The sequence below is a fragment of the Dyella lipolytica genome, assembly GCF_030160075.1.
In the GTDB taxonomy this organism is placed as follows: Bacteria; Pseudomonadota; Gammaproteobacteria; order Xanthomonadales; family Rhodanobacteraceae; genus Dyella_B; species Dyella_B lipolytica.
Genome location: NZ_BSNQ01000003.1, coordinates 1962383 through 2077725, shown reverse-complemented (window position 1 = coordinate 2077725; position 115343 = coordinate 1962383). Strand labels below are relative to the sequence as shown.

At 61.3% G+C, this 115343-nt stretch carries 74 protein-coding genes and 1 other RNA gene (1 of these 75 cut by a window edge); 42 read left to right on the top strand and 33 right to left on the bottom strand.

Translation table 11 applies throughout. The features are described 5' to 3' along the window. The 6 genes from QQL64_RS10725 to QQL64_RS10700 all read left to right on the top strand — a co-directional run. Positions 1 to 753, top strand: partial view of a thymidylate synthase gene (locus tag QQL64_RS10725; protein WP_284399136.1) — the 3' portion only. It extends 42 nt beyond the left edge of the window; 753 of the gene's 795 nt are visible here — the last part of the coding sequence; its start codon lies beyond the left edge, outside the window; its stop codon occupies positions 751 to 753. Between the two features lie 141 nt (positions 754 to 894). Next, the gene (locus QQL64_RS10720; RefSeq protein ID WP_284399135.1) at positions 895 to 1383 is read left to right on the top strand and encodes a dihydrofolate reductase; all 489 of its coding nucleotides are present in this window, start codon (positions 895 to 897) and stop codon (positions 1381 to 1383) included. A gap of 9 nt (positions 1384 to 1392) precedes the next feature. Further along, entirely contained in the window at positions 1393 to 2358 is a 966-nt protein-coding gene (locus QQL64_RS10715; RefSeq protein ID WP_284399132.1) for a Nudix family hydrolase, read from the top strand. 42 nt (positions 2359 to 2400) lie between these two features. Beyond that, a complete protein-coding gene (locus QQL64_RS10710) occupies positions 2401 to 2679 on the top strand; it encodes a putative signal transducing protein (protein WP_284399129.1) in 279 nt (92 codons plus the stop codon). Positions 2680 to 2686: 7 nt separating this feature from the next. Next, the gene (locus QQL64_RS10705) at positions 2687 to 3610 is read left to right on the top strand and encodes a DMT family transporter (RefSeq protein WP_284399126.1); all 924 of its coding nucleotides are present in this window, start codon (positions 2687 to 2689) and stop codon (positions 3608 to 3610) included. Between the two features lie 25 nt (positions 3611 to 3635). Then, positions 3636 to 4154 (top strand): adenine phosphoribosyltransferase, encoded by a 519-nt coding sequence (locus QQL64_RS10700; RefSeq protein ID WP_284399124.1) that lies wholly within the window; start codon positions 3636 to 3638, stop codon positions 4152 to 4154. A 190-nt stretch (positions 4155 to 4344) separates the two neighbouring features. Here QQL64_RS10700 and katG read toward each other — a convergent pair whose 3' ends face one another. The 4 genes from katG to oxyR all read right to left on the bottom strand — a co-directional run bounded on the left by katG (position 4345) and on the right by oxyR (position 8296). Continuing rightward, positions 4345 to 6591 (bottom strand): catalase/peroxidase HPI, encoded by a 2247-nt coding sequence (gene katG, locus QQL64_RS10695; RefSeq protein WP_284399121.1) that lies wholly within the window; start codon positions 6589 to 6591, stop codon positions 4345 to 4347. A gap of 165 nt (positions 6592 to 6756) precedes the next feature. After that, positions 6757 to 7017 (bottom strand): hypothetical protein, encoded by a 261-nt coding sequence (locus QQL64_RS10690; protein WP_284399118.1) that lies wholly within the window; start codon positions 7015 to 7017, stop codon positions 6757 to 6759. Between the two features lie 31 nt (positions 7018 to 7048). Then, a complete protein-coding gene (locus tag QQL64_RS10685; protein ID WP_284399116.1) occupies positions 7049 to 7201 on the bottom strand; it encodes a hypothetical protein in 153 nt (50 codons plus the stop codon). Positions 7202 to 7351: 150 nt separating this feature from the next. Then, positions 7352 to 8296 carry a DNA-binding transcriptional regulator OxyR gene (oxyR, locus tag QQL64_RS10680; RefSeq protein ID WP_284399113.1) on the bottom strand — a complete coding sequence of 315 codons (945 nt, stop codon included), beginning with the start codon at positions 8294 to 8296 and terminating at the stop codon, positions 7352 to 7354. 144 nt (positions 8297 to 8440) lie between these two features. Here oxyR and QQL64_RS10675 point away from each other — a divergent pair, with 144 nt between their 5' ends. Both QQL64_RS10675 and ahpD read left to right on the top strand, forming a co-directional pair. Continuing rightward, the gene (locus QQL64_RS10675; RefSeq protein ID WP_284399112.1) at positions 8441 to 8980 is read left to right on the top strand and encodes a peroxiredoxin; all 540 of its coding nucleotides are present in this window, start codon (positions 8441 to 8443) and stop codon (positions 8978 to 8980) included. A 123-nt stretch (positions 8981 to 9103) separates the two neighbouring features. Beyond that, a complete protein-coding gene (ahpD, locus tag QQL64_RS10670) occupies positions 9104 to 9643 on the top strand; it encodes an alkylhydroperoxidase, AhpD family (protein WP_284399110.1) in 540 nt (179 codons plus the stop codon). 74 nt (positions 9644 to 9717) lie between these two features. On the opposite strand, the gene QQL64_RS10665 is transcribed toward ahpD, so the two are convergent. From QQL64_RS10665 to QQL64_RS10655, 3 genes are all read right to left on the bottom strand, one after another. Further along, a complete protein-coding gene (locus tag QQL64_RS10665) occupies positions 9718 to 11649 on the bottom strand; it encodes a S8 family serine peptidase (protein WP_284399107.1) in 1932 nt (643 codons plus the stop codon). A gap of 150 nt (positions 11650 to 11799) precedes the next feature. Further along, positions 11800 to 18954 (bottom strand): ESPR-type extended signal peptide-containing protein, encoded by a 7155-nt coding sequence (locus QQL64_RS10660; RefSeq protein ID WP_284399104.1) that lies wholly within the window; start codon positions 18952 to 18954, stop codon positions 11800 to 11802. Between the two features lie 387 nt (positions 18955 to 19341). After that, the gene (locus QQL64_RS10655; protein WP_284399101.1) at positions 19342 to 20061 is read right to left on the bottom strand and encodes a response regulator transcription factor; all 720 of its coding nucleotides are present in this window, start codon (positions 20059 to 20061) and stop codon (positions 19342 to 19344) included. 192 nt (positions 20062 to 20253) lie between these two features. Between QQL64_RS10655 and QQL64_RS10650 the strand changes: the two genes are divergently transcribed. The 4 genes from QQL64_RS10650 to QQL64_RS10635 all read left to right on the top strand — a co-directional run bounded on the left by QQL64_RS10650 (position 20254) and on the right by QQL64_RS10635 (position 30512). Continuing rightward, a complete protein-coding gene (locus tag QQL64_RS10650) occupies positions 20254 to 22938 on the top strand; it encodes a M1 family metallopeptidase (RefSeq protein WP_284399099.1) in 2685 nt (894 codons plus the stop codon). Positions 22939 to 23113: 175 nt separating this feature from the next. Continuing rightward, a complete protein-coding gene (locus QQL64_RS10645) occupies positions 23114 to 27238 on the top strand; it encodes a hypothetical protein (RefSeq protein WP_284399096.1) in 4125 nt (1374 codons plus the stop codon). Continuing rightward, positions 27231 to 28061, top strand: a complete 831-nt coding sequence (prmC, locus tag QQL64_RS10640; protein WP_284399094.1) for a peptide chain release factor N(5)-glutamine methyltransferase — start codon at positions 27231 to 27233, stop codon at positions 28059 to 28061. Before QQL64_RS10645 ends, prmC begins: the two co-directional genes overlap by 8 nt. 114 nt (positions 28062 to 28175) lie before the next feature. After that, positions 28176 to 30512 (top strand): TonB-dependent receptor, encoded by a 2337-nt coding sequence (locus QQL64_RS10635; protein ID WP_284399093.1) that lies wholly within the window; start codon positions 28176 to 28178, stop codon positions 30510 to 30512. Positions 30513 to 30559: 47 nt separating this feature from the next. Here QQL64_RS10635 and QQL64_RS10630 read toward each other — a convergent pair whose 3' ends face one another. The 3 genes from QQL64_RS10630 to QQL64_RS10620 all read right to left on the bottom strand — a co-directional run bounded on the left by QQL64_RS10630 (position 30560) and on the right by QQL64_RS10620 (position 35727). Beyond that, on the bottom strand, positions 30560 to 33160 hold the full coding sequence (locus QQL64_RS10630) for an MMPL family transporter (RefSeq protein WP_284399091.1): 2601 nt from the start codon (positions 33158 to 33160) through the stop codon (positions 30560 to 30562). Between the two features lie 91 nt (positions 33161 to 33251). Next, positions 33252 to 35042, bottom strand: a complete 1791-nt coding sequence (gene dxs / locus QQL64_RS10625) for a 1-deoxy-D-xylulose-5-phosphate synthase (protein WP_284399088.1) — start codon at positions 35040 to 35042, stop codon at positions 33252 to 33254. A gap of 85 nt (positions 35043 to 35127) precedes the next feature. Beyond that, on the bottom strand, positions 35128 to 35727 hold the full coding sequence (locus QQL64_RS10620) for an HNH endonuclease (protein WP_284399086.1): 600 nt from the start codon (positions 35725 to 35727) through the stop codon (positions 35128 to 35130). 254 nt (positions 35728 to 35981) lie between these two features. Here QQL64_RS10620 and QQL64_RS10615 point away from each other — a divergent pair, with 254 nt between their 5' ends. Together QQL64_RS10615 and QQL64_RS10610 are read left to right on the top strand one after the other, a co-directional pair. After that, entirely contained in the window at positions 35982 to 36743 is a 762-nt protein-coding gene (locus QQL64_RS10615) for a SapC family protein (RefSeq protein WP_284399081.1), read from the top strand. Positions 36744 to 37133: 390 nt separating this feature from the next. Continuing rightward, on the top strand, positions 37134 to 38984 hold the full coding sequence (locus QQL64_RS10610) for an XVIPCD domain-containing protein (protein WP_284399079.1): 1851 nt from the start codon (positions 37134 to 37136) through the stop codon (positions 38982 to 38984). A 93-nt stretch (positions 38985 to 39077) separates the two neighbouring features. On the opposite strand, the gene QQL64_RS10605 is transcribed toward QQL64_RS10610, so the two are convergent. From QQL64_RS10605 to QQL64_RS10590, 4 genes are all read right to left on the bottom strand, one after another. Then, on the bottom strand, positions 39078 to 39542 hold the full coding sequence (locus QQL64_RS10605) for a c-type cytochrome (protein WP_284399076.1): 465 nt from the start codon (positions 39540 to 39542) through the stop codon (positions 39078 to 39080). Further along, positions 39539 to 41143 carry a flavin monoamine oxidase family protein gene (locus tag QQL64_RS10600; RefSeq protein WP_284399073.1) on the bottom strand — a complete coding sequence of 535 codons (1605 nt, stop codon included), beginning with the start codon at positions 41141 to 41143 and terminating at the stop codon, positions 39539 to 39541. Before QQL64_RS10600 ends, QQL64_RS10605 begins: the two co-directional genes overlap by 4 nt. Before the next feature lie 129 nt (positions 41144 to 41272). Then, entirely contained in the window at positions 41273 to 41746 is a 474-nt protein-coding gene (locus QQL64_RS10595) for a GNAT family N-acetyltransferase (RefSeq protein WP_284399070.1), read from the bottom strand. A gap of 128 nt (positions 41747 to 41874) precedes the next feature. Further along, the gene (locus tag QQL64_RS10590; RefSeq protein ID WP_284399068.1) at positions 41875 to 43848 is read right to left on the bottom strand and encodes a CocE/NonD family hydrolase; all 1974 of its coding nucleotides are present in this window, start codon (positions 43846 to 43848) and stop codon (positions 41875 to 41877) included. A 132-nt stretch (positions 43849 to 43980) separates the two neighbouring features. On the opposite strand from QQL64_RS10590, the gene QQL64_RS10585 reads away from it, so the two are divergent. After that, positions 43981 to 44057: non-coding RNA, sX9 sRNA (locus QQL64_RS10585), on the top strand. Positions 44058 to 44118: 61 nt separating this feature from the next. Here the strand turns inward: QQL64_RS10585 and QQL64_RS10580 are convergent. Then, a complete protein-coding gene (locus QQL64_RS10580; RefSeq protein WP_284399066.1) occupies positions 44119 to 45894 on the bottom strand; it encodes an acyl-CoA dehydrogenase C-terminal domain-containing protein in 1776 nt (591 codons plus the stop codon). Positions 45895 to 45931: 37 nt separating this feature from the next. Further along, the gene (locus tag QQL64_RS10575) at positions 45932 to 46429 is read right to left on the bottom strand and encodes a hypothetical protein (RefSeq protein ID WP_284399064.1); all 498 of its coding nucleotides are present in this window, start codon (positions 46427 to 46429) and stop codon (positions 45932 to 45934) included. Positions 46430 to 46593: 164 nt separating this feature from the next. On the opposite strand from QQL64_RS10575, the gene QQL64_RS10570 reads away from it, so the two are divergent. The 8 genes from QQL64_RS10570 (at position 46594) to QQL64_RS10535 (ending at position 54397) form a co-directional block, all read left to right on the top strand. Further along, positions 46594 to 47061 carry an SET domain-containing protein gene (locus QQL64_RS10570; RefSeq protein ID WP_284399062.1) on the top strand — a complete coding sequence of 156 codons (468 nt, stop codon included), beginning with the start codon at positions 46594 to 46596 and terminating at the stop codon, positions 47059 to 47061. 188 nt (positions 47062 to 47249) lie between these two features. After that, complete coding sequence (locus QQL64_RS10565) at positions 47250 to 47789, top strand: RDD family protein (RefSeq protein WP_284399060.1); 540 nt, start codon at positions 47250 to 47252, stop codon at positions 47787 to 47789. Beyond that, positions 47789 to 48469 carry an RDD family protein gene (locus QQL64_RS10560; protein WP_284399058.1) on the top strand — a complete coding sequence of 227 codons (681 nt, stop codon included), beginning with the start codon at positions 47789 to 47791 and terminating at the stop codon, positions 48467 to 48469. The genes QQL64_RS10565 and QQL64_RS10560 overlap by 1 nt, the downstream gene beginning before the upstream one ends. Continuing rightward, positions 48466 to 49443, top strand: a complete 978-nt coding sequence (locus QQL64_RS10555) for a stage II sporulation protein M (RefSeq protein ID WP_284399055.1) — start codon at positions 48466 to 48468, stop codon at positions 49441 to 49443. The genes QQL64_RS10560 and QQL64_RS10555 overlap by 4 nt, the downstream gene beginning before the upstream one ends. Continuing rightward, a complete protein-coding gene (locus QQL64_RS10550) occupies positions 49433 to 50965 on the top strand; it encodes a DUF4129 domain-containing protein (protein WP_284399053.1) in 1533 nt (510 codons plus the stop codon). Before QQL64_RS10555 ends, QQL64_RS10550 begins: the two co-directional genes overlap by 11 nt. Continuing rightward, on the top strand, positions 50962 to 52092 hold the full coding sequence (locus QQL64_RS10545; RefSeq protein WP_284399050.1) for a DUF4350 domain-containing protein: 1131 nt from the start codon (positions 50962 to 50964) through the stop codon (positions 52090 to 52092). The genes QQL64_RS10550 and QQL64_RS10545 overlap by 4 nt, the downstream gene beginning before the upstream one ends. Next, entirely contained in the window at positions 52089 to 53090 is a 1002-nt protein-coding gene (locus tag QQL64_RS10540; protein ID WP_284399049.1) for an AAA family ATPase, read from the top strand. Before QQL64_RS10545 ends, QQL64_RS10540 begins: the two co-directional genes overlap by 4 nt. Next, positions 53090 to 54397 carry a DUF58 domain-containing protein gene (locus QQL64_RS10535; RefSeq protein WP_284399751.1) on the top strand — a complete coding sequence of 436 codons (1308 nt, stop codon included), beginning with the start codon at positions 53090 to 53092 and terminating at the stop codon, positions 54395 to 54397. The genes QQL64_RS10540 and QQL64_RS10535 overlap by 1 nt, the downstream gene beginning before the upstream one ends. Before the next feature lie 4 nt (positions 54398 to 54401). Here QQL64_RS10535 and QQL64_RS10530 read toward each other — a convergent pair whose 3' ends face one another. Both QQL64_RS10530 and fusA read right to left on the bottom strand, forming a co-directional pair. Then, on the bottom strand, positions 54402 to 54929 hold the full coding sequence (locus QQL64_RS10530; protein WP_284399047.1) for a GreA/GreB family elongation factor: 528 nt from the start codon (positions 54927 to 54929) through the stop codon (positions 54402 to 54404). Between the two features lie 149 nt (positions 54930 to 55078). Continuing rightward, a complete protein-coding gene (fusA, locus tag QQL64_RS10525; RefSeq protein WP_284399046.1) occupies positions 55079 to 57118 on the bottom strand; it encodes an elongation factor G in 2040 nt (679 codons plus the stop codon). Positions 57119 to 57525: 407 nt separating this feature from the next. Between fusA and QQL64_RS10520 the strand changes: the two genes are divergently transcribed. Together QQL64_RS10520 and QQL64_RS10515 are read left to right on the top strand one after the other, a co-directional pair. Beyond that, positions 57526 to 58404: a hypothetical protein gene (locus tag QQL64_RS10520; protein WP_284399044.1), complete on the top strand. Its 879-nt coding sequence runs from the start codon at positions 57526 to 57528 to the stop codon at positions 58402 to 58404. Between the two features lie 66 nt (positions 58405 to 58470). After that, positions 58471 to 60429 (top strand): hypothetical protein, encoded by a 1959-nt coding sequence (locus QQL64_RS10515; protein ID WP_284399041.1) that lies wholly within the window; start codon positions 58471 to 58473, stop codon positions 60427 to 60429. Between the two features lie 100 nt (positions 60430 to 60529). Here QQL64_RS10515 and QQL64_RS10510 read toward each other — a convergent pair whose 3' ends face one another. The 5 genes from QQL64_RS10510 to QQL64_RS10490 form a co-directional block, all read right to left on the bottom strand. After that, on the bottom strand, positions 60530 to 62782 hold the full coding sequence (locus QQL64_RS10510; protein WP_284399039.1) for a xanthine dehydrogenase family protein molybdopterin-binding subunit: 2253 nt from the start codon (positions 62780 to 62782) through the stop codon (positions 60530 to 60532). Continuing rightward, positions 62779 to 63315 carry a (2Fe-2S)-binding protein gene (locus QQL64_RS10505; RefSeq protein WP_284399037.1) on the bottom strand — a complete coding sequence of 179 codons (537 nt, stop codon included), beginning with the start codon at positions 63313 to 63315 and terminating at the stop codon, positions 62779 to 62781. The genes QQL64_RS10510 and QQL64_RS10505 overlap by 4 nt, the downstream gene beginning before the upstream one ends. Positions 63316 to 63367: 52 nt before the next feature. Beyond that, on the bottom strand, positions 63368 to 64687 hold the full coding sequence (locus QQL64_RS10500; protein WP_284399034.1) for an APC family permease: 1320 nt from the start codon (positions 64685 to 64687) through the stop codon (positions 63368 to 63370). A 112-nt stretch (positions 64688 to 64799) separates the two neighbouring features. Beyond that, on the bottom strand, positions 64800 to 65678 hold the full coding sequence (locus QQL64_RS10495) for a PhzF family phenazine biosynthesis protein (RefSeq protein WP_284399031.1): 879 nt from the start codon (positions 65676 to 65678) through the stop codon (positions 64800 to 64802). Positions 65679 to 65788: 110 nt separating this feature from the next. Further along, positions 65789 to 67717 carry a S53 family peptidase gene (locus tag QQL64_RS10490; protein WP_284399028.1) on the bottom strand — a complete coding sequence of 643 codons (1929 nt, stop codon included), beginning with the start codon at positions 67715 to 67717 and terminating at the stop codon, positions 65789 to 65791. Positions 67718 to 68160: 443 nt separating this feature from the next. Here QQL64_RS10490 and QQL64_RS10485 point away from each other — a divergent pair, with 443 nt between their 5' ends. The 5 genes from QQL64_RS10485 (at position 68161) to murD (ending at position 75894) form a co-directional block, all read left to right on the top strand. After that, entirely contained in the window at positions 68161 to 69675 is a 1515-nt protein-coding gene (locus QQL64_RS10485; protein ID WP_284399026.1) for a fumarate hydratase, read from the top strand. Positions 69676 to 69996: 321 nt separating this feature from the next. Next, entirely contained in the window at positions 69997 to 72612 is a 2616-nt protein-coding gene (locus QQL64_RS10480) for a bifunctional aspartate kinase/diaminopimelate decarboxylase (protein WP_284399022.1), read from the top strand. A gap of 168 nt (positions 72613 to 72780) precedes the next feature. Beyond that, complete coding sequence (locus QQL64_RS10475; RefSeq protein ID WP_284399020.1) at positions 72781 to 73161, top strand: endonuclease domain-containing protein; 381 nt, start codon at positions 72781 to 72783, stop codon at positions 73159 to 73161. A 23-nt stretch (positions 73162 to 73184) separates the two neighbouring features. Next, positions 73185 to 74534: a UDP-N-acetyl-alpha-D-muramoyl-L-alanyl-L-glutamate epimerase gene (gene murL, locus QQL64_RS10470; protein WP_284399018.1), complete on the top strand. Its 1350-nt coding sequence runs from the start codon at positions 73185 to 73187 to the stop codon at positions 74532 to 74534. 1 nt (position 74535) lies between these two features. Next, positions 74536 to 75894, top strand: a complete 1359-nt coding sequence (gene murD / locus QQL64_RS10465) for a UDP-N-acetylmuramoyl-L-alanine--D-glutamate ligase (protein WP_284399014.1) — start codon at positions 74536 to 74538, stop codon at positions 75892 to 75894. Between the two features lie 156 nt (positions 75895 to 76050). Here murD and QQL64_RS10460 read toward each other — a convergent pair whose 3' ends face one another. Beyond that, positions 76051 to 78135, bottom strand: coding sequence for a M13 family metallopeptidase (locus QQL64_RS10460; protein ID WP_284399011.1), 2085 nt, complete (start codon positions 78133 to 78135; stop codon positions 76051 to 76053). Between the two features lie 222 nt (positions 78136 to 78357). On the opposite strand from QQL64_RS10460, the gene QQL64_RS10455 reads away from it, so the two are divergent. The 3 genes from QQL64_RS10455 (at position 78358) to QQL64_RS10445 (ending at position 81282) form a co-directional block, all read left to right on the top strand. Next, on the top strand, positions 78358 to 79824 hold the full coding sequence (locus QQL64_RS10455; protein ID WP_284399008.1) for a DHA2 family efflux MFS transporter permease subunit: 1467 nt from the start codon (positions 78358 to 78360) through the stop codon (positions 79822 to 79824). A gap of 39 nt (positions 79825 to 79863) precedes the next feature. Then, a complete protein-coding gene (locus QQL64_RS10450; protein ID WP_284399005.1) occupies positions 79864 to 80637 on the top strand; it encodes a DUF899 domain-containing protein in 774 nt (257 codons plus the stop codon). A 180-nt stretch (positions 80638 to 80817) separates the two neighbouring features. Next, positions 80818 to 81282, top strand: a complete 465-nt coding sequence (locus tag QQL64_RS10445; protein WP_284399003.1) for a hypothetical protein — start codon at positions 80818 to 80820, stop codon at positions 81280 to 81282. Positions 81283 to 81315: 33 nt separating this feature from the next. Here the strand turns inward: QQL64_RS10445 and QQL64_RS10440 are convergent, their stop codons facing one another. From QQL64_RS10440 to QQL64_RS10425, 4 genes are all read right to left on the bottom strand, one after another. Then, positions 81316 to 82956, bottom strand: coding sequence for an MASE1 domain-containing protein (locus tag QQL64_RS10440; RefSeq protein ID WP_284399000.1), 1641 nt, complete (start codon positions 82954 to 82956; stop codon positions 81316 to 81318). Between the two features lie 247 nt (positions 82957 to 83203). Next, the gene (locus tag QQL64_RS10435; protein WP_284398998.1) at positions 83204 to 84091 is read right to left on the bottom strand and encodes a hypothetical protein; all 888 of its coding nucleotides are present in this window, start codon (positions 84089 to 84091) and stop codon (positions 83204 to 83206) included. A gap of 117 nt (positions 84092 to 84208) precedes the next feature. Next, positions 84209 to 87985: a translocation/assembly module TamB domain-containing protein gene (locus QQL64_RS10430; RefSeq protein WP_345782637.1), complete on the bottom strand. Its 3777-nt coding sequence runs from the start codon at positions 87983 to 87985 to the stop codon at positions 84209 to 84211. A gap of 7 nt (positions 87986 to 87992) precedes the next feature. Then, positions 87993 to 89756 carry an autotransporter assembly complex protein TamA gene (locus QQL64_RS10425; RefSeq protein ID WP_284398997.1) on the bottom strand — a complete coding sequence of 588 codons (1764 nt, stop codon included), beginning with the start codon at positions 89754 to 89756 and terminating at the stop codon, positions 87993 to 87995. A 437-nt stretch (positions 89757 to 90193) separates the two neighbouring features. On the opposite strand from QQL64_RS10425, the gene QQL64_RS10420 reads away from it, so the two are divergent. After that, positions 90194 to 94024 carry an autotransporter outer membrane beta-barrel domain-containing protein gene (locus tag QQL64_RS10420; RefSeq protein WP_284398994.1) on the top strand — a complete coding sequence of 1277 codons (3831 nt, stop codon included), beginning with the start codon at positions 90194 to 90196 and terminating at the stop codon, positions 94022 to 94024. A 250-nt stretch (positions 94025 to 94274) separates the two neighbouring features. Here the strand turns inward: QQL64_RS10420 and QQL64_RS10415 are convergent, their stop codons facing one another. Together QQL64_RS10415 and QQL64_RS10410 are read right to left on the bottom strand one after the other, a co-directional pair. Then, entirely contained in the window at positions 94275 to 96842 is a 2568-nt protein-coding gene (locus tag QQL64_RS10415) for a glycosyltransferase (protein WP_284399745.1), read from the bottom strand. Between the two features lie 385 nt (positions 96843 to 97227). Beyond that, positions 97228 to 97695 carry a Dps family protein gene (locus tag QQL64_RS10410; RefSeq protein ID WP_284398993.1) on the bottom strand — a complete coding sequence of 156 codons (468 nt, stop codon included), beginning with the start codon at positions 97693 to 97695 and terminating at the stop codon, positions 97228 to 97230. Positions 97696 to 97816: 121 nt separating this feature from the next. Here QQL64_RS10410 and hrpA point away from each other — a divergent pair, with 121 nt between their 5' ends. The 6 genes from hrpA to QQL64_RS10380 all read left to right on the top strand — a co-directional run bounded on the left by hrpA (position 97817) and on the right by QQL64_RS10380 (position 109705). Next, positions 97817 to 101875 (top strand): ATP-dependent RNA helicase HrpA, encoded by a 4059-nt coding sequence (hrpA, locus tag QQL64_RS10405; RefSeq protein ID WP_284398991.1) that lies wholly within the window; start codon positions 97817 to 97819, stop codon positions 101873 to 101875. An 86-nt stretch (positions 101876 to 101961) separates the two neighbouring features. Next, the gene (locus tag QQL64_RS10400; protein WP_284398989.1) at positions 101962 to 104085 is read left to right on the top strand and encodes a RelA/SpoT family protein; all 2124 of its coding nucleotides are present in this window, start codon (positions 101962 to 101964) and stop codon (positions 104083 to 104085) included. 81 nt (positions 104086 to 104166) lie between these two features. Next, a complete protein-coding gene (locus QQL64_RS10395) occupies positions 104167 to 105855 on the top strand; it encodes a tetratricopeptide repeat protein (RefSeq protein WP_284398985.1) in 1689 nt (562 codons plus the stop codon). Next, positions 105852 to 106691: an SDR family oxidoreductase gene (locus tag QQL64_RS10390; protein WP_284398983.1), complete on the top strand. Its 840-nt coding sequence runs from the start codon at positions 105852 to 105854 to the stop codon at positions 106689 to 106691. The genes QQL64_RS10395 and QQL64_RS10390 overlap by 4 nt, the downstream gene beginning before the upstream one ends. A gap of 135 nt (positions 106692 to 106826) precedes the next feature. Beyond that, on the top strand, positions 106827 to 109169 hold the full coding sequence (gene mrcB, locus QQL64_RS10385; protein ID WP_284398982.1) for a penicillin-binding protein 1B: 2343 nt from the start codon (positions 106827 to 106829) through the stop codon (positions 109167 to 109169). A gap of 2 nt (positions 109170 to 109171) precedes the next feature. After that, positions 109172 to 109705, top strand: a complete 534-nt coding sequence (locus tag QQL64_RS10380) for a tetratricopeptide repeat protein (RefSeq protein WP_345782636.1) — start codon at positions 109172 to 109174, stop codon at positions 109703 to 109705. Between the two features lie 44 nt (positions 109706 to 109749). Here QQL64_RS10380 and QQL64_RS10375 read toward each other — a convergent pair whose 3' ends face one another. Next, positions 109750 to 110139, bottom strand: a complete 390-nt coding sequence (locus tag QQL64_RS10375; protein ID WP_284398978.1) for an MAPEG family protein — start codon at positions 110137 to 110139, stop codon at positions 109750 to 109752. Positions 110140 to 110251: 112 nt separating this feature from the next. Here QQL64_RS10375 and yoaA point away from each other — a divergent pair, with 112 nt between their 5' ends. Together yoaA and QQL64_RS10365 are read left to right on the top strand one after the other, a co-directional pair. Further along, the gene (gene yoaA, locus QQL64_RS10370) at positions 110252 to 112189 is read left to right on the top strand and encodes a DNA repair helicase YoaA (RefSeq protein WP_284398975.1); all 1938 of its coding nucleotides are present in this window, start codon (positions 110252 to 110254) and stop codon (positions 112187 to 112189) included. Positions 112190 to 112299: 110 nt separating this feature from the next. Next, on the top strand, positions 112300 to 113730 hold the full coding sequence (locus tag QQL64_RS10365) for a sugar porter family MFS transporter (protein ID WP_284398972.1): 1431 nt from the start codon (positions 112300 to 112302) through the stop codon (positions 113728 to 113730). 65 nt (positions 113731 to 113795) lie between these two features. Here QQL64_RS10365 and hemE read toward each other — a convergent pair whose 3' ends face one another. After that, positions 113796 to 114866 (bottom strand): uroporphyrinogen decarboxylase, encoded by a 1071-nt coding sequence (gene hemE, locus QQL64_RS10360; protein WP_284398970.1) that lies wholly within the window; start codon positions 114864 to 114866, stop codon positions 113796 to 113798. Beyond that, complete coding sequence (locus QQL64_RS10355; RefSeq protein ID WP_284399743.1) at positions 114867 to 115130, bottom strand: WGR domain-containing protein; 264 nt, start codon at positions 115128 to 115130, stop codon at positions 114867 to 114869. Positions 115131 to 115343 lie beyond the last annotated feature (213 nt).

The window sequence follows — 115343 nt, the reverse complement described above, 5'->3', positions numbered from 1 at the left end:
GGCACGGAAAAAACCGATCGCACCGGCACCGGCACGCGTAGCGTGTTCGGCTGGCAAATGCGCTTTAATCTTGCCGAAGGTTTTCCGCTTGTCACCACCAAGAAGCTGCACCTGAAATCCATCGTGCATGAGCTGATCTGGTTCCTGCAGGGCGATACCAATATCGCTTACCTGAAGGAGCACGGTGTCAGCATCTGGGACGAATGGGCGGATGAGCATGGCGATCTCGGGCCGGTCTACGGCAAGCAGTGGCGCGCGTGGCCAGCGGCCGACGGCCGCATCGTGGATCAGATCCGCTGGGTGGTCGAGGAGATCAAACGCAATCCCAATTCGCGTCGTTTGATCGTCAGCGCGTGGAATGTGGGCGAGCTGCCGAAGATGGCCCTGATGCCATGCCACGCGTTGTTCCAGTTCTACGTGGCAGATGGAAAGTTGAGTTGCCAGTTGTACCAGCGCTCTGGCGATATCTTTCTCGGCGTGCCGTTCAACATTGCCAGCTACGCATTGCTGACGCACATGATTGCGCAAGTCTGCGGCCTCGGCGTGGGCGATTTCGTGCATACGCTGGGCGATGCGCATCTGTACAGCAATCATGTGGAGCAGGCGCGTCTGCAGCTGACGCGCGAGCCGCGGCTGCTGCCGCGCTTGCGACTCAACCCCGATATCGCGTCGATCTTCGACTTCCGCTACGACGATGTAGTGATCGAGGAGTATCACCCTCACCCTGCGATCAAGGCGCCGGTGGCCGTCTAGCGGCTATAAACAAGGGTGCCGCAGGTCCCTGCTCCCACCATGCCACCCCGTTCCCGAAACGCTATAATGAACGGTCAGGGTGACCGGAGATGTGCCGGCTACGCCTGCCGTTCGCCCTAACTGTCATTTCCCGGAGCACCCATGGCCATTTCGTTGATCGCTGCCCTCGACGAGAACTTTGCAATCGGTCGCAAGGGCCAGCTGCCCTGGCATCTGCCGGACGATCTGCGGTGGTTCAAGCAGCTGACGGTCGGCAAGTATGTGCTGATGGGTTACAACACCGCCGTATCGATCGGCCGGACGCTGCCGGATCGCGAGAATCTGGTGCTGTCGCGTCGCCATGAGGCACCGTTCCCTGGCCAGATCACCGTGCGTTCGATCGAAGAGGCACAGGCGCGCTCCAATGGCACTGGCCTGATGGTGATCGGCGGCGGCAAGGTTTTCCAGGAGGCGCTGCCGGTAGCGCGTCGCTTGTACCTCACCTGGGTAAGCGCGGCCGTAGACGGCGCCGACACCTTCTTCCCCGGCATCCACTTCAGCGACTGGACCGAGGTCAAGCGCACGCACCACAAGAAGGATAGCGATCATAGCTACGACTTCGACATGGTCGAGTACATCCGCAACAGCTGATTTCATTCGATGAGCGACCGCGCCGGCGCAGTGTTGCACGTGATGGCCGGCGTGCTGCGCGATACGCAGGGCAGGGTGCTGTTGGCGCAACGTCCGGCGGGTAAGCATCTGGCGGGGTTTTGGGAATTTCCAGGCGGCAAGCTTGAGCCGGGCGAACACCCGCAGCGTGCGTTGGCGCGCGAGTTGCACGAAGAGCTCGGCATCCATCTCGATGCCGCCGATGGCGTAGCGCTGATACGCGTACCGTGGCGTTACGGTGAGCGAGGTCTGTTGCTCGATGCGTGGCAGTTCACACGCTGGCAGGGCACGCCGGCATCGCTAGAAGGGCAGGCGCTGCAATGGCTGTCGCCATCCGCGGTGGATCCGGCGATATTGGCTCCCGCCGATCGACCGATTCTGCAAGCGTTGCGCTTGCCTTCTACCTACCTCATTACACCTGCGGACGTGATGCCGGAGCAGGCGGCGCAATGGCATCTGCGTTTGGATGCAGCGCTGCAACGTGGCGCGCGCCTAATCCAGTTGCGCCTCCCGCGTTGGTCGGTCGAGCAAGTGCGAGCGCTGGCCGCTAGCTTGCAGGAGCGCGCAGTGCAGTGCGAGGCATGCGTTCTACTCAACGGTGATATTGATGGCGCGCTTGCGCTCGGCACCGGCGTAGGCGTACATCTGAAATCTGCGCAACTGGACGCACTGGTCGATCGCCCCTTGCCTTGGACGCAGGTCGTAGGCGCCAGTTGTCATGACGCTTCCCAGCTCGGACAGGCTGCGCGCATCGGCGCCGATTTCGCGACCCTGTCACCGGTTAGTCCTACCACCAGCCACCCCGAAGCGGCATCGTTGGGCTGGTCGCGGTTCCAGGACCTGGCTGAAGCGGCCGCGTTGCCGGTCTATGCACTGGGCGGCATGACGCCTGCACAAGTCGACCAAGCACGCGATCACAGCGGGCAAGGTGTAGCGGGCATCGGTGCGTTCTGGTGATGCGTGCTTGCCCGGCAGGGCGAGCAGCAGTAGCGTGGCCCCATGCGCATCGTTTATCGAGCCCAGAACCTGATCGACGCACACCTGGTGAAGGATGCGCTTGAGAGCGTCGACATACCGGCCTTCATTGCCGGCGAATACCTCACCGGTGGCGTTGGACAACTGCCGGCGCTGGACTACGTCGCGGTGCTGGTGCCGGCATCCAGCGTAGATGCGGCCGAGCCGATCGTGCGTGAGATCGATGGCGCGTTGACGGAAGCCCGGCTGGCGATCGAAGAACAGGACGACGATACGGGCACCTTGCTGCCGGCGCCGGGTTGAGGTGACGATGTCCGCCGTGTCCATCGCGACGCCTGTGGGCGTCAGCAGCGAAGTGCCCATGCGCACCGCCGTCACGCAGATGACTATCGGTGCGATGCTGCTCTCTAGCACCAGTCTCTTTGTGGTCTATGCAGGGACGGCGCCTACCGTTTCGGGTTTCTATCGCATGCTGTTCGGTGGCGTCATGTTGCTGGCGTGGGCGGCGATGCGCGGCGCGTGGCGTGCGGTCGCGTGGCGCGACCTGTGGATGGCTTTGTTGCCGGCGATCTGTTTCGCCACGGATCTGATCCAGTGGCACCGCAGCATTCTGTGGATCGGGCCCGGCATGGCGACCCTGCTGGGCAATTTCCAGGTGTTCCTGATGGCCCTGGTCGGTTTGGTGTTCTATCGCGAGCGACCCGGCCGCTGGTTCGTTCCTGGCATGCTGTTGGCGATCATCGGTTTGTGGTTGCTGGTGGGTGCGCATTGGTCGGTGTTCGACGCGCAGCATCGCCTGGGTGTCTGGCTGGCGCTCGGCAGCGCTTTGGCTTACACGGTGTATCTGCTTAGTTTTCGCCATGCACTGAAAACGCACGCTCAGCTTTCGCCAGCGCTATTTCTCGGGCTGATGAGCCTGCTCTGCGCGCTGCTGCTGTGGCTGTGGGGTCTGGGCGAAGGGGACAGTTTCGCGTTGCACGGCTTGCGCAGTTGGAGTGCTTTACTCGCGTTGGGCTTTTTGGGGCAGATGTTGGCGTGGCTGTTGATGGTGCGAGCCATGCCACGATTGCCCGCGTCGCTGGTGGGCTTGTTGCTGTTGTTGCAACCAGCGCTGGCATTCGTGCTGGACGTGATATTGCTTGGCCGGCCCACCAGCCCGGGCGATTGGCTTGGCTTGGTGCTTGCGTTGGCAGGTATCCTGTTCGGCGCGTTGCGTCCTCGCGCGCGTACATGACGAACCGTAATACTGGAGTGCATGCATGACATCGTTTGAAAGCCTGATCCGTGCTGTGCCGGATTTCCCGAAGCCGGGAGTGACCTTTCGTGACATCACTCCGCTGCTGGCGGACGGCGCCGCCTTCGCACGCTGCATCGATGCGATGGCCGAACCATGGCTAGGCAGCGATGTGCAGGCCGTATGTGGCGTCGAGTCGCGTGGTTTTATTTTTGCTGCGGCCATCGCACAGAAGCTGGGTGCGGGCTTCGTTCCTTTGCGCAAGCCCGGCAAGCTGCCGCCGCCGGTGATGCATGCGGACTACCAGCTGGAATACGGCACCGACCGACTCGAAGCACGTGTGGATACCCTGCGCCAGGGCGAACGCGTGTTGCTTGTCGATGATGTGCTCGCCACAGGCGGGACCTTGGGCGCGGCGCGCAATCTGCTAGGGCAACTCGGCGCCGATCTTGTCGGTGCCTCGGTGGTCATCGAGTTGCTAGCGTTGCAGGGGCGGGCATTGTGGCCGGAAAGCGTGCCCTTGCATGCCGTGCTCCACTATTGATTCGGCATACCTTGTCAACGCGAATTCTGGAGTCTGCCCAGCGTGTTCACGACGGCGGTAGTAAGACGAGCGCTTCACCGCACTGAGTGAAAGAAGTTTAAGAGTTTGCGCAAGCTCGACCTAGTTCGGGATAACCCGATACCAGGTCGAGGCTGCTCGGCATCATGCCGTTAATGGCTATCCTCGTAGATCACGCAAGGTCGTAGCGATCAAGGTTCATCACCTTGTTCCAGGCCGCTACAAAGTCGTGGACAAACTTCTCCTGCGCATCCGAACTTCCATAGACCTCAGCCAGGGCGCGGAGCTGGGAGTTCGAGCCGAAGATGAGATCGATGCGGCTGCCGGTCCACTTGAGTTTGCCCGTCGCGCGATCGTGCCCTTCAAACGCATCGCGCGCATCCGAAACGGGCTTCCACTCCGTGCTCATGTCGAGCAGGTTGATGAAGAAGTCGTTGGACAACGATTCCGGCCGCTTGGTAAAGACACCGTGCTGGGACTGCTTGAAGTTGGTGTTGAGGACGCGTAAACCGCCCACGAGCACCGTCATCTCAGGCGCGGTCAACGTCAGCAATTGCGCCTTATCGATCAGCAGCGCCTCGGCAGGGGCTCTGTATTTGCCCTTGAGGTAGTTGCGGAAACCGTCCGCGACCGGTTCGAGCACGGCGAAAGATTCCACATCGGTGTGTTCCTGCGAGGCGTCGGTGCGTCCCGGCGCGAAGGGAACCGTTACCGTGTGACCGGCATTCTTCGCCGCTTTCTCAACGCCTGCGCAACCGGCCAACACGATCAGGTCGGCAAGCGAGACCTTCTTGCCGCCGGATTGCGCGCTGTTGAATTCGCTCTGGATGCCTTCGAGCGTCTTCAGCACTTTCGCCAACTGCTCGGGCTGGTTGACTTCCCAATCCTTCTGCGGGGCGAGACGGATGCGCGCACCATTCGCGCCGCCGCGCTTATCCGAGCCGCGGAAAGTCGACGCCGACGCCCAGGCGGTCGAGACCAGCTGCGAGACGGACAGACCCGAAGCCAGGACCTTGGCCTTGAGGCTGGCAATGTCCTGCGCATCAATCAGCTTGTGATTCACCGCGGGGACGGGGTCTTGCCAGATGAGCTCTTCGGCCGGCACTTCTGGGCCGAGGTAGCGTGCGCGAGGGCCCATGTCGCGGTGGGTCAGCTTGAACCACGCGCGGGCGAATGCGTCGGCGAGTTGATCGGGGTGCTCTAAGAAGCGCCGTGAAATCTTTTCATAGGCGGGGTCGAGCCGCAGCGAGAGGTCGGTGGTCAGCATGGTGGGCGCATGACGCTTCGACGGGTCATAGGCATCCGGAATCGCGCCGGCACCTGCGCCATTCTTGGGTTTCCACTGATGCGCACCAGCCGGGCTCTTGGTCAGTTCCCATTCGTGGCCAAACAAGTTCTCGAAGAAGTTGTTGCTCCACTTCGTTGGCGTGCTGGTCCAGGTGACCTCCAGGCCGCTGGAGATCGCATCAGCGCCTTTGCCGCTGCGGAAGCTGCTCTTCCAGCCCAGGCCTTGGTTCTCAAGGTTGGCGCCCTCGGGTTCGGTGCCGACGTTGTCGGCGGGACCGGCGCCGTGCGTCTTGCCGAAGGTGTGGCCACCGGCAATGAGCGCGACGGTCTCCTCATCATTCATGGCCATGCGCGCAAAGGTTTCACGGATATCGTGTGCCGCGGCGACGGGGTCCGGATTGCCGTCGGGACCTTCCGGATTCACATAGATCAGGCCCATCTGCACGGCACCTAGCGGATTTTCCAGGTGGCGTCCTTTGTCGGTGCGGCTGGTCTCGCTGCGGTGCAGTTCTTCGTCAGCTACGATCGCGCCTTCGCCTTTGCCGTAGCGGACGTCGCCGCCCAGCCAGGTCTTCTCGCTACCCCAGTAGAGGTCCTGGTCCGGTTCCCAGGTGTCCTCGCGGCCCCCACCGAATCCGAACGTCTTGAAGCCCATGGTCTCGAGCGCGACGTTGCCGGTGAGGATCAACAGATCGGCCCAGGAAATCTTGTTGCCGTACTTCTGCTTGATCGGCCAAAGCAGGCGGCGCGCTTTGTCGAGGCTGACGTTATCCGGCCAACTGTTGAGCGGCGCGAAGCGCTGCTGGCCGCGTCCGCCGCCACCGCGGCCGTCAGCGATGCGGTAGGTGCCGGCACTGTGCCAGGCCATACGGATGAACAGCGGGCCGTAGTGGCCGAAGTCCGCGGGCCACCAATCCTGCGAATCGGTCATCAGCGCCGCGAGGTCTTTCTTCAGCGCCGCCAAGTCGAGGCTCTTGAACGCTTTGGCGTAATTGAAGCCCTCGTCCATTGGATCGGACTTGTGGGAGTGCTGAGCGAGCAGATCCAGTCGCAGCTGTTTCGGCCACCAGTCACGGTTCGTCGTACCGCCACCAGCGGCGTGGTTGAACGGGCACTTTGCTTCGGTTGACATGTGTTCTCTCCTTGGGGGCGTGAGGACCAACGACTCGGTTCAATCTGGAATCCGAACGCTGATAAATGGAGCGAGTACCGGTAAGTCAAATTTCCCTAATCTATAAGTGATGGGTGATTTTGGGCGTAAAGCCGTCCAAATGAATTTTTCGTCCTGATGCTTGGTTCAACACAGGCGAAGCTCTCCCGCCCAGGCGAACCATCGTCGGGCTATCCACAAATCCGATAATGCATAGGCAGCGATAGCGCCTAGGCGGTGCTCTTGGGCTGTATTAGACGGATGTGTAGCATCCGTTTCTATCGCAAAAGGAAGGCGGTCATCCTCAGCTTTCGGATGCACCGGTTCGATCTGAGCCAGCAGCGCATCACGCTGTGTCCGTCTGCGCTTGCTGCCGTATGCGGCATCGAAGAAGCTCATCTGGCTCATGCGGCTGCCCTTCAACGCAGTGGAGTCTTTTTCAACACGATGAGCCGAACTTGTTCAGCGTTTTCTTAGCGTGCGCGCGTTCGGCTTTGTGAGTGACGTACAGATAGCGGTGGCTGACCACCGACCCCTCGGCGAATACATCACCGAAGTTTTGCTCCGTCGTGGAGCTTTTCCGCTTGTTCATGACATCACCTCGGGCGTGGGGCTTGGGAGGGCCATGCAGACGCGGCCAACTTGGGCCGGTCCCCCGAGACTAACGCTGGGTGAGTGAGTTATGAAATTGATTGTTCTTATGAAGATGATTGGTTGTGGCTATGACAAGCACCGTTGCGTATCAAGCGGCGCGGCGACGCTTTGCAGAGCTGGTTGCTGCGGTATGCGGATCGAGCAGATCGCGCGGCAAGCTCTTGAACACTTCGGCCAATTGCTGGAGGAAACCGCACATGGCCGAACTCTTGCGCCATAGCATCGCGATGCGACGGCTGGGTGGGTGGCCGCTGAATTCGAGCAATTGCAGGTTGGGCGCCTGGGCAACCGGAGGTTTCACGGCGAGCGTCGGCAGCAGTGTTATGCCGACATTGGACGCGACCATCTGGCGCAGCGTTTCCAGGCTGGTGGCGCGGAAGCCGCTTTTCTCGCCGGCGCCGGCCATGTGGCACACCTCCAGCGCTTGATCACGCAGGCAGTGGCCATCTTCCAGCAGCAGCAGGCTTTGATCTGAGAGGTCGCTGAGCTTCAATAACGGCCGCTTGGCCAGCGGATGCGATTGCGGCACGGCCAGCACGAACGGTTCTTCGAACAGGAGTTCCGCGTGCAGGCTGTCGTCGTGGATGGGCAGGGCGAGGATGCCGGCGTCGAGCTTTCCCTCGCGCAAGCGATGCAGCACCGTTTCCGTTTTTTCCTCGACCAGCAGCAATTCCAAACGCGGGAAACGATCCCGGATCATCGGCACCACATGCGGGAGCAGATAGGGGCCAAGCGTGGGAAAGATGCCCAGCCGTACCGTGCCCGATTCTGGATCCACCGTGCGGCGCGCAACGCCTTTGATCTGCTCGACCTCGTTCAGCACATCGCGCGCCCTGTTGGCGATATCGCGGCCGACGTCGGTCAGCAGCACTTTGCGCGGCGTGCGTTCCACGAGCGCCACGCCCAGTTCGTCCTCCAGCTTCTTGATCTGGGTGGAGAGCGTAGGTTGGCTGACGAAACAGGCCTCGGCGGCGCGACCAAAGTGCCGATGTTCGGCCAGGGCAACGAGATAGTGCAGGTCGCGCAGGTTCATGAGTGACTCCAATTATAGGCGACGCCTATGAACCCTATGGTAATAATCGATTTGAACAATACAAGTGCTGACCGTATTCTTACTGGGTGAGCGCTGCAGAGTGCAGCGCATCCTTCCCTGACACACCTTCAACAGGAGCAATAAATGCTGACCATCGGCGACAAGTTCCCCCAGTTCAACGTTCCGGCCACCGTCTCGATCGAGAGCCTCGACAAGGCGTTTCAGAACATCGACAACAACACCTATAAGGGCAAGTGGCTGTGCGTGTTCTTCTATCCGAAGGACTTCACTTTCGTCTGCCCGACCGAGATCAAGGGCTTCAGCGACGTGAACCAGCAGTTCGCCGACCGTGATTGCCAGGTGCTGGCCGCCAGCACGGATTCCGAGTTCGTCCATCTTGCATGGCGCAAAGACCACAAGGATCTGCGCGACCTGAAATTCCCGATGCTGGCCGACATCAAGAAGGACCTGAGCAATGCGCTAGGCATCCTGACCGAAGATGGCGTCGCGCAGCGTGCGACCTTCCTGGTCGATCCGGAAGGCGTGATTCGCTTCGTCTACGTCACCGACGGCTCCGTCGGCCGCAACCCGGCTGAAGTGCTGCGCGTGCTCGACGCACTGCAGACCGATGAACTGTGCCCCTGCAACTGGAGCCAGGGCGAAGACACCCTCAAGGTCGCCTAATCCAGTTATCGCCCGCACTCCGCGCCGCTCACCCCTCCCCCCATCGAGCGCACGGAGTACTCATCGGCGGCGAAGTCCGTTTCGCCGCCGTTTTTTTGCCCCAAGAATTCGATGAGGTACTCCATGAGCCTTGCTGATCTGAAAGCCCAATTGCCCGACTACGCGAAAGACCTGCGCCTGAATCTCGATTCCGTGCTGAGCGAAGGCGGTGCACCCGGTTTGACGCAGAAGCAGATCGCCGTGATCGCTCTGGCATCGGCGATTGCCTCGCGCTACAAGCCGCTCACTGCCGCGATCGCCGAAGAATCGGCCAAGCATGCAAGCCCGGAAGAACTCAACGGCGCTCGCGTGGCCGCTGCGATCATGGGCATGAACAACATCTACTACCGCTTCGTGCACCTGGTGGGCGATGCCGAATACGGTACGCTGCGCGCCGGTCTGCGCATGAATGCGATGGCCAATCCCGGTGGCGACAAGATCGATTTCGAACTCGCTTCGCTCGCCGTGTCGGCGGTGAACGGTTGCGGCATGTGCCTGGAATCGCATGAGAAGACGTTGCGCAAGCATGGCCTCTCGGCGCAGCCGATTCAGAGTGCTGCGCGCATTGCCGCCGTGATTCACGCGGCTGCGGTTGCGCTGGAACAGGCCGACGTCGCAGGTTGAAGCGCGTGGCAGCACGGTAAACAAAAACCCCGGCACGTGTGCCGGGGTTTTTTTATACAACATGCAAACGCCGATTACGGGTTGTAGTCGGCAAGTACCGAGATGTTGCTGAAGCTGCCTTGCGGTGCGGTTACAAGGATGTAGTACGTGGTCGCTTGCGGTTGCGGGATGACCACGGCTTCGCTGGTGCCCGGTTTGATCGAGCTGAAATCCGCATTGCCGCCGTTTGCGGACGGAGCGCTGCCAGCTTTCACATACAAGCCTACGTTGCCCGAACCACCCAAAGTGCGGATGTTCAAGGTCGTGGCACCTGCGGGCACGACGATCGAGTACAGGTTGCCAGTGCTCGTGGAGTTCTGACCCGACAACAGCACGCCCTTGGCCAGCGGCGTTGCGCTGGGGTTATTGCCGCCACCGCCGTTGTCGTTGCCCACGGCCAGATTAACCGCGGCATAGGCATCGACGATGCCCGCGCCAATCGGTTGATCTTCCGACACGGGGAACGCGCGAGCCGACGTCACGAGCACGTTGGTGATCTGAGTCGGCGTAAGAGCTTGCAGGCCAGCAGCCTTCACTGCACCAGCGATCAAGGCCACGGTACCTGCAACATGTGGTGAGGCCTGCGAAGTGCCTGCCATGCCGCCATAGGCCTGGACTGGATCGGCAGGATAAATGGGCCCTTTGGTGCCCAAATTTATGGCCTGCCAGACGAAGCCGTCGTCCACCTCCGTACCCGACGATGCATCATTGGCGTAAATGCCACCACCTGGCGCCGAGATAGTGATGCCCTTGCCATAGTTGGAGTAGAACGCGCGCTTACCGGTAATGCCGTTCGAAGCTACGGCAATCACTCCGGGGCAGCTGGCCGGCGTGAAGCCCGATACATCCGCCGAACTGTTGCCGGCGGCGACCACGACGGTGGTCCCGCGGCTGACCGCGTCTTGGATGGCTTGGTATTCGGGGTCGGCGGACGTGCACTGACCATCACCACCCAAGCTCATATTGATGACTTGAGCGACGTTGGTGTTATCCGGCATGCCGGGTACTTGACCGCCCGATGCCCATTCGATCGCATCGGAAATGTCGGAGTCATAGCCACCGCAATGACCAAGCACGCGAAGCGGCAGCACTTTGGCGTTATAAGCGATACCCGCCATGCCCACGCCATTGTTGGTAAGTTCGGCGGCTTCGCCGGAGACGACGGTGCCGTGCCAGCTACTCGGTTCGGCGGCTTGGCCTGCACCGCATTCGTTCTTGGTCGTCCAGTCACCTGTATCCCAGCCGCCAGGAACGCGACCATCCGTCGGACGTCCGGAGACTGTGTGGTCGTAAATGAAGTCGTAACCCGCGTTACCTAGTGACGTATCTAGATCTGGATGCTGGGTGATGCCTGTATCGATCACCGCAATCGTGACGCCTGTGCCATCTGCGATATTCCAGGCGTAATTGACGTCGGCACCGCCCGTCGCATTGGAGAAATTCCACTGGTACTGCGCGTAGTACGGATCGTTGGGTGTGAAGGGTGTTGCCGTATCGGTGGGCTTCGCCATCGTGGCGGGCGCTTTGAAGTCTTGCACAAGGTACATCTTGCGGTCCGGCTGGACGTTTGCGACGGCAGCATCTGAAGCGATTTGCAGCATCAGCGCATTGGCTTCGCCTTGGCTGAGCTTGCGCGATGTGCGGACAAGATCGGAACCGACGGCGAGCTTGCGCTGATATGACGCCGAAACGGCTGGCGTCGAAGTGCCAGTCGATGAAACCGTGGCGGTGCTCAGGCCCGCACGATGGATGGCGGCAGTCACGCTCTGCAGCGCGGCCGTGCTGTTGTTGCGCTGGGTCGTACCGTTTTTGTAGGTGACGATGAAGCGGTCATAAGTCTGATCCGCTCGGCTGGCACCGACGTACCTAGCCGATAACGTGGAAGTATCCGCAGCGCGAATGGCTGGAACAGCCAAGAACATGGCAGCGGCGAGTGCACTGATACCAAAAGTGTGAAGTGACTTCATACAGTGATCCTTGAAGTGAGGCCCGGGACTATCCGCGTCCCGGATGGAATGACGAACGATTTGCGATCGCCCGGTTTTCGCCACGTCGCGAGCGGCATGGCGATGTGAGATGCGCCCTCTTCCTAGGTAGCGAGAAGAGGGCGCCATTCGTTACCAGCCGAAGCTGACGCCGACCGTGCCGCTGGATTCGCCACCGCCGGAGATCGAGCCGCCGATCAGCACGGCGCCGTTACCCGAAATGCGATGAGCAAGGCCAACCGCCAGCGCTCCCTGACCGGCATAGGTACCGGCTGCCGCACTCACGCGGTTGTCGGTGCCTGGCGCTGCTGCAATGGCGCCGGCCATACCGGCCATCGCCGTGCCCATCGCACCCACACGATTCAAGCGCAGGTTGACCGAATGGAACTGGCTGTTCACCGAGTCACGGAACGCATTGAAGTTGTCGTTGGTGACCAGGCCTGCCGTCTTTTGATCGGTGTATGCGTTGGCCGAACTTAGCGTTTGCGCGTCACCCGCATCGGCGTAAGCATTCGCGGCGTCGATGGCACTTTGCGTAGCTGCCGCCACTTGGCTGACGTTGGCTGCATCGGTGGCGTTGACACCCGCGGCGACGTTGATGATCTGACGTTCCGCACCCACGCTACCCACCGATACCGTGTTGGCTTGATCAGCGACCGAGCCGGCACCGATCGCGACAGCATTCGATGCGGTGACCTGGCTACCCTGACCGATAGCGGTACCGGACGATGCGGTGACATTGCTGTCCGCACCCACGGCCGTGGCGTTCGAAGCCGCGCTGGCAACTTGTGCGTTAGTGCCCGCGACGGTGTTCGTATCCGTGGTGCTTGCAGCCAGTGCGTTACTGGTGCCTGGGGCGCTGTTGCTTGCTGCTGGCACAGGTGTGCTGTTGCTCGTGCCTAGACTGCTCACCTGGGTTTCGAGACTTCCAACGCGGCCATTCAACGAGTTGATACTGTTGAGCGCACCTGTCATCGCCCCGTCCAGGGCACTAAACGCGCCGCTCATGCTGTTGAACATGTTGCCCTGGATACTGAACTGCGGCAGGCCCATCATGCCGTTGGCATCCATGGCGACATTGCCCCCGATGACTGCGGCCAGCGACTTGTACTGGCTCACGTTCACTGCATCAGTGTTGTTCAGGCCGGCTGCGACGTTGGAGAGTGTCGTTCCGCTATTACCACCTAACGTGATCGAGGCCTGGTTGCTACCTGCATCGTAAGCAATGGCTGAAACGGTGTTACCGCTGGCATCCATCAGACCTACCTGCTTGAGCTGAGCGACGTTGACGGCATCCGTATCCTGGGTACCTGCCTTGACGTTCGTGATCTGACGTTCGCTACCTACACGTCCCACAGAGACCGTGTTGGCACGATCGGCAAAGCTGCCGTTGCCCAGCGCCACACTGTTGTAGCCAGTGCTCAAGCTATTGGCGCCCAGTGCCATGCTGGCATTGCCAATGGCGGTTGCGCCAAATCCGAGCGCAGTGCTTTGCACGCCGATCGCGGTGCTCGTTGCGCCTATAGCCACAGTGCCATCGGTAGTTGCCTTGGCATTGGCGCCGCTCGCAACCGACTGCGTGCCGCTGGCGCTAGCGTCGTCGCTACCATCGTTCATGCCATTGGCTTTGAAGTAGCGATTGCCTTGGGCGCCGGCGTTGGCCACCGCATCCAACTGTGACTTGTTCACCGCATCGGTGGCTTGGGTACCGGCAGCCACGTTAGTGATCTGGCGTTCGTCGCCGGCACTGCCCACAGAGACACTCATGTCGCGATCGGCGACTGATAAGTTGCCCAACGCGACGGAGCGGTTGCCTTCACTTAGTGCGCCCGTGCCAATCGCCACACTACGATCAGCTTGGGCTTGCGCACCGGCTCCTAGCGCAGTGGAAGCGAATCCTCCCGCATAGGTGTTGGCGACATAAATGTCGTTACCTACAACATCGCCATAGATGCCGCCAATGGCCGTGCTGGACTGCCCCGACACACTGGCGAGCGTACCGATGGCGACGGAGTTGCTGGCATTTGCACCGGTGCTTGCGGCGACGCCCATCGCGATGGAAGCTGGGCCGTGAGCTTCCGACGCCAAACCGATGGCAATGCCGCCACTTGCCGCGCTATCTACATAAGATTCGGCGCCCAAAGCCAGCGAACCATCAGCCTGCGCATTGGCGGTGTAACCGAATGCACTCGCTTCCAAACCGCTGGCATTGGCTTGCTGGCCTGCGGCGATGCTGTTGTCGCCGATAGCCGAGCTGCCATAGCCGACAGCGGTGCTGAAATTACCAATGGCGTTGGCACCGCTGCCGAAGGATGAGCTGCCCGTGCCCATGGCGAAGCTGCCCGAGCCGGCGGCTGTGGAGTACTGACCACTGGCGATCGCATCGTCATTACCGTTACCAGTAGCGGCGAAGTAATGGCTGGCGGCACCGACGCTGTTGGACAGCGCATCCAACTGCGACTTGTTCACTGCATCGGTGTCTTGAGTGCCGGCTGCCACGTTGGTGATCTGGCGCGTGACAGCGTTGTGCTTGACGCCATAACCATCCGTCCAAGCCGAGTCGGCACCGACCGAAACGGTGTTCGCCCGATCGGCATACGAGCCCGAACCCAACGCCACTGCATTCGTAGCACCGTAAGCCACTTCGCTGCTTTCGCCGATGGCTGTGCCGTTGCTGTCGAAACTGAAGGTATTGGCACCGATCACTGTGCTCTTGGGTGCCGAGCTCGCAATGTAGCTGCCTGCGCCGACCGTCGTGGCGCGATAAGCGTTAGCTCCCGCATTGGAGCCCACTGCAGTGATTTCATCCACCGTATTGCCACTGCCTGCACCTGCGCCCAGTGCGGTTGAGTTGTTGCCCAGTACCCACGCCCCGGAGCCGGCTGCCAACGTGTTATAGCCAATGGCCGAGGCAGCGCCACCCAGAGCGGTGGAGAACATGCCGGTAGCCGTGCTGGCCCAACCCAGGGCGACCGTGCCGAGATTGGCCGTCTGCGCCCGTTCGCCGATGGCGATGCTGCGAACACCGTTGGCTTGGCTGTTCAGGCCCATGGCTATCGAGGCCCAACTGGTGGAAGCACTGTTGGAGCCGATGGCGATGGCGTTGTAGTACGAGGCGGATGCCCCGCCACCTAGCGCCAGCGACTGGTCACCGCTGGCTTGCGCATTCGCACCCATGGCAATAGCGCTGTCGCCGAATGCCGCGCTGCCGTAGCCGGAGGCAACGCTGTATTGACCGATGGCATTGGCCCCACTGCCGAAGGCCGAAGCACCGTCACCCATCGCAAAGCTGCCCGAGCCGGCGGCTGTGGCGTACTGACCACTGGCGATCGCATCGTCATTACCGTTACCAGTGGCAGCGAAGTAGTGGCTGGCGGAGCCGACGCTGTCGGAGAGCGCATCCAACTGCGACTTATTCACCGCATCGGTGGCTTGGGTACCGACGGCCACGTTGGTAATTTGACGCTCACGACCGACGCTACCCACCGAAAGGGTGTTGTCACGGTCGGCTACCGAACGTGCTCCCAGTGCGATCGAGTTGGCGCCCGTCACGACGGTCGAATTACCGATCGCAACGCTCTCCGCCGTCAGGCCGTAGTAGCCGGCATACGGACCAAGCGCTACCGAATTGGCGCCATAGGTCGTTGCTGCGAAGCCGAGCGCGACGCTGGTATTGCCGCCGGCCTGGGCTGCCGAGCCCATGGCCATCGAATAGGTGCCTGTGCTCATCGTTGAGCGAGTGATGATGCTGTGACTAACGTTATCGATAAACCCGCCTGCCGAGCCTATTGCCATGCTCGACGACCCGTTAGCTGTGGCAGTGGCACCCATAGCAATGCTGCCGCTGGCGCTGCTGCCTACGGTGGCAAGCGAACCGATGGCGATGCCGCTGTAAGAATTGGTGCCCACGGAGGCGCCGTAGCCGTACGCTTGGCCAAAATTCGCAGTGCCGTCCACCGCGCCGCCGGCAATCGCCACGGAGTTGTAGCCCAGCGCCTGCGAACTGCTACCCAGCGCGGTGCTCATCGTGCCATTCGCCGTTGCGCTGTTGCCCAGGGCGACGGAACTGCTTCCCGTTGCAACGCTGTTGGAGCCGACTGCAGCGCTTTGTGTGCCGCTGGCAACCGCATAGGCACCATCGGCGATACTGTTGTCGCCGATGGCCGAGCTGCCATAGCCGGTGGCGGTGCTGAAATTGCCGATGGCGTTAGCACCACTGCCAAAGGCCGAGGCACCGGTGCCCATGGCGAAGCTGCCCGAACCGGCGGCGATGCCGTACTGGCCGCTGGCAATCGCATCATCGTTGCCTTGGCCGTTGGCGGCGAAATAGTGAGTGGCATCGCTCACGCCGTTAGCCACGGCATCCAACTGCGACTTGTTGACCGCATCGGTGCCTTGAGTGCCGGCGGCTACGTTGGTGATCTGGCGTTCGTGTCCTACGCGGCCGACCGATACCGAGTTGGCACGGTTGGCGATGGAGTTGGCGCCCAGCGCCACGCTGCCTGTGGTGAGCGCTTGCGCGTTGTAGCCGAGTGCCATCGCATTGCGCGTCTGCGCATAGCTGTCAGCGCCGAGCGCGGTGGAATTGACGCCGCTGGCGAACGAACCGCTGCCAACCGCCGTGGAACTTTGGCCGTAAGCGAACGAGCTTCCGCCAACGGCCGTAGCATTGCTGCCGATGGCGTAGCTTGCCACGCCCAACGCTGCCGCATTGTCCCCGGTTGCCAAAGCTAAAGCGCCTTGGGCGAGGGAATAGTTGCCGATAGCTTGAGTGCCAACACCGGTGGCAGTGCTGAAATTGCCACTGGCCAGGCTGTATGACCCAGCCGCTGTCGCCTTCACACCCGTGGCGATGGCATCGTCGCTGCCGTCGTTGTTGCCGTTGGCTTTGAAGTAATGCTGTGCGTCGCTGACGTTGCTGGCCAAGGTATCCAACTGCGACTTGTTGACCGCATCGGTGGCCTGCTTACCGGCCGCCACGTTAGTGATCTGGCGTTCGGCGCCTGCGCTGCCGACGGAGACGGTGTTGTCGCGATCGGCGACGGAGTTCGAGCCCAGCGCAACGCTGTTATTCGCTATCGCGGCGCTGCCGTAACCCAAGGCACTGCTGTAGCTACCGATAGCGTTGGCGCCGCTGCCGAAAGCCGATGCGCCATCGTCCATGGCGAAGCTGCCCGAACCGGCGGCGGTGGCGTATTGACCACTGGCGATCGCATCGTCGTTGCCTTGGCCGTGAGCGGCGAAGTAATGGATGGCATCGCCCGCGCTGTCGGAGAGTGCATCCAACTGCGATTTGTTGATCGCATCGGTGGCCTGCGTGCCGGCTGCCACGTTGGTGACCTGACGTTCCGCGCCAGCACTGCCTACTGAAACCGAGTTGTCGCGGTCGGCAATCGATCCCGCACCGAGTGCCACGGAGTTGTCGTTGTAAGTGCTTGCCTGTTTGCCCAATGCCATGGAGGCATTACCGTCCGCATAGGCATAATCGCCTATGGCAATCGTGTCATCGGCATTGGCGATGGCGACGGTGCCCAGTGCTATGGAGTTCCGTCCAAATGCCTGGGCGCCTTCGGTGAAGTTACAGAATTGACCCTGAGGGCAAAGATAGAAACCACCCATGGCAATCGAACCGTCGCCAACAGCCTGCGCTTGGGCGCCGATGGCTACCGACAGTTCGCCAGACGCGCCAGCCATACCGCCGATGGCCACGGTTCCCCGATTGCCCGCATAGCTCTGTGCGCCAATGGCCGTCGATACATCGCCGAGTGCCCATGCCTGGGCGCCCAGTGCTGTGGCGTAGTCGCCGCTTGCGGATGCAGTATTTCCATAGGCACTTGCCTGCGCACCACCTGCGAAACTATTGGCACCCGCGGAGATTGCCGACCAGCCCGTAGCCTGTGCATTCACGCCGCTCGCCGTGCTGTAGTCACCTAGCGCCAGGCTGCCAAAACCGTTCGCAGTGCTGAACTGACCAACGGCGTTAGTCCCACTGCCGAAGGCCGATGCACCTGTGCCCATCGCAAAGCTGCCCGAGCCGGCGGCCGTAGCGTACTGACCACTGGCGATCGCATCGTCGTTGCCTTGGCCGTTGGCGGCGAAATAGTGAGTGGCATCGCTCACGCCGTTAGCGACGTCATCCAGTTGCGACTTGTTGACCGCATCGGTGCCTTGAGTGCCGGCGGCTACGTTGGTGATCTGGCGTTCGTGTCCCACGCGGCCCACCGATACCGAGTTGGCACGGTTGGCGATGGAGTTGGCGCCCAGCGCCACGCTGCCTGGGGTGAGCGCTTGCGCGCTGTAGCCGAGTGCCATCGCATTGCGCGCCAGCGCAAAGCTATCAGCGCCGAGCGCGGTGGAATTGACGCCATTAGCGAACGAGGAGCCGCCCACTGCCGTGGAACTTTGGCCGTAAGCGTAGGCGCCTCCGCCGACGGCCGTACTACCGTCGCCGATGGCGAGGCTTGCCAAGCCCAACGCGACCGACATGTCCCCGCCGGCGAATGCGAAGGCACCTTGGGCGAGAGAGGCGACGCCGATGGCTTGAGCCTCAGCACCCGTGGCGGTGCTGTAATTGCCAGTGGCCGCGCTGTATGACCCAGCTGCCGTCGCCTTCACACCCGTGGCGATGGCATCGTCGCTACCGTCGTTGTTGCCGTTGGCTTTGAAGTAATGCTGTGCATCGCTGACGCTGTCGGCAAGCGTCTTCAACTGGGATATGTTGACCGCGTCGTGCGCATCAATACCATCGGCGACGTTCGTAACGCGGCGCTCTTGTCCTGCGCTGCCAACGGATACGACGTTGTCGACATCGGCGACCGATCCGGCGCCAAGCGCAATGCTGTTGTTGCCCGATGCAACGCTGTTTTGCCCCAATGCAATGCTGGCCGTGCCAGAGGCGAACGCGTCGTGGCCGATCGCGACGCTGTCGTCGCCGCGTGCGGTCGACATGTAACCCAGTGCCGTCGAATAGTCGCCCATCGCCAGCGAGCGATTGCCCAGCGCGTTGCTGTAATTGCCCAAAGCCGATGCCAGCGAACCGCAGGCAAAGGCGTTGCTCAATGCAAAAGGCTGATTGGTCGGCGCAAACGACCCAGTGCAAACATCGGCGTGAGCGGATTTTGGCGTCAACGCCATGGCCAGCATGATGGCCACTGAAATACCGGCAAGCCGAATTCCGGAGCGCTCTTGTTTGCGGCTGTCGACCACCACATCGCAACTGGCCAGCTCGGATGCCACCACGACGGCGCCGAGCGATGCGTTCCAAACCTTGCTGTAGATCCTGTTCATGCTTGTTGACTCCTCCATGCGAATAGGGAACGCAGGAAGCGCATGCCAAGGCATGCACGTCGAGGTGACGGAAGCTGGAATGGAGTTCCCCTCGATCCTGCTATTCGTGTATGGCCGCTGCCGAGGGTCCGTCTGTGTCAGGCCTGGGCGTGTGGCGCACCGCGAGCATCACGATTCGTGGAAGGGCGTGTCACGCACGGAAAATCACGAAAGTTCACTTCTTTCACGCATCCTCACGCTTTCTCACATGCTTGTTCACGTTGCATTTCGGAGGATGCATGCGGTGTCGGAACCTTACGAATGCGTATGGAGTGGTGACCGACGACAAAAACAACGCCTATCCATCTGGCGACGAAGTACGGTGAATGACCGTACGAGGACGCGTTGTTATCCGACAGCGATTGTCGTCTTGTGCCAAGCATCACCGGGCACCATGTAGCCTTTGCAGCGAACGGTGAGCAGAGGCAGCACTTCGTTGGTCTGTGCAAGCACTTTTCGGCGAAGCCGATGGATCACCATCTCGAGGCGATGCGGATCGCAATCGTAGCGATTGTGGTTCAACGCCTGGATCAGCGATTGGCGCGGCACAGGCTCGTCGTATGAAGCGGTGAGTGTGTTGAGTACACATTGCTCAATGGCGGTGAGCGCGACCACTTCGCCGCGTGGGGATACCAATCGCCAGCCATCGGCTTCCAATCGCCAGCAGGATATGAGCGGTTGATCTGCCACGATGCCGCGTGTTGTCGGCGACAAACGACGCGCTAGGCTGTGAAGCGCGGCGGCGAGAACATCTAGATCGACGGGTTTTATCAGATAGCCATCGGCACCGTTGTGCAGCGCTTGAATCTGGAGTTGTCGATCCGTCGAACCCGTCAGCATGATGATGCCGATGTCGGACATCGTGCGCAGATGCTGCGCCACGGTAAGGCCGTCTTCTCCCGGAAGGCCGATGTCCAAAACCACCATATCGAAGTGCTGCGACAGCATGTGCCGGTAAAGCTCCGCGGCAGATGCGGCGCCCTGCGCACTGAAGCCGTAGTCATGCAGCGCCGGCAGCAGAATGTCCTCACGTAGCGCTTCGTCGTCTTCCACAACTGCCACGCGCATGGAGTGCACGGATGCGTACGCGGACAAAAGCCGGTGACCCCTCGTCGAAACTATGCTCATTAGCTCGTTCTCCCTCGTATTGAGCTTAGGGAGGGATGGCGTCCTACATCAGAGGACTATGCCTTTTGGCACTGTGGCAGAGCACCTACACCGCCTAGCGTGAATGCTTTTCAAAGCCGTAGGGGTCTCGCCATGCACCGTCTTGTTCGCCCACTTGCCTTGACTGCACTTGCCATCAGTTGTGGCGCTGCATTTGCATCCACGCCCGCTGATCAAGTACCGCAGGGAAAGCTGCCGCGCTGGGCTGTGCCGCAGTCCTACCAGCTTGCTTTTAAGGTTGACCCGAAGCAGCAAGATTATTCGGGTACCACCACCATCAAGGTCGACTTGAAGCAAGCGGCTGATCATCTTTGGCTGGATGGGCACGATCTAAACGTAAGCAAGGTGACGATCGCTGAGGCCAGCGGTCACACGCACGATGGCAAGTACGAAGCGGTCGCGTTGAAGGAGGGTGTGTCGCGCATCGACTTCGGCAGCACGCTGAAGCCGCAATTGTTGACGCTGACGATCGAATACACCGCGCCGCTCAACCAGCAGCTGCAGGGCTTGTACAAGGTGAGCCACGCAGGTGTGCCGTACGCGATGACGCAGATGGAACCGATCAGTGCGCGCTACGCGTTCCCCGGTTTCGACGAGCCGGGCTTCAAGACGCCGTATGACATCAGCCTGACCATTCCGTCGGATGCAACGGCCGTTGCCAACACCAAGCAGATCAACGAAACCGCAGCGGAAGCCGGCTGGAAAACGCTGACGTTCGCGCAAACGCAGCCGCTGCCGACCTATCTGGTCGCATTCGCTGTCGGCCCTTGGGATATCGTCAATGGGCCGGACATCACCCCGACGGATTACCGCAGTGAAACGCTGTCCCTGCGCGGCATCGCGGCGCACGGCGAAGGCCATCGCATGCAGCATGTGCTGAGCGAAACGCCGAGCATCATCCACACGCTGGAAAACTATTACGGCTTCGGCTATCCGTTCGGCAAGCTCGACCTTCTTGCGGCGCCGGATTTTTCAGCCGGTGCGATGGAAAACCCGGGCTTGGTCACCTTCCGCGATTGGCTTTTGCTGCTCGATCCGGATTCCCCGGCGAAGTATGTGCGCGGCTCCTTCAACGTCACCGCGCATGAACTGGCACATCAATGGACGGGCGATACCGTAACGCTGGCTTGGTGGGATGACATCTGGCTCAACGAAGCCTTCGCCACTTGGATGCAGCAGAAGGTCACCATGAAGGTGCATCCGGAATATCGCGCCGATCTCGACCGGATCAGTGGTGCGGAAGGCGCGATGCATAACGATAGCCTCACCTCCGCGCGCCAGATTCGCCAGCCGATCACCGGCAACGGCGATATCGAAACGGCGTTCGATGGCATCACTTACCAGAAGGGCGCGGCCGTCCTGGGCATGTTCGAGGGTTATGTTGGCGAAGATATTTTTCAGAAAGGCATGCGCGCTTATATCCAGGCGCATAAGTTCGGCAACGTTACGGCCAGCGACCTGGTCGGCGCGATTGCTACGGCGGCGAATCAGGGCGCGCCGTTCAAGCACGCGTTCAACAGCTTCCTCGATCAGTCCGGTGTGCCTTACGTGCAAACTCGATTGGAGCAGAAGAACGGCAAGACCATCCTGCACTTGAGCCAGGATCGTTACCTGCCGGTCGGCAGTACCGGCAATGCCAACCGGGTGTGGGGCATTCCCGTCTGCGTGCGCTACGCCACCAGTGACGGCACCAAGGTTAGCTGCGAACTGCTCGATCAAGCCCATGGCACGATGGTGCTGGCCGATGCTAGCGAACCGACGTGGGTGATGCCCAACGCGAATGCGCACGGCTACTACCGCTTTAATCTGAGTAAGCAGGAATGGGCCGGCCTCACCCAGCATGTCGCTTCGCTGAGCGATACCGAGCAGCTGGCCTATGCGGATAGCATCGACGCAGGTTTTCGTCATGGCGACTTGAATGCGAGCGATGCCATGGCCGCGCTCAAGCCGTTGACCCGTGCGACAACCCGCGAAGTGGTCGTTGCACCGCTGGATACGATCGAATGGATCTACCGCAACGAAGCGGTGACCGACGCGCAACGCGTAAAAATCGTGGCTTGGGTGAGCGACGCCTACCTTCCGCGTATGGAGCAGCTGGGGTATCAACGCAAGGCTGGTGAAGCCGATGGCGATTCATTGTTGCGTAGCGCGCTCGCCGAAGCGCTCGCACTCGATTTCAAACTGCCGGAAGTGCGCACGGCACTCCTCAAGCAGGGCGACGCGGCGCTCGCCAAGAAGGCTGACGGTCATTTGAACCTGGCCGCTGCCGATCCGGATCTGCTCGGCGCCGCGCTGGCCGTTGCTGTGCAGGAGCATGGCGAACCGGCACTCGACGCGCTGATTGCCGAACTGCCGCAAACCACCGATCCGGCCTTGCGTAACGCCATGCTCGCGGGCCTTAGTGCAGCAGACACTCCTGCGCTAGCTGACAAGGCGCGTGACTTCGCGTTGAGCAAGCAAGTCAAGGTAGGTGAGATGGCCGCCATCCTTCGCGGTAGCCACGACACGCCGGCAGCTCGCGATGCACTGTGGCATTGGTTCACTGGTCATTACGATCAGGTCGTAGCCCGCACCGGAAGTTTCGCCGGCGGCAGACTGCCGGCGCTGGCTGGCGGAGGCGGTTGTTCCTCGGCCGAGGCCGATCGTCTGCAGACGTATTTCGAACCGCGCTTGAAAGACGTCACTGGCGCAGACCGTGGTCTCGCGCAGACACGTGAGCAGACTGTGCTGTGTGCAGCATTGAAGGCCAAGCAGGATCCCGCTGCGATCCTGCGCTGACCGTCGGCCACGAGTGCCAAGGATGCCGGGTGGTGCGAGCCGCCCGGCGTTTTTATTAGCGCTGCCATGTGCCGATGCGGAATCGGCTGACGCGGCAATAAGTAGTGCAAGTCATATCGCAGCAGGCCTGGAACCTCATCTAAACTGGGTAAAACCTCACCAGGTGGAGAGCCGTATGCGCCAGTGGAAGTGGATGCTCGGTCTGTTATTCGTGGTCTCACCTCTGCTGGCGCAAGATATTCCTCCCGCACTCCGCGATTGGCAGGGCTGGGTTCTGCACAACGCGCCCCAGCACGCCTGTCCCTTTCTGGCCAACAGCAATCCGGATTCGGGCAGCTATCAATGCCTCTGGCCCGGCCGTCTGGCTTTGGACGCGGGCAAGGGCGGCGGACACTTCAGTCTCGATGTGCATGTCGATGCGGCTGGCTGGGTCGATTTGCCAGGCGACGAGCGCAGCTGGCCGCAGCAAGTCTCGGTAAACGACAAAGCATGGCCGGTACTGAATCATGACGAACATCCAGCGCTGAGGTTGGAGCCCGGTGACTACACCGTGCAAGGCACCTTGCCATGGGAAACGCGGCCGGCGCGCGTGCGCGTTCCGTTAGCCGTTGGTCTGGTTTCGCTCAGCCTGGACGGCAATGCTGTCGGTCGCATCGAGCGCAATGGCGATCAGCTCACTCTCGGTGAGGCAGCAGCAGCGCAGCGTCAGGCGGATGCGCTTTCGGTACGTGTCTATCGACATCTGACCGACGGCATGCCGGCGATGCTGGACACGCAGCTGCAATTGAACGCGACAGGCAGCGCGCGCGAACAACTGCTAGGGCCGGCATTGCCCAAAGGTTTCGTTGCTACGTCGCTGGATAGCGAGCTACCTGCGCAATTGGAAAGTGATGGACGTTTGCGCCTGCAACTACGTCCGGGTCAATGGACCGTGCGCCTGTCCGCGCGTGGCACCGACACCTTGCACGACGTGAGCCTAACGCTGCCGGCCGATCCCTGGCCGAAGCAGGAAGTGTGGAGCTACACCGACAATCCGGAATTGCGCAGCACACACGTCAACGGACATGCCACCGATGCCGCGCAAGCGGGCGTGCCACAAGAGTGGCGAGAGCTGCCGGCCTACGTGCTCGACAACAGCGACGGTCTCGCCGTCGAACAGGGCACGCGAGGTGGCGAGGGCGGAGCGGGCGATCAGATTCATCTTCAGCGCGAGATCTGGCTCGACTTCGATGGACGCGGCCTCAATGTCAGCGACCATCTCACCGGCACGCTGCAGCACACGCAACGCTTGGATGTCGGTGCACCATGGCAATTGCAGCGCGCGATGCAGCGCAATGCGCCGCTGCTCGTTACCGACGCTGGCGATGGACGGACTGGCGTCGAGTTGCGCGACACGAATATGGATTTGCATGCCGGCCTGCGTGTTGCAGATCGCAGTGGAGCATTGCCAAGCGCGGGATGGCTGGCATCGCTAGAGAACATCGATGCCGTCTTGCATCTTCCGTATGGCTACCGCCTGATTGGTGCAAGTGGCGTGGATCGTTCCCCGGATTCGTGGGTGGCGCATTGGAGTCTGCTGGATTTGTTCGTCGTCGCGTTGATTGCTTTGTTGGCAGGGCGCTTGCTGGGCTGGCCTTGGGCCGTACTCGCTGCGCTTTTCCTGATCCTGTCCCTGCACGAAGCGGGTGCGCCACGTTGGACGTTGGGTTTGGCGCTTGCCTTGGCCTTGTTGATGCGCGCCTTGCCGGCAGGGCGGCTGCGCTGGGTTGCGCAGATTGCCAGTACGCTTGCGCTGGCATTGGCCGTGTTGTGGACCTTGCCCTTTGCGAAAACGCAATTGGAAGATGCGTTGCATCCTCAGCTTGAAAGTGAGAGCGGTTACGCTGCCTTGATGCAACGGGAGGCCGCAGCCGACTATGGCGGGAGCAACGCGCGCGCGAAAAAAGCGGAGGTTGCACCTGCAGAGGAGCCATCCGAGTCTGGCGCGGCTCCAGCCCCGCCCCCGCCAGCTGCACCTACTGCGATGCTTGAGTCCGCGCCAGTCTCTGCGTCCAATCGCAGCCTGGCCACTGTCACGGTGACAAGCACTGCGCTGCCGGGTGCCGCAGCCACGAGCGAAGTCGATAGCCACAGCATCATCCAGGCGGGCGCCGGCGAACCCAGTTGGGATGTCGACAACAATTACCGGTTGGGTTGGTCCGGGCCTGTTGCGCCTGGGCAGAGCACACGGCTTGTGATTGCGCCGGCGTGGCTGGTGCGGCTGTTGCGCGTGGTGATGTTGGGGTTGTTGATCGTGCTGCTCGGCCACCTCGCACGCGGCCTGATCAAACCGTTCGATACATCGTGGCGCAACGGGCGACTGGGGCGCGCCGCGGCAGCCTGTCTGCTGTTCGCCTGCTTGCCGCATGCCGGTCACGCTCAAACGATGCCCAGCCCGGATTTGTTGCGGCAATTGCAGAGCCGTCTGCTGGAAGCACCCAAATGTGCGCCGGATTGCGCGGTTGTCGCTACCGCGAACCTGCAGGCGAAAGACGATCAGATCGCACTCGAACTGGAAGTGCATGTCGGCGCTCCCATCGCACTGCCGTTGCCGCAAGTCGATGCAGGCCTGCAACTCGTCGGCGTGAATGTGGATGGCCATGCCGGCGCCACGATCAGCAAACGTAACGATCAGACGCTGGCCAGGTTGGAACCCGGCGTACATCGCATCGACTTGGTCTATCGTGCGCAGCCGACCGATAGCACGACGTTGAACTTCGTATTGCGCCCGCAATGGATGGTATTCGGCGGGCAGGGGTGGTCGCTGGATGGCGTCGACGATGGACGTTTGCTAGGCGACAGCGTAACGCTCAATCGCATCCGCACAGTTGCCGACGGCAAACAGGCGCCGCTTCCACAGCAAACCTTTCCACCCTACGTGCGCTTGACGCGCAACATCGTGATGGGCGTGGACTGGACGGTAATCAACACCGTCGAGCGCATTGCGCCGAGCGACGGCGGTTTCAGTCTCGATTTACCCTTGCTACCCGGCGAGCACCCGTTGGGCGACAGCGCGCGCGTGCACGATGGACGCATAGGCGTCACGTTTAATGCGGGGGAGAGCGAAGTCACCTGGACCAGCCGCCTCGATCATGCGGATACGCTGAAAATCGAAGCGCCGGCACTCGGCGATCGTGCCGAAGTCTGGCAACTGAATGTGTCGCCGATCTGGCATGTCGAAACCAAGGGCGTACCCGTCGGCAACGGTGGCTACGGCGTTTATTTCGAACCGCTGCCGAATGAAACCTTGCAGTTGACCGTAAGCCGTCCCAAAGCGATCGACGGCGACAGCCTTGCTTTCGACACTGTGAATGCAAGTGCCAGCGTTGGCGATCGAGCGACGGAGACCGCGCTCGATTTGCTTGCGCGAAGTACCCGTGGCGGCGAGCATGCCATTGTGTTGCCGATCGGCACCGAACTGCTGGATGCGTCGCGTGATGATGAGCCGCTCAGCCTTGCCGTGAAGGACGGCAAGTTGAGTCTGCCGATCCTGCCCGGCAAGCATCGTTACGCGATACGCCTGCGCGAGCCTCATGGTGTTGGCATGCACATCGCGACATCCGCATTCGCGCTCGGCGCACCCTCGGCGAACATCGAACTTAATCTCAAATTGCCCGAGGATCGCTGGGTGTTGTGGACGTGGGGACCTGGCGTTGGGCCAGCGGTGCTGTACTGGTCGCAATTGGTCGTGCTGCTGTTGGCAGCGTGGTTGCTGAGCCGCTACGCACCGACGCCGCTACGTTTCCATCACTGGTTGCTGCTTGGGCTTGGTTTTTCGGCCTTCGCGTGGAGCGCATATGCGTTTGTCGTGCTTTGGTTGATCTTGCTCGGCCTGCGTGCACAGCACGATACGGCGGTCGCGCGACTTGCCGGTATGAAGTTCAATCTGCTGCAAGCGGTATTGGCGGCGGTTACGGTGTTGGCTTTGGCGGTGTTGGTGTCTGCCGTGCCCAAGGGCTTGCTTGGATTGCCCGACATGCACGTTACCGGTAACGGTTCCACGGCATGGTCATTGAGCTGGTTTGCCGATCAAGCAAAGGATGCCTTGCCGCAAGCCGGGGTATTCAGCGTATCGCTTTGGTTCTACAAGATTGCCATGCTGGCATGGGCTTTGTGGTTAGCGAATGCGCTTATCGGATGGTTGCGCTGGGGCTTCGATGCATGGACCAAAGGCGGCTACTGGAAGAAGCGCGAGCCGAAGCAACCTGCAGCGCCGCCCGTGCCGGTTACTCCGGGTGTGGAATCGCAACGCGATGCGTGACATACGTGATGCATTGGCTACCGCAACGCATCGACTCGGCGATAGGGTCGATGCGGAAATGCTGCTGATCCATGTGCTGGACAAACCGCGCAGCTGGTTGATCGCGCACGCCAGCGATGAGCTTTCGTCGGAGCTGGCAGTTGCCTATGCAGCACTGGTGGCGCGCCGCGCGACGGGCGAGCCGGTGGCTTATATCACCGGCCACCGCGGCTTCTGGTCGCTCGATCTGGAAGTAACACCGGCGACGTTGATACCGCGCCCCGAAACCGAGCTGCTGGTTGAACTGGCATTGGAACGGTTGCCGCGCGAAACGCCATCGAAAGTCGCGGATCTCGGTACGGGCAGCGGTGCCATTGCCTTAGCGATCGCGCGCGAGCGGCCCGCTGCACAAGTGGTTGCTACGGATGTAAGCGTCGAGGCGCTAGCTGTTGCGCAACGCAACGCAGATCGGCATCGCATCCGCAATGTAAGTTTCATGAAAGGGGCCTGGTTTATTCCGTTGGCCGATCAGCGTTTCGACATGATCCTTTCCAATCCGCCCTATATCGAAAGCGCCGATCCGCATCTGACCCAAGGCGATCTGCGCTTCGAACCTTTAAGCGCACTGGCTGCGGGACAGGATGGGCTTGACGATATTCGCCGCATTGTTGGCGACGCGAAGCACCATCTCACTACGCGGGGCTGGCTGCTGATCGAGCATGGATGGAACCAGGGTGAAGCGGTGCGCATGTTGCTGCGCAACGTTGGTTTTGCCGACGTCTTCACCGCGCGCGACATTGAACAACGCGAGCGCGTCAGTGCGGGATGTTGGCCGAGCAGTTAACGACGATTGTGGTTGATCGCTGACATCAGCGTAGACTGCAGCCACAACAGTACGGGCCCGGGTGATATCGGCGCATCCGGGTAAAACTAGAAAGTCAGCCCCGGACACATCGCCATGAAAATTTGCCGTCGTGTTGTCATTCGTCGTCAGCCTGAGCAGCGGCGTTTGCCGCAACTGATTCGCCTGCTGCTGGTTCCTCTCGCCTTACCTGCCATGGTGTCGGTTGTTGCGGCACAGACCACCACGACACCACCGACATCGAATGTCGCGAATACGCCGGCGCCGTCACCCGCTAACAGCAAACCCGCGGTGACCTTGGGTCCCGTCATGGTGACGGCGAATCTTCGCCGCGAGCCGGAGCGTGAAGTGCCGATGCACGTCGATATCGTGTCGGCAACATCGTTGCAGCAACTGGGTGCGAAGAATCTCAACGACTACGTGTCGTATCAGCCCGGTGTATTTTTCGCCAGCGCCGGCGGCGCAGGGGAAGGCGAGCTGGTGATGCGCGGTGTATCGACCGGCAACCAGACCAGTCCCACCGTATCGGTCTACATCGATGATGTGCCGGTGGGCGGAAGCACGGTGTATGCGGCCGCCGCGACGTTCGTATTCGATCCCGCTTTGCTCGATCTCGATCACATCGAATTTTTGTACGGGCCGCAGGGCACGCTGTACGGCGCCGGCTCGATGGGTGGCCTGGTGAAATACGTTACCGTCAAACCCGATACCAGCGGCATTTCCGGCAGCGTCGGCGGTGATATGTCCAATACGCAGCGTGGCGGTATGAGCTATTCCGAACATGCCATGCTCAATATTCCGCTGGTGAAGGACAAAGCGGCGTTGCGCATCGCGGCGGTGGATCAGCACACCACCGGTGTTTATCAGGCGGTAGGCGAAACGCCTGCCGGCGGCGCGGACCGCACGCATACCAAAGGTGCGCGTTTGCAGCTGGAAGTGGATCCGATCGACAAGCTTACGTTGAATGCCACGGCCATGGCGCAAAAGATCACGGCAGACGGTTTGTCGATGGGCGACTTCAATCTGCAGGGGCAACCTATTTCAGGTGGCCCGTACAACCGGCGACTCAATCATCGCGAGCCCTTTACGCAGACGTTGGAGCTGTACTCGTTTCACGTCGGTTACGACTTCGACTGGGCTTCGCTGGACTGGGTCAGCTCATATCAGAATTTCGTCAATCACAGCGTGCAGGATTATCCCGATTCGTTCCTCGCCCTGTTGAATGCGTTGGGTCCGGCGATTGGTGTTGATCAGCAGCTCAGCAGCTTGTATGTGGACTCACAGTACACCGTGCACAAAACATCGCAGGAGATTCGACTTACCTCACGCAAGAACGACAATTTCGATTGGCTGGGTGGCTTCTGGTTCAACCGCGAGAATGTGTGGGAGCAATATGATCTGGAAGGTAACAATGCGCCGCCGCCGGGATTGACCAGCTTGCTTCAACAAAACGTCAATGCGAGCTACAAAGAATACGCTGGCTATGGCGATATAACCTGGCATGCCAACCCGACGCTGGATCTGACCATCGGCGCACGCGCAAGCGGTAACTCGCAGCATCTGTCCAATTTCGAGACGGGCCCCGTCGCAGGCAGCCCGGGTGGATTCAACGAACGTACGCGAAGCGACGACGTCACCAAGATGATCACGCTGAGCTGGCGGCCCGACAGCAAGGATAACTATTACATGCGCGCATCCACCGGCTATCGTCCCGGCGGTTTGCAGGCGCCGATAGAAAGCACGGTGCTGGGTCCCAATGCCAATGCGACGGATACTTTCGGTTCGGACTCGTTGGTAAGCTACGAACTCGGCTACAAGGGAAGCTATATGGACGGCCATTTGAATGTCGGCGCAGACGGCTACGACATCGAGTGGCATCACATGCAGCTCTACACCTTTACCCTCGGTAACACCATTATCCAGAACGCGGGCGATGCGAGAATTGAAGGTGTGGAAATGCAGGCCAGCTATGCGAAAGGTCCATGGCAGTTCGCGGCTTCAGGCGCGTTCACCGACGCCCACACGGAGAACGGCAACGCGGTGCTCGGCATTGCCGGCGATGCGCGGCTGCCGTATTCGGCCAAATGGGCCGGCACGATTAGCGGGAAATACAAGTTTATCTTGGCCGGTACCGATGCTTACGCTGGCGCCAACCTGCGCGCGTCTACGCGTCGCAATGCGGGTTTTAACGGCGATAGCAGCGATCCAAATTTCATTCTGCCTGGGTTCGCCTTCCTGGATCTCAATATGGGCGTGAATCTGCGCAGTGGCGCCAATATCGATTTCTACGTGCGCAACGCACTCAATCGACAGGTGCCGATCGGTACGCTCAACGATGAAGCGGTCAACTTCCTTGCCAGCGTTGGCGGTCCGATGCTGGTGCAGATGTCGACGCCGCGCACGGTGGGGGTCGCCTTCAACGTGCCGTTCTAGTACGAGTGTCGCGGCCCTCTCTCCAACGAGTGAGGGCCGCAGCCGACTTAATGCCCAGCGCCACTCACTTTCGCCGGCGGCTTAATCGCATACAGCAATGCCGGCAGAAAGATGAAGGTCGCCAGCAACACCGCCACCAGGCTGACCAGTAGCATGCGGCCCATGCTGGCCATGCCGAGATCGTGCGATAAGGCCAGCGAGCCGAACGCGGTGCCGGTGGTCAGTGCGGAAAACAAAACCGCACGCGCCGATGCCGAGCTGACGAAACGGCGCATGCCCGCGCGCCAGTTCATCACGAAGTACACGTTGAACGACACACCCACACCAAGCAGCAGGGGCAGTGCAATGATGTTGGCGTAATTGACCGCCATACCGAGCATGCGCGCGAGCAGGGCGGTCAGCAGGGCCGACATACCCAGCGTCAAGAGCACGATGCCGACATCGCGCAAGCGGCGGATCACCAGCAGCAGCACGATGGCGATGGCAATCGTTGCCAGCACGGCGGCCTGCTGGAATGCACGCATGATGGTGTCGGCCGAAGCGATCGTGGTGACGGCAGGGCCGCCCGCGTCGGGTGCGATGCGCTGCACCGCCTCTACGAAATGACGCAGGCCGACGGTGTCCTGTTCGTTGACGGTCGGCGAAACCTGGATGCGCACGTGACCGTTGGGGCTGACCCAGTCGCGTTTGATCGAGTCGGGCAGTGTCGCGAGGGACACCGCCTTAGCATTCAACGCGTCGCGCAGGCTGGCCAATTGCGCAGGCAGGAAGCGGCTCACGGCTTGGTTCATCGCCATCAACTGCGCATCGGGCGCATGGGCCAGGCGTTGCAGTGCTGCGTCTATGCCGCGCAGCGGCGAATCGGCAGGCAGATCTGCGTTGGCCTCCACGATAGCGTCGTGCGTGTCGGCGATAGCCGAGCGCAGCGCCGCCGGGGTCAGTACCGGTGCGGAAGGATCGACATCCAGCGACGGCAGCATCAATACCTGCGCCTGATCGAGCTGGTCGAGCGACGCCTGCTGATCGGCCGGCACGAAGGTCGCGGCCGAAATTACGCTGGATACTTCCGGCAGCTTCGACAGCTTGTCGGTGAGCGCGCGCGCGGTGTCCAGATCGGGCACCATGATGTTGATGTTGAAGGGGTTGGTAATCGGATTGTCGGCCAGACTGCGCAAGGTGCGCATCGGCTCGGAATGCGGATCCTGCGTGTTGAGCGGATTCGCATCGAACGGCATGCGCACCGCGGTCGCTAGACCGATCACGCCCAGCAGCGCGAACACAATGAGGACCGGCTTGTGGTGACAGTGCAAGGCCGAATCGAGCGAAGGGCCGAAAGGTAGCGACAGTTCCTTGCTCTGGGGCTTGGGCTTCGCCAGGCTCAACAGTGCCGGTAGCAGCGACAGTGTGCACACCAGCGCGATGCCCATGCCGACGCCGGCGATGGTGCCCAGCTCGGCTACACCGACGAAGCTGGTCGGCGAAAACGCCAGGAAACCGCATGCCGTTGCGGCGGCGGCCACGGCAATCTGGCTGCCGGAGACGCGCGCGCCTTCGGTCAGCGCTCTATCGATGTCGTTATAAATCATGCGCATTTCGCGCAAACGCACCGCGAACTGGATGCCGAAGTCGACCGCCAAGCCTACGAAAAGCACGGCGAATGCCACCGAGATCACGTTCAAGGTGCCAACGGCCAGCGCAGCGAAACCGATCGTCAACGCAAAGCCGACCAGCAGTGTCAGCAGGATCGGAATAATGCGGCGGAACGAATGCATCGCCAGATAAAGCCACAGCGCAAGCAGCAGCAGGCTCACCGCGGTGCTGGCGACGATGCCCCTGGTCAGCGCGCCGAACTGCACGTCTGCCAGCGCTACCGAACCGGTGTAGTCGATGCGCACGCGGCCGCTCTTCACATCCGGCAGACCGTCGCGGATGCTTTCCAGCGCCTTGGTGGCAGCGAGACCCGGTTGCAGCGAACCTTCCTCCAGCACGGGATGGGTCAGAACCAGGCGCACGTTGTCAGGCTGCTGGGTGATATCCGAGCCGAGCAGGCCTTGCCAGGAGAGTGGCGTGGGATGACCGTCGGCAGCGTTGTCCAGCACCTGGCGCAACTGATCCAGTGCAGGTTTGTAAGGAGTAAGGTCGGCGTGTTGGATCCGCACACCCGCGGCCATCAGCGATACGCCGTTCAATAGCCCACGTGCCGACGGATCGGTAGCCAGCGGCCCTAGCAGCGGCTGCGCATTCATCAGCGAGTTGAGCAGCTTGGTCAGGTCGTTCGGATCGAGCAGCAGCAGACCTTCTTGACGAAAGAAGGGATCGGCATCGGGGCGACTCACATCCTGAAAGTGTTTCTTGTCGGCCTCCATTGCCTTCGCCAGTTGCGCGGCGGTTTCGTCCGACTCCTCGGGCGTGGCGCCACGCACCACGGCCACCAGCACGTTGTTGAACTGCGGAAATTCGCGATCGAAGGCCAGGGCGTGTTGACGCCACGGCAAGGTACGGGCGAAGAGATTGTCCGTATTCGTATCGACACTTAGATGACCGGCGGCCTCCCAGATGCTGATGCCGGCTAGGGCGAAGAACAGCAATACGACGAGCACGGCGTAGCGCCGGCAAAGTTGGACAAGACGGACGATAAGCTCGGTCACGGGCCTAACGGCTCCTAGGAAAGTGGCGGATAAAACAGAGCGGCCAGCACGCTATGGAGTGCTTGCTGGCCGCCCGTCATATCACATTGTCTCAGGCGCTGGCCTGGCTTAGCGAGCCCACCTGCGGAAATCGAGCCCGTATCGCCTTGCGGATGCCCGGCAGATCCAGCCCGGCTTCGCTCAGTACTTCCTCGCGAGTGCCGTGTTCCAGGGGGGCATCGGGCAAGCCCAGGTGGAGGATCGGCAGGGTCACGCCATGGGCGGCCAGACACTCGGCGACCCCTGCACCGGCACCGCCGGCGACGACATTATCTTCGAGGGTAACGAACGCGCTGTGGTCCTTCGCCAGTTCAAGCATCAGCGCTTCGTCGAGTGGTTTGACGAAACGCATGTTCACCAGGGTGGCGTCGAGTTCCGCCGCGATTTCCGTCGCCGGCGCAAGCATCGCGCCGAAGCTGAGAATCGCCAGGCCATGACCGCGACGGCGCAGCTCGGCTTTGCCGATCGGCAAAGCATCCAGTTCCATGCGAACTGTCACGCCAGGACCGCCCCCGCGTGGATAACGAATGGCGGCAGGCCCGTCATGACGGAAGCCGGTGGTGAGCATGGCGCGGCACTCGTTCTCGTCGGCCGGCGCCATGATCACCATGTTGGGTAAGCAGCGCAGGAAGGTCAGATCGAAGCTGCCGGCATGCGTAGCGCCATCGGGACCCACCACGCCGGCGCGGTCGATGGCGAACGTCACATCCAGGTTTTGCAGCACCACATCGTGGATCGCCTGATCGTAGGCGCGCTGCAGGAATGTGGAATAGATAGCCACTACCGGCTTGGCGCCCTCGCACGCCATGCCGGCGGCCAGCGTCACAGCATGTTGCTCGGCAATCGCCACGTCGAAATAGCGCTGCGGATATTCCTTGGAAAAACGCACCAGCCCCGAACCTTCGCGCATCGCGGGCGTGATGCCGAGCAAGCGCTCGTCCGCGGCGGCCATATCGCATAGCCAGTCGCTGAAGACATCGGTGTAGGTCGGCTTGGACGGGCCGGATTTTTTCACCAGACCTGCGTTCGGATCGAACGGACTCACCGCGTGGTATTCGATCTGCGCCTGTTCCGCTGGCGCATAGCCTTTGCCCTTGGTGGTGATCACGTGCAGCAGCTGCGGACCTTGCCGATCCTTCACGGCGCGCAGCGCCTGCAGCAATTGTGGTATGTCGTGACCGTCGATCGGGCCGGTGTAATGGAAGCCCAGCTCCTCGAACATCGTGCTCGGCACGGTCACTTCGTTGGCGTGTTTTTCCCAATGCTTGGCCAGCCCGCCGACGTTCTCGCTGATCGACATGCCGTTATCGTTGAGCACCACCAGCATGTTCGCATCCACGGCGCCTGCATGGTTCAAGGCTTCGAATGCCATGCCGGCGGTCATCCCGCCATCGCCGATCACCGCCACCACTTTGCGCGGATCACCTTTGCGTTGCGCGGCGATCGCCATGCCTAGCGCGGCGGAAATCGACGTAGAGGAGTGGCCGACGCCAAATGTGTCGTACTCGCTTTCCTCACGACGCGGGAACGGCGCCAGGCCACCCTTCTTCTTGATGGTGGTGATGCGCTCGCGGCGGCCGGTGAGAATCTTGTGCGGATAGCACTGATGCCCCACGTCCCAGACCAGCCGGTCGTTCGGCGTATCGAACACATGGTGCAGCGCGACGGTGAGCTCCACCACACCCAGACCTGCCCCGAAATGACCGCCCGAACTGGCCACCGCCTCGATCAGATACCGGCGCAATTCGTCGGCGATGAGGGGGAGCTGTTCATCGGGAACACGGCGAAGATCTGCCGGCGTATGAATCGGCGACAGATGCGGATAACGGGACAGATCGATCATCTGCATATTGTTGGCGCTGCACCGGGGTGTAGCAAGGGCAACACCAGGGCGGGCTTAGGGCGCTGGCGCGCGCCGCGGCACCGGTTCAGGCCAGGGCTTCGCGCCGATGACGGGGCAGATGGCTCACCAGGAACTCCATCTGGTCGGCCAGGATATTGCGGTTGGATAGGATCAGATGTTCCACCCAGCTCGGCCGGTACGGTACAGCCAGCAGCGGCATATTGGCTTCCTGCGGCGTGCGATTGCTCTTCTTGAGGTTGCAGGCAAGGCACGCGCTCACCACGTTTTCCCATTCATCGCGACCGCGCTTGGAGATCGGCAGCACATGGTCGCGAGTCAACTCGCCGCGACTGAAGCGCTCGCCGCAGTACATGCATAGGAAACGGTCGCGGCCGAACAGCGCGCTATTGGTGAGCGCCGGAGCCGGGTCGATGGCGTGATCGCGGCAATGGCCGGTGCTGGCAACGATCGGGTGCAGGTCGATGCGGCTCTGCATGCCCAGGCTGCGGTTATGGCCGCCGTGGACGGTAAGGCAGGGGTCGCCCAGGGTCCAGGCCACGGCTTCGCGGACGTACAGGCAGACGGCGTCTTGCCAGCTGATCCAATCCAGGATCCGGCCGGCGGCATCCAGCGACAGCACACGGGTCGAGTTGAGATCGGCCCGATTTGGCACTTCCATAAGCATGCGTTTCGTCCTTCACCCAGTAGCGAAAGAGCGCCCCATCGATGCAACGGTGCTCGGTTTTCCCGAGCATAGACCAATTTAGTTGCAAATCGCATGCAAATCGTTGCCACGACAGCCAAAAAGCGTGGACCAGGGCCGATTCGCCCCGGGAACCGGGCGCTGATATAGTGACCATTCATCTGTAGACCCGACGCCGGGTTTGGGAGGGGGAGCCTGGGTGGCGACCCCGGCACGGCGGGGCAGAGGTAAGTAACGTGGCTGAAGTTCTTTTCTACGAGCGGCCGGTACCGCTCAACCGCACCGCTCACAAGGATCTGCGCATCAAGGGGCTGCAGAACCTCAAGTTTGCGCACAACGTGCACTCCGTGCCGCTGACCTGCAGCGAATTCCCGGTCACCGCGCGCGATATCCCGATCCTGTTCGCCGGCAACGACATGGCCAGTGCAGGCCCGATGGCACTGCTCGGTCTGCGCCAGAACGAAAACTTGTTCGTGGATATGAAGGGTCAGTGGGCGCCGGGTGTGTACATTCCCGCGTTCGTGCGCCGCTATCCGTTCGTGCTGGCTGAAAAGCCGGTCGGCACGGAAGGTGACGATTTCACCGTGTTCCTCGATGAAGCCTATGAAGGCTTCAACGACAAGGAAGGCGAGCGTCTGTTCAAGGAAGACGGTACTGAAACCGAGATCCTGACCAACGCCGTGAACTTCCTCGGCGAATTCCAGCAGCACGTGGCGCGCACCAAGCAGCTGATGGAAGACCTGCGCAAGCACGACCTGCTCGAGCCGCGCAATATCCGCCTGGAGCGCAACGGCAACGTGCTCAACCTCAACGGCCTGTTCGTGGTCAGCGAGGAAAAGCTGCGCAAGATCGACGCCGAGACTGCACACCGCTTCCTCAACGACGGCACCATGGGCTGGATCTTCGCCCATCTGTTGTCGCTGGCGAATATCGACCGCGTGGGTCAGCGTCTTGCCGAGCGTGAAGAAGCCGAAGCGGCGAACGCTACCAAGAACTGATCGCTTCCAGCGTGACAATGAAAAAGCCGCCCGCCGGGCGGCTTTTTTATGCCGTCGCCACAAGGCGATGGCGTAGGTAAATGTGCGTTGTCTGGAAGATGTGGATATGGCGAGTTTGAAACACGTCCAGATCGACGGGCGCAGTTTCTAGATGCGTCGGGACGCCTCGTTCCCCAAGCTACGATCATTCGTACAGACGCAGGCGATCTGCTTGTGAATACCTAAAGCAGCCTTCAATGCATGCCGTTTCGCATGTGGGTCGACGACTACATATAAGTGCGCACAAGAAGAGTCGACGAAGGGATGTCGACGATATCGCGGTCGGGTGTCCCTCATAACAATTCAGCGCAGATGAAAGCCGTAGTCAGGGAAATTAGGAGTAAGTCGATCATGGACATAAACGATCCGAGCCTGGGAGCCGTTCTGAATCAGTTTGCAAAGCAGTCTGGTGTCACTGCAGATCAAGCTGCGCAACTGCGCAAAGTGTTCGACAGGTATTCAAATTTACTGCTTGGACCCTTCACTGAGTATGCAAAGACTGGCCAGCTCACGCGCTTTGCCATCGCCAAGTCCAGCGACGAGCCCAACTTAACGGGCGCCTACGATCCATTGACCGGCGTGATTACACTCCCTGCGAACAGCTTTAAGGCGGAAAACCAAACGGTAAGCGGCGACCTGACGGCAGCAGTCTTCTTGCAGGGGATGATCGTGCATTTAGCACATCAAACCTACCAGGACGAAAAAGGCACCACGCAAACTGTGTCGCCGGAGATGATTCGCAATCTGCAGTCCGTCTTCAATGACGATCCTGTGGTTGCGAGCGAGGTGAAGCGAGCGGTGTTAGCAGGGAGCTTGCGATACATCGGTATTCTTGATCCCAAGGCGGGACTAGGCGGGCGCTATGATTTTGCGAGCAAGACCATGCTTTTGCTTGCGGATGATCTGGTCGATCCGCTGCCGCCAAAAACTTTTTCAGCGGAGAAAGCACCGAGCCTGGCATTTATTCTCGGTCATGAAATTCAGCACGCCTTGCATCGAAATCAGCAAATTTTTGCAAGCCGGCAGTTTATTAAGGGAGTCGAAAACATCGCCGCCAGCCCGCAGTTGGATCATGACTATTCCGGTCCGGTTCGAACGATGTTCGAGGAGTGCCGTTGGGACGAAGCCAGCGCTGAGATCGCGGGTTGGAATGCGTTGGTCTGTAAGGTCCGCGTAGATAATCCTAGTGCGACGCTCAATGATGTATTCGATGCGGAACCGAACAGGGCATGTGATTTTGTCGAGCTTGACTCTGCAACGAAGCAATATCGCGCCAAGCCAGGCCTGAGTTTCAACGCCGATCTTACGCTTTCCGATACTGAGGAAAACCTCGACGCGATGGGCAAGTATTACTTCGATCAACCGGCGAAGGCCCATGGGCATCGAGGTCCCTCCATGGCACTTGGTTCCCGGGGAGAAAGCGACTACCGGAATCATTATGGAAAGGACATGGTGAAACGCATCATTTCCGAAGAGCGCACGTATGCAGTTTCTGTGGACGGCAAATCGTCCAAGCTGGAGTTGAACATGCGCGGTTTAGGTTTGAATCGCCGTTTAATGGAACGGGATGGGCTTAAAATCGACATCCGGCCGGAGGAGCCCCAGCGTTACTACGACACCGGTAAGCGCCGAGAGGGTCGGCATTATTTCCATAACACCGTGCGCCATGAGAAAGATGACGAGGGAGTGTCCACGACGTTGTCGGCGAAGGATATGAATAACCCGAGCCATCCGAGCAACGCTCCCTATCGTGAAAGCAACCAGCAGTTGCCTTCGGAAAGATCCTCTGAACAAACCACCCCTCATGACCCACGCCACTCCCTTCACCGCGATCATGCGCAGTATCAAAGCATACGTGGCCAAACCAGGGAGCTCTTCGCCCGGCATGGCGTCCCACTTGACGGCGATCGGCTAGAGCGCACCACGGCAGCGATCATGCGGGATGTCAAAGCCCATCGCATGACACGTGTAGCAACTATGGAGTTCAGCGCAGATCGTCTCACCGGTCAGCCCGACCTGCGTGGCAATGTGATTGCCTACAGCGATGAGCCACAGAAGCTCATTCGCTCACGGAGTGTCACTTCCATTGTGCAGGCGCAACAGACGCCGCCGGAACAGTCATATCTGCAGCGGGAGCAGGTCCCCCACAAGGATCAAACCATCGATCAACCACTCCAGCCGTCGCGAGCGCGAGCGCGTTAGTAGGCGATGCTGCCTGATCTAGGCGATGGTGTCGCCGCAAGTGAGCGCTCCATCGGAGATGCGTGAACCACGATGCACTTCGTGGTTCCCTCGTTATGGTTTGGGCTTTACGGGATTGTCTTGCGGATGCATGGCGGTTACTTCGGCGGCAGTGATGCTGTCGCTGTAGTGATTGCCGAAATGCGTGCGGACGTAGTTGATGACTTCGGCAATCTGCGCGTCGCTCAGCTTGGCGTCCTCGAAGAAGCTGCGGTTAGTCGACAGTTTGGTTTCGAAGGAAGGCATGTCATGCCGGCCGAAGAGGATCACTGCAGCCATGTATTGCGGCGATGCCAAGCGGGGATTGCCGGTGAGCGCAGGATACGTGCCAGCACCGGTCGCGCCTTTGGCATCGGGCATATGGCAGCCCTGGCAGATATGGCGAAAGATCGCTTCGCCGTGGGCGTCGCGCAGCGTGGCGCGCGTATAGAGCGCATTATCGGAAGACTGTGCGTGAGCTGTCCCTGCGCAGATGAGCCATAAGGCCATGCCGCAGCTATGTAAGATGCGCCGACTCATGCGGCACCTCCTGCTACGACGCGTTGATGGATCCGAGTAATGACATCCAGCGCCGACGTCACCGCGCCCTCCTGCCAGGCAGGGAGATAGGACGCATGTTCGCCAGCGAGCGCAATGCGGCCGTCGATCTGGCAGAGGTTGTCGTAGTGCTTGGCGCGCGCTTCTTCGGACCACGTCGCGAAACAGCCGAGCGTAAAGGGCGAGCGATGCCACGCCACGGAGATGCCGTTCTCGAATTCCGCTTTGTATTGGGGATGAATCTGGCTGCCGTATTCCACCGCTTTACGCACCCGTTCCTCGGGCGACATGGCGGTGAATTCATAAGCGTTGAGGCCCCAGAGATAACCGCCCAGCAGCACGCCTTTGCGGCTGTTGAAGTCGTTGCTCGGATAGCTGATGTTGTTGATCGGTAGATCGGTCGCGGTGACGCCACCATAGATGTCGTCGTCTTCTTCCCAGAAGCGGCGTTTGAATTGCAGGCCGACTTTGACTGTGGCTGCGTAGGGAACGGCCGCGATCGCATCGGCCATCGCCGCACCCACGTTCATCGGGATCTGGCTGAGGATGGAAAGGGGAATGGTGCAGATACACCAGTCGCCTTGCGCTTTCATAACGCGGCCAGGGTGGCGCGTGTCTTCATAAGTCGCTGTGACGCCGTGTTCGTCTTGGTGGATCGACGTGACCTTGGCGTTGTAGCGAATCGATCCATCCAGTGCGCGACCGAATGCTTCGCCGATGCGACCCATGCCACCGACCGGCTGGAATAGCGTGGTCTGGAATTCGTAGTTGTCGCCTTCGGTGAGGTTCGACCATAAATGCGAATTCAGCACATCGTGAAGCTGCAGCGGCTGGGAATCCACCGGTTTGGCCGACAGCCCGCCACCGGGTGCCTTGTCGTATCCGCGGCGATTGCTGACGTTGTGGCCCGCTGCGTAAGCGTAGTTTTTGTCGAGGGCGCCCCACTGACGCAACGAATCCAGTAATAGCGCCTGATCGTCTTTACTCACCGGCGCGTCGAGTTTGCCTTGCTGGGTGACTTTGGCCAGCAGTTCCGCCACGTGCCCACGGTAATCCGCATTGATGGTGCGATAGCGTTGCGGCTTGCCGCCGAAAGCATTGGCACCGTGCAGATAAGCGTTGTGATTGATCTGCACGAAGGGTTCGAGCGGCACGCCCAGTTTCTTGCAGTAATCCAGTAAGCCGCGATGGTGATAAGGAATGCGCCACGGGCCGGGATTGAAGTACTGCCCGCGATCGAACCGACAATGCTGGGTGAAGCCGCCGAGCTCGGTATACGTATCGCCGCCGCGCAGTGTCCAGTTCCTTCCGCCCGGCCGAGGGTTGTACTCGAGCACATGCACCTTGTAACCGGCCTGGCGCAACTCGTAGGCGGCGACCATGCCGGCCAGTCCAGCACCAAGAATCAGTACGGATGCGCCGCGTGGCGCACCTTGCAGTTTCGGTGTGCCTTTGTACGGCGACTCGGCGGCAAGGCCGAGGCTGCCCATCGCCTGGTACATCGCCGCGCCGCCCGCACTTAGACCGATCATACGCAGCAGATCGCGGCGTTTGATCGAAAATTCGGAACCTTCCCCTTGCATCGCTTGCCCCACTTGTACTCAGTGCGACAGGACATCGCATCCGTCGCTGTAACGACAGTGACATAAGGCATATTCCCAGCGCTGAGCTTCAATCCTCTACCTGCGGAAGTACGCAGGCAGAGAACCGGTTCAGTGCGTCGGCTTGGCGAGTCGAAGCAGATCGACGCTGTAACCGGCGGCTTCGTACAGCGCCCGTGCGCGTTCGTTGCCGGGAAACACCGCCAGCGTGACCAGCTGGCATTGATGTTCACGCGCCCAGTCCTCGGCGTGGGCAATCAACGCCTTGCCCACACCCTGGCCCTCATGGCGCGGTGCGACCGCGAGGTCGGAAATATGGCAATTGGAGCGGCCGGTGAAGTAGTCCTGCGTTTTCTGCAGATGAATAAAGCCGACGCGTTCGCCGTCTTCGTTTTCGGCCACGAATACGTAGCTATTGGCGGGTTGTTCGTCCAGCTGGCGGCTGAGATCCTTGCGGATGCCTTCGATGCATTCGTGTCGCTTACGCCAGGCTGGCAGCGAAAAATCCACGAAACGCGGGACGAGGCCAAGAATGAAGTTGTCGTCATCCTCGGCGAGACGAATCAGAAAATGGTTGTCGCTCATTGCGTCGAACAGTCAGTGAGAACGGGTAGGCTCGGTTCTACACCCAAGCCGGTTCCATGTGGAAGTACCCGAACGCATAACGCATGGCCTCCGCGCCCTCCCGACGGAGAGGGCGCGAAGGGCGCCGCTCAGTCGCCGACGACCGGCAGTGCGATGTAGCTGGCCTGATCCGCGGCGTGATAAATGCGCTGCGTAGCCTTCTGATAGTCGCCCGGCTTGGCCCAGAACATGTTGGGCACGAAGGTCTGCGGATTGCGGTCGTACAGCGGGAACCAGCTGGACTGCACCTGCACCATCACGCGATGGCCGGGCAGGAAGACATGGTTGGCCGACGGCAGATCAAAGCGGTAGGCCAGCGGCTGGTTGGCGGCGAGCGGCTTGGGGTTGTCGTAACCTTCGCGATAGCGGCCACGGAAAATATCCATCGATACGGCGAGCTGGTAGCCGCCCATCTCGGGTTGTTCGGACACCTGGTCGGGATACACGTCGATCAGTTTCACGACCCAGTCGCTGTCGGTGCCGCTGGTCGAGGCGACCAGATGCACGATGGGGGCGCCGGCGATGGTCAGCGGCTGGGTGAGCACGTCGGAGACGTAGGTGACGACATCGGTGCGGCCGGAGGCTTCGCGCTGGTCATCGACCAGCCACTGTGGCCAGGTCAGGCCGTTGTCATAGCCGATCGGCTGGATTGGCCGTGCACGGAAGGGCACGGGGTGCGCGGGATCGGAGACGTATTCGTCATACGCCGTGCCTGATGTCGATGCGCTGAAACTCAGCTTCTGATCCGCCTGAAGATAGAGCGGACGGCTTTTCGTAGCGCAGCCTTCCTCGCACGCAAGCGGCCAGCGATTCAGTCGCTGCCACTGATTGGTGCCGGTCTGGAACGCCGTCACCGGGGCGATGTCGGCTTTGGGGGCACCATCCTTGAGATAGTGCGCGAGATAGGGCCGCAGGATGTGCTCGCGGAAATACTTGGCGGTGTCGCTACCGAAACGGATGGCACCCAGCGAGCTGCCTTCTTCGATTTCCTGGCCGTGATGCCAGGGGCCCATGACCAGCTTCACCATGTCGCCGTTCTTGTCTTTCGGCTTGATCGCACGATAGACGGCAAGCGCGCCGTAGATGTCTTCCTGATCCCACAGGCTATGGACCAGCATCACCGGCACTTTCAGCGGTTGTGCGGCAAGCAGCTTGTCGACCGCCTGGTCGCTCCAGAACGAATCGTACGCGGGATGGGCGATGACCTTGTTCCAGAAACCGATTTGCTGCATGCCGTACTGGTTGCCGAGTGCGCCGGCAGAACCGGCTTGCATGAACAGGTCGTATTCGTCATGGTAGTCGGTCCACCATTTGTAGCTGTTGTCGCGACTGGCGGTCTGCTCGTAGATGTAGGACATGTTCTGCTGGCGGAACGCACCATGATGGAACCAGTCATCGCCCATCCACCCATCCACCATCGGGTTCATCGGCACCGCGACTTTCAGCGCGGGATGCGGATTCACCAGCGACATCAGCGGCTCGAAGCCGTCATAGGAAATGCCGATGGTGCCGACCTTGCCGTTCGATTCGGGAATGTTCTTCACCAGCCAGTCGATGGTGTCGTAAGTGTCGGTGGCGTCATCGACAGGTGTGGGATTGAGCGGTCCGTGCACGGGCCGGTTCATCACGTAATCGCCTTGGGAGCCGTATTTGCCGCGGATGTCCTGAATCACGCGGATATAGCCATCCTCCACAATCACGTCCGTGGCATTGTCGTAGCCTTCCAGCATGGGGCCGAGGTGTCCGCTCATCATGTGATGGGTGAGTGCCTTGGCTTCGTAGGGTGTGCGCGTCAGCACGATGCCGGCGTGTTTGGCATTTTTCGGAATCAGGATCACCGTGTTCAACTTCACGCCGTCGCGCATCGGAATCATCACGTCGCGTTCGACGTAGTCGAAGCTGCTGGTGACCGGCTTGAAACTGACGGGTGTTTCGCTGGGATAGTTGGGGTATTGCTGGGAAGGCGCGTCCGTCGCCATGGAGGCACTGCCCAGTGAGAGCAGCAGGGTAAAAAACGCGGGCTTTACCCCGCGCCATGCGATCACGGCACGACTCGACTTCATGGTGACTCCCCGTTGGATGTGCAAGCTAGCCTAGCCGTAATGAGCGGCTAGAGCATGCGGCGTTGCGCTAAGAGCCGCTAACAAAACTACTGCGCAACCACGGGGTGGGCGCGGTCGGTGCTCGGAATCCTCATGTACGACCCAGTACACTCCGGTTCCTGCGCGCCACCCGCACCCACCCCGCGGCCGCTCGCTACGTTTTGTTAGCGGCTCTAAAACAAAACGCCCGGACTGACCGGGCGTTTTGTTCCGCAACATACAGTGAGTTGCTTACGCAATGGCTGGCAATGTCGCAACGCCCGCTTCGACCGCTGCTTTGTGCATATGCGTGCGCGGCAGAATACGTGCGAAGTAGAACGCGGCCGTGTCCCGCTTGGCCTGCTTGAACGCCGCCTGCTGCGAACTCTTCTCCACCGCAGCCACGGCGCGCGCCCAGAAGTAGGCGAGGGTGATGTAACCGCTGTAGTAGAGGTAGTCGTTGGCGGCTGCGCCGAGTTCTTCCGGATTGCTCTGGATGCGTTGTGCGAGCTTGAGCGTGAGCTCGCCCCATTCCTTGGCCAGCGCACCGAGTGGCCCGATGTAGGGACGCAATGCTTCATCCTGCGCATTCTGCTTACAGAACGCGCCGATCTCGCCCAGGAAATGCTGCAGGCCGACGCCCTTCAGCTGGAGGATCTTGCGGCCGAGCAAGTCCGCGGCCTGGATACCGGTGGTGCCTTCATACAGCGTGATGATGCGGGCGTCGCGCACGAACTGCTCAACACCGTTCTCCACGATAAAGCCGTGGCCGCCATATACCTGCAACGCTTCTTTGGTGCACTCCTGCGCCAACTCCGTGACCACGCCCTTGGCGATCGGAATCAGGAAGGCGAGCAGCTCGCCGGCTTTTTGCCGGGTAGCTTCATCGGCGTCGCGTGCTTCGATGTCGGTCTGCAGTGCGGCGTACAGCAGCAATGCGCGCGAACCTTCCACGAAGGCGCGCTGCGTGAGCAGCATGCGGCGCACGTCTGGCTGCACCAGCAGATTGTCTGCCGGCTTGTCCGGGAACTTCGGGCCGGAAAGCGAGCGCGATTGCAGACGCTCACGCGCATAGTTGGCGCTGTTCTGCAGCGCCCGTTCGGCCAAGGCTAGACCCTGCACGCCGACCGACAGGCGAGCGGCATTCATCATGGTGAACATCGCGGCCAGGCCTTTGTGCGGCTCGCCGATCAGATAACCCTCGGCATCGTCGAAATTCATCACGCAGGTGGCCGAGCCGCGAATACCCATCTTGTGTTCGATCGCACCCGGATAAACGTTGTTGCGCTCACCGGGCGTGCCGTCCGCCTTAAGCTTGAACTTCGGCACGATGAACATGGAGATGCCGCGACTGCCGGCCGGTGCATCGGGCAAACGTGCCAGCACCAGATGAATGATGTTCTCGGCCAGGTCGTGATCGCCAGCGCTGATGAAGATCTTCGTACCCGTGATCTTGTAGCTGCCGTTAGCGCCAGGTTCGGCGCGCGTTTTCAGCAGTCCGAGATCGGAACCGGCCTGCGGCTCGGTGAGGCACATGGTGCCCGTCCACCGGCCGGCCACGATGGGTTTCAGATACGACTGTTTCTGCTCGTCGGTGCCATGCAGTTCCAGCGCATGACAAGCGCCTTCGGAAAGCAGCGGGTACAGGCTCCACGAAAGATTGCCCGACTGAAACATCTCGGTGGTGGCAACGCCCATCACCGAAGGCAGCGCCTGACCGCCGAACTCCTCCGACATGGTGAGACCCGCCCAGCCGCCATCGGAGAACTGGCGGAACGCTTCCTTGAACCCCTTGGGCGTGGTGACGCTGCGGGTGGCCTTGTCGAAGTGGCAACCTTCTTCATCGCCTGGCGCATTGGTGGGTGCCAGCACCTGTTCGCTGAGCTTGCCGGCTTCCTCGAGTACGGCATCGAGCAGGTCGCGGGTGTGGCCATCGCCGCCTTGCAGCTTGGTAAGAATGGCTTCGGCGCCGATCACGTCGAAGAGTGCAAAGCGCTGGTCGTCGAGTGGGGCCTTGTAGAGCGTCATGGCGTAAGTCCTTCGTGTGGCGTGTGCGGTAGCGCGGTCAGCGGTAGGTATTGGCGATGCCGGGAACCGGCGAGAGGAAGTCGTTATGGTCGAATGCGAAGTCGCGCGGATTTTTGTTGTCCGGGTGATCTTCCAGGTTGGGCGTGCAATGCACGGTGCCCCGCAAGTCATAGGCCAGCGAACCGGCGCTGCCCTTCTTGGCCACCGCCTGCAGCGCCTGGTTCATGGCTTCCGTAGGCAGCACGTCGACTTGCAGCACATCGCCAGCAAAGGAGGGGATGTCCAGATTGAACCCCGCATGCACGCGCACGGGTATGCCTTGCGCCACTTGGAGCTGGCCTTCGATCGACTGGTAATTCATGCCGGTGTAGCTGTTGTTTTGGATTCGTACGGTGAGCTGCCACGCGCCATCCGGCTGCACGTGCATCTGCTGGATCGTGATGATGGGCGGAAACACGCTCTGGCGCTGCGGTCCGCAGGCGACCAGCAGGCAAGCCAGTATCACAAGGGCCAATCCGTGGAGCAGTCGTTTCATGGAGTCACCTCAAACGATTGTTTGAATATATATCAGGGAGTGGAGCGGGTGGAATGGGCTCTCGCAAACCCAAACGTTTCAAACTGCCAGCGTTATACGCGGTTCCCAATGTCACGCGGAGCAGGCATCATTGGCGGTTACGCCCACTCCATGTTCGGTTGCCCATGACCCGTCGTATCGCTGCCCGCCGCTCTCCCATCCATGGCAATGGCGTCTTCGCCGTCGCCCCGATCAAGAAGGGCGAGGAAATCATCGAGTACAAGGGCACGATGATGACCCATGCCCAGGCCGACAAGATGTACGGCGACGGTGGCGAGACGGGGCATACCTTTCTGTTCACGCTCAACGACGACTACATCATCGACGCCAATCGCAAGGGCAACACCGCGCGCTGGATCAACCACAGCTGCAATCCCAATTGCGAAGCCTTCGTCGAGGAAAGCGAAAGCGGCGATCCGCGCAAGGATCGGGTGATTATCGAAGCCAAGCGCAACATCAAGCCGGGCGAAGAACTTACCTACGACTACGGCATCGTGCTGGAGGTTCCGCATACCGCACGATTGAAGAAGCTATGGGTGTGCTTGTGCGGCTCGCCCAAGTGCACAGGTACGCTGCTCAAGCCCAAGCGCTGACATCGTGCTGCGTCCGATATGGGCGCGCCCCTCGAACGATTTCGCCGGCAATTCCCGGCCGTTTCCCCGCTGGCAGCCTCCATTTTTGCCTGGTGTCGGCCACTTGCGCGCCACGACTACCTTGCTTCTATACTCCCATCAAGTGCCAGCAAGGGGGCTCGGCACTCTGACAGGGACAAAAAGTAGCCATGGAAACCAATCCGTATGCCGCGCCCGGCGCGGTGGTCGATGATGCGTATGTGTATAACGGCGCTGAACTTGAGGTCCTCAAGGCATCGCGGTGGCAACGCTTAGGGGCAGCCATTATTGACGGTTTGGCCGTCGGTATATGCGTGATGCCGCTGTCCTTCTATGTGCTGCAAGGTTGGGCGTCACGTAATCCGGCACTGACGCAGAGTCATGCTGCGATGCCAAACTTCGTATCTGGTCCGGTTGCCGCCGTTTCTGGGGTCATCGTGCTGGGATTGATCATCATCAATTGCGTGCTGTTGCATCGCAACGGCCAGACCATCGGCAAACGCGCGCTCAGCATCAAGGTCGTGCGCAAGGACGGTAGCCGGGTTCCACTGACGCGCTTCATCTTTCTGCGGTTTTTGCCCGTCGAACTGTTTCGTTTCATACCGTTTGTCGGCGGCATCATCGGCCTGGTGGACACATTGATGATCTTCGGCTCGGAACGGCGTTGCATGCATGATCTGATCGCGGACACCATCGTCATCGAAGACTGATGCTGGATACGATGCGCGAGATCGAAACGCCGGAAGGCGTTTCCCTGCGTTTGCGCGCTGCCGGTGCTTTCGGGCGCGCGCAGGCCTGGTTGCTCGATTTCCTGCTGCGCGCATTGTTTTTTTTGGTAGCGATGAGCATTTGCTCCGCGTTCGGTCGCGGCGGCGCGGGCCTGGCGGCCTTGCTGCTGTTCGCGCTCACGTGGGTCTATTCGGTCGTTTGCGAGGTGTGGTTCGGAGGGCAGACGATCGGCAAGCGTGCGGTGGGTTTGCGCGTGGTGTGCGCAGACGGTACGCCGGTTACCTTGATTCCATCGGTGGTGCGCAACTTGCTGCGTGTCGTGGACGCGCTGCCAGTTCTGTATGGCGTAGGTTTGGTGTGCACCATGATCGATCCGTCTGCACGCCGGATCGGTGACATCGTTGCAGGTACGTTGGTCATTCATGCGGACGATCTGCCTGCGGGCAGCAAGGTTCCGATCGTTCCATCGCAGCGTCTGCCCGTGCCGCTCGATCCGGATGAGCAAGCGGCGCTGATCGAGTTCGCCGAACGTGCCGCACAGCTCACGCTGGAACGGCAGGAAGAGCTGGCTCACATCCTCGAACCCCTGACCCGGCGGGAAGGCACCGCGGCGGTGACGCAGATCGCCGCATACGCCAACGGACTGCTGGGGCGGCCATGAAACAGCAGCAGTTCGTCGCCTTGCATGCGGAAGAATGGGATGCGCTGCGTTTCTGGCTCGCTCAGCTAGACCGGCAACCGCAGGTCGCGATGCGTTCGGAACGGGCCTTGGATTTTCCCGCGTCGTATCGGCGCGTCTGCCACCACCTCGCCTTGGCACAGGCACGCGGATACAGCCGCGAGGTGATTACACAGCTGCAGCAGATCGTGCAGATGGGGCATCGCCAACTCTATCGCCCGCCGGCGCCGCGCTGGCACAAGGTGGCGATCTTTCTGCTCAGCGATTTTCCCCGGCTGGTGCGCGAACAGTGGCGCTGCATGCTGGCCGCGACGATTTTGTTGTACGTGCCGGCCATAGTCACTTACGTGTTGCTGCAATGGCGGCCCGAACTGGCGCATTCGCTGTTCAGTGCCACGCAGCTGAGCACGTTCGAGAAGATGTACGACCCGGCCAACGTCAATCTCGGCCGCAGCAGCGGTACCGACTTGCAGATGTTCGGCCATTACGTGATGAACAACGTGAGCATCGCCTTCCGCACCTTTGCGTCGGGCCTGCTGTTCGGCGTTGGCGCGGTCTACGTGCTTACCGCCAATGGCGTGATCATCGGTGGAGTGGCGGGGCATCTCAACGCCATCGGTTATGGAGCGCCGTTCTGGCGATTCGTAGTCGGTCACTCCGGTTTCGAGTTGACCGCGATGGTGATCGCCGGCGGTGCGGGCCTGCAATTCGGTCTGAGTTTGCTTGCGCCCGGACGCCTACGGCGCGAGACGGCATTGCGCGAGGCCGCGTGGAGGGGAGCGCAGCTTGCGCTAGGTGCGTTTGCGATGCTGTTGGTTGCCGCGTTCATCGAAGCCTATTGGTCCTCGATATCGGCGTTACCGAATATCGTGAAATACGGCAGTGGCGCGGCGATCTGGCTGCTGGTGTTGTTCTGGCTGGTTCGCGGCGGCAGGGAGAGCGACCATGCAGCTTGAGCGCATCGGTGTCGCCTTGCGGCCGCGTACGGCGATGGAGGCCATGGACCTCGGCTCGGCGATGCTGCGTGCTCACGCACGTCCGGTATGGACCGCGTGGTTTGCTTTCACGCTGCCGATTTTCCTCTTGTGCCAGCTGGTGGCGTGGTTCTTCGGCATGCCGTGGCTGGGCTTGTTGCTGCCGTGGTGGCTGCGTCCTCTGTTCGATCGCATTCCCTTGTACGTGCTATCGCGCGCCGTGTTCGAACGAGCCCCCGCCTGGCGCGAAACATTGAAAGGCCAGATGCGTTGGCCCTGGGCACGCACCGTGGCGATGCTGACCTGGCTGCGCGTAGACACGCATCGTTCGCTGCGGATGCCGATGGAGTTGCTGGAAGGCCTGTCGCGGTCGCAGCGCTCTGCGCGCTGGCGGGTGCTGAGTCGACCGCTGGGCGGCAAGGCGGGCGGTCTGACCTGGATGTGCCTCGCGTTTGAGCTGGTGCTCTTCATAAGCATCTGCTTGTTCGCGTTGTGGCTGCTGCCTGGCGAAGTGCTGCCCGACTCGATGCGCGATCTGAATCAGGCGCTCACGCTACCCGCCTTCAAGCATGCCTTGGTGTGGATCGCATCCGGCGTCGCGTATCTGTCGATGAGTGTGATCGAGCCACTGTATGTCGCGACGGGCTTCGCGCTGTACCTCAACCGTCGCACGCAGTTGGAAGCCTGGGATATCGATCTGACTTTCCGGCGTTTGCGCGAGCGATTGCTCGAGGCCGGCGTAGCAGGTGTGCTGTTGGTGGCGTGTCTGGGGTGGTTGCCGCCGAGTGCACGCGCGGCAGATACGCATCCAACACCTGCGGAGCCGGCGACGAAGGTAAGCATCGTGCAGGCGTTCCATCAACCCGTGAACGATCGGGATACAGTGTTCGCGAGCGAAGCGGCCTACGTGTATCGCGATCCTGCATTCGGCAGCGAGCATAAGGTGTCCCGCTGGGTTCCCAGATCGTGGTTCCGGCCGACGTCCCATCCGAATGGAGACGCGTCGTTCTTATCGGCGTTTTTCGGCAACGTTGCGTCCGGCGTCATCAATGTGCTGGCGTGGGGTGTGCTGGCGGTCGCACTCGTCGCGTTGGTGGTCTTCGCGTTGCGAAACCTGCGCGTGTCTGTTCCAAAAGTGGAACGCGTCATGCGCAAACCCACCGTGTTGAACACCAGCACGGTGCATGAAGAAGTCATTCCCGCGGATCTCGCTGGAGCTGCCGGCGAGCTCTGGCACAACGGCCGCCGTCGCGAAGCGCTGGCACTGCTCTATCGAGGCAGCATGTTGCGTGCGGCAGCGGCGTTGCGCATGCCGGCGCCTGTCGATGCCACCGAATCCGACTGGCTGCAGTACGCCAGGTCCATCGAAGATTCGGCACGACGCGAACGTCTGATCGCCATCGTGCGCACCTGGCAGCTGGCGGCGTACGCCAATCGTTATCCGGGTGATGCCGAAGTGGCCGTGCTTCTATCGGGTTGGCCCGCGCAGCAGGTGGCATCGTGATTACGCGCCAGCACGTGTACCTGCTGGTCGGCGCGCTCGCGTTGATCGCCGTATGCGTCGCGGGATTTTTCTACACCTTCGAGCAGAAATGGGTGACCGAAACAACGCCGTCGACCGGAGAGGCGCGTTACAACCGCTTCTACGCGCTCGAACTGACGCTCGAGAATATGGGACAGCCATCGAGCAGCAGCATATCGATGGCAAGGACTCTACCTTTGCTGAAACCGGGCGACACCGTCGTCATCGGCGACGACGTCGGCCGCATCACGTTTGACCAGGCTACGGCACTGGTCGCCTGGGTGCGTTCAGGCGGCCATCTGGTGTTTTCGCCGATGGCCTACACCGGCCACGGTGTTCCATTGCTCGAGCAACTGGGCTTGCTGGACGTGCGCCAAGGTTCTTTCCTATGCGCATCGCTGCAGACGGATGCCAAGGCATCGGCTGATCAGAAACCGCCAGAAACATCGCTTTGTGGACCGGGTTTCCGTCTGCGTCCTTCCATCCTTGCTCAAGCCAGTGTCACCGTTGGCAACGACGACAAAGGACTCGCTTTCGCGCGCGTTCCGATGGGTCTCGGGACGGTCAGCCTGCTCAATGATATCGGCCCGATTTCCGGCGAGCGTTTGAAGAACGCACCCGAGCAGGAATTCGCGTGGCGATTGCTCGCTCCGAACTTTGGGCGTGGCCACTGCTACCTTCTCTACGAACTGATCGGCACGTCGTTCTGGGTAAATCTGTTTCTGCGCGGTTGGCCGGCAGTGCTGGCGTCGCTGTTGCTGCTCGCTGGCTGGATGGCGGCGCGCAGCCAGCGCTTCGGGCCGCTGATGCCAGTGCCGGCGAGTCATCGACGCGCCTTAACGGAGCACATCCAGGCAGTAGGCGAATTCCTGTTCCGGCGTGATGGCGGACGGAGTTTGCATCGACTTGCGTGCGACTCGGTACTGACGCGCTTGCGCCGCCGCGATCCAGCCAGCGCCATGCTGAAGGACGCTGAGCTGTACGACTGGCTCGCGCAGCGCAGTCAGCTGGAGTCCGCACGCGTCGAACAGGCTTTTCGTTCTCCCGCAAACGCTGCGGCGTTCCGCATAAGCATCCACACTTTGGCGCGACTCAGGAGCCACTTATGACCACAGACACTCTCGCGCCCGTGACGCCGCCGGCGCCGATGACGGTCGAAGCCATCCATGCCTATACAGCGAAGTTGCGGCAGCAAGTAGCCCACGCGTTCATCGGCCAGGGCGAGGTCTTCGACCAGGTGATGATGGCATTGCTCGCCGCCGGTCACGTGCTGATCGAAGGCGTTCCGGGATTAGGCAAGACCTTGCTCGTGCGCGCGCTGGCCGCATCGGTGAGCTGCACCTTCGGTCGTATTCAGTTCACGCCCGATCTCATGCCGACCGATGTCACAGGACACGCGATCTACGATGTAAAGGCCGAACGCTTTCAGGTGCGTCGCGGCCCGGTGTTCGCCAATCTACTGCTCGCCGACGAGATCAATCGCGCGCCGGCCAAGACACAGGCGGCATTGCTCGAGGCCATGCAGGAAGGGCAGGCCACGATCGAAGGACGGCGCTTTCCGTTGCCGACACCGTTCATGGTGGTTGCCACGCAGAACCCGATCGAGCAAGAGGGTACCTATCCGTTGCCCGAAGCGCAGCTGGACCGTTTTCTGATCAAGGTATTGATCGGCTACCCCACGCTGGAAGATGAGCGGCGCATGGTGCACAACGTGCTCGAAGGACGCATCGCGGCAGACCTGGATGTGTCGCGTGTGCAACAAGTGATGAGCCAAGTGGAACTGCTGGCCATGCAGCAAGGCGTGGCAGCGATGCGCATGGATGCTGCCGTCACCGATTATGCGGTACGCATTGTTCGCGCGACTCGTGAATGGCCGGCCGTAGTTGGTGGCGCAGGGCCGCGCGGCGGATTGGCACTCGCGCGTTTGGCGCGTGCGCACGCTGCGATGGACGGCCGCGATTTCGTCACGCCGGACGATGTACGTGCAGTTGCGCTACCGGCGCTTCGCCATCGCCTTTTGCTCGCACCGGAGGCGCTGGTGGAGCGGCAGCGGCCCGACGATGTGATTCGCGCACTGCTGCACAAGGTCGCCGCTCCCCGGCAATGATGCGGCCAAGTTCGCTACTGCTGTGGCTGTTGTTCGGCTGGGTACTGGTCGGGGTGCTGGCCAGCCTGGCCATGCTGCCCTTGGCCGCATGGCTGGCGTACGGTGGTGCGCTCGCGTTGGTCGCCTTGTTCGACGCATGGCGGCTGGCGCGTCGGCCTGCACCGGAATTGCAGCGTGACGTTGCGCCCGTCGTGCCGCTTGGTCTTGAGATGTTGGTGCGTATGCGGCTGCGTTCGATCGACAAGCAGGCATACGACATCGAGGTGCATGATCTGCATCCCGGCGGCTGGATAGTTCGTGGTCTACCCTATCGGCTGCAGTTGGCGTCGCACGAGGAATGCGCATTCGACTACGCGCTGATGCCTGGCGAACGCGGTTTGGCGACTTTCGCCGGCTGCCATCTGCGAATTCGTTCCAGCTGGCGTTTGTGGAGGCAGCGTCGAACGCTCGGCACCGTGGACACAGTGCGCGTCTACCCCAACTTTGCGCCGTTGGCGAAGATGGCTGGCTTGAGTGTCGAGCTCGCTACACACGTCGCCGGCGCGCGATTGCAACGGCGGCGCGGCGAAGGTACCGAGTTCCAGGAACTGCGCGACTATCGCGTCGGCGACAGTCTGCGCAAGATCGACTGGAAAGCCACGGCACGTGTCGGACACTTCATATCCCGCGAGTATCGTGAGGAACGCAACCAGCAGATCGTGCTGCTGATCGATTGCGGCCGCCGCATGTTGGCCAAAGATGGTGCGATCTCGCATTTCGATCATGTATTGAATGCATCGCTGTCGCTGGCGTATATCGCGATGCGCCAGGGTGATGCGGTGGGCATGCTCGCCTGCACCGGACGCACGCAGCGTTGGCTGCCGCCGCAGCGCGGCAGCGGCGGCATGGACATGCTGCTCGGCGCCGGATACGACTTGCAGGCGATGCCGACGCCGACGGACTATCTCGCTGCCGCCAACGCCTTGCAGGAACGTCAGCGGCGCCGATCGCTGGTGATCCTCATCACCAATGTGCGGGACGAAGACGACACCGAATTAGCCATGGCCGTCACCGTGCTTGCGCAACGTCATCTCGTGCTTGTCGCGAGTCTGCGTGAAGGAGCGGTGGAGCAGGTTGCAAGCAACGCTGGCGAAAGTCTGGAAACGGCCATTCGCAGCGCTTCGGCCATGCACTATCTGGCCGAGCGGGAACGCGTGCACGACAATCTCAATCGCCACGGCGTGATGACGATGGATGTGGGCTGTTCGGAATTGTCCGGTGCCTTGATCGAGCGCTATCTTCGCCTCAAGCGCGAGAACAGGCTCTAGCGAATCATCGCTGCGGTTCCGATCGCGGCGCGGTGTCGGAGTAGTCGATACGCACGACTTCGATCATCAGGTCGCCGGCCGGTCGCTGCCAGCGCACTTCGTCACCCACGCGCGCGCCGATCAGTGCCGTGGCCAGCGGCGATACGTAGCTCACCAAACCATGTTCGGCATCGGCTTCGTCTTCGCCGACGATCTGCCAGCGCCGTTCGCTTTCATCGCTGTCCACGGTGACGATGGCACCAAACGCGACGCGGTCGCGCGGCTGCTTCGCAAGATCGACCTCGATGGCGCTGGCAACGCGTGCGTTGAGCCAGCGCAATTCGCGCTCGAGCGAAGCAAGTTCGCTCTGCTGTCCCAGGGCATCGCTTTCAGTGGTACGCAAGGCATCGCGGCGCGCATGCGCCGCTGCCAGGCGTTCGCGCAACACAGCCATGCCGTGCGGCGTTACGTAATTGGGGTGATCGCTTAGCGGCAGATCGGGCAATGCGTTTTCCGCATCGCCATCGTTGTCTTTAACGAAGGCGCGACTCATGCGGCCCTCCGTGAGAATTCATTGATGAGAGAGTGCTCTCAAAGCCCGGGTGGATCGCGCCAAGAGGGCCATGGGGACGCATTCATGACATGGGGACGCGGCCGAACACTGCAATGTCGCCGGCCCGTTGGTTGCTAGGGTAGGCGATGTCAGTCCTCTTCCAGTTTTGGCTTCCACGCCTCGCTGAGCTGCCGCTGGACGGGTGGCGGAACCGGCTCGTAATGGCTGAGATCCAAGCTGTAGCGCCCCCGGCCGCCGGTCATGGCTTTCAGCTCGGTGGGATAGTCGGTGAGTTCGGCCAAGGGTGCCTGCGCCTTGATCACCAGTTCGCCGCCGCGTCGGGTATCGGTACCCATGATGCGCGCACGTTTGCTGGCCAAGCCGCCCGTGACGTCGCCCACGTTGAGTTCCGGAATCGACACTTCGACGTCGACGATCGGCTCCAGCACAATCGGCCGCGCTTTGCTGATCGCATCGAGAAACGCCTTTTTGCCGGCGCTGACGAAGGCAACCTCCTTCGAGTCGACCGGATGGTATTTGCCGTCGTAGACAGTGACACGCAGGTCCTGCAGCGGATAACCGGCCACCGCACCGATATCCATCGCCTGGCGCACGCCTTTTTCGATCGCCGGCAAAAACTGGCCGGGAATCACGCCGCCTTTTACCGCATCGATGAATTCGAAGCCGGCGCCGCGTTCGAGCGGAGCCACACGCAGGAATACTTCGCCGAACTGTCCCGCGCCGCCGGTCTGCTTCTTATGCCGATAGTGGCCTTCGGCCGAGCTGGCGATGGTTTCGCGATAGGCGATGCGCGGAGGATGCGTGATCACTTCCACGCCGTAACGCTCTTTCATGCGCTCCAGCATGATTTTCAGGTGCAGCTCGGAAAGGCCGCGCACCACGGTTTCGTTGAGTTCCTTGTGGTGTTCCATGCGGAAGCATGGGTCCTCTTCAGCCAATCGCGACAATGCCTGCGAAAGCTTTTGTTCCTGTCCTTTGTGTTTCGGTTCCAGCGCCAGGCCGAACATCGGTTGCGGAAAGTGCAGCGGTGCGAGATGGATGCTGTCCTCGTCATGCGAATCGTGCAGCACGGCGTCGAAGTGGATGTCTTCCACCTTTGCCACGGCGGCGATGTCGCCGGGAATCGCCTGGTCGACTTCCACATGGGTTTTGCCGTTCAAGCGGAACAGATGGCCGACCTTGAACGCCTTGCGGTTGTCGTCGATGAACAGCTGGCTGTCACGACGGATCGTGCCTTGCCATACGCGGAACACGCTCAGCTTGCCGACAAAAGGATCGTTGATCACCTTGAATACATCGGCGATCACATGCGAGCCCGGATTCGGATCGATCGCGATCTGCAGGTTTTCGGCATTGCGGAACGGCGGTGGATTCGCTTCGGCGGGGTTCGGCAGCAGGCGGTCAAAGATATCCAATAGTTCACTAACGCCAGCGCCGGTGCGCGCGCTCACGAAACAGATCGGCACCAAGTGCCCTTCGCGCAAACACTGCTCGAATGCATCGTGCAATTGTTGCGGCGTCAGGGATTCTTCGCCGGCGTCGAGATAAGCACCCATGGTGGATTCGTTGATCTCCACCACCTGGTCGAGGATCTGCTGGTGCGCTTCGGCCAGCGATGAGAAATCGGTCTTGCCTTCGCGATGGAAAAAACAATCGAGCACGCGACTGGCGTTATCGGCCGGCAGATTCACGGGGAGGCACTCGCTGCCGAATTCATCGCGCAAGGCTTCAATCAAGGATGTGAGGTTCACACCTTCGGTATCGATCTTGTTGATGACCAGCAAACGAGCGAGTCCGCGTTCCCGGGCATGCTCCATGATGCGGCGGGTGCCATGTTCGATACCGTTGGCGGCGTTGACCACCACCGCAACGGTTTCAACCGCGGCGAAAGCGGAAAGGGCGCCACCGCGAAAATCGGCATAACCGGCCGTGTCGATCAGGTTGATATGGGAATCGCCGCGGTCGATGCCGGCAATGCAGCTATCGATGGAATGACCGCGTGCTTTCTCCTGCGCGTCGGTATCCGACTGCGTCGTGCCGCGCTCTACCGATCCGACGGTTTGGATCACCCCACCGGTTTGCAGCAAGGCCTCGAATAACGTCGTCTTGCCCGCGCCGGCGTGACCGGCGAGCGCGATGTTGCGGATATTTTCCGTGTGATACGACACGATGCGACCCTCCTCTGACGAGGCGCGGGATCGTGCGAGGACCTGAGGAGCCGCATGAGGCCGCGCATTGGCGGGCCGTCATGGTCGTCCTTCGCGTGCGGGACGCAGGGGCGGTCATGGCGGGAAGCGGCGCAGGGCCGCATGTATAGACTTCTCTCATTGCAAGGGTTGGTCAAGTTGCACTGCGAAGACGACCAAGCGTTAACACGATGTAATCGGACGGAACCGAAGGCCCCACGGATGGTCTGTGTGGCACCCCTGTCTGCACAGCGGCCACAAGCAGTGGCCGGGCAATACACCGAGGACGGCTTATCGAACGCCCCGACGAGGTCGAACATCACCGCTGGTTCTCGCCGCCGCCCGATAAGGATCGCGGCCTGGCCCCGTTCGACGGACCCACCCGCGCCATGCTGCATCAGTTGCGCTGGCGCAAAGCCCCGCGCGATCACCGTCGCCTGTGGGTGGCGCTGGCGATCGCGCTGGTTCTGCACGTCATCTTCGTAAGCATCGTTTGGTACGAGATGAAGCCTGGCGTGAGGCAGCAGGAAGCAACGCTAGTGCAGCCGGAAACGACGATGCAGGTGCGCCTGATTTTTCATAGCGCAGCGGGGCCGCACGCCGCTCCACCACCGGTGGCGCCGCCCCCTCGTCCGGCGCGTGAACCCGTTTCGAAAAACGCCATGACGGTGCATCTGCCCGAGTCGCCGCCGACGCCCGTCTCGCCGCCGCCACCCGCATCGGCGAGTTCGGCACCGCAACCCGTGCTGTTCGATCGCACCGGACGAATCATCCTGCCTGCGAATGCCTCCGGTGCGCCCGCTGCGCCGGCCGCGGATTATGTGCAGCGCGTTCCGCAAGGGGATACGCAAATCATGCACGACCGCGACCCGGTCAAATACAAACCGACGGCGCTTGATCCGTACTGGCGTAAAAACACCAATGCGATCGACGACGCCCTGCAGAAAGCAGTCGAAAAAACCACGGTGACGAAAACGATCGAGCTGCCCAAGGGTGTTCGTATCCGTTGCGGCATTTCGCTGGCGGCGCTGAGCGGCGGCTGCGGCGGCGCCGATCCACCGCCGCCGCCACCATCCACCGATGGCGACGAACGCTTGAATATGGCGCCCGCCGCACTAGTGAAAGGCATGCCGAAACCCAGCGCGCCGAATCTCGCCACGTGCATCGCGGATTACAACATTGGCAAGCCGCTGCCTTACGGTTGCCCGGTGGATACGCCGGCGCGGGCGGTGGACGCGCAGAGGGCTGCGGTTACATCTCAGCATTAACGTGCTTGTCCCTTTCCCTGTGAGGGTAGGGGAAGAAATTCCGCCGAGCCCATTACACTGGCGGCTATGTCGCCATTGCCACCGGATCAACCCGCAACGCCCAAGCCGATCGTGTTGATCAAGTCGCCACGCGATGCGGCGACGTGGGCGATGGTCTATCGGCGCCGCACCCGCGACAGGCCGCGTGATCGCTTGCTGAAGCTGGCGGGGCTGATCGGTACCTTGCTGGTGCATCTGATCTTTCTGTTCGGCGCCATACTCGGTTCGCCGTACGAATTGGCATCGCCGCCGCCGGAGCCCAAGGGCAACGAGCTGCTGGTGCGGCTGATCGAAAACAAACCCAAGCCACCGCCGCCGCCGCCGATTCGTGGCGTGCCGCCGAAAGAACAGGGACCGACTCATCGCGGCAATACGTCACAAGTGACGCATGCCACCCATGAAGCATCGACCGCCGCACCGGTCGCAGCCGTGCAACAGCCGCCTGTTCCCGCGCCGGTGCAAACACCGGTGGTGGCACAGACCAAGCAAGTCGCCGCCGAAAAGCCGCAACCTGCCGCCGCGCCCTTGCCGCCGATCACGCTGCCCAAACCGGAGCCGACCGCCATCACGCAACCCAAGGCGGTCGGCTTGCCGCCACCTGCGTTGTCGCTGCCTGCGATTCCGGCGCCACAACCGGTTCCTCCGCAGTTTCAGCCGGAACCGGCACGCAAGGCGCTAGCGGAAGGCACGCAACCGATGCCGCCCCTGCCATCGTTGGCATTACCTACCCAGCCCGCACAATCGGCGCTCACGGCGACGCCACCGCAAATAGCGGTGGAGAAACCCTCCCTTGCGCCGATCCCCTTGCCGAACGCCGCCGCCGTCGAACCTGCGCCAACACCGGCCGCGCCACCGTCGCCGCCGATCCAGCCGATTCCGATGCCGGCAAAGGTTGCGCCGACGGTCAATCTTCAATCGTCGGCCACGCCGCTGGTGACGCCGAGTTTGCCGCGGACGGCGCAACAGGTGCTGGCGCCAACCCTGCGTCCGCAGGAGGCGCAACTCGCGCCGGTGCCGCTCGCGCCAAGTGCCGCACCCAAACCCAACCTGGCACCTTCTGCGCCGCCGTTAAACATCGCCGCGCCCAAGCTTGCAGTGCCTGAAGTGTCGATACGGCCGCAATTGAGCGCGTCGTCATCGACAACGCCAACCACGCCCACCACCACGCCGAGTAAAGCGCCCGAATCGGCACCCAGCGAAAAGTCCACTGCGGCTGCATCGTCGCCGGCACCCAGCGCATCTGAGTCGAGTGCACCCACCAACGAAGGCAACGCCAGCGTCAGCACGGCGCCCAATGCAACGCCGGCAGGCAGCGAGACGGCCAATCCGGGGCAACCGAATGGCGTGAACCAGCCCTCGCAAAACAACGGCACCGAAAGTGGTCAGCCTTCGCCATCCGCCGGTGCGGGCAGCACGGCTGGAGCACAGGCTGGCGGTGGCACAGCGGGCAATCCGAACGGCTCGTACATCCAGCTCAAACCGCGCGGCGATACGGAAATCATGTCGCACAACATGAATGTGCCGAAATATCGCTCCACCGTATTCGATAAATACTGGACGCCCGAAGGCGAGAGCTCAGTCGACACCGCGTTGCGCCACGCCGTCGAAAAAACCACGGTGAGCCATACCTTCAACTTGCCGCAAGGCGTGCGCATCAAATGCTCGGTGATGCCGTTGCTCCCGTCGTCGCTCTTCGGTTGCACCAATCCCGATCCACCCGCAGCGCCGTTGCCGCAGAAGATTTACGATCGCCTCAATCTGCCGTCTGCCAATCCGTCGATACCGAAGGCGCCAGCGGTTGCGGTGAGCACAGCGTCGCCGGCTGCACCGGTTACCTTGGACAACAGCGCCGAGTGCGCGGCGGCACGTGTCAGCGGAGGGCCGCTACCACCGGATTGCGGAGCGTCGTCGGCACCGGCGAAACCCTTGCATGTGCCGGCCCCGTCATCGAGTTCGTGGGTGCCCGCCAGCGACCAATTTCACTAGCGACAGAAATCGGGAGGCCGATGTGATGAGCGCGCACAACGCGACGAGTTTCGAACGAGCGAGGCGCTGACTCCCTCTCCGCTGCGGAAAGGGAGTGCGTTCAAAGCAACCGCAACAGCTCTTTCATCAGCGGCAATCGCCGCACACGCACTGCACTTACGCGGAATACCGCGTTGGCCAGCGCAGGCGCAACCGAAGGCATGGCCAGGAAACTGGCGCCGGCCGGATCGCCTTCGCCAGGCACGGTGATCACTTCGACCGTATTGGGCAGTTGCGCCATGCTGGCGAGTGGGTAGTCCTTCCAGTTGTTCTGCTGGACCTGGCCGTCTTTCACGGTGATGGCAAGATTGAGCGCGTTGGACAGCGCATCGAGTGTCGCACCGGCCACTTGGCCTTCCAGGCCCATCGGGTTGATCACGCGACCCACGTCCACCGCGCACACCGCACGTTGGATGGTGAGCTGTTCGCCTCGCATGGATACCTCGACGGCGTGCGCCACATAAGCGCCGTCCATGTACCAGCAGGCGATGCCCAGGCCATTGACGGTGTGCAACCAGTCCTTCCAGTTGATGCGGTCGGCGACCAGCTGCAGCACGTTGGCGAGACGCGCGGTGTCGATCGCGCCGCCGCCTTGCAGTGGAACCAATCGCGGTTCGCCGATCAGGCGCAAACGCGTATGCAGCGGGTCTTCCTTCAGCGCAAAAGCGATTTCATCGACGAAACTGTCGACCGCAAATGCATTGGTGATGTGCGGCATGCCGCGATGCGGTCCGCGCGGCGTCGACGAAGCAAGGCTGAACCAGTCGCTGCGATAGTTTGGTACGAATCCGGCCGGTAGCTGGTTGACGTCCACTTCGGATGTCCACAGCCGATCGCTCGATACACCGCGGCCTGTCAACGCTGACGCGCTGGCGAGACGCTGGTTCCACGCAATGATCTGACGTTTGCGGTCGATCACGGCGTTGAGTTTGTGTACGCAGCCGGAGCGGTAGTAATCGTGGGCGAGGTCTTCGTCGCGCGTCCAGAACAAGTGCAAGGGTTTGTCGATGGCCTGCGCCAGCAACACCGCTTCGGCGACATAGTCGTGATCCAACCGTCGCCCATAACCGCCGCCGATGCGCGGTACGCGAATGTCGATCTGATCGGGCAGCAGGCCGGTCAAACGTTGCACGACCGTCCACGCCTGCTGCGGAGCCTGCGTTGGCACGTAGAGCGTGGCGCTGTTCTTGTCCAGGCGCACCAGGCAGTTCATCGGTTCGCTGGTGGCGTGCGCCAGCCACGGCTGGTAATAGGTGGCGTCTACGCGGCGCGCGCCTTTGTGGGCGGCTTTGTCCGTGTCGCCGTCGTCGCGCACGCGTGTGGTGGGGGCGCTGTCGCTGTCGAGCAGCGACGTCGCCTGTTGCTCCAGGGCGGCGGTGCTTTCGCTGTTGCTGGCGCCGGGCTTCCAACTCAGTTTCAGTGCGCGCCGACCTTGCAATGCGAGCCAGGTGGTTTCCGCGATCACTGCCACGGCTGGCGCGATCACCGTTTGGCCCGGCGGCAGTTTCGGATCGGGTTTCAGTTCGACGACTTTGAGTACGCCCTTGATCGCCAGTGCATCGCTTTGGTCCAACTCTGCGAGCTGACCGTCTGGCCAGGGGCAGTGCGAGAGCACAGCTACCACGGCGTCGCCGAAGTGCTGATCGAACGAGTAGGGTGTCTGGCCGGTGACGATGCCGCGTGCATCGACATCGCCAGCGGGTTGTCCGATCAACGTATATCGATCGGGTGTTTTGACAGCCGGAGGATTTTGCGGCGGCGTGATTTTTGTAGCCGCCGACGCCAACTCGCCGTAACGCAGGCGACGGCCGTCCGGAGATATCACGACCCCTTTTTCGGTGCGCAGGCGCTCGGCGGGTATACCCAATTGCTGGGCTGCTGCCTGCACCAGCAGCCAGCGCGCAAGTGCGCCTGCAGCGCGCAAATCGCGCCACGCCCTGGACATGGAGTTGCCGGTGCCACCCGCTTGCTGGCCGTAAATCCAGCGCGGTTCGCCATTGCCGTTGGCTACGCCAAGGCCCAGTTGCACGACTCTGACATGTTGCCAATCGGCATCCAGTTCGTCGGCAAGGATGCGCGGCAGCGCTGTGGCGACGCCGGTGCCGGTGTCCGGATCGCGGGCACCGATCAGCACGCTGCCATCGGCGTCGATGCGAATATAAGGGCCCAGGCCGTACAGCGTATCCCCGAGCATATCCAGCGGCACCGGTGCATCGGCGCCCCGCGCCATGCGCACACCCACGATCAGTGCGCCGGCCGTGCCCGCCATCACTTGCAGAAAGCGGCGACGCGATAGCCGTACCGTACCGCTCATGCTTTCGCCCCTTGCTTCATCGATGCCGCTGCGCGCTTGATGGCGCTGCGCACACGCGTCTGGCAACCGCAGCGGCAGAGGTTGGGCAAGGTGTCGATGTCGCTGTCCGAGGGATCCTTGCGGCGGTTCAGCAGATCCATCGAGGCGATCAGCCAGCCGGGTGTGCAGTAGCCGCAGCCGATTGCATCCTCATCGATAAACGCCTGCTGCAGCGGGTGCAGCTCACCCTTGACGGTGACCAGACCTTCGACGGTCGTGACCTGCTTGCCGCTGAGCTTGTCCATCGTCACGCCAATGGCCGAGGTGGCTTTGCCGTCCACCAGCACCAGGTCCGCGCCGCCTTCACCGTGCTCGCCGCCGTATTTGGTGCCATCGAGCCGCAGCACATCGCGCAAATACCATAGCAACGGCATCTGCGGATCGCCGGTGTGACGGTAATTCTCGCCGTTGATCTGCAGCTCGATGCCGGCGCGTACCGCGACCGGCGGGATATCGGCCCCTTTCGTTGCCGGCGCGGCATGGTTTTGCGCCATCGATGCGTTCTCCTCAAGATCTATCGGCGCATTGTGGCATCGCCGTAAGAAATTAGGAGCGTGCTGGGCTGAACAAGCGGCGCCAAATCAGGTAGACAGGGACGCCAGCGGCCATGATGGCCAGACCGATGCCTGTATTGACCAGGCTGGTGCGCAGACTCTGCACCACCACAACCCCAATCGTGGCGATAAAGATCAGCGGCAGCAGCGGATAACCCGGCACTCGGAACGACACGTCAGCCTGCTGCCGGCGGCGGTACCAGAACAGTGTGCTGACACCGACCGCACAGGCGAGCCAGTCGCCGAAGGTGGCGTAGTCGAGCAACTGCCCATAAGTGCCTGAAAGCACCAGCACGACCGACCAGCCGGTAAGCAGCAGCAGGGCAAGATTGGGCGTGTGGTGGCGGGGATGCAGCCGCCCCACACTGGCGAAAAACAGGCCATCCTCACCCATCACCTGCAGCACGCGCGCGCCTGCCACCAACGTGATGTTGCAGAAGCCAAAGGTGGAGATGGCGATGCCGACGGCGATCAGCTTCGCGCCGGTGGCGCCGAACACGCGGCCCATCACATCCGCCGCCGGCGTCTGGCTGAGCGCCAAACCGGCATGGCCAAGCACCGCAAGATAGGCGACATTGACCAGGGCATACGCCACGATCACGCCGGCCATGCCCAGCGCCAGTGCGCGGGGCAGGGTGCGTTGCGGTTCACGCACTTCGCCGGCGAGGTTGTTGAGATAGGTGAAGCCGGAATACGCGAACAACACGGGCAGCGAGGCACTCAAGAAACCCACGCCGCTTCGCGCCGGGTCCTCGGCCAATATCGGTGTGCTGCCGGCGCCGGCCAGAAATAGACCGCATACCACCAGCACCGCCACGGCGAGCAGCTTCAACAGCGTGAAGAGATTTTGCATCTGCGTGCCGAACTTCAGCCCGAACAGATTGATCCCGGCAACCAGTACCAGCGCGCCGACCGCCAGCGGGGTGGCGGTGGTCATCGGGAGGCCGAACACCGATGCGGCATATTTGGCGAAGATGGTCGCTACTGCGGCCGTAGAACCGGAATAAATCACCAGCAGCATCGTCCAGCCGAACAGAAAGCCGGCCAGCGGACCGAAAGCTTCGCGCAAGTAGACATAGCTGCCGCCAGCGTGCGGCCGTCGCGCACCCAGTTCGGCATAGCAGAGCGCGCCGATCAGCGTCAGAACGCCTGCGCCGATCCACATCAGCAGCAACGCGAGTCCGGACTCGGTGCGTTGCGCAACGATGAATGGGTTCAAGAAGATGCCGCCGCCGATGATGCCGCCGATCACGACCAACGCTGCATCCCGCAGGCGAAGGCTGCGCTGGTAGCCGGAATCCGGTGACGTCATGGTGTGCCCCTGAGTAGGAAACCCAGAGCATGGCAATCGCATCGCAATACGGCAAGCTGCATGACGGTAAATACGACGAATACTACGGCCACTGCCGTTTGCGGCGGGACTGTTAGCCCAGGTCGAGCTCGCCACGGATCGTGATGGCGCAGTGCCCACCGATGGTGATCGCACCGTTGGCAGGATCGCGTGCGACATCCACGTAGCCATCGCGTCCCAGCTCGCGTCCCTGGCTGGCGCGGTAGCGTGGGCCGTATGCCTGTTCGCCCTGTTCGACGAGGAAGGCCATGATGGCGGCGTTGGCGCTCCCGGTAACCGGGTCTTCCGGAATGTCATCCGCAGGACAGAATGCCCGGACGGCCATCGCAGCATTCTGGCTGTGTTCTCGACCGAATACGCTCACCCCGATGGCGCCATGCTGTTTGCACAAGGCAGCGATGGCCGGTAGATCGGGTTGCAGTTCGCGCACCAGCGATGCCTCGCGCAGATTGCAGATCAGCCAGTGTGGGCCGTTGTCGACCATGCGCACTTGTTCATCTTTCAGATGACCCTGCAATGCGTTGTCTAAGATTTGATGCAGATGGGCGTCGATACGATGCACCCGTGCGTGCGGCGCTTGTACGTGGATGCTGCGTTGGGGGTCTTCGCCGTTTACGCGTATCGGCAGCAAGCCAGCTGCGCATTCTTGCAGCAACGCGCTTTTTCCTCTTGCGATAAGGCCGGCTTCAATCGCGGCATAGGCGCTGCCGACGCTGGGATGTCCGGCAAACGGCAATTCCTGGCGCGGCGTGAAGATCCGCACGCGGTAATCCGCATCAGGCGAGGTCGGCGACAATAGAAACGTTGTTTCGGAGAGATTCGTCCAGCGTGCGAACGATCGCATCGTGGCGTCATCGAGGCCATCGCCATCGATGACGACAGCCAGCGGATTGCCAAGCAGCGGCTGGTGGGAAAACACGTCGAGCTGCATGAAGCGACGTTTGGTTGGCATGACGATACCTGTGTCGAGACCCATGCATCGTAGCCGCTCGCGATTCGTTCGCAAAAAAGAAACGGGCCCGCATGCCATGCATGCGGGCCCGTTTCCGGATCGAGCTTGACTCAGAACCCGGCGCGCAGGAATGCATCCAGGTTGGCGACATTCAGCGAACCGATGCCGGCACCCTGGTTGTAACGCGGTGCACCGTAATAGAACCAGTTGTCACCGGCGCGGACGCTGTTGAAGGCCGAGAAGCGGCCATAGCCGAAAATATTCTGGATCGCGTAGATTTGCGGATTCCACAAACCGATGCGATGTCCCGTGCTTTGACGCAGCAGCGCGGTGACGCCGTTGAGCTGCGGTGCCACGAAGCTGGTGCCACCTTCGCCAGCGAGCAATCCGCCGTCGAACGTGGAGACGAAGATGTAGCCCGTTTCCGGATCCGCATTCAACGACACATCCGGTACATTGCGGCCCGTAAAGCGACTGGGCAGCTGCAGCAGCGTGGTCGGTCCCGCACTGGGATCGTTGTAGACCAACGACTGGTGCGACTCGCTGCGGCGGATACCATCAGTGAACACTTGATAGAACGGTTTGTGCCAATACACGCTCACGCCGCCACCGCCACCGGATGAGAACAGATTGATGACATTCGGGCCGATGTAGGTATCGAAATAGTTCTGGATGTAATCCCAGCCCCATACGCTTTCTCGCGAAATGGATTCGGTCGGACCGGTGCCGAACGCGTAGCTGTAGGGCGTGGTCGTGCCGCCGGCAGCCGTGATGTACGGATCGGAAGCCGGCGAGTCGACAGTAAGCGGTGCGGTGTAATCGCCCACCGCAGTGCCGGCACCGAGGTCGCGCACCGTGTCGTACGCACCGGAATCGCCGCTAGCGGCAAACAATGACTGACCCTGCACTGCCGCTTCCAGGAAGATTTCGTGGAAGGCGCGCAGATCGCCGGCATCGGAGGTGTCGGTGTTACTGGCACCCGCTACATTCAGTGCCGCGAAGTTGAAGATTTCAGGCAGACCCCAGCTGGTGGAAATGCTGTCAGCAATGTTGTCCGACACGGCTTGCGCAAAGGCGTCGACATAGCCATTCCCTGCATTGGGCGCGTCATACACGATGATGTTGGCGTAAGGTGCCACGCCGCCGGACTGCTCCACGTCGATCGACGTCTCGCCGCTGCCGCCATCGATCGCACCGCCGCCATCCACATGCACCTGCGTGATGCGGTTGGGCTTGGTCGCCAAGCCGATATCCGACCAATACGCGGTGGCGTCGCTGGGATAGAAGTTCGACAGCGTGACGATGGCAATCGTCGAGCCTTTGCCGACGACGCCGCGCTTGTAGAGTGGATTGATGTTGTAGAAATTGGCAACGTCACCCACCGTGTACTGACCGGGTACGCCCGATGCCGTGGGGTTGCCGCTGGAGCCGTCGGAAGTGGCGCTTAGCGCGCTCACCTTCGGACTCTGGCTGCTGAGCGCGGTGAACGCCGACGCTGAAACATGGTGCGGACGATAGGCACGTTCGCTGCTCAAGCCGCTGGCGGCGGCCACCACGTCGGCGATCGCCGAGGGTATCTGCAGTGACGATGCCGGCTTGTGGAAATGGTGTCCGTCCTGGCGCGACACATAGTCATGGACCGAGGTCTGAAACAGCCTGCCGAACTGGCTCAGCGTGCCGCTGGTGCGGATCGCCAGATGGCTGGGCAGCACTTGGCTGCTTAGTCCCTGCTGCTGCAGGAAAGACTGCACGCGAGCGATGGCGTCAGCGGTAGCGCCGTACTGCGCCGCGAACTGACTCGTCGTCAGAAATTGCTGATAGTTCGGACTGCCAGGCGTTACGGTCTGCTTGATGTAATCCTCCAGTGCGGCCTGGTTGCGCAACTTCAGCACCAGTGTGACCTGCACAGTCTGGTTGGCCGAAGCGACGCCGGCATCGACAGCAGGGACGGCATTGGCGGCCCATGCGCCGGCGCTCAGGCCGGTCAGCAGTAAGCCAAGTGACAACGAAAGCGACTTGCGGTGCAGCTTCGCAAACATGGTGTTCCTCCTGATAAGCACAACGACTCGGCTTACGCAGAAGGCATGGGCGACGACATACATAAGCCCTTGCCCCAGCGGCCGTACCGTTGGGTGTTTAGCTGAAGTCGGATTTTCCCCGCGACGTCGTCCGTCTCCCCTGACGACTGGCGTTGCGCCGCCACCGAAGCCTATAGCGGCGGTACAACGGACTGGAAGTGCTGGCCGGGCATATCGCTCAGCCGAATGCGACTAATCGAACCGTGGCGTCGTCAGTTTTGACAGCGATCGAGAGCGATTCTGCAGGGCAAATACCGCTTCTAATCCAGCAGGTTAGGCATTCATCAGCGGCTGCCTGGTGCGGCCGCTTTTTTATGCGCGGGCCCGATTGGGGCACAATAGGGCGGTTGTGCCCAGCGAGTGCAAGGCTTGTCGGGCTCCCTTAGCCAGTCGAAGCAACCGCCATGACCACCATCAAGCAAGACGATCTGATCCAGTCCGTCGCCGACGCACTGCAATACATCAGCTACTACCACCCGGTCGACTACATCACCAATCTCGCCGCCGCTTATGAGCGCGAGGAGTCGCCGGCCGCCAAAGACGCGATGGCGCAGATCCTGATCAACTCGCGCATGGCCGCCGAAGGACATCGTCCGCTGTGCCAGGACACCGGCATCGTCACCGTCTTCCTCAAGGTCGGCATGAACGTGCGTTGGGACGCCACGATGTCGCTCGAGGACATGGTCAATGAAGGCGTGCGTCGCGCCTATAACGACCCGGACAACAAGCTGCGCGCCAGCGTGCTGGCCGATCCTGCCGGCAAACGCAGCAACACCAAAGACAACACCCCAGCGGTGATCAATGTGTCGATCGTGCCGGGCGACACCGTGGATGTGATCGTGGCGGCCAAGGGCGGCGGTTCCGAAGCCAAATCCAAGTTCGTGATGCTCAACCCGTCCGACTCCATCGTCGACTGGGTGCTCAAGACCGTGCCGACGATGGGCGCCGGCTGGTGTCCGCCGGGCATGCTGGGCATCGGCATCGGTGGCACCGCCGAGAAGGCGATGCTGTTGGCGAAAGAGGCGCTGATGGAGCCGATCGATATTCAGGACCTGATCGCGCGCGGCCCAAAAAATCGTGCCGAGGAATTGCGCGTCGAGCTGTACGAGAAGGTCAACGCGCTCGGCATCGGCGCGCAAGGTCTGGGCGGTCTCACCACGGTGCTCGACATCAAGGTGAAGGATTACCCGACGCACGCCGCCAACCTGCCGGTCGCTTTGATCCCGAACTGCGCCGCGACCCGCCATGCACACTTCACGCTGGATGGTTCCGGCCCGGTGATGCTCGACCCGCCGTCGCTGGAAGACTGGCCCAAGCTCACCTATGACGCCTCCAAAGGCCGTCGCGTGAACCTCGATACGGTGACGCGCGAAGACGTCGCCAGCTGGAAACCCGGCGAAGTGCTTTTGCTCAATGGCAAGCTGCTCACCGGTCGCGACGCCGCGCACAAGCGCATGGTCGACATGTTGAACAAGGGCGAGAAGCTACCAGTGGACTTCAACGGCCGCTTCATCTACTACGTCGGTCCGGTCGATCCGGTGCGCGACGAAGTGGTCGGCCCGGCCGGCCCCACCACCGCCACTCGCATGGACAAGTTCACCGAGCAGGTGCTGGCGCAGACCGGCCTGCTGGGCATGGTCGGCAAGGCCGAGCGTGGACCGGCTGCGATCGAGGCCATCAAGAAACACCAGTCGGTGTACCTGATGGCCGTGGGTGGCGCGGCGTATCTCGTTTCCAAGGCGATCAAGGCCTCTCGCGTAGTCGGCTTCGCGGACCTCGGCATGGAGGCGATCTACGAGTTTGAGGTGAACGATATGCCGGTGACCGTAGCGGTCGATTCCGCGGGCACCTCGGTGCACAAGACCGGGCCGCGCGAATGGCAGGCGCGGATTGGCAAGATTCCCGTTCTTGTCGAATAAATCCATGCGCAAAGCGCATGCGTTTGCCTCCTCTCCCCTTCGGGGCACGCGGGGAGAGCACAGGGATGTGCTCGGTTTTGAGGAGCGAGGAGAGGATTGAGGTGATGGGTCAAGGCTGGCCTCAAGCTCTAAAAGAACCTCGCTTCGAACTATTTCTATAGCAAGGTTGTCCCCTCACCCCAACCCTCTCCCCGAAGGGGAGAGGGAGCAAGCCTGGGAACATTTAGCCGTCCAAACTCATATGCCCGATCGCCGGTTGCATTCCGGCTGATGCAGCGCAACACTGGCAGGATTGTTTCCCGCAACCCTGACAGAGAAACCGTGACCTCGAACGCCTCCGCGCCGCTTACCGCCGGCGCACCCTGGATCGTGATGAAGTTCGGCGGCACCAGTGTCGCCACCCTGCCGCGCTGGCAGAACATCCGTGAGCTGGTCGCCAGCCGTCGTGCCGAAGGCGCACGCGTGTTGGTGGTCGTGTCCGCGCTCACCGGTATCACCGACGCACTTAAACAGATGTGCGCGCAGGAAGACAAAGGCAAACGTATCGAGGCAGCCAAAGCGATTACGCAACGGCACTACGATCTGCTCGACCATATGCAGCTGGCGGTTCCGGATGCGCTCGGGGCAAGACTGGCCGAACTGGCGAAGCTGGCCGAAGAAGGTCCGGCTGCGCTTGGCGAGCTGGCATGGGCCGCACTGGTGCAGGCGCACGGTGAGTTGATGTCCAGCGCATTGGGCGCCGCGTTCTTGAGTCACAGCGGCCTGCCCACGCAGTGGGTGGATGCGCGCGAATGTCTTGCCGCCGTGGCGTTACCGAATCAGAACGAGCGCACCAAGCTGCTATCGGCGATGGTCGAAGCCAAACCCGATCCGGCCTTGAACGAGCGACTGGCGAAATTGGGTGAAGTGTTCATCACGCAGGGTTTCATCGCGCGCGAGTCGCAAGGCCGCACCGTGCTGCTCGGCCGTGGTGGTTCGGATACCTCCGCTTCCTATTTCGGCGCATTGCTGAAAGCGCAGCGCGTGGAAATCTGGACCGACGTAGCCGGCATGTTTACCGCCAATCCGCGCCAGGTTCCCGGCGCGCGCCTCTTGCAGAAACTCGATTACGAAGAGGCGCAGGAAATCGCCTCCACGGGCGCCAAGGTGCTGCATCCGCGCTGTCTGTCGCCGCTGCGCGAACCGCGTGTGCCGATGCTGATCAAGGATACGAACCGGCCTGAGTTGGAGGGCACGGTGATCGGTCCGGAAGTGCGTGAACACGCGCCGAGCGTCAAGGCGATCAGCGCGCGCAAAGGCCTCACGCTGGTATCGATGGAATCGGTCGGCATGTGGCAGCAGGTCGGCTTTCTGGCCGACGTGTTCGCGCAGTTCAAGCAGCATGGCTTGTCAGTGGACCTGATCAGTTCGGCCGAAACCAACGTCACTGTGTCGCTCGATCCGACTGAAAACCTGCTCGATTCCGATGCGGTGGCTGCACTTGCGAGCGATCTGGCCAAGGTATGCCGCGTCAAGGTCATCGCGCCATGCGCCGCCATCACGATGGTCGGCCGCGGCATGCGCTCGATGTTGCATACCTTGTCGGGCGTGCTGGCGGAGTTCGGTCAGCTTCGCGTGCATTTGATTTCGCAATCGTCGAACAACCTCAATCTCACCTTTGTGGTGGATGAGAGCGTGGTCGACGAATTGATACCCCGTCTGCACGAGATGCTGATCGCGGCCGGTGCACTGCGCACCGACGACAGCGCGTTGTTCGGACCGAGCTGGCAGAGTCTCTACGGCAGCAGGGAAGCAGTCGTTGTTGGCGATGCATGGTGGCGTATGCAATGTCGCGATCAGCTGTTGGCGCTGGGTGCCAAAGCGACGCCGCGCTACGTCTATCATTTGCCGACCGTACGGCAGCAGGCGCGCGAGTTGAAGGCGCTCACGTCGGTGGATCGCCTGCATTACGCGGTGAAAGCCAATACGCATCCGGCGATCCTGCGCGCGCTGGCGGAAGAGGGCTTCGGCTTCGAATGCGTATCGCCGGGTGAATTGAAGGCCGTGATGGCGGTGGTGCCTGAATCGGCGCCGCTGCTTTTCACGCCCAACTTTGCGCCGCGCGAGGATTATGTTTGGGCATTGACCACGCGTGCCACCGTCTCGCTCGATTCGCTCTATCCATTGGAGCATTGGGGTGACGTATTTCGTGGACGCGAGATTGTCCTGCGCGTGGATCTCGGCCGTGGCTTAGGCCACCACGAGAAAGTGCGCACGGGTGGCAGCGGCAGCAAGTTCGGCCTGCCCGTCGAGCAGATCGACACGTTCCTGCGACTCGCCGACACGCACGGCGTGACCGTGCGCGGCCTGCACGCCCATTTGGGTTCCGGCATCCTGGACGACAAGCATTGGGGTGAGGTGTACGGCCAGCTCGCCAGTCTCGCCGAGCGCATCGGCAGCGTGGCGTTCCTGGATATCGGTGGTGGCCTCGGCGTGCCTTCGCATCCGGGTGAATCGCGGCTCGATATCGCCGCGCTGGAAGAAGTACTGCGCAAGGTCAAGTCGGCCTATCCGCATTACAAACTGTGGATGGAGCCGGGCCGTTACCTGGTGGCCGATGCGGGCGTGCTGGTCACCCGCGTGACCCAGCAGAAAGGCAAGGGCAGCTGGCGCTACCTCGGCGTGGATACCGGCATGAACAGCCTGATCCGCCCCGCCCTCTACGACGCCTGGCATGAAATCGTAAACCTCACCCGTCTCGACGAACCCGCTACCGCGCTTTATCAGGTGGTGGGGCCGATCTGCGAAAGCGGCGACGTGATCGGCTCCGACCGCCGGCTGCCGGAAGCGAAGGAGGGCGACGTGATGCTCATTGCCCAGGCGGGCGCCTACGGAAAAGTCATGTCCTCGCCTTACAATCTGCGGGATGAGGCGGAAGAGATCATCATCGGCGTTTGACTCCCTCTCCCCTCCGGGGAGAGGGTAGGGTGAGGGGTCAACCTCGCGATAAATGAAAATGGTATCGGGTGATTGTTGAGGCCTGCCGCAAGATCGGCCCCTCATCCCAACCTTCTCCCCGGAGGGGAGAAGGAGTTGCCTGAGGCGAAAAGGGAATGTTCTTCAGGGATGAAACGCTTGCATGTAGACCGGGCGCGCGGATTGCGTCATAGCATGACCGATGCGGAGCATTTGCTTTGGCGCTATTTACGCAATCGGCAGCTTTTGGGATGGAAGTTTCGCCGCCAACACGAAATCGACCGCTACATCATCGATTTTGTCTGCACCGAAGCTGGCCTAATTGTGGAGCTCGACGGCGGACAACATGCGGAAAGGATGGCATCGGATGCCGATCGCACACGCCGGCTCGAAGCAATGGGCTATCGTGTGCTGCGTTTCTGGAACAATGATGTATTGACGAATAGCGAAGCGGTGCTTGAGGTGATTCTGGAGGCTGTGGCAAGTGCGGCCCCTCACCCCAGCCCTCTCCCCAAAGGGGAGAGGGGGTAAAGCTGCAACCACGGAGTGTTTGAGTGACCAACCCGATCCAACCCCGCCTGACCCAGGTCTTCCGCTTCGTGCGTTGCAGTTACGCCGACGGCGTGGCGGAACTGGTCTACGCCTTTGACCAGGGCGAGGAATTGATCGAGCGCGTGCGTTTCCCGGCGGCACCCGCTGTCGCGGCAAAGCGCAAGCATGCGTTCGAGGCGGCGCTCAAGCTGCTGCATTTCGTCGCGGGCGTCAGCTACTACAAAGCCGGCGTCCCGCCCAAGATCGAACTCGCCAACGGCCCGCTCGACGATGCCACGGCGGATTTGCTCGAAAGTCTGTACCTGCATGGCCTAGCCGAGTTCGCGTACCGCAACAGCCTGGACTTGCGCGGGCGCATCGCGTTTCCGCGCTCCGGTCAGCCCTCCGGAAAAGTAGAGGCGGAGACCCTGCATCTACCCGCACGCACCCTGGTGCCGATCGGCGGCGGCAAGGATTCGCTGGTGGCGGTCGAGGCGATCAAGCAGATCGGCGGCGAAGCGACGGCGGTGTGGGTGGGCAATTCGCCTTTGATCGCTGCCTGTGCCGAACGCACCGGTCTGCCTACGCTCAATATTCAGCGGGAACTCGCGCCCGGTCTGTTCGAACTCAATCGGCTCGGCGCATGGAACGGCCATATTCCAGTGACTGCCGTGAACTCGGCGATCCTTGCAGTCGCGGCCATTCTCTACGGTTACGACAGCATCGCCTTTGCCAATGAACGCTCTGCGTCGGCCGCGACGCTCGAATACGAAGGCCAGCAGGTGAATCATCAGTGGAGTAAAGGGTACGCATTCGAGCAATTGCTCGGCAACTGGCTGCATACCCATGTTGCGGCGGATCTCAATTACTGTTCGTTGCTGCGTCCTTATTCGGAGTTGGCGATCACGCGTGCTTTCGCCAAACTCACGCCGTACTTCGACGTGTTCTCCAGCTGCAACCGAAACTTCAAGATCCTTGGGCCGAAGCCCGCCGATCGTTGGTGTGGACAATGTCCAAAGTGCCACTTCGTGTTCCTCGCGCTTGCGCCGTTTCTATCCAAGCCGCGTCTGCTCACCATCTTCGGGCGCAATCTGCTGGATGATGAAACGCAAGCAGCAGGTTTCGACGCATTACTCGAATATCACAACCACAAACCATTCGAATGCGTAGGCGAGGGCGCTGAAGCGCGTGCAGCGATGTATACGCTGAGCCAGCGATCGGAATGGCAGGAAGACGCACTCGTCGCGCGTTTCCGTAGCGAAATCCTGCCTCAGCTCGACATTACGCAGCTCGCACTGGAGCCTTGGTTGAAGGCATCCCGCGTGCATCGTGTACCGGCGCGCCTGCAACCAGCGCTCGCGGCGATCGGCTGACATGCGCATTGGTGAGCTTGTCGGACAGCGCGTTGCGATCTGGGGTTTCGGGCGTGAAGGTCGTGCAGCCATTCGTGCTCTGCGACATCGCATTCCCGATCTGGCATTAGCGCTTTATTGCAGCGACGCTGAAGCCGTTGAGGCGCAAGCATTCGATCCAGCGTTGCGCGTCTATGCGCACGAACCCGATGCCGTAGCGCTCAGCGCTTACGATGTTGTGGTGAAGTCTCCGGGAATCTCCGCCTACAAACCCGCGATTGTCACGGCACAAGCGCAAGGTACACGTTTCATTTCCGGTACGGCGCTCTGGTTCGCAGAAAATCCGCAAGCGCGAGTCGTTGCAGTAACCGGCACCAAAGGCAAAAGCACTACCACGGCATTGCTTGCGCATCTTGCGCGTGCGCTGGGCATCCGCACCGCGCTCGCAGGCAATATCGGACTGCCGCTGCTTGAGCTGCTCGACCAGCACGCCGAGCTGTGGGCAATCGAGCTTTCCAGTTTTCAAACCGGCGAAGCGGGTGCATTGGAGCTAGGTGTCATCACCAGCTTGTACGAAGAGCATCTCGACTGGCACGGTTCGCGAGAGCGCTATGTTGCCGACAAGCTCAAGCTCGCCGATGCTGCGCGCCAGTTGCTGGTGAATGCCGAGCAAGCGTCGTTGCTCGAAAAAACAGCAGCGCATCCTCATCGCATCATGTTCGGGCAGCGAGATGGATGGCATGTGGCGGGAGGTTTCATCCGTCGCGGCGAAGCCGCCGTGTTTGCATTGAATCAACTGCCCGTGCCTGGGCTGCACAACGCCTTGAATGCATGTGCCGCGCTGGCAGCATTAGAGGCCATGGGCTTCGATGCCGTTGCCGCCGCTCCGGCGCTGACTGGCTTTCGCCCGTTGCCGCACCGCTTGCAGCCGCTGGGCGAAAGCGATGGCCTGCAATGGATCAACGATTCCATCAGCACCACACCGCTGGCGACCATTGCCGCACTCGACAGTCTGCACGGTCGCGAAGTGACCGTCATCGTCGGTGGTCACGATCGTGGTCTGGACTGGTCGCCGTTCGTGAAAGATGTCGCTTCACGCAAAGGTCTGCGCATCGTGACGCAAGGTGCCAACGGTCCACGCATCGCATTGGCGTTGCGCGCGACGAAATCCGAAATCCCGTTAGGCGATGTCGACAAACTCACCGACGCTATCGACATGGCACGCATCATTACGCCAAGCGGCGGTGTCGTGCTGCTGTCGCCAGGCGCGCCCAGTTTCGATCAATTCCACGATTACGCGGAACGCGGCCGGCGTTTCGCTGAGATCGCTGGATTCAACGCCGAAACGATGACGGGAATCGATGGATTGGGCGTCGCCTGATACCTGTCGAGGCAGTCGCCTGTTCTTCTCGCCCATGGTGGCGTGATCGACATTTGCGAAGAGCGTGCGCGCCAAGCGAAGGCGCAGTACTTGCGCTAGAAATAAAAAGGGCCGCGCTCGCAAGAGGCGGCCCTTTCGATGTCGATCTCTAAACGCTTACCAGATCTTCACCCGGTCGTCAGGCGCGAGATAGAGCTTCTCGCCCGGCTTCACATTGAAGGCATCGTACCAGCCATCAATGTTGCGCACGGTCAGTGCGCGGAAGTCCTCTGGGGCGTGTACGTCGGTGGAAAGTTGCTGGCGCAGGGCAGCGTCACGGATCTTGGAGCGCCAGGCCTGCCCGAAGGCGAGGAAGAAGCGCTGGTCGCCGCTAAGGCCATCGATCACTGGCGCAGGCTTGCCACCGAGTGACTTGTGATACGCAGCATAGGCGACGGTGAGTCCTGAGGTGTCGGCAATATTTTCACCTAGTGTCTGCTGGCCGTTTACGTGCAGACCCGGTAGTGCTTCGTACTGGTCGTACTGTTTCACCAGCTTCTGCGTAGCGGCCTGGAAGTGTGCGGCATCCTGCGGTGTCCACCAGTTTTCCATCTTGCCCTGCGCGTCGAAGTCAGCACCGGTGTTGTCGAAACTGTGGCTGATTTCGTGGCCGATCACTGCACCCATCGCGCCGTAGTTGGCAGCCGCGTCGGCATTCGCATCGAAGAACGGCGGCTGCAGAATGGCGGCAGGGAAGTTCAGTGCGTTCTGTAGTGGTAGGTTCACGGCATCTACCGTTTGCGGCGTCATCCACCATTCGCCACGATCGACCGGTTGGCTGAGCTTGGCGAGCTGATGCTGATATTCCAGCGCCACAGCGCGATCATGATTGCCGAGCGGATCGTCGGTGCGGATATCGAGCTTGCTATAGCTGCGCCAGGTTTCCGGATAGCCCACACCTACGCGCAGCGTGGTGATTTTTGCTTTCGCCTTGGCGCGTGTCGCGGGTGTCATCCAGGCCAGCGTGTCGACACGTTCGTCGAAGGCAGCCAGGAGGTTTTTCACCATCGCCTCGACCTTCGCCTTCGACGAAGCAGGGAAGTAGTGCTTTACGTAGATCTGGCCGACGGCATCGCCGAGGTCGGTGTTGGTGGCGCTCACCGCGCGCTTCCAGCGTTCTCGCTGAGTGGGCGTACCCTCCAGCGTCGTGCCGTAGAAGCCAAAGCTGAGATCGTCATAAGCCTTGGGTAGCAGTGGAGCGCTGGCGTCCAGCACGTGATAGCGCAGTAGCTGCTTCCATGTGTCGAGCGGTTCGCTGGCGACCAGCGCGGCGATGCCGGTGGTGGCGGACGGTTGCCAAACGTCGATCTGCTTTTGGCCATCCAGACCGGCGGCCTTGAAATAGGCGGTCCAGTTCAGTCCCGGTGCTTTCTGTGCGAAGTCGCCCATGCTCCACACATTGTTGGCCTTGTGCACATCCTGGCTGTCGACCAGGCTTTCCTGCGCCTGCGCGATCTTGGTCTCCAGCGCGATGATGGCCTTGGCCTGCGTGTCGGCATCGGGCGTGCCGGCCAGTTTCAGCAGCGAGGTGACATAGGTTTGGTATTTGTCACGGGCCGCTGCCATTTCCTTGTCTTGCGACAGGTAGTAATCGCGGCTGGGCATCGCCAGACCGCCTTGCATCAAGTAGGCCATGTAGTGGGAGGGATCTTCCAAGCCCTGCGCCACGAACAGGCCGAAGAGATTTTCGGTGTGGAAGTTGGTGGCGTTGACCGGATCGACGTCGGCGCGCTGTTCGCTACCGAGTACGCGGGCGAGATCGTCGCGCGTCTTGATCGCATCGATCTGGTCCAGCTCGGGTTTCAGCGGAGCGAGTCCGCGTTTCTCGATGCCGGCGTCATCCATGTAAGCCGTGTAGTAATCGGCGATCTTGCGCTCATTGGAGCCGGGTGCGGCGTGGTTCTTCGCGGTATTGCGAATGAGTTCGGCGGTGCGCTTCTCCGCCAGTTCGTACACCTGCAAGAAGGTGCCGGTGCTCGAGCGATCGGCAGGGATCTGCGTATTCTTGACCCAAGTGCCGTTGGCATAACTGAAGAAATTGTCACCGGGTTTGATCGCGTGGTCGATGCCGGTGAGATCGATACCGATATCCGTGCTGCCCGCTTTTGCCACTGGGCTGCCGTCCATCGTGGCGGGTGCCGCCATCAGGGCCGTACTGCCGCCAAGCACTGCTGCGGCAAGCATCCATCGAAATCGCTGCATGGCGATCACCTTTGCTGTGGGAATCAATCATCCAAGATAGTCGGCTGCGGTGAGCTTGTGAGCATGACTTCTGGGCTAGGGCGGCGTGGAACATGCGGCGGTGCAGCACGTTCTTACTTGATCTCCCTGTTCGGAGCGCGTATGTCGATGTCAGATCAGCTCGTTCGACGTCACTATTAAGGGCGGTGTAAACGCCCAAGCCAAATCATTCAAGGGAAAAAGATGAAGCCACTATCCTCCGAGCATGCCCCACACGTCGCCATGCATCCGGACCGCCGCTGGCTGGCGCTGATCGTCCTGTGCCTGGGCGTACTGATGATTGTGCTGGACACCACCATCGTTAATGTGGCGCTGCCATCGATCAAGATGGATCTGCATTTCGGCGACACGGCGCTGGCCTGGGTGGTGAATGCCTACATGCTTACGTATGGCGGCTTCCTGCTGCTGGGCGGTCGGCTGGGCGATCTTTACGGACACCGCCGACTTTTTCTGCTGGGCATTGCGTTGTTTACGCTGACTTCGCTGGCATGCGGCTTGTCCACCACACAAGCCGCGCTGGTTGTTTCGCGCAGCGTGCAAGGTTTGGGCGGTGCCGTGGTCACCGCGGTGGCGTTGTCGCTGATCATGGATCTATTTACCGAACCGGCCGACCGCGCCAAAGCGATGGGTGTCTACGGTTTCGTGTGCGCGGGCGGCGGTAGTCTCGGCGCGATGCTGGGCGGTGTGCTGACCAGCAGCCTGAGCTGGCATTGGGTGTTTCTGGTGAATCTGCCGATCGGTGCCGCGGTGATGCTCATGTCGTTGCGTTTGTTGCCGGCGGCGCCGGGTACGGCGGCTTCGCGGCATCTGGATGTGTTCGGTGCCATTACGGTTACCGCCGCACTGATGTTGGCCGTGTATGCCGTGATCAACGGCAGCCAATCTGGTTGGCTGTCGCCGCGCACGCTTGGGCAACTCGCCGTGGCGTTGGCATTGCTCGGCACGTTTCTGTGGATCGAAATGCGCGTGCATGTCCCGCTGATGCCGTTGCGTCTGTTCAAGCTACGCAATTTGGCGGTGTCGAATGTCGTGGGCGTGTTGTGGGCCGCGGCGATGTTCGCGTGGTTCTTTCTGTCGGCGTTATACATGCAGTTGGTATTGGGTTACGGACCGATGGAAGTGGGCTTGGCGTTTTTGCCTGCCAACTTGATCATGGCGATGTTTTCGCTGGGGCTTTCGGCCAAGCTGGTGATGCGTTTTGGCATCCGCCGCCCGTTGGTGGTCGGGTTGGCCTTGGCGGCGTGTGGACTGCTGCTGTTTTCGCGCGCGCCTGTGTCGGGGCATTTTCTTCCCGACATCTTGCCCGGCATGGTGTTGCTGGGGCTTGGTGCGGGTATCGCCTTTAACCCCGTATTGTTGGCGGCGATGAGCGACGTGGGGCCTTCCGAATCGGGACTGGCCTCGGGCGTGGTCAACACCGCTTTCATGATGGGCGGTTCGCTCGGTCTTGCCGTGCTGGCCAGTCTCGCCGCGGTACGCACGCAGGCGCTGCAGATGGCGGGCGGTACGCAAAGTTTCGCGCTGGCAGGTGGTTATCAATCGGCATTTCTGGCCGGCGCCTGCTTTGCCGCACTTGCGGCATTGCTCGGCGCGGCACTTCTGCGGACGAAGCATGCCGATGTTGGTGAGCAGGCTGTGGCCGCAGAGTGATCAGAGCATCCCAAACTATCCGTCGTATCGGAGGCAAGCATGAAGCACGAAGTAGTTTCCCGCGAAGCCTGGCTGGAAGCGCGTCGCGCCCTGATGGTCAAGGAAAGGGTGCACATGAAGCTGGGCGATCAATTGAGCGCGGAACAGCGCGCACTGCCTTGGATGAAGATCGACAAGCACTATGAATTCGAGAGTCCTTCGGGAACAGTGACGTTGTCGGATTTATTCGCAGGGCGCAGCCAGCTGTTCGTCAAACACTACATGTTGGGCCCGGGACAGCAGCATCACTGCGTGGGTTGCGCGCTAGAGGTGGATCATCTGGAAGGAATTCTGGTGCACATGCAGAACCATGATCTTTCCTATGTCGCCATTGCGCGTGCGCCGATAGACGACATCGAAACCTTGCGCCAACGCATGGGTTGGCGCTTTCCGTTTGTGTCGTCGTATCGCAGCGATTTCAACTACGACTTCCATGTGTCGTTCACGCCGGAGCAGGTTCGAACGAAAACGGGGTTCTACAACTTCCGCGAATGCGATCCAGGGATGGAGGATCTTTCAGGCGACAGCGTGTTCTACAAGGACGAGGACGGGCAGATCTTTCACACCTATTCCGCGTTCGGCCGGGGTTGCGAGCGTTTTCTCGGCATCTACGGATTCTTCGACATCACGCCGAAGGGCAGGGCGGAGTTGGGTCCTCATCACAGCCTCGGCGACTGGGCACGGCCGCACGACATGTACGGAAAGGGCGGTACGGTGGCGCCCACCGGCCGTTATCACACCGAGACGTGCGCGTGCGCGGCGCACAAATCATGATGATGATCGATGTCGCTCCTCGACCACGAATTTTTTAGTGGCTCCTGGTCGTAAGGTTTTTACCCATCACGAAGGATAAGACGGACTTCTCGGAGCGAAAGAGCCCTGCCTCGCGCGTGAAATCCCCCTGGTACATTCCGCTACGCAGGGGGAAGTCATCACTCACGCAGAGGACGCGCCATGTTCCGTCTTGTTTCTCACGTTGTCCGTAAAACCGTTTGCGTCGGCGTGATCGCCGCTAGCCTGACGGCGATCGTCGCCACCGCCCAGACCGCTCCAGCCACGGGCCTGGGTCAATCCTGGCCCAACGCTCCTGATGTCAGCGTCAACCCACATTGGCATGCCTTTGTGTTTGAGCGCGACGGCGTTCGTTATATCCAGATCAATGATCGCAATGGCACGGTGCACGCAGTGATCGGCCGTGTCGGGGATACGCTGTTTGCGCTGCCGGTAGGTGTGGATGCCCGGCGCGTCGATGCCGCTCCTGCGTTGAGCGCAGAAACGTCGTCGCAAACGGTTTATCAAGACGACACGATGACCGTGATGGCGGCGCCACAAAGCGATGGGACGGTGCAGATCATGGTGAGGGCCTTAGGATGTGACGATCCAGGTGCCTGTAATGTGAGCAGCGTAGTAGCCTATTGAATTTCACCGACGTCAATAACGTAGATATTCATGTCATCTCACCCACAAGCGCATGGGCATCGCGTTTTTCCGTTGTGCTTGAGTCTGCGATTCCGCATCGCATAGCAAGGCAGACACGAGCATGCCGCCAGTGATTGTGCGGCGACGCAATTTGCCGTCGAACACACGTGCCAACCGATGCAATTCGTCGAAGCTCTTCATAGTGGCGCCCAACTTGGGCGCCACGCGGTAGCGTTCAAGCGCATTCAACGCGGCACGGGCCACTTTTGCCTCGTTTTCTACGCTGCGGATGCGCAGCACCACCCAGCGGACCTGATCGTGATGCCCGATGCGCATATCGAGATGAATACGTGCGCATGCCGGCGAAGCGCTGAAGCGCGCCACCATCTCGCACACGATGCGATAAACGGCCACCTGCAACGCCGGACTCAAAAACCGAAGTCCGCGCCCCGGCGTATTGCAGACATAGGCGATGTCGGTGTCCTCCAACACCTGGCCGATGGTTTCATCCAACGCCGCCGCCAGCCCACGCTCGCGCCACGCACTGGGATGGATGTTTTCGGCCAGGCGCTGGACTTGTTGCTGAAGCTGCTGGGCTTGCTTGCCATATTCATTCTTTTCTGGAGCGGGCACGAAGCGTTCCAACATAAGCTCGTGGTCGAAGCGCAAAATACCTGCTACGCATTCCAACGCCTGCGATGTTTGCTGCAAGCGCTGCTCGCCGAACACCAGGGTGCTTTGGGCGACGTCCCGGGTTTCGCGCGCATTGCGCGTTACTTGTTCGTGTTGATGTAACTGCGCGGAAATGCGTGCCCCAAAGGTATACAGGCCCGTCATGGCGAAGGCCATAAATGTTTGCGCTTGCACAGTGTCCGGATTGGACCAGTGTTTCACCAGCAGGCACGTAGTGATTAACGAGAGCGTTCCGCCCAGCACTGCCGCTCGCCATCCGTGCTTCAGCGCTAACCACGCGGCTGGAAAAAACAGCGCCATCATCGCAGCGGGCTTGATGACATCGATGGCGACATAGTGCAAGAGCGTAAGAGCCGCCAGCGCAAGTATTGAGATGGCGACATCTCGTGTCAGCGAGTGGGTGGCTAGTTCGCGTAACTGTAAAAACTGCCATATCCTCTCTCTCTGATAGAGGCGGATCATAACCACCCAGGGCACCGTGACGAGCATGGCCATATAGGCGCCGCTCAAGAGAAACAAGAACGTCCCTTCTGGGGCATGGTACGGTCCCGTGGGCAAGCGCGCCGTCAATACCGCAGCGTAGCCCAGGGATGCCCAAAGTACCGCTAGCGTCAGCACGCACCACAGGAGTTTCTTGACATCGACCAGATGAGGCGCTGGAAAGAGCGCCGCGTGATTGCGAAACCACCAGACTACCGGCATGCCTACTACGAGGCGCGGAATGGCGTTAATGACCGCATACATCAAGCCGAATCTAGCTATAAATTCGAAATTGACATAAATCACCCCTCCCAGCTCGCCCAACGCCAGCGCCGGCCAATAGCGATACGGCATCACCAGCAAGCACGTGATGCGAAGCGCTGCCGTGAACGACCACGGCGAATTGTCGAAGATATGTACTACGGCCAAATAAACCAGCGCATACCCCAGCGACACAGCTGCGTGCCTCACCCAGCGCTTTTTCAGAATTCCCTTCCACATACCGTTTGCTTCCCTTTCGATAAATGGCATAGCTAACTTGGCTGAAGCCGACGCTCTTGCCCCCGACCATCCACCTCTCAGATGGCTACCGAAAAGTAAGGCAGTTGTCGCTCATCGCCCTATAGGGAAGTACTGAAGGGGGCGGCAGGGGTTTGCCGCCTCGTTATATGTCGCAGCCCTTCGTGACTCGGGTTTAGCCCGTGTCCATTCGCTGCTTGGCTTTCGTTATCGACCGAAACGCCGACGCTTAGAACTGGTAGTTGACGCCAAGACCCACACCGTTGGTGCGTAGACGGATGACATTACCGTCTTCGCGGCTTCGCTCGTTTTGACCGAAATAACGATGGAAGCCGTAGAGCACGGCTTGCCAGTGTGCGGCGAAGCGATATTCGAAACCAAGCATTGCCTCATCGTCGGTTTGCGCTAGCCGTATCTCACCACCTTCCGTGCGCAGGCTGTTGACCCACGGTAGCCGTCCTGCGGAAACATCGGCGGTGACTGTCAACGCATCCGTAAGCGGATAGCGCAGATGCAATCCCAGTATCGGTACGGGCAGTTCCTGAACATAAAAGTCTTCGCGCAGCTCATGGCCGACACTGTTGGCCGCGATGGTGCCGTTGAGCGTGAAATTAAGCATGACGTACGTGGCACCCACGCTACCCCAGAGTCGCCCACCGTTACCGAAGTCGAACAGGCGATACCAGTAGGAGGCATCAAATGCGAAGAAATCCTGAAATCCCGTGACGGTGTCGATGCGCCCTGGCGCGATGGTAGTGCCGTTGTAGTACACCGGCACCGAGGTCATCGCATGCCCGTTCAATTGGCTTGTCGAAAAACCGAAATGCATTTCGCTCACGTCAGAAAGCGGCTTCCAGGCAAGTAGCCTGATCGTCTGCATGTAGTTGACGTTGAGATTGCGGTCCACATTGAGCTTGGTACCGTCAACGGCATTCTCGCGCACCTGAACCCAGCCGGTTGGGATGCTGTCCTCGCCGTAGATAGCCACTGTCCATGGATAGTCAGTGGCGTACACGGGAGCAATCACCATGAGTACGCTTGCAAACAGCAGGAGAATGAGACCGTGCAAGACGCGCGGACTGAACTGCGACGCATGATGTGACTGTTTTGCAATCATGCCCGGGTACACATCGTCTTCTTGGGCGCGTTCTACCGCTACGTAGCCGCCCGTCTACCCTGACTCGCCGCGCAGTTTACTCCCAATGCCATGCGACGGACGTGAAGAAGTAGCGAGTTATTTCTCGATCCGGTAGTTGAGGCTGGCGCGGTTGAAGTCGGTGGCGTTTTGCGCCTCGAGACTCCAGCGCCTGCTGAGGCGATAGCGCAATGTGATGACCTGGCCCGGTTCGAACAGTCCCACGCCGTAGCTGAGATACAAGCGGGGCGAGAGATATTTGCCTACGGTAAAGGCGGAGTTGCCGCCGAGCGCATCACTGCTGGATACGCCGATATCGTCGATGCCGAGTTTGCCGCCGACAGTTTTCGCCAACAGATTGCCGGTGGCTGAGCCGAGCGCCTGTGCGGCGGCGTTGACCATGTTGCCTTCGCCGCCTTTTACTTGTGATAGTGGTTTGCCGGTGACCAGATAGGACAGCGCGTCGGATTGTTCCATCACCGGATTGGAAAACACGGTGAGTATCGGCCGCTGTGCCGTGCCCGAAATCTGCAAGCCGACTTGCTGGCCTTCGTCGATGGTGGCGGTGGGCGTGAGGCTGCGCACTGCACGAATGTTGAGTCCGGGGTTGTCGATGGGCGTGCTGGCGAACAGCAGCAAGCCTTGCTGTATTTGCAGGCTCTGGCCGTAGGCTTTGTAGGTGCCGTTGACCGCGATCTGACCCTGGCCGGTGGTGTTGCGGCCGGGACGTTCGTTCACCGTGAGCACGCCACTCAGATGTCCATCCAGACCCATGCCGGCCAGATGCGTATGTTGTCCAAGATCGACCTTGATCGATGCGGTGATCGGCATCGAACCGCTGCCGGCGGGCTGCTGCGGCTGATCGACGACCACGATGTCGGGAGATGCCTTGTTGACGCCGCTGCCCGGTAACTTGTCGAGATTGACGTCGGCACTGTCCAGCCGCACGGAACCCGTGGCGTTGAGACCTTGCGCGTCGCGACGCACGAGTACATCCGGCGAAACGATCACCTTGGCGGCGGGAATATCCACCGCGGTGAACTGGCTGCCTTTGAAGGTGATCTCGCTAGGCGTCTGCGCGTCGAGGCCGGCTACGCCAGCGATCGCGATCGAACCCTTGCCCGATTGCACGGTGCCATCGATGCGCAATTGCCGCGTATCGGCAGCGCTGACGGTAATGCGGCCCTCGCTGAGCTTCAGTCCGGCATCGGGCACTTCCGCAGCGAAATCGTTCACGCTCGCCTGGCCGATGACGGTTGGCTCGGTCAGCGTGCCGCCAAGTTTGAAATCGCCATCGATACGACCTTTCACGTTAGCCAGCGTATCGGTGAACAAGCCGATGAAGGCGAGGTTGTTTAGATGCACGCCAACCTGGCCGGCCAATGCCTGCTGCGCACCGTTGATGCTGACATTGCCGTCCAGTCGTCCATCTCCATTGAGTGCGGCGCGCATCGTCACTTGCTGATTGCCAGGTGCAAGCGTGGCGTTCAATGCGAGGTTGCTGTAGGTGATCGCAGGCTGGTCGGGATGTTCTTTGTAGATGACGCGACCTTGCGCCGATGTGATCGTAGCGTTGCCCGTAAGGCTGCCCGCCGCATTGCGATGAATCTTGCCGTTGCCTTCCAGCGTGCCTTCCGCGCTGACCGGCAGGTCGGCGTTGCCAAGGGCATCGACCACCAAGGTGAGCGGTACCGAATGCAAACGATAGCTTGCGTCGATATTGCCGGCCTTGTCTTGGCTGCCGCTGACGCATAACACAGGCTCGCCTGCGCTCAGGCAAAGTTCGGCAAGGCTTGCGCTGCCGTTGTTCCAACCCAGCCGTGTGGCTTGTTGCATGTTCCAGCGCGGAAGACCTTGGACATCGAGCGTGAGCGAGGTCAGCGTGCCGTTCCAGTTCTGGTCTTTCAACGTGCCATGGAGTGTCAGTGCGGTAGAAAGTTGTTCACCCTGCGCATCGAGCGTGAGCTGATGTTGTGCCGATGTGCCTTGACCATTCACGCGTATCTGCCGGAAGGCAAGGCCGCCGAGATTCGCGCCGGATGCTTCAAGATCGAGTTTTCCACCGGGGTTGCTGATATCCGGCACATCGGCTTGCAGTTGCAGCTGGCCGATAGTCTGTTCCTGCCAAGCCAGCGCTTGGCCTTGCAGGTTTCCGTTGACGGCGAGTTTCGGTAGCTTGCCGCGCACGTGGAATTGGCCATTCAGCCGTCCGCTGCTCTGCGGCAACCAATCGCCCAGCGAGGCGATCGCCAGCGTGACATCGGCATCGTTGCTGTTGCCAGGGCGGGCGAGCAGCTTGACAGTGCTGCTGCCCGAGGCAAGTTCCAGCGTGCCGTCGAGCACTTCGTTGGGTGACAGGTGCAGATGGCCGCTGCCGCGCAAGTGACGCTGCCGCAGTTGTCCATCGAGCTTGCGCAGATCGAGGGTGACATCCGGGCTGTTCTTGGTGAGCGTGCCTTGCGTGCCGAAGTCGGCATCCAGCAAACCTTGCCAGCCTGCGAGCAGTTGTCCGGGATCGAAGCGGTTAGCGTTCGCCTGGAATTGCCAGGCCAGATTGGGTTGCAAGGTCAGCGTGCCACTGGCGGTGAGCTTGCCTTGCGGTTGTAGCAAGCTGAGCGTGTGCAACTGAATCTGCTGTTGCGTGCCATCGAGATTCAGCGCCAGCTTCGCAAGTTTGCCGGGCGGTCCGACGGTGACGTCGCCCTCGGCGTGATACCGCTCCACACTTCCTTTCGCGGCAAGGTAGCCCTGGCTATCCAGTACTTGGCCGACCAAGCTGGCAGGCAGCTCCAGATTTTTCCAGTCGATGGCGAGATCGGCACTGATCGGTTGCGCATCCAGCTGTACGGTGCCCGTCGCATCGACCACGCCTTTGATCTGCGGTGAAGCGAGTTGCAACTGTTGCAGGGTGAGCGTTTTGAAGTCTTTGTCGAATTGCGCCTGCAAGGGCTGCAGCAACAGATGGTAGTCGTTGAGGTCCAACTGTCCGGTGATCGTGCCGCCGTACTGATCGCCGCTGCCCTGCAGGTTTGCCGCCAGGCGTGTGAGTGCGCTGTCGCCGAGCAAGGGCTTGGGATCGAATGCGGGCGCGTCGAGCTTGCCGGTCCACGCATTGTTCTTTCGCTGATCGATCTGCAGTTGCAACTGCGCGAGCATCGGTTGCGTCAGTGCAAGCTGGAGTTGCGCGGTACGTCCGTTGCCTTGCGCAGTGATGCTGCCGGCATAGTCGACGCCGCCGATCTTCCACGCGATATCGGCGCGTCCTTTGCCGCGATAACGTCGGCCGACGCCGAGTTGGCCATCCAGATTGACGTGACCATCCGGAGCGCGGAGTGCCAGCCGATCCACGTTGATGCCGTCGTTGGTCCAGCGGCCGGCGAGGTCGAGCTGGTCGGAGGCAAACAGAGGTTGATGATCTTGCGTAATGGTCACCGGCCCGACATGCACGTCGTCGAGCACCAGCGCCAAGGGCGGCTTTAGCGAAAAACCGCTCGATGACGACGATGCTTGCGATTTGGGCAACGCGACATCGACGCGATCCGCACGAAGCTCGGTGACATGCAGACGTTTGTAGAGCAAGGTGGCGACGTGCCAGTCCAGATGCAGCCCGGCGATGTTGACGTCGGTGCCCTCGCCATCGCTGTAGCGCAAGACGCCGATATCCAACGGGCCTATCAATCGTCCTTCCGCTTGCTGCACTTGCAACGCACCGTGCGTGAAATCCTGGGCGCGCGCCAGCGCGAAACGCAAGCCTGCGCCGGTGCACAGCAACCAGGCAACGCTGCCGGCGACCAACAGGAAAATCGCCAGCAGCACCAAGCCGATGGCGCGCATCCAGCGAGGACGACGAGAGGCGGGTGTGGGTGTGCTGTTCACATATGCCTCACAAATCCGGCCCGATCACGAGATGCAGCTCCACGCCGTGGCGTTGCGCGTCATTGATGGGCGTACCCACATCGACCCGAATAAGGCCGACCGGTGAACGCCAGCGTACGCCGATACCCGTGCCGATTTTGGGTTTCACGTTCGTGCCAGCGAACGCGTTGCCGGCATCGACAAACGTAGCGATGCCCCAGCGCTGCGTGAAGTAGTGCTCCAGCGTTGCGCTACCCACCAGCAGGTTGTTGCCGCCGATGACGCGCCCGTAGCTGTTTTCCGGACCGATGGCCTGGAACGGATAGCCGCGGATCGACTGATCGCCACCCGCGAAGAAACGCAATTGAGGTGGCAGCGCGGCGAAATCGTCGGTCCAGATGTGGCCGTAGCTACCGCGCAGGATCAACCTGTTGTTGCGCCAGAACGCGCGAATCCACTTGGCGTCGGCGGTGACCTGGCTGAAACGCGCGGACGAAAGCAGATCGCCTGCGGTGCTGCGCACGGCAAAGCTGAGCAACCAGCCGCGCCGCACGAAATCGAGATTGTCCGCCTGCTTGCGCGTGAGCGAACCCTCGGCGTACACCAGCGTGCTGCTGCCATGTTCGACGCCCGGTGTGCTTTCCGGTTCATCGGAGCGTTTGCCCACGGAGAAGGTGCCCGACAGCGCATGCACGCCGACCGTGCGCACCCAGTCGTTCCACAATTCGCTTTCGTTGGCGACGAGTTCCAGCGTGCGCGATTGTGACGTTACGGTGTTGGCATCGCGATAGGTTGCGCCGAAGTTCAGGCTGCGCTCGTTGTCGCCTGGCAACGGTATCGTGTATTGCGTCGAAACCGTCTTGAGCCGTTGCGCGAGCACGATGTCGTTTTTCCACTTGTGCCCGTACTGATTCACCCATCGGTTTTCGATGCCGCCGCGTATGCCGACGCCGGTATCGGTACCCACGAACAGGCCTGCGGTGTAGATCGTGCGTTTGGCAGGCGCGAGTTCGACATCGATATCGACGATACCGTTTTTCGCGCTGTCGATTTGCGGCATCACGTTGACGATGGAGAAATAGTCCGCACCGTTCAGTACCTGCTGGAATTTCAGCAGTTGGTTCTGATCGAAATAGTCGCCCGGCTTGAACGGGACGTAGCGATCGAGAAATCCATCCTTGAATTGCGAGCCTTCGAAGTGAACCTGGCCATAGCGGTAGCGGCGGCCGACGTCCCAGGCCAAGTGGATGGCTGCCGTGCGTTCGCCGCGATGGACGTCCACGCGACGCACAGTAAGCCGCGCATCGAGAAAGCCGTTCGCGGTGAGGGCGTGGCTTAGGGCGTCGCGCGCGGTGTCGTACGCGTTGTCGTCCAGTCGTTGGCCCTTGAGCTTTTCGATGCCACGACGCGCGGATCGGACGGGCCCGAGCTTCGCGGCGGTCGGATCGAGCTGAATATCCACCGAGGTGACCTTGACCGGCTCACCCGGTGCGATGTGCAGCGTCACGCGCCAGTCCTTGCCGACCTGTTCCAGCTTGCCGGTGGCGTGCGCCTCGTAGTAGCCATAGGGCTGCAGCGCCGTTTCCACTTGCGCATCGGCGCGTTCATAAAGACGACGCACCTGCGCCTCGCTCACATCGCGCGTGGCGTATTGCGACAGGCTGACGCCGGCGATGACGGCGGCCTTGAGCGGATCGTCGACACCGTCCACGACCAACTGCACCCCGGCATGGCTCAGTGCCGGGAGCAGCAACAGCAGGAGCAGGCTTTGGCAGCAGCGAATCCAACGCATGCGTTAGGGTTCCATCCTCAGTCTTGGCATCGCGAACGTGAGCTTACCGAGCTTGGCATGGACGGCGCATTAAGTCGCTCGCGAGGCCGCTTCGCGGATTGCCGCATGGCGCTTTGGCGATGCCGCTGGGCTGAACCGTAAGGCCGTCCTTCTCGGACGGGACCCTGATTTAGGCCTAGTCCGATATCTCAGCGCCGCCTCGATATTTAGCATTCTCCTGGAGCTAGGAGCGGCCGCGTCCCATCGCGGCAAGCATGCACAGGGGATTCGTCCAGTGCGTGCAGTCAACGGCGGCAACCGTTCGCAGAAGCGATACGCGCCCACGACATCCCGACACGCAGGTCGGGACACCCCAGGCGGAAGGTCGATTCAAGGCTCTTTCTGAGAGGCCAGGGTCGGTTTGCGCCCCACAAACCCATCTCAATTGGAGCACTCGCATGAACAAGGTTTATCGAATTGTGTGGAATGCAGCGACTCAGTCTTGGGTGGCTGCATCCGAACTGGCCCGCGCTCGCGGCAAATCCACCTCGCGTCGGCGTACTGCGCTGGCGCTTGCCACCATGTCCGCGTTGGCGGTTTCGCCGGTGTGGGCGCAGACACTCGTTGACAATGGCTCGACCGTTACCGTCGACGGCACGCAGGCTCCTTGGACGCCAGCCACGTTGCGTGTTGGTAACAACGGCCAAGGTACGTTGAACATCGTGGACGGCGGTGTCGTTAACAGCGTTAACGGAACTTACGTAGGTGTGAATAGTGGCTCAGAGGGTGCTGTAACCGTCGATGGTGCGGGTTCGACCTGGACAGAGAGCGGTGGCATTGTTCTCGGTTACAACGGTGCCGGCACGCTCGATGTTACCAATGGCGGCACCGTTAACACGGCGGGCGCTTTGTATGTAGCCCAAATGCCTGGTGGTTCGGGCGCGGCCACGGTTGATGGGGTCGGTTCCTCGCTAAATGCCGCCAGTGGATTTTTTGTAGGGTCAAACTTTTCTACGCCAGGTGGTCAGGGTTCGTTGACCATCTCCAATGGCGCTTCGGCGACGGGCGGAAGCTTGAGAATAGATGGTCCTGATGGCGTGGTTAACGTCCAGGGCCCGGGTTCTAGCTTGGTTGTGACGGGCGTTGGCGGCCAAGTTATTGGCGCCTACGGCAACGGCACGTTGAACATTACCAACGGCGCTACTGCTGATATTTCGGGAAATAATGCGCCGACCGGCATTACGTTTCTTGGCTATAACCAGGGTGGCGTAGGCACGATCAATGTTGATGGTGCTGGTTCGCATTTGACGACAGGCGCGAGGGTATACGTAGGTGGCAACCCAAGCACAACCACGCCTTCTGGTATGGGTATTGTCAACATCACGAATGGCGCCACGGTCGATACGGCAGGGAGCGTGTACTCTGCGACGGCGACCAATCCGGAATCCGTCGGTATCATAAACATCGACGGCGCTGGTTCTAGTTGGACGTCCGTTGGTGGGTTCCAGATTGGTAGTAGCGGCCAAGGCACGATGTCCATCACGAATGGTGGGTCTGCCATTGGCACTATCACTGCAGGCGTTTACGCCGGCTCGCAAGGGTCGGTTTATGTCGATGGTAAGGGCTCTAACATCACAGGTAGTGTAAGCATTGGCTACAGAAGCACTGGGCTGCTGGAAGTCACCAATGGTGGTGCCGTCCATTCCGATCAAACGGTGATAGGTGGCTACAACAACGCTACCGGAACGGCCATTGTCGATGGTGTTGGTTCGAGCTTGACGACGAAAGGCGCCACCTACGTTGGCTTGGCTAATTCGGCACAAGGCTCGCTAACCGTTTCGAACGGCGGCAAGGTAAAGTCAACCACTTCCGATATTGCGTACTCCTCCGGCACAGCGGGAACGGTCGCCGTGGATGGTGCTGGCTCGAGTTTCTCCACGAGTGATTACTTGAAGGTGGGTACGGCCGACACGGGCTCGCTTGCCGTGACGAATGGCGGCAGCGTTGCCAGCAACAGTGCCATTTTCGGCGATAGCAAAACAGGCGTTGGCACGGTCACCGTTGACGGTGCAGGCTCCACTTGGGATAACGCTACGGCCATGACTGTTGGCAACAGCGGTCAAGGTGCGCTGACGATTTCGAATGGCGCGCTGGTTCAATCGAGCACCGTCGCTATCGGCCAGCAAGTTGGCTCGACAGGTACCCTGAATATCGGCGCCGCACCGAGCGATGCCGCCACAGCGCCTGGCACTTTGAATGCAACGAGCCTGAGTTTTGGCAAAGGCACGGGTGTCATCAACTTCAATCACACCGATACCAGCGGCAGTTACGTTTTTGCGCCCACCATCACCGGTGGCCCCGGCAGCGTCAACGTGTACAACGGTACGACGGTATTCAATAGCAACGACACTTACACCGGCGGCACGACCATCTCTGGCGGCACGCTTGCCATCGGCGACGGCGCGCATACGAGTGCTTCGCTGTCGGGCAGTGCTGTCGATGTGCAGTTGGCAGGTACGCTTTCCGGCTACGGCACGATCAATGGCGATGTCACCAACGCAGGCACCATGTTGGCCGGCAGCGCGAGTGGGCTCGGCAGCAATTTCGGCAATCTGACCGTCAACGGTAACTACACAGGTGGTGGCACGGTCGCGGTCAACACTGTGCTCAATGAAGGTGGCGCACTGAGCAATCAGCAGACTGACCGTCTTTTGATTCAAGGCAATGTCACCGGAACCACGCTTCTGGACGTGCGTGGCCAGGGCTTGGGTGCGGACACCGATCTTAACGGCGATGGTTTCGTGCAACCCAGCGAGGGCATCTCGTTGGTGCAGGTGCACGGCAACTCGACCACGAACGCGTTCCAGCTGAAGGGTGGCTACGTAGCGGTAGGTCCGTGGATGTACGACCTGTATGCATTCGGTCCGGGCGCGACCGATCAGTCGCAAAGCGTGTTGCCGAACGGTGACTCGCTGGATTGGGATTATCGACTGGCCAACGCTTTTGAAACCCCGGTGCCAGCTCCGACTCCGACGCCGGCACCTACACCGACGCCGACGCCGACGCCAACGCCGGCACCTACACCGACGCCGGCACCTACACCGACGCCGGCACCTACACCGACGCCGGCACCCACACCGACGCCGGCACCCACACCGACGCCGGCACCCACACCGACGCCAGCCCCGACGCCGACGCCGGCACCTACACCGACGCCAGCTCCGACGCCGACGCCGGCACCCACGCCGACGCCAGCACCTACCCCGACGCCTGTTGATCCGGCACCGCAGCCCGATGACAACAGCGAGATCCGTAAGGCGGTTCCGCCGCAGGTCGGTTCGTACGTCTCCTCGGCCACGGCGCTGCTGGGTTACGGCGGTCAGACCATCGACACGCTGCATCAGCGCTTAGGTGAAATCCGCAACGTGCAGGCCAAGGACAACGACCAGCTGGGTGGTGAAGTGTTCGCGCGCTACATCGGCACGCAATACAAGTACAGCTCCGACCGCAACTTCAATCAGTACGGCTACGACTTCAACCAGCAGATCAACACGCTGCAGTTGGGTGGCAGCATCCTGGGCTGGACGGGCGACAAGAGCAGCCTGCGTGCGGGTTGGGCGGCCGATGCCGGCACCACCACCGTGACGCCTCAGCGCACCAGCATCGGTGGCAGCTCCACCAAGTACAAAGCGCATGGTGCCTCGGCATGGTTGACCTGGCAGCAGGACAACGGCTTCTACGTCGATGCGATCGTCGGCGGCGAAAGCTACAACGGCAAGGTGAGCACCGACCTGCGCGGTTCGGATGTGGCCACGATCCGTGCCCACGGTTGGACGGCCTCGGTGGAAACCGGTTATCCGTTCCAACTGGGCAAGGGCTGGGCGATCGAGCCGCAGGCGCAGCTGATGTACCAGTCGCTGGTGTTCAACGACGTGGTGGATAAGGACAACTTGGCGGTGAAGCTGGGTGACGTCGGCCAGGCGACCTATCGCCTGGGTGCCCGCCTCACCAAGAGCGACAACGCCACGTTCTCGCCGTACCTGCGTGCCGATTACATCAACACCGTGGGTGGCCGTCAGCAGGTGAACATCAGCAGCACCGATTGGACGGATGTGCAGGCAACGTTTGCCGGTGGTCGTGCCGGTGCCAGCTATCGCCTGGGCGGTGGTGCGACCAGTCAGTTCACCAAGAACCTGGCGATTTATGGTGAGGTCGATTACCAAGGTGCGCTCAACAACTACGGCACCAGTGGTTGGACGGCTAACGTGGGTCTACGCTGGAATTTCTGACCACGTTGGTGCACAGGGAAGTGACGAAAGAGCCGGGTATGCCCGGCTCTTTTTTCTTTGCTTCCTCTCCCCTTCGGGGAGAGGATTGAGGTGAGGGGGGGCACTCTTGCCTGACGCATCGATCGAAGCGTGCTCTGAATCTGCATTTTCGCAAGAGCAGCCCCTCACCCAACCCTCTCCCCGGAGGGGAGAGGGCTCAATAGCAGAGGAGGGGAGAGGGCTTAGGTATGCGCGAGGTTTATTGGGGGCGTTAGCCCGCTGCGTCACCCGAGCTGTGCGCGATCCAGGCGCCGATCAATGCGGAGATATACGGGATCGCCTGCGCGGACAGGATGAAGATCCACAGCCGGCCTTCGGTGAAGTGCGAGATAGAGCTCATCAGCATGCCGACGACGCACAGCGCGAGCGCGCAAAGCATCAGCATCTCTTCGCGCACGGGAGCGAACGCGGCGAAGTTGCTGCCGCCCAGGCGTCGGCTCTTTGCGGTCACCACGAACGAGGTCTTCTTGCGCGTCAACCCGTGCAGGATGCCGCGCGCGATCGCGTGGCTGAGGCTCATGCTGGCCACGGACGCCATGATCGTGTCGTACCAGCTGCATGGCACGCGGGCGCGGTACAGCACGAAGCCGAAGATCGCCTTGGCGAAGAAGAAGCCGATTACGGGAACCAGGAACAGCTGCATGGGCAGGCTGAAGATTTGCGGCAAACCCACCATGCCGGCGGTCCAGAAAATCGCCATCAGCGTGAAGATCAAATGCAGCGCGTCGGCGAACCAGCTGAACCAGCCGGTGAGGAAGTGGAAGCGCTGGCCGCCGCTCAGCGGACCTTTCTTCGTCATCCAGCTCCAGCGGCCTTTCAAAATCTGCATCGCGCCGAAGGCCCAGCGATAACGTTGACTCTTGTATGCCTTGAAGTCGGCGGGCGTCAGGCCCTTGCCCATCAGCTCATCGACATAGACCAGCTCATAGCCGGCATGCATCAGGCGCAAGCCGAGCTCGGCGTCTTCGCAGATCGTCCACTCCGACCAGCCACCGGTGCCCTCTAGCGCGGAGCGGCGCACCATCGTCATCGTGCCGTGCTGAATGATGGCGTTGCGCTCATTGCGGTGGTGCATGCCGATGCGGAAGAAGCCGTCGTATTCCCACGCCGTCATGCGGCGGAAGCGGTTGTGCTCGAAATCGCGATGCGCCTGCGGGCACTGCACCACGGCCACCTTCGGGTCGTGGAAGTAGCCGGTCAGCGTGGACAGCCAGTCGGCACGCACTTCGTAATCGGCGTCGATCACCGCCACTACATCGGCGCGCGGGTCGGTTTCCTTCAGGCCGAAATTCAGCGCACCGGCCTTGAAGCCCGGCCAGGGTTCCAGGTGGAAGAAGCGGAAGCGGGAACCCAGTTTCTCGCAGTACTCCTGCACGGGCTTCCAGATCGCCGGGTCCTTGGTGTTGTTGTCGATGACCAGCACTTCGTAGTTCTGGTAATCCAACGCGGCCAGCGAATCGAGCGTGACGATCACCATCTCCGGCGGCTCGTTGTAGCAAGCCAGGTGAAGGGATACGAACGGCTGTTTCTCGACCGGATCGGGCTCCAGCATGCCGGCGTGGCGTATCCACTTGCGGCGCCACAGCACCTCGGTGAATTCGAAGCCGTTGATCAACAGGATCGCCAGGATCGCCACCTGCGCCGGGAACAGCAGCGCCAACATGCTCCAGTCGATCCAGTCGAGGTAGAAATTGAACGGCAGCGTGACCGACCACACGATCAGGCCGCAGGCGAGCTGGATCAGCACGTCGAAGAACAGCCGGCCCGTCAGCTTGAAGCGGTGGAAGCGGATGCCGAACCAGATCATCGGGATCAGAGCGAGCAGGCTGGCGCCCAATGCCTTCCAAGGCCAGCCGGTGTCTTCCGTCACCGGGCCGATGAAGGGGAACTTGGGTTGGCGGTCCGCACTGAAGATGCCCCAGTAGGCGCCGGTACGGCCCTCGCCGAGGTTTTCCTTCCAGGGCTGGTCGAACGCTTCGAACAGGTAGTAATCGACGTTATTCGCCTTCGCCCAGATCAGCCATTCGCGGTCGAAGATCGCTTCGTTGGAGATGGACGGGTAGGCGCGTTCACGACGATCGCCGTTCGACGGCCAACCGATTTCGCCAACCACCACATGCTTGTTCGGAAAACGTTGCTTGACGGCCAGGTAGGCGCCTTCGGCAGCCTGGATCGCAACGGATTTCCGCTGCTCGCTCGATACCGGCAGGCCGTTCCAGAATGGGAACAGGTGGATGGTAATGAAGTCCACGTGGTCGGCCAGTTCCGGGTACTTCAACCAGATGTAATCCGGCTCGGCGATCGATACAGGTTGGCGGATATGCGCGCGAGCCCGGTCGAGGTAGGTGATCATCTTCTCGACGGGTAGATCGTTGCGGAACAGCACTTCATTGCCGACGATCACGCGTTCGATCGTGTCCGGGTAACGGTTCGAGAGCGCAATCAGCGCATCCATTTCCTTTTCGTTGTTATCCAGGCGAGTGTCGATCTCGGCGCCGGCCATGACTTTCAGGCCTTCTTTCTGGGCCAGTCGGTACGTTTGCGGGTTCACCTGCATGGAGTAGGTGCGGATACGGCCCGTGTACTGGCGCAACAGCTTCAGATCGCTGTCGATCTGGTCGTCACTCGGGTAATCCTGATTGAACGGGTTCTGGTAGCGCTGGAACAGCGAGACCGTGAGGCCATTGATCTGGCCGTGCCAGTCCTGGGGGCCGTTCGGAAGATTGCTCCACCACCAAAGGCCGATATTCAACGCTGCCACCACCAACGCCAGCAGCATGGCGGTGAAAATCGATGACCTAGTTTGTGATTGGGTGGGTGTAGCGCTCAAGAAAATCCCCGTTAGGTGCCCCTCTCGAGGCGCATGAAGCCCGACGAGCTTAACCAATTGACGGCGTTAGGCTCAATAAATTGCGGCGGGAGCGGTCAGCGCGAGGTCAGGCCCGTCGGCCGTTCGGGGTAGTTTGGGCTTTTTCCAGGCCTTGGGGCAGGGCACGAAAGCGTAAGCGTGGCCTGGTGTCGCAAGAACTCGCAGATCTCATGCTTGCGACATCTCTAGTGACCGCTGCGCGGTCGAGTTTCGACGCCTTCGGTTGCCGAACTACTATCTGCTAGGCGCAGGCATCACGCCCTCTCCGCAAACGGGGAGGGCGTTTCGCGCACGATTATTTCAACAGCGAGCGCAACATCCAGGCCGTCTTTTCGTGTTCTTTCAGTCGGCCCGTCACCATGTCCGCCGTGCCTTCGTCGCCAATGGCATCGGCCGACTTGATCACTTCGCGTGACGTGGTCGCGGCAATCTCGTGGCCGGTGACTAACTGGCCGACCATGTCTCTCCAGTCGGGCACGCCGGATTCCTCCTTGATGGTGGTCAGCTTGCCGAATTGGCTGTAGGAGCCCGGGGCGAACACGTCGAGGGTGCGAATGCGCTCGGCCACTTCGTCCGCAGCCAGCCACAGTTCGTTGTACTGAGTTTCGAACATGGTGTGCAGGCTGTTGAAGTGCGGTCCCGTCACGTTCCAGTGGAAGCTGTGGGTCTTCAGGTAGAGGGAATAGGTATCCGCAAGCAGCTTGGACAGCTGCTTGGCGATCGTTTCGCGGTCCTTCTTCGCAATGCCGATGCTGGTGGCCATAGGGCGCTCCTTTCCAAGCGGGTTCTAGGGGATTGGCTTTAGAGCTTACCGACGCGTGGAGTGCGGGAGAAATGAATAGTGCAGATGCCGGCGATAGCCTCCGGCTATCATGTACGTCTGCATGAGTGATACGAAGCCCAACATCCCCGCCGTCTCCCCAGAAGCCCACCTGCGTGCCTTGCGCAAATCGCTGGATGCGGTTTCCAGCCGTGATTTCGGCCGTCTGCTGGGCCGTTGGCGCGGGCTGTCGCGCCGCCCGGACGCGAAAAAGCTAGAGACGCTAGCCGCCGATATCGCCGCTTCTGCCGAGCGGCGGCAGCGACGTGCGCGGAGCAAGCCACCGATCCGGCTGGACGAATCGCTGCCGATCACGGCGCGAGCGGAGGAAATCGTCGAACTGATCCGCGAGCATCAGGTGGTGGTGATCGCTGGCGAGACTGGCTCGGGCAAAACCACCCAGTTGCCCAAACTGTGTCTGGCGGCCGGGCGCGGCGAGGCAGGCCTGATCGGCTGCACCCAGCCGCGCCGTCTGGCCGCGCGCTCGGTGGCGCGTCGCGTGGCGGAGGAACTCAACACACCACTGGGCGACAAGGTCGGCTTCCAGGTGCGTTTTACCGATCAGGTCTCCGAGCAAAGCCTGATCAAGTTCATGACCGACGGCATTCTGCTCGCCGAAACGCAGGGCGATCCGTGGTTGTCAGCGTATGACACGATCATCATCGACGAGGCGCATGAGCGCAGCCTCAATATCGATTTCCTGCTCGGTTATCTCAAACGGCTGGCGGTAAAGCGGCCGGATCTGAAGATCATCGTCACCTCGGCGACGATCGACACCGCGCGCTTCGCCGAACACTTCGGCAACGCGCCGGTGGTGTCGGTGGAGGGGCGTGCGTATCCCGTGGAAGTGCGATGGCGTTCCACCGACGAGGTGGCTGCGCGCCGCAATCAGCGCAGTAGCGACATGCAGCAAGGTGGCGCCGAGCATGTCGCCGCCGTGCTGGATGAAATCACCCATGACGATCCGCGCGGTGACGTGCTGGTGTTCATGCCTGGCGAGCGCGAGATCCGCGATGCGCATTTGCTGCTTTCGCGCCGGCAGTATCGCGAAACGGAAATCATGCCGTTGTACGCCCGCTTGTCGGCCACCGACCAGGACCGCGTGTTCAAGCCTGGGCCGAAACGACGGATCGTGCTCGCTACCAACGTGGCCGAAACCTCACTCACCGTGCCGCGCATCCGCTATGTCATCGATAGCGGCACCGCGCGCGTGAAGCGCTACAGCCAACGCAGCCAGCTCGAACGCCTGCACGTGGAACCCGTGTCGCAGGCAGCGGCCGATCAGCGTAAAGGTCGATGCGGTCGCATCGGCCCAGGCATCTGCTATCGCCTTTACGATGAAGCCGATTACGCCGCGCGCATTGCCTATACCGATCCGGAACTGCTGCGTTCCTCGCTCGCGAACGTCATCTTACGCATGCTGGCGTTACAGCTGGGCGAGGTGGATGAGTTTCCATTTCTGGAATCACCCGATCCGCGCGTAGTGACAGACGGTTACCGCCGCTTGGCGGAAATCGGCGCCATCGACGATAGGCGCCAGCTCACCACGATCGGTCGCACGCTCGCACGCTTGCCCATCGACGTGCAGCTGGCGCGCATGCTGGTCGAATCGGAGAAGCTGGGCAGTCTGCGCGAGTTGCTGGTGGTTGTGGCTTTTCTCAGCATCCAGGATCCGCGTGAGCGCCCGGCCGATGCGCGGCAACAGGCCGATGCGGCGCATGCCGCATTTGCCGATCCCAAATCCGACATCGTCGGCGTATTGAATCTTTGGCGCGAGTACGACAGCGCGCACGAGGAGTTGACCCAGTCGAAGCTGCGCGATTGGTGCACGAGGCATTTCCTCAGCTTTCTGCGCATGCGCGAATGGCGTGAATTGCATCGGCAATTGCTGCTGGTGGTGCAGGAGATCGGCTGGAAGCTTGGCGCCGCTGCTCCCTCTCCCCTTCGGGGAGAGGGTTGGGGTGAGGGGGCAACCTCGCGAGCAACCGTCAACGCGCGCGAAAAGAATGCTAAGAAGATCCGCACGGAGGTGTCTTCCCGCAAGCCCCGGCCCCTCACCCCAGCCCTCTCCCCGGAGGGGAGAGGGAGTGACGATGCGGAGCGGCTGTACGAAGCGGTGCATCGTAGTCTGCTTGCCGGTCTTCCCACCCAAGTCGGCCACAAGGATGAGAAAGGCGTTTATCGCAGCACACGCGAGCGGCGTTTCCAGGTGTTTCCCGGCTCCGCGCTAGCCAAGACTCCGCCGAACTGGATCTTCGCAGCGCAGATCATCGATATCGGTGGGCGCGTATGGGGCATGATGTGTGCGCGCGTCGAACCGATGTGGATCGAGCAGCAAGCTGCGCATCTGTTGCGCAGCACCTGCCGCGATGCGCACTGGTCGCGCAAGCGCGGCACGGTCGTGGCTTACGAGCAGGTCAGCTTGTTTGGACTCGCGCTGGTCGAGCGCCGGCCGGTGACGTTCCAGCAGCAGGATCCGGCGCTGGCGCACGGGATCTTTTTGCGTGAAGCGATCGCGCGTTGCGACCTCGAAGCGCGGGCGGATTTCGTGCGCGCCAATCAGCGGGTGATCGAAGATGCACAAGGCATCGAGGCGAAACAACGCCGCGAAGGCTTGATTCGTCATGAAGACGATCTGGTCGATTTCTTCCGCGGCAAGCTACCGCAGGAGATCGCGAGCAGCCGCGCGCTGGACGCCTGGTATCGGCATGCGCGTCCGGCGGAACAGGCCGCACTGCGCTGGTCGATCGACGATGTGATGGTCGGCGGTACGGGGCTCGATCCCAAGGCGTTTCCGGCATCGCTCGATATCCCACCGCAGCGCTATCGATTGGAATACCGCTTCGTGCCCGGCGACGATGCCGACGGCGTTACGCTCCACTTGCCGTTGGCGATGCTCAACGCGTTGCCGACCGCTCGTTGCGAGTGGCTGGTGCCGGGCTTGCTTGGCGAAAAAGTTGCCGAGTTGATTCGCGGGTTGCCCAAGTCGTTGCGCCGCAACTTCGTGCCCGCACCGGATTTTGCACGCGCCTTTGTCGAAGCCGAATCGCCGCGCGATGAATCGTTGACGAAGGCACTGGCAACCTTTCTGCGACGCACGACCGGCGTAGAGATCAACGCAAGCGATTTTGCGCCCGTTGCACTTCCACCGCACTTTGCCATGCGCTATCGCTTGCACGACGACAAAGGCCACACACTCGCCAGTGGTCGCGATTTGTCGGCACTGCGCGGGCAATGGGAAGGGCAGGCGCGCGAGGCGTTTTCGCGCAAGACGGATATCGAACTCACCCGCGAAGACGTCACGAGCTGGGATTTCGAAGAAATTCCCGAGCAAGTGCGTTCAGACGGTGGGCTTTTGGCTTTTCTTGCTTTGGTCGATCTTGGCGATGCGGTCGCGTTACGTGTCTTCGAGCGTAGCGATGAAGCAAAAGCTGCGCATATCCAGGGTGTGGAACGCTTGCTGCGCCATGCATTGGCCAGCGACATGAAGCAGGCGCGCCGGCGTCTGCCGATCGCCAACGCGTTGTCGCTCAAGTATGCCCCGCTCGGCAGCATCGACGGTCTGCGCGACGATCTGACCGAAGGCGGCTTTACCGATCTGCTCGCCACGCAGCATTTGAATGTGCGCAGTGCAGCTGCTTTCGAGGTATTGCGAACCCATGCTGCACGCGAGTTGTTCGCGGCAGCGGTTGAGCGGCTCAAATTGGCCGAGCCGATCATCGAGGCGCAAGCCGAGTTGAAGCCTTGGCTGCAACCGCCGTTGCTCGGCTTCGCCCGTGCCAGCTACGACGATCTCGATGAACAGCTCGATGGCTTGCTCGCACCGGGGTTCCTGCGCGATTTGCCGACTGCGCGGCTGACCCACTTTCCCCGCTATCTAAAAGCCATGCGCCTGCGCGCCGAACGTCTGCGCCAGGACCCGGCCAGAGATCAGCAACGCATGCTGCAGGTGCTGCCTTACTGGCGCGAATACCTCAACCATCGTTCGGCCGGCGATCTCGGGCTGGACGAGCTGCGCTGGCTGATCGAGGAGTGGCGGGTGTCGTTGTTCGCGCAGGAGCTGAAGACCGCCGAGCCGGTATCGCCCAAACGGCTGGCGAAAGCGCTCGAAACGATACGCTGAACCTATCCCCTGGCGATCCACCAAGCGGTATGCTGGCTGCATGCACGGCATGATCCGCATGCCGTGACGTACGGGAACATCGCAACATGGTTCATGCCTCCCCCACTGCTGCCGGGCACTTAGTGGCGTGGCAGTCGCGCGCGGGCGAACTGCCCGCCGTGTTGGCCGAGGTCCTCGCCGTATGCGAGCAACACGGCGTCAACGAACGCGAGTGCGGTGATGTACTCGATCTGCTCGCCATGCTCGGCTGCGATGCACAGACCCAAGCGGCAGCGCTTTGGTTCGACGTGGCGCATCGCCATCCCCTGGTGTGGGAGCAGCGCGCGGCCTCGTTGAAGGAAGAGTTGCAACGACTGGTTGCCGGACAGATGGCCGCGGAACGCGTTTGGGCACTGCATGCGCAGCGGCCCCCGGAGGGTGGCTCCGAAGGTCTGCGGCGGCTATTGCTGGCGATCATCCGCGATCTGCGCGTGGTGTTCATTCTGCTGGCGCGGCAACTGGCAAAAATGCGTGCCGCCAGCACCTTGCCGGAAGGCGAACGGCAGGAACTGGCGCGCCTGACACGCGACATCCATTCACCGCTCGCCAACCGGCTTGGTATCTGGCAGTTGAAGTGGGAGCTGGAAGATCTGGCGTTCCGTTACCTGCAGTCCGATATCTACAAGCGGATTGCCAAACTGTTGGACGAGCGTCGCGGCGATCGCGAGAGCTTTATCCGCGAAACGCTGTCTGAACTGGGCGACGCGCTGCAGGAGGCGGATATCCATGCCGACCTGGCCGGACGCCCCAAACACATCTTTTCCATCTGGAAGAAGATGCAGCGCAAGGCAGTCGAGTTTTCCGACCTCTACGATATTCGCGCGGTGCGCGTGCTGGTCGATAGCGTCGCCGATTGCTATGGCGCGCTCGGCGTAGTGCATGCGCTGTGGCCGCATCTGCCGGGCGAGTTCGACGATTACGTGGCACGGCCCAAGAGCAACGGTTATCGCTCGCTGCACACGGCGGTGATCGGTCCACACAGCAAGACGCTGGAAGTGCAGATCCGCACACACGACATGCACCGCGCCAACGAACTCGGCGTGGCCGCGCATTGGCGCTACAAGGAAGGTGGCAGCGGCGATGCGGATTTCGAGGCGAAGATCGCCTGGATGCGCAAATTGCTGGAGCCGCGTAGCGATGACGGCGAGCTCGCAGCAGAACTGCAAACCGAACTGCTTGAAGATCGTGTCTATGTGCTGACTCCCAAAGGCGAAGTCGTCGACATGCCGCATGGCGCGACCGTGCTCGACTTCGCTTACCACGTGCACACCGAGGTGGGTCATCGCTGCCGCGGTGCCAAGGTCAATGGCCGCATCGTGCCGTTGACGCATCAGCCGCATAGCGGCGATCGCGTGGAAATTCTCACCGCCAAAATCGCCGAGCCGAGCCGCGACTGGCTTTCCGCACATCATGGCTATCTCAACACCAGCCGTGCACGCGACAAAGTGCGCGCCTGGTTCCGGCGCAGTGCGCACGACGCCAATCTTTCGGCAGGTCGCACCTTGTTCGAGCGCGAGCTCAAGCGTCTGGCGATGCTGGACACGGACCACACCAAGCTGCCCGCGTTGTTCAATCTGCAGACGCACGACGAATTGTTGATTGCGCTTGCCCTGGGCGAAATCAGCCCGGGCCAGGTAGCGCGCGTGCTGCAGGAGTCGCAGCAACCGCCTGAGCCGCCGAGCGTGCCTACGACGGCGCGACCGACGGTGTTCGATCACAGTGCGATCAGTATCGAGGGTGTAGGCAATCTGCTCACGGTGTTGGCGCGTTGTTGCCAGCCGCTGCCGGGTGATCCGGTGCGCGGCTTTATTACGCGCACGCGCGGGGTATCGGTGCATCGCGCCAACTGCACCAGCCTGGCACGGCTGGCGCGGCGCGATCCGGATCGGGTGATCGAGGTGAGCTGGGGGCACGCTGCTGCGCAGGCTTACGAGGTGACCATCCAGCTCAATGGGTATGATCGCAAGGGGCTGCAGAAGGACGTGGTGGGTGTGATCAGCAACGCCAATATCGGGATTATTGCTTCCTCCAGCCGGCTGTTTGCGCGAACCGGGGAGGTGGAGATGCGTTACACCCTGCGGGTGCGGGATTTTGAGCAGTTGTCGACGCTGCTGGATCGTTTGGCGGCGCTGCCGAATGTGGTGGAGGCGCGGAGGGTCGGGGCGGGGTAGGCTGAACGCAACATTCTGCCGCCAGCGCGGGTCGATGGCGCAATGTTAAGCTGCAAGCGTTCACTTGCCAGCTCGCGAGCCATGAGCGGAAACCGCCCCCCGAACGATCCCGGATATAACGGCCGTACCGAACCGAAACTGGGTGATCTTGACCACCTGGATAAACCGCGCCCGTCCGCCGAACCGAGCGACGGTTTGCCGCGGATGAACGTCGAACCCGGTTATCGCCGCCAGACGACGCCAGGCAAAAAAAAGCGCAAGAGTCCGCGCGGCTGGTGGATGCCGGTGTTGATCGTATTGCTGCTGGCAGCGATCGGGGGGCTCTGGATTAACCAGAATCGCTTGCGTGGTTTGATTCCGCACACAGATTTCGACGATGTCTTGCAGCGCGCGCAGACGGCTCTGCAGCAAGGTCATCTCGATGGCACCGATGGCACCAGTGCGCGCGAGCTGTTCGAAGCGGCACGCGCGCTGCAGCCCGACAACGACAGTGCACGGCAGGGGCTCAACGATGTGGGCCGTGCCGAAATCGCGCGTGCCGATGCGGCGTTGCAGGCTGGCCGTCTGGATGAAGCCGGGCAGGCGTTGACGAATGCACGCGAATTGCTCGGTGGTGGAAGCGATGTGGATCGCCTTACACAGGCGATTGCCAAAGCGCAGGCGACGACGGGGCAAACGGGAACGTTGATAGCCCAGGCGCAGCAAGCCTTGTCCGATGGCAAGCTGGATGGTCCCGATGGTGCTGCAGCGCTGTATCAACGCGTGCTGGCGGCCGATTCAGACAATGCCGTGGCCCGGCATGGTCTAGATCAGGTCGGCGACGCGCTTGCTGCTCAGATTCAGAAAGCGCTGGATGCAAAGGATGTTGCCACCGCCACCACGGGCATCGACCACTTGGCTGCCGTGTTGCCCAACTATGCGCAACTACCGACGTTGCGCGCCTCACTGGCGGCGTTGCAGACGCAGGCGAGCAGTACGCTCACCGATGCGATCAACCAAGGCAACGACGCACTGCGTGCCGGGCGTATCGCCGGTGATGGCGACGACACGGCGCTGGCGCATTTCAAGGCTGCGCTGGCGATCGATCCTGACAATCCGCAGGCCAAGGCAGGACTGGGTCAAGTTGCCGAAGCCTTGATCGTGCAGGCGAATGCAGCGATCGATAGCGGCGATACGAATCAGGCAAGGCAATTGCTCGGTCAGGCGGCGGCCCTCTCGCCGAAGTCGGCCGACCTGGTGGCTGCACGCGCGCGACTCGGTCAACCCGAGGCGTCGAGCGCGAATGACAACGACACCACGGCGACGACACCGTCGGCCACTCTGACACCGCAACAGCAAGTGCAAGTTGCGAACATGGTGCAGCAGGCGAAGCTCGCCGCCGAGCGCGGCAACATCATGTCGCCGCCGGGTGACTGCGCTTACGATCTTTATCGTGGGGCGCTGGCCATCGATGGCAACAACCAGGCGGCGCTGGCTGGTTTGCAAGGACTTTCCGGCCTGGTGGTGCGGCAATTCAATCAGGCGTTGAGCGCGGGCAATCTCAATAAAGCAGGCAGCTTGCTCGATGCGCTGGACAATCTTTCGCCGGGTGACGCCGGGTTGTTGCAGTCGCGTCAGCGGCTTGTCGATGCGTGGGTGGATCAGGCCGAGCGGCAGCTCGACAGCGGCGATCGCAACAATGCCGCGCAATCGCTGGAACAGGGGCGCAAGCTGATGCCGAACGATCAGCGTGTGCAGCAGCTCACCGTGCGCATGCAGGGTGGTGGATGACGGTATTGGTGTTCGGCGGAAGCGGCCAGATCGGGCACTACCTGCTGCCATTGCTTGCTGCGCGCGATGAAACTGTGGTGGCTTTGAGTCGCGTGCCACGTCCATCGACACCGGGCGTGACGTGGGTCACCGGTGGTCTTCCCGACAGCGTGCCTGCGGTCGACGGCATTTCCGCCATTTTCAGCTTTGGTCCGTTGCAACCGTTCGCCGATTGGCTGGGTGGCGCCAAGCTGCCGCATGCACCGCGTGTCGTCGCTACCAGTTCGATGAGTGCGGAAAGCAAGCGGACTTCAGAAGTGCCTGCCGAGCGTGAGCTGTCGCAACAGCTACGCGATGGCGAAAATGCATTGGCCGCCGCGTGTGCGCGGCATGGCAGTGAATGGACGGTGCTGCGTCCCACGCTTATCTATGGCGCGGGTCTGGACAAAAGCCTCACACCGATCGCGCAGCGTGCGATGCGCACCCGGGTGTTTCCGTTGCCGGCTGGGCGAGGCATTCGTCAACCAGTACATGCGCAGGATTTGGCGTTTGCCGCGCTGGCCGCACTCGATACGCCGGCATCTGCAATGAAAATTCTTCCCATGGGCGGCGGCGAGCGTCTGCCGGTAAGCGATATGTTCGCGCGCGTACGCCGCAGCTTGCCGGTCGATACGTTGCCGCTTCCCTTGCCGGGATGGTCGCTGCGTCTGGCTCGCCATGGGGTGCCGCGGTTACGCGGTCCGCTGAGCCGTTTGGAGGCCGATCTCATCGCCGACAATACGGACGTCATCCGGCTGCTAGGCGTCAATCCACGGCCCTTTCGCCCGGATGCGGACTGCTGGCAGCCCTCGGCTTGATCTGTCTGCACAAAGGCCGCACGCCGCCCCTGTTATGCCACGCTCGGGTGGTCCGTGTTCATCCGGCCGCCGGGTGGCGGGTCCTATGATCCGACCACGCCTAACCCGCCCACCTTTGCACTGGATATCCCCGCGTTGGACTTTCTGAACCGAATTCGATCGATCGCAAGCGCGTGCTGGCCGTGGCTGCGCATTCCATTCTGGGTCTGTACGGGACTGTTCTTCGGTTTCCTGCTGCCGTACTCGATGATCCTCAACAAGCGCGTACAGGATCGTTTCAACGATCTTGTCTTCGCCGTACCGACGCGCGTGTACTCGCAGCCTCTGCGTCTTGCCTCGGGCATACCGATGACACCGGCCGCGCTCGAAGTGGAGTTGACCTTCGGCGGCTATGTCGCCGACGGTCATGGTCAGGTGCCGGGCAGCTGGGCCAGGCAAGGCGGTAGCTATTTGATTTCATCGCGTGGCTACGCCGGTCCCGATGGCGGCGAGTTGCCCAAGCGCATACGCGTGACCTTGGGTCAGGGCACGGTGCAGTCGGTGACGGATCTGGGCACCGATAAATCGTTGCGCGAAACGCATCTGGATCCGGCGCGCATCGCCACCGTATACGGCTCCAAGCAGGAGGAGCGACGCATCGTGCAGTTGAACGATGTGCCACCCTTGCTTGTATCGGGTTTGCAGGCGGTGGAAGACCGCGATTTCAAACATCATATCGGCATCGATTTCACTGCCATCCTGCGTGCTGCCTTCGCCGATTTGCGCGCGGGACATACCGTGCAGGGCGCTTCCACGATTACCCAGCAGCTCGTGCGCAATCTGTTTCTAAGCCGCGATCAGAACATGGGGCGCAAGTTGAACGAGGCGCTGATGTCGGTGTTGCTGGAGATGCACTACAGCAAATCGCGCATCCTCGAGGCGTATATCAACGAAGTATTCCTCGGTCAGCAGGGTAGTCAGGCAGTGCGCGGTTTTGCCGCTGCGTCGGAGTTCTATTTCGGTCGTCGCCTGGAATACCTGCGTCCGCAGGAAGTCGCCTTGCTGGTCGGCCTGGTGAAAGGGCCGAGCCAGTTCGATCCGCGCCGGTACCCTGATCGCGCACTGGCCAGGCGCAATCTCGTGCTCGATCAATTCGCCAGCACGGGCCTGCTGACACCCGAACAGACGCGTGCCGCGCAGGCCACGCCGTTGGGTGTTATCGAAGACGGTCAGTTGCCGCACGATCGTTTCCCGGCCTTTATGCAGCTGGTGCGCGCGCAGATCACCAATGATTTCGACGAAGAGACCTTGCAGCAGGGCAATCTGTCTATCTTCACCACACTCGATCCGGCGGCACAGCTCTACACCGAGCAGGCGATCGACACGGCGATCAAAAACCTGGGCAAGCGCGGCGCCGATACGCAGGCTGCGGCCGTGGTCACCGATGCCAAGACCGGCAGCGTGCTTGCCGTCGTCGGCAGCAAATTGCCCGGCGACCAGGGCTTCAATCGCGCGCTGGACGCGCAGCGGCCGATCGGCTCGACCATCAAGCCATTCGTCTATCTGGTGGCGCTGACCCAGCCCGAGCGATGGAATCTCGCCACGGCACTGGACGATTCACCGATCAGCATGCGCCAGCCCGACGGCACGCCGTGGACGCCGCACAACGACGACAACCAGAGCCACGGCATGGTGCCGATGGTGGATGCGCTGGCCAATTCGTGGAACCTCGCCACCATCCATCTTGGCCTGGATGTGGGTGTGCCGCGCATCAAGTCGTTTCTCGACTCGTTCGGTCTTACCACCATCCAGCCTGGGCCCTCACTGCTGATCGGCGCGATCGATCTGGCGCCGGTCCAGGTCGCACAGCTGTATCAGTATCTGGCGTCCGATGGACACGCGTTGCCGCTGCTCGCGGTCAGCGGCGTGGTCGATGGCAATGGCCGCACCGTCAAGCGTTACGAAGTGCAGAGCGGGCAGGGCGAGTACCAGCCGGCAGTGCGCTTGATGACATGGGCCATGCAGCAGGTAGCGGTGTACGGTACCGCACACGCATTGGGCGACTCGAACCTGGCGTGGCTGCATACCGCCGGCAAGACCGGCACCAGCAACGATCTTCGTGACAGCTGGTTCGCTGGTTTCACGGGTGATCGTCTGGCGGTGTTCTGGATGGGCCGCGATGACAACAAGCCTAGCCATCTGTTCGGCGCGACCGGCGCTATGCGTGGCTGGCAGGAGTTGTTCCGCAAATTGCCCACGGAGCCGCTTTCGGCAGCGCCGGGTGAGGGGCTGGAAATGGCTTGGATTAATCCTGCCGACGGCAAGCGCAGCGATCCGCAATGCCAGGGCGCCAAGCAGGTGCCGGTGATTGCCGGTTCGCTGGCGACGGATTCGGAGGGGTGTTTCTGGCAAAAGGTCGGTAATCTGTTCGGCTCCGGCCAGGGCGATCCCGCGCCAGCCTCCACTGCCCCTACCGTAACCACCGTAACCCGAGAATGATCATGCAATTCCGTTCGTCACGCTTACTTACGCCTTTCATGCCTGCCGCCGTGGCGGGTGCACTGCTAACCGCCTGCGCACAGCCTATGCCTGAAGCGCCGAGACCGTCAGTAAAGTCCAACGCGGCGATGGTGGCGGATATTCAGGCTGCGGGTGAGCGCGATAAATCGGTCATCAACGTGCATCCGCTGAGCGATCCCGGTATTACCGCCTTGCAGGATGGTGCGCGAGATGATGAGCGCAACGGCCAGTACGACTCTGCTGCTGCCAAGCTGGATCGGGCACTGAAACTAAATCCCGATTCGCCTGGCGTGCTGCAGGATCGCGCTGAATTGGCCATCTATATGGGCAACTACGACATGGCCGAAAAGCTTGCGCACCAGTCCTGGTCGCTGGGTTCAAAGCAGGGGCCGTTGTGCGCGCGCAATTGGCAGACCATCGTCGAGATTCGTCAGCATGCCAATGATGCGGCGGGGGCTGCGGCGGCGATCAAGTGGGTCGGAGAATGTCGTGAGCCGGGGATTCAGCGTTACTGATGCGCGTCGTCGAGGGAGCGCGAGGATTTACTCCTCGCGCCAACTCAGAACAGCGAAATGAGCAACATCGCGATGCCCACGATGCTCACGGACCAGATCAAAGTGCGCAGATACGGAATGCCCAGCGCATACACAGGCACATAGATCAGTCGCGCCCAGAAATAAAGCTGCGCACCCAACACCGTCGTTGCGGTATGCCGCTGCAAAATACAACCAGCAAGCACAACCGCAGCAAAGAGCGCGAAAGTCTCCATAAAATTCGCCCTTGCACGATCCAGTCGTGCCACCACGCCCGTGAGAGGTGTGGGTGTAGCGTCGCGTGCGCTGGCAGCCCAATCCAATCCGCGTTGTCCGGTCACGCCCGTGGCGGCAACCACGACTTGCACCAACCCCAGCACGACACTCCACACCAGCATCTGCAACTCGACATTCATGGTGCTTCTCCCCCGTGGTGATGACGCGATAGTGAACCTCGGCAGTTCTTCGCGCTAGCGCTGAATACGTGACACATTTCCCCATATGGCCGTGCTGCGCGATACTGCGGCAATGACCGACCCCGATGACATCGGCGCGCTGCTCGGCGCCGACGGCCCGTTTGCCCGCGAGTTGCCGAATTTCTTGCCTCGTCCCGCGCAGCAGGCGATGGCGCGGGCTGTACATCACGCTATCGCCGAATGCGAAACGCTGATCGCGGAGGCCGGCACCGGTACCGGAAAAACCTACGCCTATCTGGTTCCGGCGATGTTGTCGGGCGAGCGTGTGATCGTGTCGACCGGCACCAAGGCGCTGCAGGATCAGCTGTTCTTTCGCGATTTGCCCAAGGTGCGCTCGGTGCTCGGCGCGCGCTTGAAGACGGCCTTGCTGAAAGGGCGCGCCAATTATTTGTGCTTGTACCGACTCGACCAGACGGTGCGCGAAGGTGCGAGCTTCGATCGGAACCAGGCGGGGCATTTGGCGGCCATCCGCGCCTGGTCCGCGCGCACGCGTCGCGGCGATCGCATGGAGCTGGCGGAAGTACCGGAAGATTCGCCGCTTTGGCTGCGCGTTACCTCCACACCTGAAAACTGCCTCGGCGTGGAATGTCCGTTCTATGACGATTGCCACGTGGTGGCGGCGCGGCGCGAGGCGCAGGAGGCGGATCTGGTGGTGGTCAACCATCACTTGCTGTTTGCCGATCTAGCGTTGAAGCAGGAGGGCTTTGGTGAGATTTTGCCGGGCGCGCAGGCATTTATTCTCGACGAAGCGCATCAGATTCCGGAGCTTGCCGGTCAGTTCTTCTCGCAAAGCCTCAGTGCGAGGCAGCTCAGCGAGCTGGCGCAGGATGCGTTAGCCGAATGCAACGGCATCACCGGTGCGATCGGTTTGCTGCTGGAACCGGTCGAGGCGCTGCAGGATTCGGTGCGCAAGCTTCGCCTCGCGCTCGATCCGTTGCCGTTGCGCGGGTCGTTCAACGAACTGCTTCAGCGCGAAGGTGTACCGGCGGCGTTGCGCGATCTGGGCGAATTGCTTGCCGCGCTGACGGACGTGCTCGCCTCGCAAGCCGAGCGCTCGCGCGGCTTGATGAATGTGCACGAACGCGCCGCTAGTTTGAGCGAACGCCTCGACCGGATTGCCGAAGCGCATTCCGAACAGGATGTGCGCTGGTATGAATTGTTCCCGCGCGGTTTTGCGTTGCATGCCACGCCGCTGGATCTGGCAGCGCCCCTGCGTACCATGCGTGAGCGCACGCACGCCGCATGGATCCATACCTCGGCCACCTTGTCGGTCGCCGGGCACTTCGAGCATTTTGCACGCCAGCTCGGGCTGGACGATCCACAGACGCTGAGCCTTGAAAGCCCCTTCGATTATGCGCGGCAAGCGCTCTGCTACATGCCGGATGGATTGCCCGATCCTGCCGCGCGCGATTACACCGAACGAGTGATCGACGCGGTGTTGCCGGTGTTGCAGGCATCGAATGGCCGCGCGTTCCTGCTGTTTACTTCACATCGTGCCTTGCGTCGTGCCGCCGAGCTGCTGGCCGATCGCGTGCCGTGGCCGTTGTTCGTGCAAGGCAGCGCGCCGCGACATCAGCTGCTGGAGGAGTTTCGCGCCAGCGGTCATGGCGTGTTGCTCGGCGCGGCCAGTTTCTGGGAAGGCGTGGATGTAGCGGGCGAAGCGTTGTCCGTGGTGGTGATCGACAAGCTGCCCTTCGCGGCGCCGGATGATCCGGTGCTGCAGGCTCGGTTGGAAGCGTTGGAGCAGGCAGGGATCAACCCCTTTATGGGCTGGCAGGTACCCGCTGCGGTGATTGCGTTGAAGCAGGGCGCGGGCCGACTGATTCGCGACGTGCACGATCGCGGTGTGCTGGTGCTGTGCGATCCGCGCCTTACCAGCAAGGGTTATGGGCGCTTGTTTCTCGCCAGCCTGCCGCCGATGCCACGCACGCGGGATCTCGCCGGCGTGCAGGCGTTTTTTGAAGATTCGTTGGAGCATGCCAACAACTAGCAAGTCACGGGCATGCTAGTTTCTGCCATGCATACGTATTCAGGCGGACAGGTCATACGCGCGCACGCAGAATCGGCAACCACTTGACCATCATGCGGGGAGCATGATCCATGAATCTAAATACAACGACGACGACCGGGCAGGACGAAGGGGCGCGCACCACGGCGAGGGTGGTGCTGATTGCTGCAGCTGCGGCGATCGGTGGATTCCTGTTCGGCTTCGATACGGCGGTGATCAACGGTGCGGTTGATGCGGTGCGTCATGGTTTTGGCCTTGGCGCGGGAGAGATTGGGTTTGCGGTGTCCTGCGCCTTGCTCGGCTCGGCGCTCGGTGCGTGGTACGCCGGTCCGCTCGCGGATCGGCTGGGCCGCGTACGCACCATGCAGGTGGCGGCGCTGTTTCTGGTGATGAGCGCTATCGGCTCCGGACTGGTGCACGGCGTGTGGGATCTGGTGCTGTGGCGCGTGGTCGGCGGTATCGGTGTCGGTATGGCGTCGGTGATCGCGCCGGCTTATATCGCGGAAGTTTCGCCGGCGAATGTGCGTGGGCGCTTGGGCTCCATGCAGCAGCTGGCCATCGTGCTGGGTATTTTCGTGGCCTTGCTTAGCGATGCGTGGTTGGCCAGTACGGCGGGCGGTGCAGCCAAGACGCTTTGGCTGGGGCTGGAAGCATGGCGTTGGATGTTCCTGGTCGCTACCTTGCCGGCGCTTATCTATGGCGTGCTGGTGATGGGCGTGCCGGAATCGCCACGGTATCTCGTGGCGCGCGGACGCCTTGCGGAAGCGCGCGTAGTACTCGCGAAAGTGCTGGATCTGCACAGCGATACGGCGTTGGATGCCAAGGTCAACGATATTGCGCATAGTCTGCGCGCGGAATATCGCCCGACCTTGCGCGATCTTCGCGGTCCGCGCGCAGGCCTGCTGCCGATCGTGTGGACCGGCATTCTGTTGTCGGTGTTCCAGCAGTTCGTTGGCATCAACGTCATCTTCTATTACTCGTCGACGCTATGGCATTCAGTGGGCTTCAGCGAGGCCGATTCCTTCTCGCTGACGGTTGCCACCTCCATCGTCAACGTATTGGTGACGTTGGTAGCCATCGCTCTGGTCGACAAGATTGGTCGCAAGCCGCTATTGCTGATCGGTTCGGCCGGCATGGCTGTCACGTTGGGATTGATGGCTTGGTGCTTCTCGCAAGCTACCGGCAGCGGTGCGACGTTGAGCCTGCCCGCGCCGTGGGGTGTCATCGCGCTGATTGCGGCCAATGCCTACGTGGTGTGCTTCGGCCTCAGCTGGGGTCCGATGGTGTGGGTGCTGCTCGGCGAAATGTTCCCCAACGGGATACGCGCTATCGCGCTTGCTGTGGCTGCAGCCGCGCAATGGCTGGCGAACTTCGCCATCACCAGTACTTTCCCGTGGCTGGCGCAGGTCGGTCTTAGCTTCGCTTATGGCTTGTATGCGTTCTTCGCCTTGCTCTCGCTGCTGTTTGTGATGCGCGCCGTGCGCGAGACACGAGGTATCGAGTTGGAAGATATGCACGCTTGATGCTAACGGTTTCGTTGCATCAGCTTTGACCACCCCTCCAACTGCTTGCGGGGGAGGGGTTCGTTTCAGGCGTCGTGAAGAGTGCGACTGTAAGCGTGCACTTCATCCACCAGCACTTTGACGTGCTCGGGATCGACCTCCGGCGTGATGCCGTGACCGAGATTGAAGACATGGCCTGGATGAGGGCCATAGCTGTCGAGCACGTTGCGCACTTCGCGACGAATGATCTCCGGACTGGCGCGCAGCACAGCAGGATCGAGGTTGCCTTGCAGGGCGACTTTGCCGTTGACGGCGCTACGCGCAACGTCTAGATCGACGGTCCAGTCCACGCCAAGTGCGGCGCAGCCCGTGTCGGCCATTTCGGCGAGATGCGCGCCGGCGCCTTTGGAGAAAAGAACCACCGGCAGGTCACGTGCGTGCACATCCGCCTGGAGTACCTCGACGACCCGCGCCATGTAGTGCAGCGAAAATTCTCGGAATGCCGAAGGAGTGAGCAGGCCGCCCCAGGTGTCGAACACCATCAGCGCCTGTGCACCTGCTGCCGCTTGCGCGATGAGGTAAGCCGCGACGGATCGCGCCAATGTGTCGAGTAGTTTGTGTGCCAGCGCAGGTTCGTTCCAGCACATCGCTTTCACGGTGGCGAAGTCACGTGAACCTTCGCCTTCTACCATGTAGCAGGCGAGCGTCCACGGACTGCCGGAGAAGCCGATCAGCGGCACGCGACCGTCGAGTTCGCGGCGAATCAGCCGTATCGCATCCATCACGTAGCGAAGCTCGCTTTCCATATCCGGTACGCCGAGCCGTTCCACATCGGCACGGCTGCGCACCGGGCGTGCGAACTGCGGGCCTTCGCCCTGCGCGAACGACAGGCCAAGGCCCATCGCATCCGGAATGGTGAGAATGTCGGAGAAGAGGATCGCCGCGTCGAGCTCGAAGCGTTTCAGCGGCTGCAGCGTCACTTCGCAAGCCAGCTCCGGATTCTGCGCAAGCGCCATAAAGCTGCCGGCTTTGGCGCGGGTGGCGCGGTATTCCGGCAGGTAGCGGCCGGCCTGACGCATCACCCACACGGGCGTGGTGTCGATGGGCTCGCGGCGCAGGGCGCGCAGCAAGCGGTCGTTCTTCAAAGGGGTAGACATTTATCGGCGTCCGTGGGGGCCATCCAGGCCCTGGGCAAACATCACGCGGAAACCGCGCTTGATTTGGGCGTCGCGCATTTTCTCAAAGGCGGCGATGGCCTCGTCGCGCTCCAGGTATTGGTCGCGCTTGAGCGTCGCGCGGCCACCCTGGGTGCCCGATTCGCGGTAGAGCGTCCAGCCGCCGAGCAGATCCTGCTCCAGCACGATCTGGACATAACGCGGCGCCTCGGCCGAGGCAGGCATGGTTTGCAGATAGAGGCGCATGGCGTCCATGGTTGAACGGTGCGGCTGTCATGCCGCAGAAACAGCATTCTAGGGCCTGTTCGCACTATTCGCGTAGCCCGCGTTGCTGTTGAGTGGCCGTCAGGTGGTAGTGCGTGGCGCAGGCTTGGCTGGCTGCCAAGTCAAGCCGCGCGCTGCCGCATGACGGCCACTCAACAGCAACCCGAAGGGCCGGGTCTGTTTGCCCACCATCCG

Bases quoted from the DNA above. Each gene is read 5' to 3' on its own strand.
- QQL64_RS10720 (WP_284399135.1), top strand. From the start codon at position 895: ATGGCCATTTCGTTGATCGCTGCCCTCGACGAGAACTTTGCAATCGGT.
- QQL64_RS10715 (WP_284399132.1), top strand. From the start codon at position 1,393: ATGAGCGACCGCGCCGGCGCAGTGTTGCACGTGATGGCCGGCGTGCTG.
- QQL64_RS10710 (WP_284399129.1), top strand. From the start codon at position 2,401: ATGCGCATCGTTTATCGAGCCCAGAACCTGATCGACGCACACCTGGTG.
- QQL64_RS10705 (WP_284399126.1), top strand. From the start codon at position 2,687: ATGTCCGCCGTGTCCATCGCGACGCCTGTGGGCGTCAGCAGCGAAGTG.
- QQL64_RS10700 (WP_284399124.1), top strand. From the start codon at position 3,636: ATGACATCGTTTGAAAGCCTGATCCGTGCTGTGCCGGATTTCCCGAAG.
- katG (WP_284399121.1), bottom strand. From the start codon at position 6,591: ATGTCAACCGAAGCAAAGTGCCCGTTCAACCACGCCGCTGGTGGCGGT.
- QQL64_RS10690 (WP_284399118.1), bottom strand. From the start codon at position 7,017: ATGAGCCAGATGAGCTTCTTCGATGCCGCATACGGCAGCAAGCGCAGA.
- QQL64_RS10685 (WP_284399116.1), bottom strand. From the start codon at position 7,201: ATGAACAAGCGGAAAAGCTCCACGACGGAGCAAAACTTCGGTGATGTA.
- oxyR (WP_284399113.1), bottom strand. From the start codon at position 8,296: ATGAACCTGCGCGACCTGCACTATCTCGTTGCCCTGGCCGAACATCGG.
- QQL64_RS10675 (WP_284399112.1), top strand. From the start codon at position 8,441: ATGCTGACCATCGGCGACAAGTTCCCCCAGTTCAACGTTCCGGCCACC.
- ahpD (WP_284399110.1), top strand. From the start codon at position 9,104: ATGAGCCTTGCTGATCTGAAAGCCCAATTGCCCGACTACGCGAAAGAC.
- QQL64_RS10665 (WP_284399107.1), bottom strand. From the start codon at position 11,649: ATGAAGTCACTTCACACTTTTGGTATCAGTGCACTCGCCGCTGCCATG.
- QQL64_RS10660 (WP_284399104.1), bottom strand. From the start codon at position 18,954: ATGAACAGGATCTACAGCAAGGTTTGGAACGCATCGCTCGGCGCCGTC.
- QQL64_RS10655 (WP_284399101.1), bottom strand. From the start codon at position 20,061: ATGCGCGTGGCAGTTGTGGAAGACGACGAAGCGCTACGTGAGGACATT.
- QQL64_RS10650 (WP_284399099.1), top strand. From the start codon at position 20,254: ATGCACCGTCTTGTTCGCCCACTTGCCTTGACTGCACTTGCCATCAGT.
- QQL64_RS10645 (WP_284399096.1), top strand. From the start codon at position 23,114: ATGCGCCAGTGGAAGTGGATGCTCGGTCTGTTATTCGTGGTCTCACCT.
- prmC (WP_284399094.1), top strand. From the start codon at position 27,231: ATGCGTGACATACGTGATGCATTGGCTACCGCAACGCATCGACTCGGC.
- QQL64_RS10635 (WP_284399093.1), top strand. From the start codon at position 28,176: ATGAAAATTTGCCGTCGTGTTGTCATTCGTCGTCAGCCTGAGCAGCGG.
- dxs (WP_284399088.1), bottom strand. From the start codon at position 35,042: ATGATCGATCTGTCCCGTTATCCGCATCTGTCGCCGATTCATACGCCG.
- QQL64_RS10620 (WP_284399086.1), bottom strand. From the start codon at position 35,727: ATGCTTATGGAAGTGCCAAATCGGGCCGATCTCAACTCGACCCGTGTG.
- QQL64_RS10610 (WP_284399079.1), top strand. From the start codon at position 37,134: ATGGACATAAACGATCCGAGCCTGGGAGCCGTTCTGAATCAGTTTGCA.
- QQL64_RS10605 (WP_284399076.1), bottom strand. From the start codon at position 39,542: ATGAGTCGGCGCATCTTACATAGCTGCGGCATGGCCTTATGGCTCATC.
- QQL64_RS10600 (WP_284399073.1), bottom strand. From the start codon at position 41,143: ATGCAAGGGGAAGGTTCCGAATTTTCGATCAAACGCCGCGATCTGCTG.
- QQL64_RS10595 (WP_284399070.1), bottom strand. From the start codon at position 41,746: ATGAGCGACAACCATTTTCTGATTCGTCTCGCCGAGGATGACGACAAC.
- QQL64_RS10590 (WP_284399068.1), bottom strand. From the start codon at position 43,848: ATGAAGTCGAGTCGTGCCGTGATCGCATGGCGCGGGGTAAAGCCCGCG.
- QQL64_RS10580 (WP_284399066.1), bottom strand. From the start codon at position 45,894: ATGACGCTCTACAAGGCCCCACTCGACGACCAGCGCTTTGCACTCTTC.
- QQL64_RS10575 (WP_284399064.1), bottom strand. From the start codon at position 46,429: ATGAAACGACTGCTCCACGGATTGGCCCTTGTGATACTGGCTTGCCTG.
- QQL64_RS10570 (WP_284399062.1), top strand. From the start codon at position 46,594: ATGACCCGTCGTATCGCTGCCCGCCGCTCTCCCATCCATGGCAATGGC.
- QQL64_RS10565 (WP_284399060.1), top strand. From the start codon at position 47,250: ATGGAAACCAATCCGTATGCCGCGCCCGGCGCGGTGGTCGATGATGCG.
- QQL64_RS10560 (WP_284399058.1), top strand. From the start codon at position 47,789: ATGCTGGATACGATGCGCGAGATCGAAACGCCGGAAGGCGTTTCCCTG.
- QQL64_RS10555 (WP_284399055.1), top strand. From the start codon at position 48,466: ATGAAACAGCAGCAGTTCGTCGCCTTGCATGCGGAAGAATGGGATGCG.
- QQL64_RS10550 (WP_284399053.1), top strand. From the start codon at position 49,433: ATGCAGCTTGAGCGCATCGGTGTCGCCTTGCGGCCGCGTACGGCGATG.
- QQL64_RS10540 (WP_284399049.1), top strand. From the start codon at position 52,089: ATGACCACAGACACTCTCGCGCCCGTGACGCCGCCGGCGCCGATGACG.
- QQL64_RS10535 (WP_284399751.1), top strand. From the start codon at position 53,090: ATGCGGCCAAGTTCGCTACTGCTGTGGCTGTTGTTCGGCTGGGTACTG.
- QQL64_RS10530 (WP_284399047.1), bottom strand. From the start codon at position 54,929: ATGAGTCGCGCCTTCGTTAAAGACAACGATGGCGATGCGGAAAACGCA.
- QQL64_RS10520 (WP_284399044.1), top strand. From the start codon at position 57,526: ATGCTGCATCAGTTGCGCTGGCGCAAAGCCCCGCGCGATCACCGTCGC.
- QQL64_RS10515 (WP_284399041.1), top strand. From the start codon at position 58,471: ATGTCGCCATTGCCACCGGATCAACCCGCAACGCCCAAGCCGATCGTG.
- QQL64_RS10510 (WP_284399039.1), bottom strand. From the start codon at position 62,782: ATGAGCGGTACGGTACGGCTATCGCGTCGCCGCTTTCTGCAAGTGATG.
- QQL64_RS10505 (WP_284399037.1), bottom strand. From the start codon at position 63,315: ATGGCGCAAAACCATGCCGCGCCGGCAACGAAAGGGGCCGATATCCCG.
- QQL64_RS10500 (WP_284399034.1), bottom strand. From the start codon at position 64,687: ATGACGTCACCGGATTCCGGCTACCAGCGCAGCCTTCGCCTGCGGGAT.
- QQL64_RS10495 (WP_284399031.1), bottom strand. From the start codon at position 65,678: ATGCCAACCAAACGTCGCTTCATGCAGCTCGACGTGTTTTCCCACCAG.
- QQL64_RS10490 (WP_284399028.1), bottom strand. From the start codon at position 67,717: ATGTTTGCGAAGCTGCACCGCAAGTCGCTTTCGTTGTCACTTGGCTTA.
- QQL64_RS10485 (WP_284399026.1), top strand. From the start codon at position 68,161: ATGACCACCATCAAGCAAGACGATCTGATCCAGTCCGTCGCCGACGCA.
- QQL64_RS10475 (WP_284399020.1), top strand. From the start codon at position 72,781: ATGAAACGCTTGCATGTAGACCGGGCGCGCGGATTGCGTCATAGCATG.
- murD (WP_284399014.1), top strand. From the start codon at position 74,536: ATGCGCATTGGTGAGCTTGTCGGACAGCGCGTTGCGATCTGGGGTTTC.
- QQL64_RS10460 (WP_284399011.1), bottom strand. From the start codon at position 78,135: ATGCAGCGATTTCGATGGATGCTTGCCGCAGCAGTGCTTGGCGGCAGT.
- QQL64_RS10455 (WP_284399008.1), top strand. From the start codon at position 78,358: ATGAAGCCACTATCCTCCGAGCATGCCCCACACGTCGCCATGCATCCG.
- QQL64_RS10450 (WP_284399005.1), top strand. From the start codon at position 79,864: ATGAAGCACGAAGTAGTTTCCCGCGAAGCCTGGCTGGAAGCGCGTCGC.
- QQL64_RS10445 (WP_284399003.1), top strand. From the start codon at position 80,818: ATGTTCCGTCTTGTTTCTCACGTTGTCCGTAAAACCGTTTGCGTCGGC.
- QQL64_RS10440 (WP_284399000.1), bottom strand. From the start codon at position 82,956: ATGTGGAAGGGAATTCTGAAAAAGCGCTGGGTGAGGCACGCAGCTGTG.
- QQL64_RS10435 (WP_284398998.1), bottom strand. From the start codon at position 84,091: ATGATTGCAAAACAGTCACATCATGCGTCGCAGTTCAGTCCGCGCGTC.
- QQL64_RS10425 (WP_284398997.1), bottom strand. From the start codon at position 89,756: ATGCGTTGGATTCGCTGCTGCCAAAGCCTGCTCCTGCTGTTGCTGCTC.
- QQL64_RS10420 (WP_284398994.1), top strand. From the start codon at position 90,194: ATGAACAAGGTTTATCGAATTGTGTGGAATGCAGCGACTCAGTCTTGG.
- QQL64_RS10415 (WP_284399745.1), bottom strand. From the start codon at position 96,842: ATGCTGCTGGCGTTGGTGGTGGCAGCGTTGAATATCGGCCTTTGGTGG.
- QQL64_RS10410 (WP_284398993.1), bottom strand. From the start codon at position 97,695: ATGGCCACCAGCATCGGCATTGCGAAGAAGGACCGCGAAACGATCGCC.
- hrpA (WP_284398991.1), top strand. From the start codon at position 97,817: ATGAGTGATACGAAGCCCAACATCCCCGCCGTCTCCCCAGAAGCCCAC.
- QQL64_RS10400 (WP_284398989.1), top strand. From the start codon at position 101,962: ATGGTTCATGCCTCCCCCACTGCTGCCGGGCACTTAGTGGCGTGGCAG.
- QQL64_RS10395 (WP_284398985.1), top strand. From the start codon at position 104,167: ATGAGCGGAAACCGCCCCCCGAACGATCCCGGATATAACGGCCGTACC.
- QQL64_RS10390 (WP_284398983.1), top strand. From the start codon at position 105,852: ATGACGGTATTGGTGTTCGGCGGAAGCGGCCAGATCGGGCACTACCTG.
- QQL64_RS10380 (WP_345782636.1), top strand. From the start codon at position 109,172: ATGCAATTCCGTTCGTCACGCTTACTTACGCCTTTCATGCCTGCCGCC.
- QQL64_RS10375 (WP_284398978.1), bottom strand. From the start codon at position 110,139: ATGAATGTCGAGTTGCAGATGCTGGTGTGGAGTGTCGTGCTGGGGTTG.
- yoaA (WP_284398975.1), top strand. From the start codon at position 110,252: ATGACCGACCCCGATGACATCGGCGCGCTGCTCGGCGCCGACGGCCCG.
- QQL64_RS10365 (WP_284398972.1), top strand. From the start codon at position 112,300: ATGAATCTAAATACAACGACGACGACCGGGCAGGACGAAGGGGCGCGC.
- hemE (WP_284398970.1), bottom strand. From the start codon at position 114,866: ATGTCTACCCCTTTGAAGAACGACCGCTTGCTGCGCGCCCTGCGCCGC.
- QQL64_RS10355 (WP_284399743.1), bottom strand. From the start codon at position 115,130: ATGCGCCTCTATCTGCAAACCATGCCTGCCTCGGCCGAGGCGCCGCGT.